Origin of the sequence: Streptomyces sp. NPDC051310 (assembly GCF_044455245.1) — a bacterium.
Classification (GTDB): domain Bacteria; phylum Actinomycetota; class Actinomycetes; order Streptomycetales; family Streptomycetaceae; genus Streptomyces.
In genome coordinates, this window is the sequence record NZ_JBITEO010000001.1 from 213,480 (window position 1) to 326,856 (window position 113,377).

A 113,377-nucleotide genomic window follows, 5' to 3' on the forward strand; every position below is an offset into this window, starting at 1 on the left:
CGGCCCCTGGACCACCCGCTCCCCACCCCTCCCCCCGGAGGGCGCCGCTTCACCGCTTGCGCCGCCTGCGCTCCTTCTTCCTGAAGCGCTCGATCGTGTACGTCGCCCAGTCGCCGCGGTGCAGGTTGCACCGCGACGCCCCGATCATGGCGAGCCGCCGGCAGCGGCCGCCGCCCTTGGTCCGGGCACCGCAGATGGATTGCGTACGCGCCATGTCCGCCTCCTCGACCGGCTGTTTCTTCCTGCGGCCCCAGCGTCGCCCCGCGCGTCCCGCTCCCGGCAGGGCGCGCACGGGTCCCACGACGTCACGCTCCGTCGCACACGCGGACCTCACCGCGCGTGCGCGACGGCGGCACCCGGGGCGCGCCGGGCGGGACTCCGGCCGGAGCACCGGCCGGAACGAGCCGGGCGCCGACCATGCGGGCGGGGCGCGGCGAACCTAGACTGGCGCGAGGTACCGATTGTCCCTATTCAGGGAGGTGCGCACCATGTCCAAGCGAGGAAACAAGCGCCGGGCCCGCAAGGGCAAGAAGGCCAACCACGGCAAGCGCCCCAACTCCTGAGCCGCGGGCGGCCCCGACACACCGACGTCCCGACGGCGGGCAGAGCACTCTGCCCGCCGTTCCGCCGGTTCCGTGGCGCCGCAACGGGCCCCGCATCGAGCCCGCCCGCCGGATGCGGCCCCAGTGATCAAGGTCACCAGCCCCCCGAATGCCGTAAAGCGGTCTTAGCGTCCACCTCGCTGTGAAATATCGACGTGGACACACCAATCACCCATTAGCCTCACATTTCCATTACCGATCTCTTGACCAAAGGTCGCGCACAACAACATGCACATATCTCCATCCGCTCCGGGGGAGCGGAAGCCCCGACGGGCCTCCAGGCGACTGCCGCTCACCGCGGCGGTCGTCGCCCTGTCGGCCACCATGCTGGGCGGCTACGCCGTCGCCCTGCCCCAGCCGTCCGCCGCGCAGCCCGCCGCGGCGGGCGGAACCGCCGCCCCGTCCACCGCGCCTGACGTCCCGTCGGCCCGCGCCGGGGCCAAGCGCTCCGGCCACCGCGTGGAGGCGCTCTCCGAACGCACCGAGACCTCCACGACGTGGGCCGAGCCGAACGGTTCGCTGACCACCGAACTCACCGCCGGGCCGGTCCGTTTCGACCGCGACGGCACGTGGGTCGCCGTCGACACCGACCTCACCGAGCGCCGCGACGGCACCGTCGCGGCCAAGGCCCATCCCGCCTCCCTCACCCTCGCGGGCAAGGGCGGCAGCCCGGCCGCGTCCCTGGGCGCGACGCGCACCGCCGGCGCCCGGGACCTCGTCACCCTGGGCGAGGGCGAGCAGCAGGTGACCCTCCAGTGGAAGGGCGGTCTGCCCCGCCCCGTGCTGGACGGCAACCGCGCCACGTACCCCGAGGCCGTGCCCGGCGCCGACGTCGTCGTGGAGGCGACCCGTACCGGCTTCGAGCAGTACGTGCAGATCAAGAAGCGCCCCGCCACGAGCGACTACACCTACACCCTCCCGCTCCGCGCCAAGGGGCTGCGGGCGCAGCAGCAGGCCGACGGCAGCGTCCTGTTCACCGACCGGAGGACCGGCGTGCAGCGGGCCGTGATGCCGGCGCCCGTCATGTGGGACGCCACCGTCGACGAGCGGTCCGGCGAGCACACCCGCCGGGTCCCGGTGTCCATGAAGGTCCGGCAGAACGGCTCGTCGGTCGACCTGGTGGTCTCCCCGGACCCCGCCTTCCTGGCGGACCCGGAGACCCGCTACCCGGTGACCGTCGACCCGTCGACCTCCGCGCTGAGCAACGTGTTCGACACGTACGTCCAGCAGGGCGAGACGCGCGACTGGTCCACCGACACCGAGCTGGACTTCGGCAACCCGGGCACCAAGAACGCCGACGGCACGCCGCGCACCGCCCGGTCCTACCTCACCTGGGGTACGGCGCCGATCGCGGACGCGCTGGTGAGCAGCGCCAAGCTGAGCCTGTGGAACTTCCACTCGGGCAACCCGGACTGCAAGCCGCAGCCGTGGGAGGTGTGGTCCGCCGACCCCGCCGGCCTCACCAGCCGCTGGACCAACCGCCCCAAGACGCACACCAGGCACGCGACCTCCACCGAGACCAAGGGCAACCCGGACTGCGGCGCGGACGGCTGGATCAACGCCGACGTCACGCAGCTCGTGCAGTCCTGGGCCTCCGCGAAGGCCCCGAAGTCGTCCATGGCCCTGACCGCCGCCGACGACACGGCGGTCGCGCAGTGGAAGCGGGTCAACTCCGCGAACGCCACCGCCAATCCGCCGAAGCTGACGGTCACGTACAACTTCCGGCCCCGCTCCGGCAACAACCGCCAGGCCGGCCCGCCGTACGTCAAGGACGCCTCGGGCACCTGGCAGGTCAGCACCACGACGCCGACGCTGCGCGACACGTTCTCCGACAAGGACGGCGACCGCATCAACGGCACGTTCGAGGTCGTCGACGCCGCGACCGGCAAGCGCGTGGGCGACTACCTCGTCTCCCCGTACGTGGAGTCCGGGCGCGCCGCGGCCGTGACCCTGCCGGACGGGCTGCTGAAGGACGGCGGGACGTACCGCTTCCGCACCAGCCCCTACGACGGCTCGCACTTCAACCTCGCCTGGTCCGACTGGTCCACCTTCACGGTCGCCACCGGCCGCCGGCCGGGTGGGCTGCCCGACATGCCGCAGGCACTGGAGGCGGGTGCGACGCGCACCCTCACCCCGCTGCTGTCCGGTGTCGTCTCCAGCCCCGGACAGGGGCGCGTGCGCGCCGAGTTCGAGCTGCGTGACGCCGACGGCAAGCCGCTGACCGGCGTGAGGATGCCCGAGGCGTGGGTGGACAGCGGTCAGCGCGCCGCCGCCCGCGTCCCCGAAGGGGTCCTGAAGGACGGGACGGCCTACCTCTGGGCGATGCGCGCCTGCACCGACACCGGCTGCTCGGCCTGGTCGTACGAGCAGGAGTTCACCGCCGACGCCGGAACCGCGCCCAAGGCGCCCGACACGGCGTCCGTCGTCCTCAGCGGCGCGTCCCTGGACGACGCCACCGTCGCCGTCGGCACCGAGGCCTGCGCCTCCGGTGGCTGCCCGGCCGTGAAGGACACCCGGCTGACGCTCGGCGGCGGCTCCGGGCACGAGCGGGTCGTCCGGCTCAAGCCGGACCTGACCAAGGTGCCCGCGGGCGCCCGCGTCACCCGCGCCCGGCTCGTCCTGACCCCCGCCGAGTGCGGCACGGCCGTCTGCGCGCAGCGCCCGGTCGAGACCTACCAGCTCGTCGAGGCCTGGGCCGCTCCGCAGACCGGCACCGGTCTGCTCGGTGTCCTGGACGACGCGCCCTTCGCGGAGGCGGCGCTCCCGGACGCGCAGGACCTGGCCCCGCTCGTGCAGTCCTGGCTGGAACAGGGCTCGTCCGAGGGCATCGCCCTGCGGCTGCCGTCCGCGCAGCGCGACGCGACCGTCTCGTACCACTCCAGCCGTACGCCGAAGGCCGCCGAGCGGCCCCAGCTGGTGATCGACTACGTGGCGCCGACCGCGCCCGGCGCCCCGCAGGACGTGCGGGCGACCCCGGGTGACGGCGGGCTGCTGGCGACGTGGAACGCACCGCAGGACCTCGGGTCGGCGACCGACGGTCCCGAGTACACCGTGGTCGTGAAGAAGGACGACGGCAGCGAGGCCGCGAAGGTCACCACGCGTGACCCGCACGCCGTGGTGACCGGGCTGGCGAACGGCACCGCCTACCGCGTCGCCGTGTCCGCGCGCACCGCCCACGGCACGAGCCCGGTGGCCGCTTCCGAGCCCACCACTCCCGCGGCGGTACCGGGCGGCGCGGCCGTCTACCGCGAGATCGTGCAGCAGTACGCGGACGCCCGCGGAGCCCTGCTCCGGGGCGCCCACCCGACGGCCGCGGCCGCCCTGGCCGCCAGTTCGCGAGGGGCGTCGTTCCAGGACCTGCTGGGCGCGCAGGCCCCCGACCTTATCGCGTCGCGCGAGGCGCTGGCCCGGCACGACAGCCGCTACACGGAGACGGCCACCACGCTGTCGGACGTGCTGGTCGGCACCGACGAGAACGGCACGGTGTTCCTGCGCGCGGTCGTCACGGACAAGGCCGTACTGACCCGGGGCTCCGCCCCCGAGCCGGAGGAGGGCACGCGCGAGCAGCGGTTCACCTTCAGCACGAACAGCGGTGCGCCGATCCTCCACCTGGAGGCCGACGCCCCGGCGGCGGAGACGGTCCTGTCGGCGTCGGCGTCCACGGCGGCGGAGAACGGCCTGGAGGCCGCCGAGGAGGTCCAGGGCCCGATCAGCGAGGTGCCGGACGAACCGATCGAGCTCGACGCGGACGGCTTCCCGGTGGAGACGGCCCCGGCGGGGGCTGCGCCCGCGTCGGCCACGCGTGTCAGGCGCGCGGCGGTCAGCGGTTCCGGCACGGCCAACTGGGCCTCGCGCAACCTCGGCACCAAGTGGGAGTACAAGCAGGACTGCACGAACTTCGTGTCCAAGGCCCTCTACTACGGCGGCGGCATGAAGAGCCGGGGCGGCGGCCGGAAGCACGATCGTGCCTGGTGGCAGCAGTACTACCTGTTCGGCACGGTGAAGAACAAGAGCTACACCTGGGCCGGTGCCGAGAACTTCCGCCGGCACATGATCGGCTACCGCGGCGCCCAGTACGTGAAGGCGCACACGGCCAGGGCCGGTGACATCGTGCTGTTCAAGTGGAAGAAGGAGCGGGTGTACAACCACGTCGCCGTCGTCTCCGGCAACCGGCACGGGGTACAGCTCCTCCAGCACGGAGGCGTGGGCCGGACCAGCCTCGCCGCCGCCATCAACCGGTACCGCCACAGCGCGAACTACATCGAGCGGGTCATCATCCTCCGCCCGAAGTCGAGGAACTGAGCATGCCGCTGAAGAGGACCAGGTTCCGCGCGCCGGCCGCGGCCGGCGCGGCCACCGCGCTCGCCGCGCTCGCCGTGCTCGCCGGAGGTGCCCTGACGGGCTGCTCGGCGGACTCCGACGACTCGCTCGCGTACGCGAGCGACTACGCCGCCCACGAGCCGCTGCGGGTGGTGGGCTACCCCTCCCGGGGCAGCCTCGACGTGGTGCAGAAGGCGGTGTGGCGCCTCGCCGACGGTGACGCCGAAGCGCTGGCGGACCTCGCCGCGGAGAAGGGCGACGCCGCGGAGCCGACGGCGCGCAACTGGGTCAAGGCGTTCGGCGCCGCGGCCAAGGGCGAGGTGACGGCCGACTTCTACGACGAAGGCTCCACCCGGCAGGTCGTGGTGCTGTACTTCGCCGGAAGCGGCCAGGTCAAGGAGATCGAGGCGCGCGTCGGCGAGGACGACGCCTGGGCCGTCACGATGAACGAACCCGACCCGTCCGACGCCTCGGCGAAGCCCACGTGGGCCCCGCCGAAGCCCGGCGGCACGGGCTCCCGCTCGTCCGCCCGGTAACCGCACACCGCCTCACGACACCGCGCCCCCGGCTCCGCAGCCGGGGGCGCGGTCCGTTCTCCGCCCCAGGGGCGCCCGCATGGCGGGGCGGTCCGGGCGCGCGGATGATGGAACCGTGACCGAGGGGACCGTGCCGTTCCGCGGCTACCGCACCTGGTACCGGATCGAGGGCGAGTGGCCGCGTGCGCGGGGCACGCCGGACGCCGGCCGACTGCCGCTGCTCGTGGTCAACGGCGGGCCGGGGTGCCCGCACGACTACCTGGAGGACCTGGGGGCGCTGGCGGAGGACGGCCGGCCGGTCGTCTTCTACGACCAGCTCGGCTGCGGCCGCTCCGACCAGCCGGACGACCCGGAGCTGTGGGTCATGGAGACGTTCGTCGAGGAGGTCGCCGCCGTACGCCGGGGGCTGGGCCTGGACCGCGTGCATCTGCTGGGCCACTCCTGGGGCGCCCAGGTGCTCCTGGAGTACGCCCTCACCCGCCCGTCCGGGGTCGCCTCCCTGGTCCTCGCCGACCCGCTGGCCAGCGCCCCGCTCTACGAGGCCGAGGCACGCCGCCTGAAGGGGACCCTCGCACCGGAGGTGCGGGAGGTCATCGACCGCCACGAGGCGGAGGGCACCACCGACGACGACGCCTACCTGCAGGCGTCCATGCACTTCTACCGGCAGTGGCTCTGCCGCCTGGACCCGTGGCCCGACCACCTGATGCGCTCCTTCGCGAACTGGCGGGAGGACGTGTACGAGACCATGTGGGGCGCCGAGTGGAACGTCACGGGCAACCTCAGGGACTGGGACGTGACGGCCCGCCTGCCGGAGCTGGACCTCCCGGTCCTCCTCGCATCCGGCCGCTACGACGTGGCGACCCCCGCGGTGGTCCGCCCCCTGGCCGACGGCATCCGCGGCGCCGAGTGGACCGTCTTCGCCCACAGCGCCCACCTCCCCTCGGCCGAGGAGCCGGAGCGCTTCCGGGAGGTGGTGGGCGCGTTCCTGAGGGAAATGGAGGCTGACACGTGACGGGGCGGCGCAGCGGGCGGCCGTCCTCTATTCGAGCGTGAGCATCGCCTCGGCGACCTCGCCGACCGCTGCGTCGGGGATCGCGGTGGCGGCCTCGTCGAGGACGAGCAGCCGTGCCCCGGGGATCTCGCGCGCGAGCGCCTCGCCGTTGCCGACGGGGAAGAACGGGTTGCGGCGGCCGTGGACGACGAGCGTGGGGACCTTGATCCCGGACAGGCGCTCGCGCCAGCGGGGTGTGCAGTCGAGCCGGGAGAAGACCATGCCCATCTGGTTGGCCATCTGGACCGGGGGTGCGGTGCCGGGCGTACGGTCCCAGATGCGCGCGGCGGTCGCGCGCGCGGCGACCGGGTCGTCGCCGAGTATCTCCGCGCCGGTGGCGGTGAACTCCGCCACCGCCTCGCGGTCGGTCCAGTCGGGCATCGGACGCGCGAACAGCCGGCTCATCGTCGCCGGGTCATGGTCGGGGAGGTCGTCGTCGGGCGGGCCGGGGGCAACCGCGCGGGTGCCGACCAGGGTGAGCGCCGAGAACGCGCCCGGATGGTCGAGCGCGGCCACCTGGGCGACCATACCGCCGACACCGATCCCCGCGAGGTGCGCGGGTCCCCCGCCGAGCACGTCGGCCAGGGCCGCCGCGTCGGCGGCGAGGCCGCGCAGGGTGTAGCCGGGCGCTTCCGGATCGGTGGTCGTCGACTCCCCGCTGTCGCGCAGGTCGTAGCGCACCACCCGTCGCCCGCCGGCGGCGAGGCGCTCGCACAGCGCGTCGGGCCAGGAGAGCATCGTCGTCCCGCCCGCGAGCAGGACGAGCGGCGCGTCGTCGTCGCCGAACGACTCGATGCCCAAGGCGATCCCGTTGGCGTTGATCGTGGTCATCGGATCACCCCAGGACGTCGTAGGTCAGGTGCGTCGCGGTGGATGTCGGGATCACGCTCCGCTGCACCAGGGTGCGCGGCGCTCCGCCGGTGAACAGGGTGTCCCGGCGCCCAGCACGACGGGCGCGAGGTGCAGCGTCAGCGCGTCGACCAGCCCGGCGTCGAGCGCCGAACGGACCGTGGCGCCGCCGCCCATGAGGATGACGTCGAGGTCCTTGTTGCTGTCCGACGACGCCGCCTCGGCTCGCTCGCGCGCGGTGGTGACGGCGTCGGGCAGACCGGTGGTGACGAACGTCCAGTCGAGGTGGGCCGTCCGCACCGACTCCGGCGGCGAGCTCGTCACGACGACGAACGCGGGCTTGCCGACCTCGCCGGCGCCGTAACCGGTCGTGTCGCCCCAGCCCTGCGGCCCGTCGACCACGTCGAAGAGGCGCCGGCCGAGGACGACGGCACCCGATCGCGCGGTCCCCTCGCGCAGCACCCGCCGGTCGTCGGGGTCGTCGGAGAACGCCCACGCGTGCAGGGCCTCGCCACCGGTGCCCAGCCCATTGTCCGGGCCGGGGCCGGGCCCGGTGACGAAGCCGTCGAGAGAGACGGAGATGTCAGCGATGATTCGGCTCATGCCAGGACAGACCGGATCCGCCGCCGGAATTCATCGCTGCCGCGTGCGGCCGGGTGGCGGATGCGATCTCGCCGGCTCGAGGCGCGGGACGGGCACCTCGGGCGTCGGGCGGACGGTCGACGTGAGTACCTCATAGGCGGATATGCACAGGTCGGTGGGTATTGAGGATGCAGTCGGCCACTACGTCAAAGCCCCCACAGCGAGGAGCTGCGGGGGCCTTTGCACTGGTGGGCGCGGACGGTTTCGAACCGCCGACATCTGCTTTGTAAGCTCGTGCGGGGCACTCTCACCAGGGGCGGATCGCTGGTCACCACCGCCACGGCGGCCCGTGTGCGACCGCCGTCATCCGTCGCCGTTGATGTCAGTTTTAGATGTCAGCCGGCCGCACTCGACGGCCCGCTACCGCTTCTTCCGAAGCTTCTTCATCTTGGCTTCGGCTTCCTTCTTCTTCCGCTGCTCGACCCCGTACGGCGACCACGGCCCCTGGTGCTTGGAGCACCGAGAAGTACCCGTCATCGCCTTGTTCTGGCAGCGGCCCCCGCTCTGGGTAGGAGCACCGCACCTTGACTGAACCATCCTGCCCCCTTCGTCGCCGGACCCTGGAATGCTTCCAGCGCCCGACGCAGAGCGGGGAGGCGCAACCGCGGCGGACAGCAGCACGCCGACAGCACACGCCCCGGGATACAGGCTCAGCCCTCTTCTGCCGTGCCGACCGTCCGACCGGATGCGTACTGCCCGTCCGCCGCCCGCTCCCCGCCCTCCAGGGCCGCAATGGCATTCCGCCGCCATTGGCCGACCGCGACGGCCACAACCACCAGCACCACGAGAGCGGCAACGGGTGCGCCCCAGATCAGACCACCGATGGCAAAACCAAGCGACTCCGTGACTCCCCCTTGCGTGGTGCTCCCTCAGCGATTGATCGGGATCTCATAGACGATCTCGCAAAGCGCAGCAGGCACGACAATGTCCGCCGTCTCTACGGGCTGGCCCTGGTCGCTGTAGTAGGTCCGCCGGATGTGGGTGACGAGCGCGGCCTTCTGGATCCCGAGAAGTGAGGCTTCCTCGGCGCTCGCCTGCCGCGGCTCCGGCTGCTCGACGGCATGGCTGACGGTGACGCCGATCTCCGCCATCCGGTTCACGACGCCGGCCCCGGCATGCGGCCCGCCCTCAGGAAGCACGACAAGCGTCCCGCCGGTCAGGTCGTACGGCTCCCAGCTCGTCGACAGCTGCACGGGCCGCCCATCGGCGAGGAACTCGTACACGGTCCGGACGCACAGCTCGCCCTCACCGATCCCGAGCCGCGCAGCGATCTCCGCCGGCGCGGGCACCTTCGCATCGGTTCGGCTCTCCCAGCCACCGTTCCGCCCGACGGCCTTCATGTCCGCCCGGAACGGCGACCCGTCCGGCTGCTCGCGCGCCGCGGACCGCACCATCCGCACCCGCTGCCGGGGCTCAGCCACATAGGTCCCGGACCCGGCCCGCCCCTCCAGCACGCCCTGGGAGATCAACAGCTCCTGGGCACGGCGAACAACGTTCTCGCCCACCCCACACTCCTGGCCGATCTGGGCCCGAGAGGGCAGCCGGTCTCCAGGACTCCACTCGTGCTCCGCGATCCGCCGCCGCAGTTCGTCGGCGATACGGAGGTATGGCGGCTGCTCAGGCATATGGAAAATCTAGTCCACTAGCTCTAATCTAGTTAACTAGCTTCACTTAAAGTGATCACCGGTAACGGAGGCTGCCCTGTGCCTGCTCCCGAAGTAAGCGCGGAGGCTCTCGCCGCCCGGTTGTCCGCACTCGGACTCACCACACGCGTACTAGCCCACGCCAGACACACGTCGATCGAAGCGGAGGTACCGGAAGCCCTCCCGGCAGAGACATGGCGGGAGGTCCTGGAAGTCCTGGCACAGGCAGACCGCTTCGGTCTCCTCGCCACCAGCCTGGGCGGCCGAACCCTCTGGGCCGCCGTGAACAAGCGGTCCCCGCGACACGCGACGTCCGGGGACCCGGCCATCAGCGATGGGAGCTGATCAGCATGCACAACCGTATCCGCCGCGCACTCCACCCCACCAGACCACGGCACGCCCGAACCACCCACCCCCACAAGCCCTTACGCCGCGCCACCCCACCGGAACGGACCATCGCCCACGGCGCCAGCACGCTCCGTGTCAGTCGGTGCGCCCCCAGCGTCGAGCGCCCCCACCTCACCCAGGCGGAGACGCCCTGATGCCCCACACGAAGCTCACCCCGTACCGCTCGTCCCGGTGCCAGATCGGCACCCATCACGAGTGCGCCCACTCCTCCCCGGCAACGGCCCCGATCGGCATCCCGGTGATCTACGAGGCGTGCGCCTGCCCCTGCCACACGCCGGCGACCAACCCGCCCCACTCGGAGGCAACGGCATGAAGCCCTGGACCCCGACCGGCGCCGTGGTCGCCCCCATTGAGATCACCTCGATCAACGTCCAGCGAGGCGACGTCATCCAGATCGGCGGCCACCCCTGCCGAGTAGCCGACCTCCGCCAACTCCCCCTCGGTGCGAAGCGTCTCCTCTTCGAAACGGGCGAGCAACTGACCATGCACCCCCGCACCCGCCTGGTCGCCCTCCGAGTCCAGAAAAGGTGGTGACCACGACCGTGCCGACCCTCCGCGACACCATCGCCGAAGACCTCCGCACCCAAATCACCACCGGCCGCCTCAAGCCCGGTGACCGCCTCCCCTCGGAGCCCAAGCTGGCCACGCACTACAAGGTCAGCACCCCGACCCTGCGCAACGCCCTGGCGCTCCTACAGGCAGAGGGACTGATCGATAAGCGTCACGGCAAGGGCAACTTCGTCCGCCGCTCTCTCAGCCGGCTGACGTACGAGGGCGGCGTCCTCACGCCCACCCTCCACCTGACCATTCGCAAGACCCAACTCCAGGCTAGCAACCTGCTGGCAACACTGCTCAAGGTCCCGTCACGCACTCCGCTGACGGAATTCCTCTGCATCGGCCATGAGGGCGAATCCCCACACAGTCTGGCCCGTATCTATATCCCTCGGGACCTCGCCGCTGCCGAGCCGCCTTGGTACCGCCAACGGCCAGCGGAAGTCCAGGACAGAGTCACCGCCCGCCTCCCAACCCCTGAGGAAACCTCAATCCTTCGCATCACCCCGACCCTGGCCATCCTCGCCATCACCCGCATCTCGACCGATTTCACCGGCCGCGTCATCGAGGCGGCTCGCCTAGTGCTCCCAGGCGACCGCGCCGAAGCCTTCTTCACCACCCACCCCACGACCGCGGAAGCAGGTGCAGAGGGATGACAGCCCACTACGGCCTCCGCCTCCTCCCCTGGACGACCCCTGACGGCAACCCCTGCTACCTGAACACCGACGACACCGATAGCCACTTGTCTCGTCTGGCTGACCGCCTGGAAGGCGAACAACTCGACTTGGCGTCCGATCTGGTCGACCTCGTGTCAGATGTACTCAACGGCAAGGATGCCGACCCGAATGAGCTGCACGCGCTGGCCCGGAGTCTGGTCGGTGCCCTGCGGGATGTGCTGCGTGTGGCGGAGAGCCGCGGCGATCGCCTTGCGGATCCGGCAGTGACGCCGCGAGGCCAACATCTGGGTGGTCCTCGACTGCCGGCAGCATCCTTCGGCTAGCACCACTGCACGGCAAGACGAGGGCCCCTGCTCAGCAGGGGCCCTCATGCGCGGCAGCGCCCTCAGCGCCAAGGGCGATGAACCCGCGTCGCCAACCGAGATGTCGGACGGTGACTGTCGCTCCTCTTGATCTACTGACGCGCTTGCCATGCCCATCCTACGGGGCTGGATTCTCTCTCTCCGCCTTCACGCACGCAAGCAGGTATTCGCTAAACCGTTGAGCCTTCGTCGCCCTCTCCAAGATCACTCCCTCACGCTTCAGATAGGCAGCCGCCCACTGCTTGAGGTTACTGAAGATCTCCCCAATTTCCGCATCGCTAACATCGGCATCCTTTAGTGCAAGTCGACGAAGTTGCTGAGGTCGCCGAATCGGTCCACTATTCAACTTTTCCGCGATGAGCATAGAGAGGTGAAACTTCAGGTTGCTCTTTTGGGGGACGGTAGCTTCAGCCGCTTCGGATAGGATGAATCCATCAACTCGGCGTTGCAGCTTTGCGGCCCACAAATAGATCTGCAAATCGATGTCGGAATTGAATACAAGCTTGTAATCATCGTCATTCTTCAAGAGCGATGAAGGCTTCCCTCGCGCCTTGTCGGGTCGAGCCAGGCCCATAGCAGTAATTGACGCACCCAAGAATTGGATGCTGATGATCTTCGACGGGTCCTTTCCGTCGTTCTTGTAGTACCCCTTCCTGCGGTCGTAGTACCAGCCATGCGTGAGGAAATAGTCCTCGATATTTCGCTGGACAGCGTCCGTTGCGCGAAGCGACGCATCGGTGATGGCGGTCTGGCGGTTGGTGGCCCTGATTACCTGATCGCGAGTCACCGCGTCGCCGGTAACGATGATGCGCACCAGGAGCATGCGCTCCTCTGCTTCCGCAGCACCGGGATTTCGTAGTGCTTCGTAGATTTCGTGACTGGTCTGCAGGCCGTTGACGATCTGAATATTGGAAAGGGAGTACGTCTTGGATGTGCTAGTAGCCTCACTACATAGCAGCGTGACGCCATTGTTGAGCCACCAAAACTCCGGGCCATCCTGAGCCGTCAGAGTGCTTCGGATTTCTTGATTTACCGAGACGTTGCCCTGGTAGTCCCTCACATTCCATTCGAAAAGGTGGCGTCGAAGTCGGCCGTTCTCGTCGACGATTAGGTTGTAGTAATCCCGCAACTTGACAAGTGCCACATGAGACTGGCCGCTCGTGGCGCTCTCCTGGTAGCTCATTGCCAGGGTATAGGGCGGACGCTCGTTGTAGCGGGCCATCATTTCCTTGTCTCCAAGGAGTTGTGTGACCACTCGTTCAGTGTCTGGGATCGCGTTCTGGATCGACTGCTTGAGGGTGTGAAGCTTTGCCTCTAGTTGAGGCGTGATGTTGCGGGTGTCTCCTGGAGCGGCATAGACCACATTCACACTGATCCGCGGTCGGCGTGTGATCAGTTTTTCCCACGCGGAGCGAAAGAGCTCGAAACGAGACAGGAGTGAGGAATTATAGAGGATGGAGAGGGAAGAAAGGGGTTGCGAGAGGTCGAGTAGGCGACTCATTGTGAGCTCAAGCTTTTCGACGGCGTCCTCAGAAAAGCTGGGAGTTCTCTTGGCCTGAATTACCCAAAGTTCAAGATTGCGATCTTGGCCAAAATCCGTGGGACGACTTTCGGGGGAGACTACGTCGGAGTCTTCATCCAGCAATGCGTCATCGAAAAAGACATAAACGGAGTCGATGGCCCCGTCTTGCCCGCCTCCAACAATCCCGCTTTCGATATTCTCCAGCCCCAGGTCAAACGGGCGGAGGGCCAGTTCTGAGGCGAAGACTTCGAATGCGGTACTTCCCTCCGCTGCAGGTAGGTTTTCCGTCTTCCATGCATCAAAGATGCGCATGATGAGAGTCTGGGCATTGCTGGGCATCTGCGGCACTGCGGCTCCCGTTTCAGGCTGATTCGCTTCGCAATAACGTATCAGTGGTTTCGCGCTCGAACACGCGAAATGCTGCCCTTAGGCAAACTGTCGACTTTGCAGTGAAATTGGCTTTATGTCACAGACAAGCTGGATCGTTCACAACTGCGGAGCCCGAGCAGCGCCGCTAGGAGTCGTCCTCACCTCCCATCCCGTCTGCCGTCGACCCACACACCGTGGAGCAGGCGCGGTGCCGGGCGTCCAGGTGGAGCGCGCCACTGTACGAACGACCTGGACGCCCGGCACCGTGTCTGCTCGGCTCTGCCTGGGTCGACGGCAGACGGGATGGGAGCCCCCACCACCAAACCCCCACCGGCCGGCACCCGCCCGGGGGCCCCTCCCATCCCGGAGCCTGAGCGCCCCCGCCGGAGGCATCGTCTTGAGCTGCACTCGCGTACGGCCTCGGCCGCGTCGTGGTTCGTCACCCATCAACCCGAGCTGTCAGGCGTGCGGCCGGCGGCCGGGCTGGAGCGGGGCGTCAGACAGGAGCGCAGGCCCGGGCGACGGGCCGCGCGCGCCGCGCTGTGCGCGGCGGGTGCCTTGATGAAGTAGGGAAACTCTTACCGCACCTACTGCTGGCGCTCGGCTCGGAACTGGTCTAGCAGGGTGAAGAACAGCTCAATGGGTGGGGTGCCAATCGCCTCGGCTTCGCGCTCGATTCGTGTGGACCAGCGCAAGGAGCTTGCAGCGCCGGAGCGCTTGTTCAGCCAAAGGTCGAAGGGGGAGTCCCCGCCGGGAGTCCAGAAGGGGAAGTCCTCTTCTGCGTTGTGCACGGACACGGCCACTCGGTAGCCGATGATCATGGAGTCCAAGTGAGCCAGAGAACTGCCCGGGAGCCACATGCCTGGGCGGAGGCGGACCTGGTCCAAGAGGTCGTCGATGCCCTCGAACTCGTGCAGAGGCTTCGGCTTCGTCATGCAGGCTTCTTCAGCAAGTGGCGGCCGTCGTGGCTGCGGACGTGGGGGCCCTTGTCGTCCAGGGCGTCTAGGAGGCGGATCGCGTAGACCTCGGTCATGCGGGCGGTGATTTCTTCTTGGGTGAGCCATTCGACCGCGGTGGACTCGGCGGAGGTTCGTTCCTCGCCGCCGGCGGGCTTGCAGCGGAAGACCAAGGCGACAACGCCTCGGGTGGTGTTCTTGTAGACGCCGGTCAGCTCCTCCACCTCTACCCGGATGCCCGTCTCCTCCCAGACCTCGCGGGTCACGCCGGCTTCGGGGGACTCCGTGAGTTCCAGGACGCCGCCCGGGAGTTCCCAGGTGCCGTTGTCGGCTCGGCGGATCGCCAGGAGGCGGCCGTCTTCGCGTACGACTGCGCCCGCGACGGACACAGAGTGCAGTGGCGTTGACGTCGTCTTCCGGGCGCTGTTACTCATGTACAGGAGCATAGGAGAGTGAAGAGGACTATGGGTACGACTGCAGGGGGTGGCAGGGCGGTACCCCGGTACGTCCAGATCGCCGAAGAGATCGTGGAGCAGATCCGGGCCGGCGTTCTCAAGCCTGGTGACCTGGTGCCGAGCGAGTCCGAGCTTGTCGAGCGGTACGGCGTCGCCGGCGGGACCATTCGGAAGGCCATGGTCGAGGTGCGGGCCAGTGGGCTCGTGGAGACGCGGCACGGGAAGGGGTCGATCGTGAAGGACCGGCCGCCTGTGCGGCTGCGGTCATCGGATCGGTTCCGGGCGTCCCATCGGCGGGGCGGGAAGGCTGCCTATCTGGCCGAGTCGGCCCAGTCCGGGGCCACCGCCAAGGTGAGCGTGCTGTTCATCGGGCCCATGGAGGCTTCCGAGGAGATCGCCGAGCGGTTGGGGGTTGAGCCCGGGGCTCAGGTCCTGGCCCGGCGGCGGCTGTACTTCCGGAACGGGACGCCCGTCGAGACTGCTTCGTCCTATCTCCCGTGGGACGTCGTTAAGGACATCCCTGAGCTGTTCTCCGAGAACCCCGGGCCCGGGGGGATCTACGCCCGGCTTGAGGACGACGGGCACGTCTTCGAGGAGTTCGTGGAGACGCTTCAGGCTCGGCCGGCGTCGAAGGCCGAAGCGTCCGAGCTGGCGTTGAGCCCTGGTGCTCCCGTCGTTCACCTGCTGCGGAACGCCGTCACCAAGACCGGGCGGGTGATCGAGGTCTGCGACACCCTCATGGCCGCTGACCAGTTCGTCTTCGAGTACCGGATCCCCGCCGCCGACTGACGCGCGGTCAACTCTTGCCAGCCCGCTCGGACTTCTTCGTCCGGGCGGGTTGACTCATGTATAGGAGTGATGCACTCTTCTTCATGTCACTCATGTACATGAGTGAAGGAGTTCAGGACTTCTAGAGGAGTGATCTTCATGCGCCAGATTCCCGTCGACACCTCTGCGGCGACCGTGATGGTGGCCCAGCCCCCGCAGCCCAAGGTGAAGGACCGGCGTACCGGCGAGCGCGCCATGGACGCCGAGAGCGGAGCCGCGCTGTCGACTGTGGACGTCATGTTCGCGGCCAACGGTGAGGTGGAGATCCTGAGCGTGACCGTCCCGGAGACCGGTGTCTCCGCCGACCTGGCCATGGGGACCCCCGTGGCGATCACGGGGCTCGTCGCCCGGCCCTGGGAGAGCGAGTTCAACGGGCAGCGTCGGCACGGCATCGCCTTCCGGGCCGTGGCCGTCACCTCGCTCGCCGCCGGTTCTTCGATGCCGAAGGCCGCCTGATCATGCGGTGGTTGATCGCCGCCGTGGTGCTGGTCGCCGTCCTCGCGGGACTCCTGCGGTGGCGGCGGCCCGCCTGGTACTGGCTCTCCTTCGGCGTCACATTCGCCACGTGCCGGGTCCTCAGCCGGTACCGGGCAGTCATGGACGCCTGCGGGCTCACCGTTCCGCCGCCCCGCTGGCGTCTCGCCATCGCCCGGATGGCGAACCGGCCCGTTCCCGAACCGCGGGCGCCACGCATTCTGCGGCTCAGGCCCACCCGTACCGGGCTCGTCTTACGGCTGGGGCTCCGGCCCGGACAGGACGCCTTCGACGTGGCGGCCTCGTGCGATCGGCTCCGGCACTCGTTCGGGATGTTCGGAGTCACCTCGCGGGAGATCCGCTCCGGTGTGGTCGAACTTCGGATGACCGGGTACGACGTGCTCCGGCGGGTTCAGATGCCGGCGCGGGCCGAACGCTCGACCATGCGGGTGCCGGTCGCCCTCCGTGAGGACGGAGACGTCCACTACCGCGACTACCGAACCACGCCGCACGCCCTCACCATCGGCGCCACCAAGTCGGGGAAGTCGGTGTACCAGCGGAACCTGGTGGCCGAACTCGCCGCTCAGGAAGTCGCCTTGGTGGGGATCGACTGCAAGCAGGGGGTGGAGCTGTTCCCTCTGGCCCGGCGGTTCTCCGCGCTGGCCGACAACCCCGACACCGCCGCCGACCTGCTCGATGCCCTCATCTCGCACATGGAGGACGTCTACCAACTCATCCGCGCCGAACAGCGCATCACCGCCGACACCCCGGACGCCGACATCGCCGCCGACATCTGGGACCTCCCCGACCACCTCCGGCCCGTTCCCATCGTCCTCCTCGTGGACGAGGTCGCCGAACTCGCGCTCTTCGCCACGAAGGACGAGGAGAAACGGCGCGACCGGATCATCACCCTCGCCCGACTCGCCCAGCTCGGCCGCGCCGCCGGCATCTACCTGGAGATCTGCGGGCAGCGCTTCGGCTCCGAACTCGGCAAGGGCATCACCATGCTCCGCGCCCAGCTCAGCGTCCGTACCGCCCATCGCGTCAACGACGAGACCAGCGCCAACATGGCCTTCGGCGACATCGCGCCGGACGCCGCCCTCGCCACCGTCCAGATTCCCGTCTCCGCTCCCGGCCTCGCCATCACCGGCGACGCGTCGGGCGGCTGGTCCCGCATCCGGACACCCCACACCTCGCTCCGCGCCGCCGTGGACGCCTGCAACAAGCACGCCCACCTGACCCCGGAACTGCCCGCGCTCGACGCGTTCCGGCCGGTCCTCGCCTCACCCGCCGTGCCCGTGGCCATTCCTGCCGCGGCGGCCCCAGCGACTCCCTGAGGCTCCCCGCTCCCCTGGCCGGCGCGGCCACCTCGCGCCATATCCCTACCTCCGCCATGCCCGAAACGCCCACCAAGGAGGTGCCGTCATGACCAGCAAGCTCCGCCTCGACGCCGTGCTGGTCCAAGCCCTGATCGCAGGTGCGCTGTCCTTCGCCCACCTGCACGACCTGGCCGCCGCTGCCGGGCAGACCGGATGGAAGGCGTGGGCCTACCCCGTCTCCGTCGACCTCCTCTTGGTCGCCGCCTGGCGCCGGTTCCGCGCGGACGGATCGTCCCGGCTCGCCTGGTGCTGGTTCCTGGTCTCGCTCTTCGCCTCGCTCGGCGCCAACGTCGCCACCGCCGGCTTCCTCGACCTCGCCGACCCGCCCGCCTGGCTGCGCTTCGGCGTCGCCGGATGGCCTGCGGTCGCCTTCCTCGGGGGAACGCTGCTCGCCCACTCCGCCCCTGCCCCTGCCCCTGCCGTCGAGCCGGAGCCGGAGTACGTACCCGAGCTGGAGGACACCGGGGACGTCGGACCCGTGACTCAGCCAGAGACCGAGCCGGTGGACGTGCCTGCCCTTCCGGCCCCTGCGCCCGAGCCCGCACCCGCCGTCCCGGCCGCGCTCGTCGAGCACGCCCGCAAGGTCGCCGCCGACCACCACGCCCGTACCGGCTCCCCCATCGATACCGACACCCTCCGCGCCCGCCTCGGCGTCCCCGCGCCCATGGCCAGCGCCATCGCCTCCCAACTCGCCCGATCCGGAAGGAGAACGGCATGTCCGCCCGCGACCACTTCCACTCCCTGATGCGTATCGGCCCCGTGCAGATCGGCACCCACCGCGACCGCCACGGACGCACCAAGTACGCCGCCGTCTGCACCGCCGACCGCTGCGGCTGGTCCGCCGACTACTCCAGCTCCTCGGCCGCCCAGCTCGCCGCCCGCACCCACCGCTGCCGCCCCACCGACTGAACGGAGACCGTCCGTGGACGTCCCGCTCTGGTTCACCCTCCTCGTCGTCGGCGCCCTCGGCATCAAGCTGATCCGCCCGCCCTGGTGGCTCGTCGCCGTGCTCCTCCTCGGCGGCTTCCTCCTCGCCGACAGCCTCCTGGCCCCCGTCATCGACGCCGCCGTCTCCGAGTGACCCGACCCGTACGGATCCGACCCGCCCGGAAAGGAGAACCACCCATGCTCCGCCCCAAGATCCCCACCATGCCGACCCCGGTCGGCGTCACCGCGCCGCCCGCCATCGTCCAGTCGACCGCCGTGGAGCCCGCGCCACAGACCATGACCCCGGCCCCGGCTGCGGTCCCGGTCGTCCCGACCGCCCGGCCCACCGTCCAGCTCACCCCCGGCAGCGTCCTCGCCGTCGTCGGCGCCGGCACCGCCGTGGTCCTGGTCGTGGGCACGGTCCTGGTCTCGATGCTGCTCGCGACCGCCGTCACCGCCGCCTCGGTCGCCATCTGCGCGGTCGTCGTCCGCTCGCTGCTCACGTCCCCGAACAAGCGCCGCCGCTGACCGGCCCCCGGGCGGCCTCGATACCGCCAAGCATCCGCCGCCCGGGAGCCGTACCCCTCGCCGATCTCTCGACCGGAAGGAAGACCCATCATGGCCCAGCCCAACGCCGCGACCGCGGCGGGCCTGGACCCGGCCACCCTGCACGACGTCCTCCGGGTGGCCGCGAACCCCGGCTTCGACCGCTGGAAAGACCAGGTGCACCGCACCGGCGGCTGCTCCGACCCCGTCCACCTCACCGGCTGGTCCCTCGCCAAGGACCGGACCTCCGGCGAGACCCTCCGCCGGTACTCAACGGAGAACGAGCCCGGCGGACGACTCCGCGTCGCCTGCGGCAACCGCCGGGCCTCCCGCTGCCCCTCCTGCGCCCACACTTACGCCGGGGACACGTACCACCTGCTCCGCGCCGGCCTCGCCGGTGACGAGACCAAGGACATCCCCGCGACCGTCCGCGACCACCCCCGCGTGTTCGCGACGCTCACCGCCCCGTCCTTCGGACCCGTTCACAACCGACCCGACCGGGGTGCCTGCCGCTGCGGCGCCCGGCACCGGGACGACGACCCCGCCCTGGGCACGGCCCTCGACCCCGACGCGTACGACTACGCCGGCGCCGTCCTCTTCAACAACCACGCCGGACAGCTCTGGCAGCGCTTCACCAACCGTCTCCGCCGCGAGCTGGCCGCCCGCGCCGGGCTCACGCAGCGCGCCATGAAGGATGTCCTGCGGGTCTCGTACGGGAAGGTCGCCGAGTTCCAGAAGCGCGGCGCCATCCACTTCCACGCCGTCATCAGGCTCGACGGACCGGACGGGCCCGGCAGCGCCCCACCCTCCTGGGCCACCGTGCCGCTGCTGGACGACGCGATCCGGGCCGCCGCCGTGCACCCGTACACCACCATCACCGTCCCGGCTGCCGGGGACCAACCGCGTCGGCGGTTCCAGTGGGGACGACAGCTCGACGTCCGTCCGGTCAAGGCGTTCGGGGACGGCTCCGACATCACCGAACAGGCCGTGGCCGCGTACGTCGCCAAGTACGCCACCAAGGCCGCCGAGACCACCGGAAGCCTCGACCGCCGCATCGGCAACCGGGAGGTGCTCGACCTCCTCGACGTCCCCGACCACCCCCGCCGCCTCATCGAAGCCTGCCTGGACCTGGCCCCGCTCTACCCGGACCGCAAGCTCACCGCCTGGGCCCACATGCTCGGATTCCGCGGCCACTTCTCCACCAAGTCCCGCCACTACTCGACCACCCTCGGCGCCCTCCGCCAGATCCGCGCCGACTACCGCGCCGCCCAGGAAGGCCACGCCGACCCGGACACCGTGCTCGTCCTCGCCACCTGGCAGTACGCGGGCCACGGCCACTCCCCCGGCGAGGCCGCCCTCGCCGCCACCATCGCCCGGGACATCCACCTCAACCGCCAGACCGCACGGGAAGCACTCCGCCTGGAAGGAGCCGCCGCATGACCACCGCCACCGCCGAACTCCTCACCGTCCCGGAGGTCATGGAGCGGCTCAAGCTCGGCCGTTCGACCGTCTACGACCTCATCCGGTCCCGCCGCCTGGTCTCGATCACCGTCGGCCGGTCGCGCCGCGTCCCCATCGACGCCGTCCGGGACTTCATCGACAACCAGATCGAGGAGGCCGCCTGATGGCCAGCCAGCGCAAGCGCAACCCCAACGGGGCCGGCACGATCACCCAGCGGTCCGACGGCCGCTATCAGGCGGCCGTCTACGTCCTCCAGCCCGACGGCACCCGCGCCCGGAAGTTCGCCTACGGCAAGACCTGGGCCGAGTGCGACGCCAAGCGCCGCGCGCTCCTCGACAAGGTCGACAACGGCGTTCCCGTCCCGACCCGTTCGATGAAGCTCTCCGAGTGGCTGCCCTACTGGCTGGACAACATCGTCAAGCCGCGCCGCAAGAAGACCACCGCGGCCAAGTACGAGGTGCACGTCCGGCTCTACCTCGTCCCGATGCTCGGCTCCAAGCGGCTGGAATCCCTTGGCGTCGCAGACGTCCGGCGCTTCCTCGCCCAGTTGGAGAAGAAGACCAGCGCCGCCACCGCCAAGGAGTCGCACCGCGTGCTCCGCACCGCCCTCACCGCCGCCTGCCGTGAGGAGCTGGTGAGCCGGAACGTCGCGACGCTCGTCGAGCCGCCGACCGTCGCCGCCCGGGAGCTCTCCCCCTGGTCCCTGGACGAGACGCTCGACTTCCTCGCGGCCGCCCGGAAGGACCCGCTGTACGCCGCCTTCGTGCTCGCCATCGCCCTCGGCTTCCGCCGCGGGGAGGTCGTCGGCCTCCGCTGGGAGAACGTCGACCTCGACAAGCGGGAGATCCGGGTCAGGACGCAGCGGCAGCGGGTGGCCGGTGAGGTGTACGAGGACGATCCCAAGGGGCGCCGGCGCAAGCAGACGCTTCCCCTCCCCGCGATCTGCGTCGCTCCCCTGCGGTGGCAGCGTCTCAAGCAGGCCGCCGCCCGCGAGCGTGCCGGGGAGAAGTGGACGGAGACCGGGTACGTCTTCACCACGCGCACCGGCAAGCCCATCGAGCCGCGCAACCTCTACCGCTCGTTCACCCGCGTCGCGAAGAACGCCGGCCTCCGCGTCGTCCGGCTCCACGACGCCCGGCACGGTACGGCGACGCTCCTCACCGCCGCCGGCGTCCCGCCCCGCGTCGTGATGGAGATCCTCGGACACAGCCAGATCGCCGTGACGATGAACGTGTACACGCACGTCGTCCAGGACACGCAGCGGGAGGCCGTGGGGCACGTGGATCGGCTGCTCAGGAGTCGTCCCCGGTCGTGATCGACCGTCCCCGTTGATGTCAGAAATAGATGTCAAAGGCCCCGGACCATGATCGGTCCGGGGCCTTTGTGCTGGTGGGCGCGGACGGTTTCGAACCGCCGACATCTGCTTTGTAAGAGCAGCGCTCTACCCCTGAGCTACGCACCCGTGGAGTGAGGCAACAGCGTACATGGCCCACCGGTGGGTGCTGCAAACCAAGGGGACGGACCTCGCGGGTGGGGGGGGTGTCCCCACCATGGGACGGTGGGCCGCCGGATCGAGGGGTGAGGGGGTGGATACGTAGCGTGGAGGGACAGCAGCAGCGCTACCTGGGGGTTCATCGTGGCCGGAGTCCGTGTCCGTCGTCGTGTCCGTACGCTCGTCGCCGTCGGCGGGGCCGTGCTCGTCGCGGTCGGGGCCGGTGGGTGCGGCAGCACCGACGTGGCCGAGGCGCCGGTGGAGAAGAAGGTCTTCGCGTTCGAGGGGGAGACGCTGACCGTCGACTCGGACGACTCCGCGCTGGTGCTGGTCCCGGCCGACGTGGAGGACGTGGAGGTGACCCGGCAGGTCGACGGCTGGGTGGTGGTGGGCGAGGGACCGGAGCCCAGCTGGCGGCTGGAGGACGGGAAGCTCACGCTGCGGCTCGGCTGCACCGGGATGATCAGCAACTGCCAGGGGCGACACGAGGTGAAGGTGCCGCGCGGCGTCGCCGTCACCGTGGAGGACGACAACGGGAGCGTGACCGCCGACGGGTTCGGTACGGCGCTGAAGGTGCGCTCCGACAACGGCGAGGTGGTCGTGCGGAACGCGAGCGGGCCGCTGGAACTGCAGAGCAGCAACGGGGAGATCGTCGTCGAGCGGTCGGCGTCCCGCAGCGTCATAGCCCGGTCCGACGACGGAGAGGTGCGGCTGGGGTTCGCGGCCGCGCCGGACCGGGTGGACACGACCAGCGACGACGGGGAGATCAGCATCGAGCTGCCGGCCGGGAAGGCTTCGTACGCCGTCGAGACACACAGCGACAACGGCGAGATCGAGGTGGGCGTGCCCACCGACAAGAGCAGCGCTCACATCGTCAAGGCGCGCAGCGACAACGGGGAGATCACCATACGCAACGCGAACTAAAGGGGGCCTGTGTTCGTCCTTACCTGGTGGGAGAATGACCAGGCAGGGCGGACACGGCACGGGAGTGGATGTGACGGCGAGACACGCGCGGCGGTACGCGACGGATGTGCTCGCGCTGATGCTGCTGCCGGTGCCGCTCCTGATCGCCGCAGCCCCGGCCGCCTTCGCCGGCGGCGGTACGCGCCGCTGGTTCGGCGGCGGACGCGGCGAGAGCCGGCGGGCCGACGCGCAGGCCGCCAAGGACGCGGCGGCCGCGGCGTTCTACGAGCTGGACACCGCGCAGCGCGACCTGCGGATCTCGATCGAGACCATCACGGCGGTGGACGGGTCACCGGACGCGCGGCGTGCCGTGGACGGGTTCGCGGCGCTCGGGCGGCGCATCGACGAGGTGAGCCATGCGTACATCACGGCCGTCGACGCGCACGACCTGGACCGGGACGACCTGGAGTCGGCGGCGGCCGGGCGGGCGCTGGCCGAGCTGACGCGCGCCAAGGACGAGCTCGTACGGGTCAAGGGCGAGCTGGACCGGTTCGAGCGGGGCCTCGGGCCGCTGCTCGATGAGGCGGAGACGCAGCTGTCGCGGCTGGCCCCGGCGGTCGAGCGGGCGAGAGCGGCACTCCTTTCCGCGAGCAACGCTCTCGACACGGCGCGCGGCTCCGGTTTGCGAGCGGACGATCTCGCGGCGCGGCTCGCCGCCCTCGCCCCCGAGCTCACCAAGCTCAACCAGGGCGCCGGCCGGCACGGCGTCACGGAGACGCTGCAACGCGCCGACCAGGTGGTACGCGAAGCGGAGGCCATACGCATCGAGGCGGAGCGGCTGCCCGCGCGCGCCGCCGAGATGGCCAAGCGGCTGGTATCCCTCCGTACCCGCGCCCAGGCGCTCGCCAACCGTGCCGCGTCCGTCGAGCCGGTGCTCAGCGAGTTGCGTCGTCGCTTCACCGCGGCCTGCTGGCAGGACCTCCAGCACGTGCCCGAGGAGGCCGCCCAGCATGTCCGCCAGGCCGAGGAGAGGCTGGCCGAAGCGGGCAAGGCCCATGACGAGCAGCGGTGGGCCGACGCGACCGTCCTGCTCACCACCGTACGAGCGCTGCTGAACGGCACCGACGAGGCCGTCTCCGCGGCGGGGGACCGGTTGCGGCGCCTGGAGGCCGTCGCCGCGGACCCGCAGCAGGAGATTCAGCGCACCCGGTTCGCCATCCGTGACGCGCAGCGCCTCGCGATGGCCGGCCGCAACACCCCGGACCCGCGCCATGCCCGCCCGCTCGACGACTCCGTTGCCCGGCTGGAGCGTGCCATCGGCGGCTTGGAGGGCCGCCACCCGGACTACTGGCACTTCCTGCAGGAGACCGAGGCCGTGCGCCGGACGGTGGCGCGGGTGGTGGAGCTCATCCGTGAGGAGCGCGGCGGGGGCGCAGGCCACAAGGGCTGAGTCGCTGTCCCGGCCCTGTGCCGCCGCACGCGTCGTTAATCTGGGGCCATGCCTCGTTACGAATACCGCTGCCGCACCTGCGGCGACACCTTTGAGCTGAACCGTCCCATGGCCGAGTCGTCCGCGCCCGCCGCCTGCCCCGCCGGGCACGACGACACCGTGAAGCTGCTGTCGACGGTCGCCGTCGGCGGTACGGCGTCGCGCGGAGCCGCGCCGGCACCCGCGCCGGGCGGAGGCGGTGGCGGCGGCTGCTGCGGCGGGGGATGCTGCGGCTGACCTGCCGTACGCACCCCGGCGGTGACGGCGGCCGGGGCGCGGTGCGGCAAACCTTCCGGCCGCATGCTTGGCCACCCTGCACGCCGACCGCCCGCGCCACCGGAAACCTCGCCGACCCGGACCCGGCGGCTGGGGGCATAACGGCTCAGGACCCGCACCGCGAGGCCCTGCGGCTGGGACTTGGCCGGCCGCGGGCCCGGCGGCGCGGCTTGGCCGGCCAACCGGGGCCCACGCACCGCGCGGCCCTAGTCGCCGAGGTAGCGCAGCACCGCGAGCACGCGGCGGCTGTAGCCTGCCGTGCCGCTGAGCTCCAGCTTGTCGAAGATCGCGTTGATGTGCTTCTCGACCGCGCTCTGCGACACGTACAGCCGCGTCGCGATCGCCGCGTTCGTGTGGCCCTGGGCCATCTCGGCCAGGACCTCGCGTTCGCGGGCGGTCAGGCGGGACAGCGGATCCGTGTGACTGCTGCGTGCCAGGAGGCGGCGGACGACCTCCGGATCGAAGGCGGCCTGCCCCGCCCCGACCCGCTCCAGCGCGTCGAGGAACTCGTCGACCTGCGCCACCCGGTCCTTGAGCAGGTAGCCGACACCCTCCGACTCCCCGGTGAGCAGTTCCGTCGCGTACCGCCGCTCCACGTACTGCGACAGCACCAGCACGCCCGTCCCGGGCCACCGCTTCCGGATCTCCAGGGCGGCGCGCAGCCCCTCGTCGGTGTGCGTCGGCGGCATGCGCACGTCGGCGACGACGACGTCCGGCGGGGTCGCCGCGACGGCGGCCAGCAGTTCCTCGGCGTCGCCGACCGCCGCGAGCACCTCGTGCCCCTCCTCCGCGAGGAGCCGTACCAGCCCTTCCCGCAGCAGCGTCGAGTCCTCGGCCAGGATCACTCGCACGGCAGCACCGCCGCGTGGGGAGCCGGGCTGGAGGCGGGGTGGGGCGTGGGGTGAGGGGCTGGGTGGGACGCGGAGGAGGCGGGGAGGACCGCCGTCACGGTCGTCGGCCCGCCGGCCGGGCTGTCCACCGTGAACCGCCCGTCCAGCGCCGCCACCCGGGTCGCGAGCCCGGCGAGCCCGCCGCCGGACGGGTCCGCGCCGCCGCCGCCGTCGTCCATGACCGTCACCGTCACTGTCTCGTCCTTCCCCTCACAGCCGAGTCGTACGTCGGGACGTACCTCGAGTCGTATGTCGATACGGGTCGCGCCGGCGTGCTTGACCACATTGGTCACCGCCTCCGACACGACGAAGTAGGCCGCCGTCGCCACCTGTTTCGGCACTTCGCGTTCGGCCTCGTAGGAGAGGCCCACCGGCAGCGGACAGCGTTCCGCGACCGATTCCAGGGCCGCCCGCAGCCCGGCCTCGTCCAGGACCGTCGGGTACACCCGCCACGCCACCTCGCGCAGTTCGGCGAGCGCCCTCCGGCTCTCCTCGTGCGCCTGGAGCAGCAGGTCGGCGGCGCGCTCGGGGTCGCGGCTGCGACGGGCGCGGCCCAGCAGCATGCCGAGGGCGACGAGACGCTGCTGGACGCCGTCGTGCAGGTCCCGTTCGATGCGGCGGCGTTCGTCGTGGACGGCGTCCATGACCTCGGCGCGGCTGGCCGCCAGATGAGCGATGCGCCGCTCCAGCTCGTCCTGGTGGCTGGGCCCGAGGAGCCGGCGGGCGAGCCGTTCCTCCAGCGCGGCGACCGCGTGCACGCCCTGGACGGAGAGGAAGAGCAGGAGGAGGCCCGCGAGGCTGGTCAGGGCGACCGCCCACAGGTGCTCGATGTCGGTGACGGCCCAGCCGTAGAGGATGAAGGTGCTGTACCCGGCGCCGGTGACGACGCAGCCGAGGACCACCCCGCCCAGCAGGCCCAGCGGCCAGCGGGCCGCCACGTACTGCACGGCGCGCGCCTCGTCGTACGCGCCGGACAGGCGCAGGCGGTGGAAGCGGCCGAGCCGGCGCCGCTCCACGGCGGCGAGGCGTACGGCCCGGGCCCGCAGCGGGCGCGGCGCGCCGCCCGTCAGGGCGAGCGATAACGCCAGGAACAGCTCGGCGACCGCGGTCAGGGCCCCGAGCGCGAGGCCGAGCGCCTGCCGGGACCACCGCACGACGACTTCTCTCATGATCCGACCACGCTAGCCAACCGCGGCGCCCCGCACACTGGGGAAAACCGCAGGCCGGCTGTGCGGCCGCCTTCAGGGTCTCTTCAGCCCCGGATCCCTAGCGTGGACGGCATGGAACGCTGGATCAACAGCCTCATGGACACGCTGGGTGCGCCCGGCGCCGGGATCGCCATCGCCCTGGAGAACCTCTTCCCACCGATCCCCAGCGAGGTGATCCTGCCGATGGCAGGCTTCGCCTCCGCGACCGGCCGGATCGGCCTGCTCGCCGCCCTGCTGTGGACCACGGCCGGGTCGGTGGTCGGGGCGCTCGCGCTGTACGGGGTGGGGGCGGCGCTCGGCCGGGACCGTACCGTCGCGATCGCCGCGAAGCTCCCGCTGGTGAAGGTCGCCGACATCGAACGGACGGAAGCGTGGTTCGCCCGGCACGGCACGAAGGCGGTGTTCTTCGGGCGGATGCTGCCGATCTTCCGGTCCCTGATCTCCGTGCCGGCCGGGATCGAGCGGATGCCGCTGCCCGTCTTCCTCGCGCTGACGACCGCCGGCAGCGCGATATGGAACACCGCCTTCGTGCTGGCCGGCTATGCCCTGGGGGACAACTGGGCGGAGGTCACCCGCTATGTGTCCCTGTACTCGAAGGCGGTGCTGGTGGTGGCCGTGGGTGCGGTCGTGGTCTTCGCGGCGGTACGGCTGTTCAGGCCGGGTAAGGGGGTTCGGCGGAGCAGCTGAGGAAGCGCCGCAGGATCTCCTCGCCCGCGACCACGCCCCGCTCGTCGAGTACGTCGACGTGCGGGGCGCTCCAGCCCGTGTCGGCCAGTTCGCCGTGGCCGGGCCGCCAGGCGCGGTCGGCGTCGAGCAGCAGGTCGGTGTCGAGGAGGGAGTCACCGGCGGCGAGGACGCGGGTGGCGCCGCTGCGGCGGGCGACTTCCCGCATGGCGGCGCTCTTGGTGAGGGGCTTGGGTACGGCGTAGACCTTGCGGCCCTGGAGGGAGACGGTCCAGCCACGGGCGTCGGCCCACTCGGCGAGCTCCTTCAGCCAGCCCTCCGGGAGCAGGGCCCGCTCGACGACGAGGTAGGCGAACAGGTCCTCGGCGACGCGTTCCTTGAGCAGCCAGGCGGGATCGGCGGCGGCCAGCAGGTGGCGGCGCACCTCCTCCAGGGTGGCGCACTCGTCGGCGAGGCGGGCGGCGACCGTGCGCTGCCAGCCGGGGTCGCTCTCGCCGTCGACCAGCAGATGGCCGCCGTTGGCGCAGATGGCGAACTCGGGCGGCGGTCCCGGGAGCCGGATGCGGTGGTACTGCTCGCGGGTGCGGGTGGTGGTGGGGACGAAGTCGGCGTGGCGGGGCAGCTCGGTGAGGAGCGCGGCCGCGGTCTCCGTCAGGTACGACAGCGGTTTGTGCTGGTAGACCTCGACGCACAGCAGGCGCGGGGCCTCGGCGTCGGGCATGGTCAGGCCGAGGGCGGCCGGCGAGTAGATGAGCGTGCGGTCGAGGTCGCTGGCGACGAGGGTGGTCATCCCTGTGTCACCGCCTTGCCGTCGGCGCCGGTGGCCCCGCGCGTGTACCGGGGGTGGATCAGGCCGACGCAGGTGTAGGGCAGGCCGTCGACCTCTTCGACCGGTACGCCGCGCTGCCGGGCGAGGAGGCGTACGTGGTCCAGGTCGGCGCCCGCGCCGCGCTGGGCGAGGATCTTCCACGGGACGCGGCGCAGCAGGACGCGGGTGGTCTCGCCGACGCCCGGTTTGACGAGGTTGACGTCGTGGATGCCGTACTCCTCGCTGATGCGCTCGACGGCGGCCCAGCCGGCCCAGGTGGGGGTGCGGTCGGTGGCGAGGAGTTCCTTGACGTCGGCGTCGACGGCGTCGGCGACGTCGTCGAAGCGGGCGGCGACGGTGTCGAGGAAGTCGCGCGACACATCGGCGTGGGCGAGTTCCCGGTAGTACTTGGCGCCGTGGAAGTCGTCGGGGCCGACGAGGTCGGCGCGCAGGACGGTGCGGGATATCAGGCCGGAGACGGTGGAGTTGAGGCAGGCGGAGGGGATGAGGAAGTCCTCGCGGGTGCCGTACGTGCGCACGCAGGAGCCGGGGTCGGCGAGCACGGCGATCTCCGGGTGGAAGCCCTCGAAGTCCTTCAGTGCCTCGGCCAGTTCGCGGGTGATGGCGCCCTTGCCGGTCCAGCCGTCGACGAAGACCACGTCGGCGGGGTTGTGGTGGGCGGCGAGCCAGCGCAGGGCGTTGGTGTCGATGCCGCGGCCGCGCACGATGGACACGGCGTAGTGGGGCAGGTCGAGGCCGTGGCGGTGGTGCGCCCAGCGGCGCATGAGGATCCCGACGGGCGTACCGGCGCGGGCGAGCGAGACCAGCACCGGGCGGGGGGAGCGCTCGGCGAGGACCGTCTCGGTGACGGCGCCGACGGCGCGGGCGATGCGGGCGGCCGAGGCGGTCAGCGCCGCGTGGTAGAGCTCCTGGTACCGGGCGGTGGGCTGGTACTCGACGGGCAGCGATTCGGCGTAGTGCGCGCCGCCGCTCTGGATCGCCTCCTCGCGCTCCTCGGTGGGCGCCTCCAGCTCGACGTCGGACAGGTCCTGGAGGAGCCAGCCGACGTCCTCCGGGGCGTACGAGGAGAAAGCTGGGCCACGGAGCGGCTCGGGCAGCATGGGGACCCTTCCGGGTTCGGGGACGTACGACGGTACGACGGCGAGGACGACGTGCGGTATGTGCGCGGCGAGCCGGGCGAGCAGACCGTCGGGGGCGTGCAGGGCGGGTGTGTCGGCGACGGAGTCGACGACGACGGCGACCGCGTCGAATCCGGCGCCCGCGACGTTGTAGGCGTACCGGTCGCCGGGCCCGTCCGCGGGGTCGTCGTGGGCGGGGAAGACGAGCCGGGTGCGTATGGCGTAGCCGGGGTCGTCGACGGCGAGGACGGGCGAGCGGGTGGTCGTGGAGTACCGCACGTCGGCGCCGCCGCGCGCCTCCAGGGCGACGCCGAGCGCGAGCGGCGCGTACATCAGCTCCTCGAACCCGAGGACGAGCACCCGCGGCGGCACGCCGCCCGGGCCGGCGCCGTGCGGATCGCCGCCTCGGTCGCCGCCCCGGTCGGCGTCCGAGTACCGAGCGGGACCGTCGGTGCCGGGCGGGCACGGCAGGCCCAGTGCCTCGGCGAGGCGTTCGGCCATCCCGGGGAGCGCCGCGTCGAGGCGGGCGCGGTGCTCGGGGGTGAAGCCGTGGCGGCCCCCGTCCGGGACCCCGGCGGGCCAGCCGAGGTCCACGCGCCGCACGACCGGGGCGTGGTCGAACGCAGCGGCCGCGGCACCGCCCGGTTCCGCAGCCGTGACGGCCCCGGAACCCGCGGTTGCGGCCGCCGGGGCACGCCCCGAGGGCGAGACGCAGGCAGGGGCGGAGGGGGTGACGGAGTCGGTGGCGGACGACTCGTGCCGGGCGACCAGCGCCTGGCCCTTCTCCAGGACTCCCTCCGGCAGGCGGACCGTCCCCGAGGCGAGGGCGACGAGGTCCACGCGGGCGCCGATCTCCGCGGCGAAGGCGGTCAGCCGGTCGCGGTCGGCCGGCGCGCGCATGTCGACGAGCGCCACGATGACGTACCGGTCGCGCGGGTAGCGCGCGTGGAGGGCGCGCACGGTGTTGAGCACGGTGTTGCCGGTGGAGAACTCGTCGTCGACGAGCACCAGCGGCCCGGGGCCGGCGAGCAGCTCCGGGTCCTCGGGAAGCAGCAGGTGGGAGGTGGCGTGGGAGTGGGACTCCTCGAAGCCGCCCGCGGGGGCGACGCCCGCGACCGGCCGGCGCGTGGAGTGCAGGTACGGCGCGACACCGAGCCCGTCGGCGACCGAGTGTCCGAGGCCGGTCGCGGTCTCGGCGTACCCGAGGACGACAGCGCGCCGGGCCTCGGCGGGGCCGAGCAGCTCACGGACGCGTACGCCCAGGTCGTACCCGGCGCGCCACACCACGCGTGGGCTCTGCGGGACGTGCTTGCCGAGCACGTTGGAGACCAGCAGGTGCGCCCGCTTGGGGTTGCGGCGCAGGGCCAGGCCCAGCAGCTCGCGCAGCGGCGCGTCACCGGTGAGTTCGACGCCCAGCCGCTCCGCGACCCACGTGCCCGACCAGACCATCACGTCGTCGTCTTCCTTCCGGGGCCCCGTCACAGGCCCATCCCGGCGGTGAGCAGCTCCACGAAGCCGACGTCCTCCTTCGCGACGCCGAAGACCTCGGCGCGCTGGAGGGTCCGCTCGGCCCACGCGCGGTGCGGCTTCACCTCGTTCATTTTGTTCGTGTACGCGGAGCGCAGCACTCCGCCGCCGCCGCGCTCCGGCCGGAGGATGTCCTGGGCGTCGCTGTACTCCTCGTGGCTGACGACGGACAGGGCGTGCACCGGCATCACGTGCGAGGGGTGGATGCAGGTCTTGCCCATGAGCCCGTTGGCGCGGTCCAGCTCGATCTCGCGCAGCAGGCCGTCCAGGTCGTGCTCGATCAGCGCCGTGCGCAGTTCGTCGGCGCGCTGCTCCATGAAGGGGCTGCGGCGCAGCTGCGGCTTGAACATGCGCTCGCCGAGCCGGAAGTACTCCCAGACCGGGCCGGTGATGGTGAACCCGGTGCCGTCGGAGCGGCCCAGCACGTTCACCACGTCGCCGATCACGCCGGCGACGATCTGCACGTCGTACGCGGTCATGTCGGGCGAGCGGCGCAGTCCGTAGGCGGAGCAGAAGTCGGTGACGCCGAGCCGCAGGGCGAGGACCCGGTCGCGGTACTTGTCGACGATGCGGCCGATGCCGGTCAGGGTCTCCGCGCGGGTCTCCACGTGGAGCAGCTCGGGCGATTCGAGGACGGGCATGGCGAACAGCCGAAGTCCGGTGCCGGCCTCGGTGTCCGTGAGCGCTTCCAGGAAGGCCGCGCCGCGCTCCTCGGTGAACTTCGGCAGTACGAATCCGGACAGCAGCCGCCCGGCTGCGCCGAGGCGCCGTACCAGGTCGTGGATCTGGGCGGGCTCGCGGACCCGGACGAAGAGCAGGGGCGTGTCGGCGCCGCGCTCGTGGAGGTCGGTGAGCTGCCGGACGAGATTCTCCTCAGCCCCTTCCACCTCCGCGTCATCAATGGAATCCTCCAGGCACAGCACCATCGATACGACCCCGCGCCCCACCTGCTTCAGTACGTCGTCGGCGAGGTGCGGCCGCGTGGCGGGGCTGTAGAGCGTGGCCCCGAGGGCGGCGGCCAGGACCCGCGCCGGGGAGTCCGCGGTGAACTCGCAGGGCTCCCGGTGGAAGAGTCCGGCCCGGGCGGCGGGCGGGATGTGCCCGAAATGACGCATATGACTCCCCCGAACTGCCCCTAGGGCCCTGACGACATGTGGCCGGTAATAGTACGTAGAGACAGGTGTCGCGGGTTCCCCGCCGTCATGAACTTCAGGTAACTCGTCTGCTTATCGCCCCCACGCGCCTCCGCACACCCCGCCCCCGCGTTGTCCGGTCCGCGGGCCGCCAGGCAGGATGGCGGGCATGACGCACGCCATGCTGAAGGGCTCGAACGTCCCGCTCGACGCCGCGGCCGTTCGGGCCGTCCTGTGCTGGACCCCCGGCCCCGGGGTCCCCGACGTGGACGCCTCGGCCCTGCTGCTCGGGACCGACGGCCGGGTGCGTTCGGACGAGGACTTCGTCTTCTACAACCAGCCGCGCCATCCGTCCGGCCTGGTCAGGCGGCTGCCGAAGAAGCGCGTGGCGGAGGGGCTGACCGATACGGTCGAGGCGGACCTGTCGGCGCTGGACGCGTCGGTGGACCAGGTGGTTCTCGCCGCCTCCTCGGACGGGGACACCTTCGACTGCGTCAGGGACCTGCGGATCCTGCTGTACGACGCCGGCGCGGGCTCCGGCGCGGAGCCGCTGGCCGTCTTCGAGGTGAAGGCGGAGACCGGCGAGGAGACCGCGATCATCTGCGGTGAGCTGTACCGGCGGGGCGATGGCTGGAAGTTCCGTGCGGTGGGTCAGGGCTACCCGACGGGACTCATCGGGCTGGCGACGGCGTTCGGCATCTCCGTGGACGAGGAGGAGGCGTCGGCCACCGACGGGCCCGCGCAGCCGGCGGCGGGCGACGACCAGGAGACCCAGGCGGTACCGGCACTGCCCCCGGTGCCCAGCATTCCGCCGGCGCCCCCGGTTCCCCCTGCTCCCCCGGCGCCCGGACCGGCGTACGGGTACCCCCAGCCGGCCGCGGCCCCGGCCGGCGGGCCCGCCTACGGCTACCCCCAGCCGGGCTCGGCGCCCGCCGCCCAGCCCGCGTACGGCTATCCGCAGCCGGCCGCCGCCGCGGCGCCCGCACCGGACCCGAACTTCCGGCTGCCGCCGATGGGCCCGCAGTTCGTACGGCACTGACGGGCGCGCGCGGAGCGGGCGCCGGGCCGGCGGAACTCAGGTCTTGCCGGCCTTGAAGCCGCGCCCCCACTGCATGCCCCACCCGTAGAGCCGGTCCAGCTCGGCCTGGAAGCCGTACACGAACCGCACCTCGCGCCGTACCAGCAGCTCGCCCTTGACGTTCTCCAGCAGGAACACGGCGCAGGAACGGGCCTGCGGCGCCCGTTCGTCGAGCTCTATCTCGATGCGCGGGCCGTTGCTCGGGTAGAGCGTCATCGTGGCGTGCGTACGGTCGAAGGCGGGCGTCTGGTCGTAGATGTAGACGAAGAACAGCAGCCGTTTGATCTCGTCGCGGTGGTCGAGGTTGACGAAGATCGTCTCGCCGGACGGCGCGCCGAACCGGTCGTCGCCGCTGAGCTTCACGAACGGTGCCGAGTTGAGGTCCCCGAAGAAGCCGCCGAGCGGCTGCACCACGCCCTTGCTGCCGTCGGCCATCTCCCAGAGGCACCCGATGTCGAGGTCCACGGTGGCCACGCCCTGGGTGTGCGCCTGGACCACTTCCGGCTTGAAGAGCTTGGACGGGTGGCGCAGCAGCCGGCCGCTCTGCTTGGAGCGGCCTTCGATGTCGGAGGTCCGCATGCGCCAGGAGAGGTTGACCCGCAGGTTGCCGGTGGCGGCGCCCTGTTTGGTGAGGGACACCGACGGGCGCCGCTTGGTCAGGTCGATGGAGTTCGTGGCGGCGCTGCCCGAGTCGAACTGCGCCGCGTTGTTCCGCCACAGGTTGTCCCAGAAAGCCATGCCCCACCCCTAGTGCCTGGTCGTCTCGTGCATACGCGACGGGGCGGCCGGGAGGTCCCGGCCGCCCCGCTCAGAGCGTTCCTCATTGCCCGGGTCGTCACACCCGGGCGGATGTCATATCCGCGCCGGTGTCACACGCCCGACGACACCTCTGTCTTCCGGTCGTCCGGGCCCGCTCCCCCCTCGGCCGCCAGGGCCTTGTTGCGGCGGACGGAGGACCAGAAGGAGGCGGCGATCAGGACCACGCCGACGAGACCGGTGATGATCTCGTTGATCTCGTGCTGGATGGTGATGAGCAGGATCACGGCGAGGGCGCCGATCGCGTAGTGGGCGCCGTGCTCCAGGTACACGTAGTCGTCCAGGGTGCCCTGGCGGACCAGGTAGACCGTGAGCGACCGGACGTACATGGCGCCGATGCCGAGGCCGAGCGCCATCCAGAAGATCTGGTTGGTGATGGCGAAGGCGCCGATCACGCCGTCGAAGGAGAACGACGCGTCCAGGACCTCCAGGTACAGGAAGAGGAAGAAGGCGGCCTTGCCCGCGAGGCCGACGGCCGAGACCTCCTTGCCCTCCTTCTTGGCCTTCTCCTCCTCCTCGTGCTCGCGCTCCTCCTCTTCCTCCAGCTTGTCCTCGAAGTAGCCCGAGAGACCGCCGACCACGAGGTACGTGATGAGGCCGGCGACGCCGGAGAGCAGTACGGTCGCCGACTTGTCGACGTGCCCGGTACTGGTGTGTGCCTGTGTGGCGAAGGTGATCGCGGTGAGCAGCAGGACGATCAGCGCGATGCAGACCGACAGCATGTCGACCTTGCCGAGCTTGGCGAGCGGGCGCTCCAGCCAGCCGAGCCACTTGATGTCGCGGTCCTCGAAGATGAAGTCGAGGAAGATCATCAGCAGGAACATGCCGCCGAAGGCCGCGATAGCGGCGTGCGCGTCGGTGACGAGGTCCTTGTACTGGCCGGGCTCGTCCACGGCCAGCTGGACGGCCTCGATCGGTCCGACCTTGGCGCTGATGGCGACGATGACGACGGGGAAGACCAGCCGCATACCGAAGACCGCGATCAGGATGCCGATCGTCAGGAAGATCTTCTGCCAGAAGGCGTTCATCTTCTTGAGGATCCCGGCGTTGACGACCGCGTTGTCGAAGGACAGCGAGATCTCCAGGATCGACAGGATCAGTACGACCCCGAACGCCTCCCAGCCCCACTGCCAGGCGGCGAATGCGAGGCCGAGCGCCGTGACGGCGAACGACCAGCCGAAGGTTTTCAGAACCACTGGCTACCCAATCGTGTTAAGTACGGGTACGGGTCTCCCCCGCGCCGTGTGCGCCGGGTTTTGAACCAACCCGGAGCAGTGCTTTAGGAAACATTGACCCCGAAGTCTAGAGCGATGCCCCGGAGGCCGGACGCATACCCCTGTCCCACCGCACGGAACTTCCATTCGGCGCCGTAGCGGTAGAGCTCACCGAAGATCATCGCGGTCTCGGTGGAGGCGTCCTCGCTGAGGTCGTAGCGCGCGAGCTCCTGGCCGTCGGCCTGATTGACGACCCGGATGAAGGCGTTGCTCACCTGGCCGAAGGTCTGGCCGCGGTTGTCGGCCTCGTGGATCGAGACCGGGAAGATGATCTTGTCGCAGTGCGCGGGCACCCTGGAGAGGTCCACGATCAGGGACTCGTCGTCGCCGTCACCCTCACCCGTGAGGTTGTCGCCGGTGTGCTCGACCGAGCCGTCGGGACTGGTGAGGTTGTTGTAGAAGATGAACCATTCGTCGCCCAGCACCCGGCCGCTCTGGCAGAGCAGCGCGCTGGCGTCGAGGTCGAAGGGCGCTCCGGTGGTGGAGCGCGCGTCCCATCCGAGTCCGACCAGCACCTGGGTGAGGTTGGGTGCGGCCTTGGAGAGGGAGACGTTGCCTCCCTTGGCGAGCGTGACGCCCATGACGGTGATCCTCCCCTGAGGTGTACTGCTGAATGAGGCACGTCCGGCGCCGCACGCGCGGGCGTGCGGCGCCGGACGGCGCTGGCGGCCGTGCGCGGCATACGCCGCGGCGGCCGGTCGTACTCGGTGCTCAGACGTTGACGCCGAAGTCCTGCGCGATGCCGCGCAGGCCGGAGGCGTAACCCTGGCCGACGGCCCGGAACTTCCACTCCGCGCCGTGGCGGTACAGCTCGCCGAAGACCATGGCGGTCTCGGTCGAGGCGTCCTCGCTGAGGTCGTAGCGGGCGATCTCGGTGCCGCCGGCCTGGTTCACCACGCGGATGAACGCGTTGCGGACCTGGCCGAAGGACTGCTGGCGGTTCTCGGCGTCGTAGATGGACACCGGGAAGACGATCTTGGAGACGTCGGCAGGCACGCCGGCGAGGTTCACCTTGATCTGCTCGTCGTCGCCCTCGCCCTCACCGGTGAGGTTGTCGCCGGTGTGCTCGACCGAGCCGTCGGCGCTCTTGAGGTTGTTGAAGAACACGAAGTCCTGGTCGTTGCGGACCTTGCCGTCCTCGCCGGTCAGGATGGCGCTGGCGTCGAGGTCGAAGTCCGTTCCGGTGGTGGTGCGGACGTCCCAGCCCAGACCGACGGTGACGGCCGTCAGGCCCGGGGCCTCCTTGGTCAGCGAGACGTTGCCGCCCTTGCTGAGGCTGACTCCCACGAGTCCCTCCATTGGTTTCCAGGGGCAGCGCCCCCGTCGTGCGTTGGCATCGGATCAACGACTGGATCCTAGTGACCGGTTCCCGTCGTGAGCAGGCTCTTGGCCGGAAGAATCAGAGGGTGTCGAGCGCCTCGACGTAGTCGTTCAGGTCACGGGCGTCCGGCAGCCCGTTGACGACGGTCCAGCGGACCACGCCTTCCTTGTCGATGATGAAGGTGCCGCGCACCGCGCAGCCCTTCTCCTCGTCGAAGACGCCGTACGCGCGCGAGGTCGCGCCGTGCGGCCAGAAGTCCGACAGGAGCGGGTACTCCAGCCCCTCCTGCTCGGCGAAGACGCGCAGCGTGTGGATGGAGTCGTTGGAGACCGCCAGCAGCTGGGTGTCGTCGTTCACGAACTTCGGCAGTTCGTCGCGGAGCGCGCACAGCTCGCCCGTGCACACACCGGTGAAGGCGAAGGGGTAGAAGAGCAGCACCACGTTCTTCTCGCCGCGGAAGTCCGAGAGCCGCACGGTGCGTCCGTGGTTGTCCTTCAGCTCGAAGTCCGGGGCCTTGGTGCCGACGGTGATCGCCTCGATCGCCTCGATGGTCATGAAACGCGTCATCCCTTCCAGTGCCAGTGCCTGGGGCCGTGGGCCGGTGGGCCGCGGGGCCGCGCCGGGGTCTTCCGGCGGTATCCCACCCTACGCACAGGGCCCCCGGCCGACGGTGTCGGCCGGGGGCCCTGTGGCGCTGTCGTGGGGCCGGCGGCTCAGCGCTTGCCGGACTTGACCGCCTTCGGGGTGGCCAGGCGACTGCCGGTCCAGTCCTTGCCCGCGTTGATGCTCCGGGTCTGGGTGAGACCGGCCGTCTGGACGGCCTCGTTGATGTCGCTGGGCTCGATGTAACCGTCACGGCCGGTCTTGGGCGTCATGAGCCAGATCTGGCCGCCCTCGTCGATCAGGCCGATGGCGTCAACCAGCGCGTCCGTGAGGTCACCGTCCTCGTCCCGGAACCACAGCAGCACGACGTCGGCGACGTCGTCGTACTCCTCGTCGACGAGATCCTGGCCGATGATGGCCTCGATGCCTTCACGGAGCTCCTGCTCGACGTCGTCGTCGTAGCCGATCTCCTGGACCACCTGTCCGGGCTCGAACCCCAGCTTCGCTGCCGGGTTGGTCCGCTCCTCCGCGTGGTCCGCGGTCGCGCTCACGGCTTGCCTCCTGATCTTTTTTGGAAAATGCTGCGGCCGCGCGCGTACGCGAGGCGTTGGCCGTAGTCCACACGTGCTGGGCGGATCGCGCAAGTACCCGGCGGTCGAGACCGCCGAAACGGTGACTTTTGGGGCCGTCCCGCCCCAACTCCTGGCACCGCTTCCGCCCGCGCCCATGATGCGACCGCGACTCTTGACCCACTTTAGGGGCTTCTGCGACTTCCCGGCGCCCGGGGGCGGCCGGCCACCGGCCGGAGGGCCGGGCCGAACCGGGCGTAAGGTGGCGATCCGGCCGCGACTCGGCCGCGGGTACGGGCCCGCCGCCGCACGGCCGGGCGGGCACCCGCGGGACCCGGGACCGCACCTGTGGTGGAGCCGGGATCGTAGCGGGATCCGGGGGCCACTGGGGTTACCTTTCGGTAGAGATGACGTTTCCGTCCGCGGGGTGGACGATGGTGGCGGCGCGACCGTACTGCCCCTGACCTACCCGTTGGCACCACCGAACAGAAGGAACAGCGTGGCTTCCGGATCCGATCGCAACCCGATCATCATTGGCGGCCTTCCCAGCCAGGTCCCGGATTTCGATCCCGAAGAGACCCAGGAATGGCTCGACTCCCTCGACGCCGCCGTCGACGAGCGCGGCCGGGAGCGGGCCCGCTACCTGATGCTCCGCCTCATCGAGCGGGCCCGTGAGAAGCGCGTGGCCGTGCCCGAGATGCGCAGCACGGACTACGTGAACACGATCGCCACCAAGGACGAGCCGTTCTTCCCGGGCAACGAGGAGATCGAGCGCAAGATCCTCAACGCGACCCGCTGGAACGCCGCGGTCATGGTCTCCCGCGCCCAGCGTCCGGGCATCGGCGTCGGCGGGCACATCGCCACCTTCGCCTCCTCGGCGTCCCTCTACGACGTCGGCTTCAACCACTTCTTCCGCGGCAAGGACGAGGGCGACGGCGGCGACCAGATCTTCTTCCAGGGGCACGCCTCCCCCGGTATCTACGCCCGTGCGTTCCTGCTGGACCGGCTGAACCAGGGGCAGCTCGACGCCTTCCGCCAGGAGAAGTCGAAGTACCCCGCCGGCCTGTCGTCGTATCCGCACCCCCGGCTCATGCCGGACTTCTGGGAGTTCCCGACGGTCTCCATGGGCCTCGGCCCGATCGGCGCGATCTACCAGGCGCGGATGAACCGCTATCTGCACGCCCGCGGGATCGCCGACACCTCCAAGTCGCACGTGTGGGCGTTCCTGGGCGACGGCGAGATGGACGAGCCGGAGTCGCTCGGCCAGCTGTCGATCGCCGCGCGGGAGGGCCTGGACAACCTGACCTTCGTCGTCAACTGCAACCTGCAGCGCCTCGACGGCCCGGTGCGCGGCAACGGCAAGATCATGCAGGAGCTGGAGTCGCAGTTCCGCGGCGCCGGCTGGAACGTGATCAAGCTGATCTGGGACCGCTCCTGGGACCCGCTGCTCGCCCAGGACCGCGACGGGGTGCTGGTCAACAAGCTGAACACGACGCCGGACGGACAGTTCCAGACCTACGCGACGGAGACCGGCGCGTACATCCGCCAGCACTTCTTCGGCGACGACCACCGGCTGCGGGCGATGGTCGAGAACATGACCGATCACCAGATCCTGATGCTGGGGCGCGGCGGCCACGACCACCGGAAGATCTACGCGGCGTACAAGGCGGCCGTCGAGCACCAGGGCCAGCCGACCGTGATCCTGGCGCAGACGGTGAAGGGCTGGACGCTGGGCCCCAACTTCGAGGGCCGCAACGCCACGCACCAGATGAAGAAGCTGACGGTCGACGACCTGAAGCGCTTCCGGGACCGGCTGCACCTGCCGATCGCCGACAAGGACCTGGAGGACGGCCTGCCGCCGTACTACCACCCCGGCCGGGACTCGGAGGAGATCCAGTACATGCACGACCGCCGCAAGGCGCTGGGCGGGTACGTCCCGACCCGGGTCGTGCGGTCGAAGCCGCTGGCGCTGCCCGACGACAACGCCTACGCGGCGGTCAAGAAGGGGTCGGGGCAGCAGTCGATCGCCACCACCATGGCGTTCGTGCGGCTGCTGAAGGACCTGATGCGGGACAAGGAGATCGGCAAGCGGTTCGTGCTGATCGCACCCGACGAGTACCGCACCTTCGGTATGGACTCGTTCTTCCCGAGCGCCAAGATCTACAACCCGCTGGGCCAGCAGTACGAGGCGGTCGACCGCGAGCTGCTGCTCGCGTACAAGGAGTCGCCGACCGGCCAGATGCTGCACGACGGCATCTCCGAGGCCGGCTGCACGGCGTCGCTGATCGCGGCGGGCTCGTCGTACGCGACGCACGGCGAGCCGCTGATCCCCGTGTACGTCTTCTACTCGATGTTCGGCTTCCAGCGCACCGGTGATCAGTTCTGGCAAATGGCCGACCAGCTGGCGCGCGGTTTCGTCCTGGGCGCGACCGCCGGGCGTACGACCCTGACCGGTGAGGGTCTGCAGCACGCCGACGGCCACTCGCAGCTGCTCGCGTCGACCAATCCGGCGTGCGTCTCCTACGACCCGGCCTTCGGCTACGAGATCGCGCACATCGTCAAGGACGGTCTGCGCCGGATGTACGGGCCGGACGCGGAGGACGTCTTCTACTACCTGACCGTCTACAACGAGCCCATCCAGCACCCGGCCGAGCCGGCGGACGTGGACGTGGACGGCATCCTCAAGGGCCTGTACCGCTTCCAGCGCGGCGAGCGGGGTGCGATCCCCGCCCAGATCATGGCGTCGGGTGTCGCCGTGCCGTGGGCGGTGGAGGCCCAGCGGATCCTCGCCGAGGAGTGGAACGTGCGCGCCGACGTGTGGTCGGCGACCTCGTGGAACGAGCTGCGCCGCGAGGCCGTCGCGGTGGACGAGCACAACCTGCTGCACCCGGAGGAGGAGCAGCGCGTCCCGTACGTGACGCAGAAGCTGTCCGGCGCGGAGGGCCCGGTCGTGGCCGTCTCCGACTGGATGCGATCGGTCCCGGACCAGATCGCGCGCTGGGTGCCGGGCACGTACACCTCGCTGGGCGCGGACGGCTTCGGCTTCGCGGACACCCGCGGCGCGGCGCGGCGGTACTTCCACATCGACGCCCAGTCGATCGTGCTCGCGGTGCTGACCGAGCTCGCGCGCGACGGCAAGGTGGACCGCTCCGTCCTGAAGCAGGCCATCGACCGGTACCAGCTGCTGGACGTGTCGGCTGCGGACCCGGGCGCCGCGGGCGGCGACGCGTAGGGACGACGACGTCCCGGTGCGGGGGGAGGTGCGGGGGGAGCGCGTCCCTCCGCACCTCCCCTCTTCCGCGAGGCGGGGCAGTACGCCCGCGGGACCTAGCATGCGGGCATGAACGAACGCTGGGAGGCGCGCACCCGGGTGCCGCTGCTGGGGCTTGCCGTCCTGTTCGGCGTGGCCTATGCCGTACCGATCGTGGCGCCGGACGCCGCGCCGGGGGTCCACCGCGCCTGTCTGGCGGTGGAGTGGGTGGTGTGGGGCGCCTTCACCGTGGACTACGTCGTACGACTGGTGCTCGCGCCGGGGCGGTGGGAGTTCGTGCGCCGGCACCCGCTGGACCTGGCGGCGGTGGTGCTGCCGCTCATCCAGCCGCTGCGGCTTCTGCGGGTCGTCTCCACCCTGCTGCTGATGGGGCGGCGGGCCCGGATGGCGCCGCAGATCACGCTGACCACGTACGTGGCCGGGTCGGTGGTGGGCCTGTTGATGTTCGGCTCGCTGGCCGTGCTGCACGTGGAGCGGAACGCGCCGGACGGGAACATCAAGACGCTGGGTGACGCCGTGTGGTGGTCCTTCACCACGATGACGACCGTCGGCTACGGCGACCACGCACCGACGACCGGCCTCGGGCGGGTGCTGGCCGTCGGCCTGATGCTGTCCGGCATCGCGCTGCTGGGTGTCGTCACCGCGAACATCGCGGCGTGGTTCATCTCCCGCTTCGAGCGGGACGATGCCGAGGAGCGCCGCCAGACGGCGCTCCTCGAGGCCCTCACGCAGGAGGTCAAGGACCTGCGGGCGGAGGTGGCCCGGCTGTCGGAGGGCGTCCCGCGTCAGCGTTCCGCAGCGACGCCCTCCGATCGGCCCTGAGTTCCCGCGTCGCGCGTTCCGGCCCGGTCCGCGACCACGTCCGGACGCGTGACCGAGGGTTCCCCGCGCTGCGGTGCTGGTACCCCGGTTCACGACTCCCAGACCTTGAAGGCGCGTACGCGGTAAGGGGATTCGGGCACCCAGGTCCCTCCGCCGGGGTAGGTCTCGAACTCGCCGGTCTCCGCGCACTCGGCCGACTGGTACGTGGTGACGGGGCGTCCGGTGCGGTTGGCGAGTGCGGTGGCGGCGGTGCCGGCGGGCAGCGCGACGCAGCTCTCGACGTCGACGCCGGCCAGTTCGTACGCCTGCCGCGCGCCGCGGAAGTCCTTCTTCGGCCACAGGCACAACTGCCCGGTGTCGCAGGGCCCGAGCCGCTGCTGCCCGGCGGCGGAGACGCGAGCGGCGGTCGGAGCGGCGGTCGTCCGAGCGCTGGTTGTCGGAGTGGCGGTCGTCCGAGCGCTGGTTGTCGGAGCGCCCGCGGCCGGGGCGCCGGCAGCGAGGGTGGTTGCCGCAAGGGCGGCGGCGGTGAGGAGGACGGTGTACGTACGCATGAGGAACCCCGTGACGTGGTGTGGTGATCACTGACCACCATCGTGACGGAGAGTGACGATCAGGGGAAAGGGCTCGCTCCTCGATCCACCCGAACGGGTGACGCCGGGGGCAGGTCAACGGCCCGGCAGCACCACCGCGGCAGGAAAGCCCGCCGGGACAACGGCCCGGTGGGACAACGACCCGGCAGGGACAACGGCCCAGGACAACGGCTCAGGACAACGGCCCGGCGGGGACAACGGCCGGGCCCCGGCGACCAGTGCGGCTGCCGGGGCCCGGTGAACGGTACGGACGTGCGGGCGTCAGATGTGGACGCCGCCCCCGCCCGCCTCCGCGTTCGCGCCGCGCTTGGTCAGGGTGGCCACCAGGGCCGCCACGACCGCGACGACACCCGCGACCAGGAAGGCGAGGTGCATCCCCGACAGGAACGTGTCGTGGATGACGTCGGTGATCCGCGCGAGGATGTCGGGCGTCATCCCCGGGGCCTTCGCCAGCTCGGCGGGAGCCACACCGGACTCCGCGGCGGCCTGGAGCCGCGGGTCGGGCGGCGTCGGGATGCCGGACTCGCGCCAGTTGGCAGCGAAGTCGGAGCTCACCTTGCTCGACATGACGGCGCCGAGCACCGCCGTACCGAGCGCACCGCCGACCTGCATGGCGGCCTGCTGCAGCCCGCCGGCGACACCGGAGAGCTCCAGCGGGGCGTTGCCGACGATGACTTCGGTCGCCCCGACCATCACCGGCGCCAGGCCGAGGCCCAGGACGGCGAACCAGACCGACATGGCCAGGGTGCTGGTGTCCTTGACCAGGGTGGTCATGCCGAACATGGCGACGGCCGTGAAGACCATGCCGCCCACGAGCGGGATCCGCGGGCCGAACTTGGTGATCAGCGCACCGGCGATCGGGGAGGACACGATCATCATGGCCGTGAGCGGCAGCAGGTGCAGACCGCTGTCCACCGGGCTCATGCCGTGCACGCCCTGAAGGAAGAAGGAGACGGGGAAGAGGCCGCCGAGGAAGGCGAAGGCCATGAGGACCATGAGGACCGTGCCGGCGGAGAGCGGGACGGACCGGAACAGGCCCAGCGGGATGAGCGGTTCGGCGGTCTTCGTCTCCCAGAAGGCGAAGACCGCGAAGAGCACCACGGCGCCGACCAGCCAGGCCCACGTCTGGAAACTGTCCCAGCCCCACGACTCACCGGCCTTGATGATGGCCCAGATGAGGGCGAACATCGCGCCGGACAGCAGCACGATGCCGACCACGTCGAAGGAGCGCGGCGCGTTCTCGGCCCGGTGGTCCAGGAGGATGATCAGGCCCAGCGCGAGCGCGACCACACCCACCGGCACGTTGATGAAGAACACGGACTGCCAGCTCACGTGCTCGACGAGCAGGCCGCCGACGATCGGGCCGCCCGCGGTCGAGGCGCCGATGACCATGCCCCAGATGCCGATCGCCATGTTGAGCTTCTCGGCCGGGAAGGTGGCCCGCAGCAGGCCGAGCGCCGCCGGCATCAGCAGGGCGCCGAACACACCCTGGAGCACCCGGAAGGTGATCACCAGGGCGATGGAGTCGGACAGGCCGATGGCGGCGGACGCGACCGCGAAGCCGGCGATGCCGATGAGGAAGGTCTGCCGGTGGCCGAAGCGGTCGCCCAGCTTGCCCGCGGTGATCAGCGAGACCGCCAGGGCGAGCAGGTAGCCGTTGGTGATCCACTGGACCTGCGCCCACGACGCACCGAGGTCCGCCTTGATGGCAGGGTTGGCGATGGCGACGATCGTGCCGTCGAGCGCGACCATCATCACGCCCACGGCCACGGCGAAGAGCGTCAGCCAGGGGTGACCGCGCAACCCCGTGGCCGGCGCCGGCACGGGCTCCCCGCCCGGCGGCGTCTTTTCGATGGTGGTCTGACTAGTCATACCGCGAGGCTAGTGTCAGCCACTGACAATTGACAAAGCGATTCACACGCCGGTAACTGTCACGTAGCTCACAGGTACGCTGACGTGGTGAAAGAGACAGAAGGAAGGCCAGGACGTGACGGTTGAGCAGCCGCCCGCCGTGGGTCTGCGCGAACGCAAGAAGCAGCGCACCCGCGACGCCCTGCTGCGCGCCGCCCTGGAGCTCTTCACCACGCAGGGGTACGAGCGCACCACCGTCGACGAGATCGCGGCCACGGTCGACGTGTCGCAGCGCACCTTCTTCCGCTACTTCGCGAGCAAGGAGGACGTCGCCTTCGCCGTCCAGCACATGGTGGAGCGGCACTTCGTGGCCGCGCTGCGCGACCGCCCCGCCCACGAGGGCCCGCTCGACGCGATGCGCAACGCCGTGCTGCTGTCGTGGGACACCATCGGCGAGGCGATCGCCGAGGTCGTACCGGTGGAGCTGTACCTGCGCACGTTCCAGGTCATCGAGTCGACGCCCGCCCTGCTCGCCGTCCACCTGCGCCGCTCCATCGAGATGGAGGAGAACGTCGCCCGGCTCATCGCCGCCCGCGAGGGCCTCGACCCGGACACCGACCCGCGGCCCCGCGTCGCCGTCGCCGCGTTCTGCGGGGTGATGCGGGTCGCCGGCCAGCAGTGGGGCCGTGGCACGGACACGTCCGTGGAGGCGATCCGGGCGCTCACCGAGACGTATCTCGACCACCTCGGCCCGACCCTCGCGGGGGACTGGCGCCGCCACTGACGCCTCCGTGCCTACGCCCCGGCCGCCCCTCGACGACGGGAAGCGGCGGTCCGAGGCGGCGGCGAGAGCCGAAAGCGGGAGCCGGCGGCGGGTCGCGCCGCCGGCTCCCGTGTTCCTACCCCTGCCGCGGCGGCAGATCCGCTGCGGTGGCGCGGAACCGGGCCGTCGTCCCGTCGGTGCTCCAGCGGCACAGGCCGGCCTTTTCGAGCACGCGCACCGACGCCGGGTTCGCCAGCTCCACGTCGGCGCACACCGCGTGGACCTCCGGGAGCGAGAGGGCGAACTCCACGACGGCCCGGGCGGCTTCGGTGGCGTAGCCACGGCCGCGGCGCGAGGCCACGACGCCGTATCCGAACTCGACGACGCCGTCGGCGGGCGGCCAGAACAGCCCGATGGAGCCGACCACCAGGTCACTGGCGCGCTCCACGATCCGGCGGTGCCCGTGGGCGCCGGGGCCGGCCGGGTCGCCGGCGAGGAATCCGGCGATGACACGATCGCCGTCGGCGGGGAAGTCGGCCGCCCAGTGCGGCAGTCGGCGGTCGTCGACGACGGCGGCGATCTCGGCGGGGGACCACGGCCTCAGCACGAGACGTTCCGTGATCAGTTCGGCGACGGGATCCGTGCCGGGCGAGGAGAAGAAGGTGGACACGTGACGCTCCTGGTCGTGTGCGGGAACGACCGGGCCGCCTCTACGGTCGGGCGACCCGGACAAGGGCATGCCTGAGGAACATGGCGCGGGCCATATTCATCAACCTCCTTCGTCGCAGCGGCAGTCGCGTGCTTCGCACGTGAGGCGACCTTAACAAGGCGGCAGTTGACCACGGACGTGGCCCGGGTCCGGCCGCCCGCCGGGACGGCCGTACCGGCGGTAGCGCGCCGCAGCGTACGCCCCGCGCGCACGAAGCGTGAGCACGCTTCCCCGCATTCCCTCGTTCAAGCGTGATCTACCTCACCCTCGCCCCGGCGTCGCGCGTGCTTCTCCTAGGGTGTCCCGCAGTGACTTCCTTCGGCTCCTCCCCCACGCTCACCGTCTGGCGCACACTGCTCGCCCTCTCGGTGGTCTTCGTCCTCCTGATGACGACCGGCTGGACGGCGATACGCCCTCAGCGCGTGCAGGGGGACCCGCGCCAGACCGCGCTGGCCGCCTGGCGGCACGGCCGGATCGGGACGCACGAGCTGCCCGACCCGCAGGCGCCGCCGCACGTCCTGGCGCGGTTCTTCCGCTCCCTCACCGCCCCCGAGCGCGAACACCTCGCCCGCGAGCACCCGCTCGTCGTCGGCAACCTCGACGGAGCGCCCGTGCGGCTGCGTTACCGCGCCAACCGCCACGCCCTGGGGCGCGCGCTCGCCGCCGAACGCGAGCGGGTGGGCAGCGCGCGGCTGTCCGCGGACGGCCACCACGAGGCCGTCCGCCGCATGCACCGGTTCGAGTCGCTCATGCGCGACGACCGCCAGATCCTCGCCTTCGACCCGGACGGCAAGGGACGCGTCGCCGAGGTGTTCGGCGACCTCGACCGCGCCGAACGCGTCTCGGTGATCGTCCCCGGAGTCGACACCAACCTCCTCACCTTCCAGAGGAGCGCCCGGAAGTACACCGCACCCGTCGGCATGGCGCAGTCGCTGTACGCCGCCGAGCGCGCGGCCTCGCCCACGACCCGTACCGCCGTCATCGCCTGGGCCGACTACACCGCGCCCGTCGGGGTCGGCATGGACGCCGCGATCGGGCGCCTCGCGGAGAACGGGGCCGTACGGCTGGTGTCGATGACCGGCGCGCTGCCCGGACGGGCGCCGGTCTCGCTGTTCTGCCACAGCTACGGCTCGGTGGTGTGCGGTGTCGCCGCGCGCCGCCTGCCCGCCCGCGTGACGGACGTCGCCGTCGCCGGCAGCCCCGGGATGCGGGCCGAGAACGCGGCCGCCCTCGGAACCGGGGCCCGCGTGTGGGCCATGCGCGACGCCGACGACTGGATCGCGGACGTGCCGTACCTGGAGGTCGGCGGGCTCGGGCACGGCGCCGATCCGGTGGCGCCCGAGTTCGGGGCGCGGGTGCTGTCGGCGTCCCGGGCGGCCGGGCACGGCGGGTACTTCGAGCCGGGCACGGAGAGCCTGGAGAACTTCGCGGAAATAGGCGTCGGTGCGTACGACGGCGTCAGCTGCGCGGGTGACGGCAGCGACGCCTGCCGCAGTGGAATCTCCGGTTCCTCGGCTGCCTGACGCGCGTAGAGAGCCGCGGAGGGTCGCGCACATCGGAACTCTTGGAGGGGCGACGCGCGGGCGCACGCCGCATACGATGAGGCGCATGGGTGATGTGCTGGCCGGAATTCATGCCACCTGGGAGTTCGAAACCGATGCCGTGCTCATCCGCTTCGAACGGGGGATACGCGCACCGAAGCTCTTCCAGAGCCTGCGCGAACGTCGCATCCCGCACGAGGCGTTGGCGTCGGTGACCCTCTCCCCGGGCAAGCGCGGCACGGTGGTGCTGCACGCGGTGCCGAGACCGGGCGCCGATCCGCTGATGGAGGCGGCCGCCGGCCAGCTGAAGGAGGGCAGCGACCCCTACCGGCTGGTCCTGCCCGCCGACCGGGAGACCCTCGCCGAGTACTACGCGGACGAGCTGCGCGCCCTGCTCGGCCCGGAAGCGGCGGAGCCGGCCAACCGGTTCCTGGTGGCGGCCCCGGAGGGTCCCCTGCAGTTCAAGGCGTACGACGGCAAGGCGTCGTTCGACAACGGCCAGGTGGCGTTCCGGTGGTTCTGGACCGGGGCGTCGTCGGCCAAGTGGAAGGCCGGCGACCAGACCTTCTCCGTACGGGAGCTGAGCGGGGTCGAGTGGCGCTCCCCCGACGTCTTCGACGGCTACCTGCGGCTGCTGCGGCGCGGGCACGCGGGCGACATGCAGCCGGCCCAGGCGGACCAGGACCCGGCGGCCGTCGTGTTCGGCCTCGGGTACGGGCCGGTGCACGAGTCGCTGCCGTTCGCGGCGGCGGTGCTGGCGGCGGTACGGGCCGCGGACGCGGCCCCCGTCCCGGTGGGTGCGGTGGCCGCGGGGCGGCGCGACCCCGCGGACATCGCGGAGCGTATCCGCCACCTCGGGGAGCTCCACCAGGCGGGGCTGGTGACGGACGAGGAGTTCGCCGCGAAGAAGGCGGAGCTGCTGGCGGAGCTCTGACCCCGGCGGAGCCGTGACCGCGGCGGGGCTGTGACCGGAAGCCGTGCCGCGGCGGGGCCCTGACCCCGGCGGAGCCCGGACCGCGGTGAAGCTCTGACCCCGGCGGAGCCGTGACCGCGGCGGGGCTGTGGCCGAAAGCCGTCACCCCGGCGGGGCCGCGACCGCGGCCCCGGCCGCCGGCGTGTCATACCCCGGTACGGGGTGGGGCCCGGGCTCCGGGTCTCGGGTATGACGTCGGGGGCGCCGGTGGCTGCCTACGCTGGCAGGGCCATGAAGACCCCAGTCACGCCCCCGCCGCCCCCGTCGCCCGCCCGCCTGCGCGACGCGCTGCGCGCGTCCCTCCGTACCCTCGGCACCGCGCTCGGCACGCCGACCCGGCCCGGCGCGCCGCTGCTCGCGCAGGCCGGATCGCGCCCGGTGCGGCTGCTGCCGTACGTCGTCGCCGTCGTGCTGGTCGCGGCGCTGCTGCCGGTCACCGTCACCGTCCTCGTCGGCGACTACGAGGTCGGCGGCGCGCTCGCCGGCGCGCTCGCCACCGCGCAGACCGCGCCGCTGCTGCTGGCCGTGACCCGGCCGCTGCAGGCGTGGTGGATCATCGGGACGGCCGACGTCCTGGGCGCGCTGGTGCTGCTGGGTGCGGACGGCGCGGCGGGCCGGCCGTGGCCGTGGACACCGGTGATCGTGATCGGGTACCTGGGGCTGATGCTGGCCGTCGGGCTGCGCGAGCCGCGGCGGACGCTGCTGGGCGTCTGGCTGGTGACCGGCGCGGCGGGTTTCGCGTTCGAGGTGGTCTCACCACAGCGCAGCGACGGCATCCACGTGCTGCTGTTCGTGCTGAGCGGGGTCGCGCTGCTGCTGACGGCGACGCTGAAGGAGCGCGGGGACGCCCAGCGGCGGCTCGCCGAGCAGGAGACCATCAGCGAGGCGGAGCGGGCGCGGCGCACGCTGCTGGAGGAACGGGCCCGGATCGCGCGCGAGCTGCACGACGTGGTGGCCCACCACATGTCGGTGATCACGGTGCAGGCGGACTCGGCGCCGTACCGGATCGAGGGGTTGCCGGAGGCGGCGCGCGAGGAGTTCACGACGATCGCCGCGGCCGCGCGCGAGTCCCTGACGGAGATGCGGCGGCTGCTGGTGGTGCTGCGCAGCGAGGGCGCGGAGGGCGAACGGGCGCCGCAGCCCGGCCTGGACCGGGTGCAGCAGCTCGTCGAGGCGACGGTGCGGGCGGGCGTTCCGGCGGAGCTGTCGCTGCCGGCGGAGCTGGGTCCGGTGCCGCCGGCGGTGGACCTCTCCGCGTACCGGATCGTGCAGGAGGCGCTGGCCAATGTGGTGCGGCACGCGCCGGGGGCGCCGACCCGGGTGTCGGTGGCGGTGGCGGACGGCCGGCTGACGGTGCTGGTGGTCAACGGCCCGTCCGGGCAGGGTGGTTCGCCGCGGGGACGCTCGCCCGTGGAGTCGCCCGGGAGCGGTACCGGTCACGGTCTCGTGGGCATGCGTGAACGCGTACGGTTGACGGGCGGCACGCTGGACACCGGGCCGCTGCCGGACGGCGGCTTCCGGGTCGCGGCCCGGTTGCCGCTGACCGAGAAGGAGCCCGCGTGACCATCCGCGTGATCATCGTCGACGACCAGGCCATGGTCCGGGCGGGGTTCGCCGCGCTGCTGTCGGCGCAGTCGGACATCGACGTGGTGGGCGAGGCCGCGGACGGGCGGGCCGGCGTGGCCGTGGCCCGTTCGGCGCACCCGGACGTGGTGCTGATGGACGTGCGGATGCCGGAGATGGACGGGCTGGCGGCGGCGCGCGAGATCCTCTCGGCGCCGGGGGCCGAGCACCGCCCGAAGGTGCTGATGCTCACCACCTTCGACGTGGACGACTACGTGTACGAGGCGCTGCGCGCCGGGGCGTCGGGGTTCCTGCTGAAGGACGCCCCGCCGGCGGACCTGATCTCCGCGGTCCGGGTGGTGGCGGCCGGTGAGGCGCTGCTGGCGCCGTCGGTGACGCGGCGTCTGATCGCCGACTTCGCCGCCGCCCGCCCGGCCCCGCGCCGCGACCGCACCCTGCGCCTGAACGGCCTGACGCCCCGTGAGACGGAGGTGCTGGAGCTGATCGCACGGGGCCTGTCGAACCAGGAGATCGCGGAGCACCTGGTCCTCGCGGAGCAGACGGTGAAGACGCACATCGGCCGGGTGCTGGCGAAGCTGAGCCTGCGGGACCGGGCACAGGCCGTGATCTTCGCGTACGAGTCGGGCCTGGTCACTCCCGGCGCGGCGTAGGCGCCCTCAGGGGGTACGCCCCCTACCCCGGTATCACCAGCGGTTGGCTCCGCGGTGTGACGCTCCCCCGGCGGTCGTCCTCCTACCTTCCTCTCGCCGCACAGGACGAAGGAAGCAGAGGGGGGCGCCATGCGCCGGTACAAGAGGACGTTGGTCGCCGTCGGGCTCGCGACGGCGGTCGTCACGGGGACCGCCGGGTGGGCCACCGGGAACGGGCAGCGGCCGGTGACCGGACCGCCGCCCGGGACGGCGGCCTGGCGGGCCGACACGTCGCTGGGGCGGGCGCTGCCCGACCCGGCGAGCGCGGCGCCCCATGACATCGCCGCCTTCTTCCGGGCGCTCACCCCGGCCCAGCGGCACGGCCTCGCGCGCCGGCACCCCTCCGTGGTCGGCAACCTCGACGGCGCTCCGGTCTCCCTGCGGTACGAGGCGAACGCCCGGACGGTACGCCAGGACCCGCGCTGGGCGCACCTCGCCGGGCGGCAGATCCTCGCGTTCGACCCGCGCGGCCGCGGCCAGGTCGCCGAGGTGTACGGGGACCTGGGTCGCAGCCGGCACGTCGCCGTGGTGGTTCCCGGCTCGGACATCGACGCGGGGACGTACGACCGCCCCTCCGATCCGTACGGCACGCCCGCCGGGATGGCCGGGCAGTTGCGCGCCGCGACCGGCGGCCGTACCGCCGTCATCGCCTGGGCCGGGTACACCACGCCCGTGGGCGTGGGCCTCGACGCCGCCGCCGGCGACCTCGCGGAGGCGGGCGCGGCGCGGCTGACCCGGTTCACCGACGGGCTCGCCGCCGCCGGCGCCCCCGCTCCCGCCGTGTTCTGCCACAGCTACGGCTCCGTCGTGTGCGGTCTGGCCGCCCCGCGCCTGAAGGCGAAGGACCTCGTGGTGTTCGGCTCCCCCGGCATGCGCGCCGAGAACGTGGCGGATCTGCGCACCACCGCCCGGGTGTGGGCGGCCAAGGACGCGTCGGACTGGATCTCGAAGGTGCCCCACACGCGGTTCCTGGGACTGGGGCACGGCCCCGATCCGGCCGCGCCCGCGTTCGGCGCCCGGCGGGTGCCGGCCGCCGGCGCCCACGGGCACACCGGCTACTTCGCTCCCGGTACCGACTCCCTGCGGTCGTTCGCCGCCATCGCCGAGGGGACCCTCACCGACGGCACCCCCGGCGAGGGGAGCGGGCGGTGAACCTCGTGGAACGCATCGAGGCGCGTACGCCCGCGCATCGCGACCGTGCCGTCGACGGGCTGCGCGCCCTGGCCCTCCTCGCCGTGCCGACCGGGCACTGGCTGCTCGGCGGCTTCACCCTCGACTCCGCCGGCGGTCTGCACAACGCCAGCCCGCTGAGCGCGTTCGGGTTCTTCGCGCCGGTCAGCTGGGTGCTCCAGATGCTGGGGATCTTCTTCCTGGTGGGCGGGTACGCGTCGGTCCTGTCCTACCGGGGGCGATCCGGCTCGGCGGGCGCGTGGCTGAGGGGCCGGCTGGCGCGGCTGGGGCGGCCCGTCCTCGGCGTCACCGCCGTGTGGGCCGTGCTGCTGCCGGTGCTGTACGCGGCGGGCGTGCCCGCCGACACGCTCCGCACCGGTTCGACGCTCGTCGTCCAGCCCCTGTGGTTCGTGGGGGTGTACGCGGTCGTCACGGCGCTGACCCCGCTCTGCGTGCGGGCGGCCCGCCGGTGCGGGGTGGTGGCGGCGGCTCCGCTGCTCGGTTCGGTCGCGGTCGTCGACTTCCTGCGCTACGGGCCGTACGCCGAGGCGATGCCGTCCTGGCTGAGCGCGCTCAACCTGCTGCCGGGCTGGCTGTTCGCGTACCAGCTCGGGGTCTGCTGGGGTGAGCGGCGGCTGGGCGGGCGGGAGGCGTGGGCGCTGCTCGCCGGCGGCGTGGCGCTGTTCGCCGTGCTCCTTGCCGTCTTCGGGTACCCGGCCTCCATGGTGGGTGTGCCGGGCGAGGCCCGCACCAACTCGCACCCGCCGTCGCTGCTCGTGCTGGCGCTCGCCGCCGCGCAGAGCGGTGCCGCGGTCCTGATGTGCGACCGGCTGGGCGCCCTGCTGCGGCGGCCCGTGCTGTGGGCGCCGGTGGTGCTGGTCAACCTGTCGGCGATGACGATCCTGTGCTGGCACCAGACGGCGATGCTGGCCGCGGCCGTGCCGGTGTCGCTGACCGCGGGCGCGGTGCCGGGCCTGACGACCGCGCCCGACACCCTCGCGTGGGTCGGGGCACGGCTCGCCTGGCTGCCGCTGTTCGCGGGGCTGCTCGTCCTCATCGGGCGGTACGCGCGCGGCTTCGAGTCGCCGTGGACGAGGACGGGCACGACCGGGCGCGCGGCGGCGGGGCTGCTCGCGGCCGGTTTCGCCGTCTTCGTCCTCGCCGCCTGAGCCGGGCGGGCGGGCGGCCCGGGGGCCCGGGGTCGGCGGGTGTCCCGGGGCCCGTGGGTCCGGAGTCGCGGGGCCACAGGAGTCCGGGGTCCCAGGAGTCCGGGATCCCGGGGGTCCGAGGCCCGGCGGCTCGGCGGCCCGGCGGCCCGGCGGCTCGGCGGCCCGGCGGCTCGGCGTGAAGGGCTACGCCTCGCGGGCCGCGGAGGTGAAGGTCATGTCGGGGTAGCGGTCCCCGGCCACCTGCGCGGCGATCGGCTCCAGCAGCGCCAGTTCGTCGGCGCCGAGCGTGATGCGGGTGGCCGCGGCGTTCTCCAGCAGCCGGGCCCGCTTGCGGGTGCCGGGGATCGGCACGACGGTCAGGCCGTGCACGGCCGCCCGCTGCTGCACCCAGGCCAGCGCGATCTGCGCGGCGGTCGCCCCGTGCGCTTCGGCGATGGTGCGGAGGGGGGCGAGCAGCTCGGCGTTGCGGCGGGCGTTGTCGCCGGAGAAGCGGGGCTGGAACTGCCGGAAGTCGCTGCCGGACAGGTCCTTCGCCGCATCGGTGAAGGCGCCGGTGAGGAAGCCGCGGCCGAGCGGCGAGTACGGCACGAACGCCACGCCGAGCTCGGCCGCCGCGCCGACCGCGCTGCGCTCGACGTCCCGGCTGAACAGCGACCACTCCGACTGGAGCGCGGTGATCGGGTGCACGGCGTGCGCCTCGCGCAGCTCCGCGCCGGTCACCTCGCTCAGCCCGAGGTACTTGACCTTGCCCTCGCGCACCAGCTCGGCCATGGCGCCGACGGACTCGGCGAGCGGTACGGCGGGGTCGCGGCGGTGCATGTAGTAGAGGTCGATGACGTCGACGCCGAGGCGGCGCAGGCTGCCCTCGACGGAGGACCTGATGTACGCGGGGTCGTTGCGGACGCCCCGGTAGTGCGGGTCGTCGGTGCGCTCGATCGCGAACTTCGTCGCCAGGGTGATCTCGTCGCGGTGGGCGGCGACGAACGGTGCGAGGAACTCCTCGTTGGCGCCCCGGCCGTAGACGTCGGCGGTGTCGATCAGGGTGACGCCCGCCTCCAGGGCGGCGTCCAGGGTGTCGCGGGCGGCGGCCTCGTCGGTGTCGCCGTAGAACTCGCTGATGCCCATGGCGCCGAAGCCCTGGACGCCCACCTCGGGGCCTCCGCCCGTGCCCAGGCGTACCGTCGCGATCCTCTGGATGCTCATGCGGTCCTCTCCGGGGCCCGGTCGCGGGCGCCCGCGTAGAAATCGATCTTGTGGTCGAGAACGGCGAGCGTGTCGCGGAGTTCCGCGATCCGCGCCCGCACGTCCCTGCGCGTCCGCTCCAGCAGCTCCTGGCGCTGCTCGAAGGTGTGCTCGCCCTCGCGCACCAGTTCGGCGTACCGCACCATGTCGGCGACCGGCATGCCGGTCAGCCGCAGTTTGCCGACGAACGTGAGCCAGTCCAGGTCCCGGTTGGTGAACCGGCGCTGGCCGGTGTGCGACCGGTCGATGTGCGGCATCAGCCCGATCCGCTCGTACCAGCGCAGCGTGTGGACGGTCAGCCCGGTCCAGGCGGAGACCTCGCTGATGGTGTAGCGGTCCCGCCCGTCGGGGCGGGGGTGCGGCGGGGGCGGGGCGGTGCAGATGCCGGCGGGCGGCGTCCGTGCGGGGGTGCTCTCGATCACCGTCATGGCCTCCACGCTAAGAGGTTGGAGTGCACTCCAGGCAAGGCCGGATCCGCGGCGCGGCGGCCCGGCGATACGCTCATACGCATGCAGAGCCTGGCGATGATCGAGAACTGGCCCGTCCCCACCGCGGCCGCCGCCGTCGTCCGCGCGGACGGAACGGTGGCCGGCGCGCACGGCCCCACGGGGCGCCGCTTCCCGCTGGCCTCGGTCACCAAGCCGCTCGCCGCGTACGCCGTGCTGGTCGCGTACGAGGAGGGGGCGGTCGAACTGGACGAGCCGGCCGGGCCCGAGGGGTCCACGGTGCGGCACCTGCTCGCGCACACGTCGGGCCTGGCGTTCGACGAGCACCGGGTGATGGCGGAGCCGGGGACGCGGCGGATCTACTCCAACGCCGGTTTCGAGGTGCTCGGCGACCACGTCGCGAAGGCGACGGACATCCCGTTCGCGGAGTACCTGCGCCAGGCGGTGCTGGAGCCGCTGGGCATGACCGACACGACGCTGGACGGCTCTCCGGCGAAGGACGGCGTCTCGACCGTCGACGACCTGGTGCGCTTCGCGGCCGAGGTGCAGGCGCCGCGGCTGCTGGACGCGCGCACCGTGCTGGAGGCCATGTCGGTGGTGCACCCGGGGCTGACCGGCATCCTGCCGGGCTACGGCCACCAGCGGCCCAACGACTGGGGCCTCGGCTTCGAGATCCGGGGCTCCAAGTCGCCGCACTGGACGGGGGCTTCGTCCTCGCCGCGGACGTTCGGGCACTTCGGGCAGTCGGGCACGTTCCTGTGGATCGACCCCGACGCCGGAGCGGCGGGCGGGAACGGCACGGGCGGCGCCTGTGTCGCCCTGACGGACCGGGACTTCGGGCCGTGGGCGATCGAGGCGTGGCCGGCCTTCACGGACGCGGTGCTGGCGGAGCTGCGCGCCTCCTGAGCGGGGGCCGGGCCGGCCGCCCGGGCCTCAGGCGGTCATCTCCCAGACGAGGACTTCGCACGGCGCGAGCGCGGTCAGCTCCAGGCCCCGGGCGCCGGTGACGCGGGCCGCGTCGCCCGGTCCCAGTTCCGCACCGCCGAGCGCCACCCTTCCGCGCACCACGTGCACGTAGGCGAAGGGCGCGTCCGGCACGTCCGCGCGCTCGCCCGCCGCGGCGAGGCGCCGTACGTGCAGCGTCGCGCCGGCCGCCGGCACGGCATATGGCGCCGGGCCGGCGCCGGCGGGCACCATGTCGTACGACGGCTCCCCGCCGGGCTCCCGGGGTGCGAGCCACATCTGCACGAAGGTGAGGGGCTGCTCGCCGTCGTTGCGTTCCTCGTGGCGCACCCCGCTCGCCGCGCTGAGGTGCTGCACGTCGCCGGGGCGGACCACCGTGGCGTGGCCGGCCGAGTCGCGGTGGGTCAGTTCGCCCTCGACGACCCACGTGACGATCTCGGTGTGGCTGTGCGGGTGCTCGGCGAAGCCGGCGCCGGGGGCGAGGCGCTCCTCGTTGCACGCGAGGAGCGCGCCGAAGCGGAGGTTGTCCGGGTCGTAGAAGCGCCCGAAGGAGAAGGCGTGCAGGGTCTCGATCCCGGCACCGGGATCGCCCCCGCGGTAGCGGTCGCCTGAGCGCCGTACATCCATCACGGGCCCACCCTAGAACAGGGGTGCCGGGGCGGTGCGGGCGGGAATCCGGCCCGGCCGGTCACTCGCCCGTCCCGATAAGGCAGTCTTGTCCCGTGCCTGAACCCGCAGCGAACGACGCCCACTCGCATTCCGCGACCCTCAAGCGCCTGGAGCAGTCCTCCGGGCGGCTCGCGGCGAGCGCCATTGCCCGCATGGACGCGACGCTGCCCTGGTACCGGGCGATGCCCCCGGAGAACCGGTCGTGGATCGGTCTGGTGGCCCAGGCCGGTATCGCCGCGTTCACGGAGTGGTTCCGGCACCCGGAGACCCCTCAGGCCATCTCCACGGACGTCTTCGGCACGGCGCCGCGCGAGCTGACCCGGGCGATCACGCTGCGCCAGACCGTCGAGATGGTGCGCACGACGATCGAGGTCATGGAATCGGCGATCGAGGAGGTCGCGGCGCCCGGCGACGAGTCGGTGCTGCGCGAGGCGCTGCTGGTCTACGCGCGGGAGATCGCCTTCGCGACGGCGCAGGTGTACGCGCAGGCCGCCGAGGCCCGCGGCGCCTGGGACGCCCGGCTGGAGTCGCTGGTGGTCAACGCCGTGCTGTCGGGCGAGGCCGACGAGGGCGCCGTGTCCCGCGCCGCCGCGCTGGGCTGGAACTCCCCCGACCACGTGTGCGTGATCCTCGGCACCGCCCCGGACGGGGACAGCGAACTGACGGTGGAGGCGATCCGGCGGGCGGCGCGGCACGCCAAGCTCCAGGTCCTCACCGGTGTGCTGGGCGACCGGCTCGTGGTCATCGCGGGTGGCAACGACAACCCGCTGCACGTGGCGAAGGCGCTGATCGGCCCGTACGCGGCGGGTCCGGTCGTGGCGGGCCCGATCGTGCCGGACCTGCTGGCGGCGACCCGGTCCGCGCAGGCCGCGGCAGCCGGGTTGAAGGCGTGTACGGCGTGGCAGGATGCGCCGCGGCCGGTGCTGGCGGACGATCTGCTGCCGGAGCGCGCGATCGCCGGTGACCCGTCGGCGCGGGAGCAGCTGGTGGAGGACATCTACAGACCGCTGGAGGAGGCCGGCTCCGCTCTGTTGGAGACGCTGAGCGTCTACCTGGAGCAAGCGAGCAGTCTGGAGGGCGCCGCGCGGATGCTGTTCGTCCACCCCAACACCGTCCGCTACCGGCTGCGACGTGTGACGGACGTCACCGGATGGTCGCCCTCCGACGTACGGTCGGCCTTCACGCTCCGGATCGCCCTGATCCTGGGGCGGCTGGCCGAAGCGGACATCCAGATGTGACCCGCGCCTAGACTTTTGTCGAAGGCCAACAATTCGCCCGACGGTTCTTCGTCCCAATCTCCACGGGCGCCTAGGACCGTCCACAAGAGAGAGTGTGAGGGTGCTCGTACTCGTCGCTCCCGGCCAAGGCGCTCAGGCGCCCGGCTTCCTGACCCCCTGGCTCGACCTCCCCGGTGCCGCCGACCGTCTCGGCGCCTGGTCCGAGGCCATCGGGCTCGACCTCGTCCACTACGGCACGAAGGCCGACGCGGACGAGATCCGCGACACGGCCGTCGCCCAGCCGCTGCTGGTGGCCGCCGCGCTGCTGTCCGCCTCCGCGCTCGGGGACGTCACCCCGGGTGCCGTGGCCGGTCACAGCGTCGGTGAGATCGCCGCCGCCGCGTTCGCGCGGGTGCTCGACGACACGGCCGCGCTCCGGTTCGTGCGCAGCCGCGGGCTGGCGATGGCGGAGGCCGCCGCCGTCACCGAGACCGGGATGTCGGCGCTGCTCGGCGGCGACCCCGAGGTGACGGTTCCGCACCTGGAGAAGCTCGGTCTGACCGCGGCGAACGTCAACGGCGCCGGGCAGATCGTCGCGGCCGGCACGATGGAGCAGCTCGCCGCGCTGGCGCAGGACAAGCCCGAGGGCGTCCGCCGCGTGGTGCCGCTGAAGGTGGCGGGCGCGTTCCACACGCAGCACATGGCGCCCGCGGTGGCCACGCTCCGGCAGGTGGCGGACGACCTCACGGTGGCCGACCCGGCCGTGCCGTACGTGTCCAACAAGGACGGCAGGACCGTCACCTCGGGCGCCGACGTCGTCGCCCGTCTGGTGGGCCAGGTGGCCAATCCGGTCCGCTGGGACCTGTGCATGGAAACGTTCCAGCAGCTCGGTGCCACCGCGCTGGTCGAGGTGTGCCCCGGCGGGACCCTCGTCAACATCGCCAAGCGCGCCCTGCCGGGTGTCGCGACGCTCGCGCTGAAGACGCCGGACGACCTCGACGCGGCGCGCGAGCTCATCGCCGAGCACGCCCGACCCGCCGCCTGACGCCGCCTGAACAAGGAGCCACAGAGCATGGCGAAGATCAAGCCCAGCCAGGGCGCCCCGTACGCACGGATCCTGGGTGTCGGCGGTTACCGTCCGACCCGGGTCGTGCCCAACGAGGTGATCCTGGAGACGATCGACTCGTCCGACGAGTGGATCCGTTCGCGCTCCGGCATCGCCACCCGTCACTGGGCCTCCCCGGAGGAGACCGTGACGGCGATGTCGGTCGAGGCGGCCGGGAAGGCCATCGCGGACGCCGGGCTCGCCCCGGAGCAGATCGGCGGTGTGATCGTCTCCACCGTCTCGCACTTCAAGCAGACCCCGGCCGTCGCCACCGAGATCGCCGACAAGATCGGCGCGAAGAAGCCGGCGGCGTTCGACATCTCGGCGGGCTGCGCCGGCTTCGGCTACGGCCTCACCCTCGCCAAGGGCATGGTGGTCGAGGGCTCCGCCGAGTACGTCCTCGTCATCGGCGTGGAGCGGCTCAGCGACCTGACGAACCTGGAGGACCGGGCGACGGCCTTCCTGTTCGGCGACGGCGCCGGCGCGGTCGTCGTCGGCCCCGCGACGGAGCCCGGGATCGGCCCGACCGTGTGGGGTTCGGAGGGCGACAAGTCCGAGACCATCAAGCAGACCGTGCCGTGGACGGACTACCGCGACGGCGAGGTCGAGCGGTTCCCGGCCATCACGCAGGAAGGCCAGGCGGTGTTCCGCTGGGCCGTCTTCGAGATGGCGAAGGTCGCCCAGCAGGCGCTGGACGCCGCCGGCATCACCGCCGCCGACCTGGACGTTTTCATTCCGCACCAGGCCAACATGCGGATCATCGACTCGATGGTGAAGACCTTGAAGCTGCCGGAGCACGTCACGGTCGCCCGTGACGTGGAGACCACCGGCAACACCTCGGCCGCCTCGATCCCGCTCGCGATGGAGCGGCTTCTGGCGACCGGGCAGGCGAAGAGCGGCGACACCGCGCTCGTCATCGGCTTCGGGGCGGGTCTCGTCTACGCCGCGACGGTGGTTACCCTCCCCTAGGCACCAGTCCGGTTCCTTCCGCGGAAGCGGTCCGGACGACCGGCCTCACACCCCCGAGAAACACCCTCTGAGAAACACACCGAAGGAGCGCCACATGGCCGCCACTCAGGAAGAGATCGTCGAAGGTCTCGCGGAGATCGTGAACGAGATCGCCGGCATCCCGGTCGAGGACGTCCAGCTGGACAAGTCCTTCACCGACGACCTGGACGTCGACTCGCTGTCCATGGTCGAGGTCGTCGTCGCCGCCGAAGAGCGCTTCGACGTCAAGATCCCCGACGAGGACGTCAAGAACCTCAAGACGGTCGGCGACGCTGCCGACTACATCCTGAAGCACCAGGGCTGATCGGTTCGCCACCCGGCGGTGGCGCCGCATTCACGCATACCTCATACACGTGGAGAAAGAATTCCTGTGAGCCCGACCAATCGCACCGTGGTCGTCACCGGTATCGGCGCAACCACACCGCTGGGTGGCGACTCCGCCTCGACCTGGGAAGGTCTGCTGGCGGGACGCTCCGGCGTCAAGCCCCTCGAGGGTGACCGCTTCGCCGACATGCCCGTCCGTATCGCGGCCCCCGCGGCCGTCGATCCGGGCGAGGTCCTGCCCCGCCCGCTCGCCCGCAAGCTGGACCGCTCGGCGCAGTTCGCCGTGATCGCGGCGCGCGAGGCGTGGGCCGACGCCGGTTACACCGCCCCCGCGGGCGAGGACGAGAAGATCCGGCCCGAGCGGCTGGGTTCCGTCATCGCCTCCGGCATCGGTGGTGTGACCACCCTGCTCGACCAGTACGACGTGCTGAAGGAGAAGGGCGTACGCCGCGTCTCCCCGCACACCGTGCCGATGCTGATGCCCAACAGCCCCTCCGCCAACGTCGGCCTGGAGGTGAACGCCCAGGCGGGCGTCCACACCCCGGTCTCGGCGTGCGCGTCGGGCGCCGAGGCGATCGGCTACGCGGTCGAGATGATCCGTACCGGCCGCGCCGACGTGGTCGTCGCGGGCGGCACCGAGGCGGCGATCCACCCGCTGCCGGTCGCCGCGTTCGCCAACATGATGGCGATGTCCAAGAACAACGACGAGCCCGAGAAGGCGTCGCGCCCGTACGACAAGGGCCGTGACGGCTTCGTCCTCGGCGAGGGCGCGGGTGTCGTCATCCTGGAGTCCGCCGAGCACGCCGCCGCGCGCGGCGCCCGGGTGTACTGCGAGGTGCTGGGCCAGGGCCTGTCGGCCGACAGCCACCACATCGCGCAGCCCGAGCCGACGGGCCGCGGCATCGCCGCCGCGCTGCAGAACCTGCTGGACACCACCGACCTGAAGCCGTCCGAGGTCGTGCACCTCAACGCGCACGCCACGTCCACCCCTCAGGGTGACGTCGCCGAGGTGAAGGCGCTGCGCAAGGTCCTGGGCGACGACCTGGACCACGTCGCCGTGTCGGCCACCAAGTCGATGACGGGGCACCTGCTGGGCGGCGCGGGCGGCATCGAGACCGTCGCGACGGTCCTGGCGCTGTACCACCGCACGGCCCCGCCGACGATCAACGTCGACGAGCTGGACGAGGAGGTCGACGCCGACGTCGTCCGTGACGAGCCGCGCGCGCTGCCGGACGGCACGATCGCCGCGATCAACAACTCGTTCGGCTTCGGCGGCCACAACGTGGTCCTCGCCTTCCGCACGGTCTGACCTCGCGGCAGGCGCACCGGGCGCATGAGGACGGGCCCGCCCCCGATCGGGGGCGGGCCCGTCGTCGTGTTCCGGGGGCCGTGTGCGGGGACGGCCGGGAGGGGCGGCCGGGCGGGGCGGGAGGGTCAGACGACCTGGTGCAGCCAGCGGACGGGGGCGCCCTCGCCGGCGTAGCGGAAGGGCTCCAGCTCGTCGTCCCAGGGCTTGCCGAGCAGTTTGGCGATCTCCGCCTCCAGCTGCGTCTCGCCCTGCGCGGAGCGGGCCAGGGCGGCGCGCAGACGGTCCTCGGGGACCAGGATGTCGCCGTGGATGCCGGTCACCGCGTGGAAGATGCCCAGGTCGGGCGTGGCGCTGTAGCGCTCGCCCTCCGCGGTGGGGCACGGTTCGGCGGTCACCTCGAAGCGGAGCATCTGCCAGCCGCGCAGCGCGGAGGCCAGTTTGGAGGCGGTGCCCGGTTCGCCCTGCCAGGAGAACTCGGCTCTCCAGGTGCCCGGGGAGGCCGGCTGCCGGATCCAGTCGAGCTGGACCCGTGCACCGAGCACGCCCGCCACCGCCCATTCGACGTGCGGGCACAGCGCGCGCGGTGCGGAGTGTACGTACAGGACTCCACGTGTCGTCACCGGGACCTCCAGTGTGGGACGAGGTTCGCCTTTCCCAGCGGCCTCAGTAAACAGCATCGGGAGCGAAACTCCGCAAAAGGGACAGCATGTGACGTGATGTAATTTACCGGAGCCGGTTGGCCGGGGCGCTTCAGGTTCGACGGGGAAAAGCTACCGTGCGCCAGGGCCATCGGTATGACGTACGGTCGGTCCCATGGGCCGATGACACCAAGCTTTCACTCGCCAGGACTCCGAGGAAAGGGCCAGGAGGATGCCCGCCATACGCGTGCGTTCCGCCGTAGCCATGTGGGTGACGGCGGTTGTGGTGGCCGCGGCCGCGCTGACCGGGTGCGACACGCCGTCAGAGGGCGGCGCACGCAGGGCGTCACCCCGCCCGTCGCCCTCCCCCACGCCCGTGTGGGACCGCAGTCCGGCGTCCGTCGCCGCGGTGGGCGATTCCATCACGCGGGGCCTGAACGCGTGTGTCGTACTGGCCGACTGCCCCAGGGCGTCCTGGGCGACGGGCACCGACGAGCAGGTGAAGAGCCTCGCCACGCGGCTGGGCATCCCCGGCTGGAACTTCGCCCGCTCGGGGGCCCGGATGGCCGAGCTGCCCGGGCAGATGGCGCGGGCCGCCGCGAGGAAGCCCGGCCTGGTCACGGTGATGGCGGGGGCCAACGACGCCTGCCGGGACTCCGCCCGTCTGATGACCCCGGTCGCCGACTTCCGTGCCTCCTTCGAGCAGGCCATGCGGGAGCTGCGCGAGGTCTCCCCCACCACGCAGGTCTACGTCTCCAGCGTCCCCGACCTCAAGCGCCTGTGGTCCGAAGGGCGCGGCAACCCCCTCGGCAAGCAGATCTGGAAGTTCGGCCTGTGCCGTTCGATGCTGGCCGACGCCGACGACCTGGGCACCTCCGCCGCGCAGCGGCGTGCCCGGGTCGACGAGCGGGTGAGGGCGTACAACACGGTCCTGCGGGACGTCTGCGCGAAGGACGCGCGCTGCCGGTACGACGGCGGCGCGGTGTTCTCCTACCGCTTCACCGGTGAGCAGCTGAGCCCGTGGGACTGGTTCCACCCCAGCCGCAACGGCCAGGAGCGGCTGGCGGAGATCGCGTACCGCGTCGTCACGGCGTGACGCGGGGCGCGGCCGGGCCGTCGCCCGCTTCCGCCCGGACCTCCAGGGTGGCGCTCAGCCGGCGGTCGGCGACCGAGCGTCCGGCCTGCAGTTCGTAGGTCCCGGCGACGGCGGTCCACCGCCCGGCTTCCTCGTCCCAGATCTCGAAGGTGCGGCGCGGCAGCGGGATCTCCACGTCCACCGCCTCGCCCGGACCGGCCTCGACGCCGGCGAAGCCGGCCAGCCAGCGCGCCGGGCGCTCGACGGTGTCGGTCATCGGGGCGGCGTAGAGCTGCACGACCTCGCGGCCGCCGCGGGCGCCGGTGTTGCGGACGCGGACCGTGGCGTACTGCGGGGTGACGTCGAGGGACTCGTACTCCCAGGTGGTGTAGCCGAGGCCGTGCCCGAAGGGGTACGCGGGGCTCGTGCCGGCCCGCTCCCAGGCGCGGTAGCCGATGAAGAGGCCCTCGGTGTAGGCGAGGGTGCCGTCGGTGGGGGTGACCTCGGTGACGGGGGCGTCGGCGAGGGCGGCCGGCCAGGTGGTGGGCAGACGGCCGCCCGGCTCCTCGGCACCGAGGAGGACGTCGGCGAGGGCGGCGCCGCCCTCCTGGCCGGGGAACCAGCCGAGCAGGACGGCCGCGACGTCGTCGCGCCAGTCCATCTCGACCGGGGAGCCGGCGTTGACCACGACGACCGTGTCGGGGTTGGCGGCGGCGACGGCCCGGACGAGCTCGTCCTGGCGGCCGGGCAGCCGCAGGTCGCGGCGGTCGAAGCCCTCGGACTCGACGCGTTCGGTGGTGGCGACCACGACGACCGCCGTGTCGGCGGAGCGGGCGGCCTCGACGGCTTCGGCGATCAGCTCGTCGGGGTCGCGGCGCGGGCGGAGGTGGACGAGCGAGAACAGCACGGCGGGCAGCGGCGCGGCGGGGGCGCCGCCGAGCGGGTGCAGGAGGGACACCTCGACGGGGACGCCCTGGGTGAGGGCGACCGTTCCGCGCTCGGTCGGGGCGCCGAAGAACGCCTCGAACGGGTCGGCCTCGTCGCCCATCCCCTGGACGCCGTCGTAGAGGGTCCGGCCCGCGACGGTGAGCGTGAAGGCGCCGAGGCCGCGCGTGCCGAAGGCGTGCTCGCCGCTCTCGCGGGGCGTGAACGTGCCGGTGATCTCGACGCTGTGCAGGGTGTCGCGGGTGACGCCGCCGGGCAGGTCGTCGCCGATCCACCGGACCTGGCCGCTGGGCAGCGGGCAGGCGCCGAGGACGGTGCCGCGGGCGTCGCGGCAGACGGCCCGGAGCGCGAAGCCCAATCCGGCGGCAGCGAGTTCGTCGTCGGGGTCGGCGCCGGTCGCGTACGTCAGCGCGCCGGGCGGGAGGGCGGCGGTGAGGCCGTCGAGCGGGGAGACGACGTGGTCGGGGAAGACCTCGGCGGAGCCGCCGCCGAGGACGCGGGCGTCGCGGGCGGCGGCGCCGATGAGGGCGACCGTGCGGCCGGGCGGGAGGGGCAGGGCGCCGCGGTCGTTGCGCAGGAGGACGAAGGAGCGGTGGGCGATCTCCCGGGCGAGGGCGCCGCCGTCGAGGGGCGGCGGAGGTTCGGTGACGGCCGGCCGCACGCCCTCCAGGGCGCCGACGCGGGCGGCGAGGCGCAGCACGTTGCGCACGGCCGCGTCGACGGCGCTCTCGTCGGCCTCCCCCGCCCGCACGGCGGCGGCGAGGGCCTCGCCGTACACGGTGCCGGGTCCGGGCATGGCGACGTCGAGGCCGCCGGCGAGGGCGCGCCCGGTGTCGCGGGCGGCCGTCCAGTCGGAGACGTTGCAGCCGTCGAAGCCCCACTCGGCGCGCAGGACCTCGTTCACCAGGTGGTGGTGCTCGGTCATGGTGCAGCCGTTGACCTGGTTGTACGCGGTCATGATGCCCCAGGGGCGGGCGTTCCTGACGATCGTCTCGAAGGGGGCGAGGTAGAGCTCGCGCAGCGGCCGGCCCGCGATCACGTTGTCGACGGTGAAGCGGTCGGTCTCGGCGTCGTTGGCGACGAAGTGCTTGACAGTGGTGGCGACGCCGCCGTCCTGGACGCCGAGGACGTACCCGGTGCCGATCGCGCCGGTGAGGTACGGGTCCTCGCTGTACGCCTCGAAGTGGCGGCCGCCCAGCGGGGAGCGGTGCAGGTTGACGGTGGGCGCGAGCAGGACGTGGACGCCCTTGCGGCGGGCCTCCTGGGCGAGGAGCCGGCCGGCGCGGCGGGCGAGGCCGGGGTCCCAAGTGGCTGCCAGGGCGGTCGGTGACGGCAGGGCCACCGACGGGTCGTCGGCGGTCCAGCGCACCCCGCGCACGCCGACCGGGCCGTCGGACAGGACGAGGGAGGCGAGGCCGATCCGGGGCAGGGCCGGCAGCGACCACATGTCCTGACCGGCCAGGAGCCGCGTCTTCGCGTCCAGGTCCAGCTTGCCGAGCGCGGCCTCCACGGCCTCTTCGCGGACCTGCTCCTGACACGGTTCGTGTTCCGTCACCGTGGTGCCTCCTCATCGGGGTGCCGTGCGGGTGCCGCTCATGCTGGCGCACCGACCGGTAGACCGGTAGGTGACGTTACGCTTCCGTGATACACGGGTCCGGTGGATGCCGTACGGTCTGACGCGCAGCGACACGACGAAGGGACCGGGGCGATGGCAGCGGCCAGGGCCAGGAGCGAGGAGCGGCGGGCGGAGATCCTGCGCGCCGCCCTGGAAGTGATCGCCGAGCGCGGCTACCGGGGCGCGACCCTGGGCGCGGTCGCCGAGCGGGTCGGCCTCACCCAGCAGGGGCTTCTGCACTACTTCCCCACCAAGGAGGCGCTGCTGGTCGCGGTCCTGGAGGAGCGCGATCAGTGGGACACCGGCGGCGGCACGCGGGAGGGCTGGCGGCTGGACCTGCTGGGAGCCCTGGTGGACTACAACGCCATGCGGCCGGGCATCGTGCAGACCTTCTCCGCCCTGCTCGGCGAGAGCGTGACGGAGGATCACCCGGCGCGCGCGTTCTTCACCCGGCGCTACGCCCAGGTGCGCGAGGAGATGGCGAGCGTCCTGCGGGCCGAGTACGGGGACCGGCTGCCGGGCGGTCTGACACCGGAGCAGGCGGCGCCGCTGCTGACGGCGGTGATGGACGGGTTGCAGTACCAGTGGCTGCTGGACCCCGAGTCGGTGGACATGCCGGCTGCTTTCCGGGACTTTCTGGGGCTGTTGGGCGCGCGGTAGCGTGCCGGGACCCGACGGAAGGATGGCTTCCCCGTGTCCCGTGCATCCCGTGTGCGCCGTGCGCTCCCCCTGGCCCGCTTAGCCGCGGCCCTGCTGGCGCTGCCGGCCCTCGCCCTCGTCGCCCCCGGCCCCGCGTCGGCGGCCGCGCCGGCCGCCGCGCCCCCCACCGCCGAGGAGGCCCGCCTCGACCGGGCCGTACCGCAGGAGATCCTGCGGCGCAGCGGATTCGGCACCGCGGCGGCGGAGTTCCGCGCCGCCCTCGGCGTCTCCCGCTCGTACGGGGCGGCCGAGCGCGCCGTCGTACGGCACGGTGCCCGTCTGTGGCAGCGGGCGGTGGACCGGGTGCAGGGGCGCGGCCCCGCCGGGGGCGACCTGAGCCGGGACGACGACCGCCCGCTGTACTGGGCGCGGCTGTCCCTGACGCGGGAACTGCGCGGGTGGCAGCCTGCCTTCGGCCTGCCCGCCGACGCGCGGGCCCGGCTCCTGGAGCGGCTGGAGACCGCCTCCCGCGGCCAGGACGCGATCCGCTTCCCGCCCGGCAAGGGCGTCAAGCGCGTCCTCGTGACGGGGTTCGACCCGTTCACGCTGGACCGCGACATCCGCATCAGCAACCCGTCGGGAGCGGCGGCCCTCGCCCTGGACGGCACCCTGGTCCGCACGGCGGACGGGACGCCGGCCCGGATCGAGACGGCGGTCTTCCCGGTCCGCTGGCAGGACTTCGCGGACGGCACGGTCGAACGCACCCTGCGCCCGCACCTGCCGCGCGTGGACCTCTTCACGACGGTGAGCCAGGGCCGGCCCGGGCGCTTCGACATCGAGCGGTACAACGGCGCCTGGCGCGGCGGCTTCGCCGACAACGAGAACCTCTCCTCCACCGGGCCCGTGCCGGTCTCCGACCCGGCCTCGCAGCCGCAGTGGACGACGACGACCCTGCCGTACGGGGCCATCGTGGCGGCGGCGACGGGGCGCTTCCCGGTGTACGACAACACCACGGTGACCGAGGTCCCGCAGGGCCTGGCCACCCCGGTGGTCCGCCCGGCCGGCCCGACGCCCGGCTCCGCCGCCCGGGCGGGCGGCGGGGGCGACTACCTGTCCAACGAGATCGCCTACCGCGCCACCCTGCTGCGCGACCGGCTGGGGCGGCCGGAGCTGCCCGGCGGCCATGTGCACACGCCGGTGCTCCAGTTCGGGGCGGGCAACACCGACGCGGTGACGGACCCCGAGTTCCTGCGCAACCGCGCCGACATCACGGCGCAGGTGCGGGCGATCGTCGCGGTGGCGCTCAGGGGGAAGTGACGCCGAGCGTCACGCCCAGGCCGACCAGGGTGGCGCCGATGGTGCGGTTCAGGGCCTTCTGGGCGCGGAGCAGCGAGGTGCGCAGGCGGGTGTGGGAGAAGAAGAGGGCCACCAGGGCGAACCAGGCCAGGTGCGCCAGCGACATGAACATCCCGTACCCCGCCTGCTGCCACAGCGGGGTGTCCGGACCGACGACCTGGGTGAAGGTGGAGACCACGAAGAGCGTGGTCTTGGGGTTCAGGACGTTGGTCAGGAACCCCGTGCGCAGCGCGCCCCACCGGGACAGCGCCGCCTTGGACCCGAGGTCGACGGTGAGGTCCGCGCGGGCGAAGAAGGTGCGCAGGCCGATGTAGACGAGGTACGCCGCGCCGGCGAGCTTGATGACGGTGAACAGCTCGGTGTGGGCGGCGATCAGCAGGCCGACGCCCAGCATCGTGTAGGTGACGTGGACGAGGACACCCGCCGCGACACCCGCCGCGGCGAAGAGGCCGGTCGGACGGCCGTACAGGCAGCTGTTGCGCACGACCATGGCGAAGTCGGCACCCGGGCTGATGACGGCGAGGACCGTGATGGCCGCCACGGCGATCAGTTCCGTCATCGCGGCTCAGCCCTTGCGGGTGCTGTACGGGTTGGCCGGGGCGGGGTGCGGGCCGGAGGCGTCCGACCGGGGGGCGGCCGGGTCCGCGTCCGGGTCCGCCGGGGCCGTCAGGTCGCGGACCAGCAGCGTCGCGCCCGCCACCGCGCCCGGCATCAGGAACACCGCGACGAACGGGACCAGGTAGGAAAGGGCCAGCGGGACGCCGAACCCGAGCGTGAGCATGCGGCGGCCGCGGAGCAGGACCAGGCGCTCCTTGAGTGCGACGCCGCGCCGCTGGAGCGCGACCGCGGTGAGCTCCTCGGCGAGGAAGTAGCCCGAGACGCAGACGCCGAGCACGGGGACGACGGTCTGCCCGACGACCGGGATGAAGCCGAGGGCGAAGAGGAGGACGCCGTAGAAGGCCACCCGGACCAGGACACGCAGGCTGTCGCGGGCGGAGACCCACAGCTCACGCCAGAGCGGCAGACCGGACCGCGGGACGTCACCGCCCTCGCTGCGGTCGACCGCCTCGGAGAGCGACTCGTAGAACGGCTGCCCCACGAGGAGCGTGACGGCGGTAAAGGTGATGACCGCAAGGAACAGGCCGAAGGCGAAGACCAGGGCGGTCAGGAAGCCGCGCACCAGGCCCTGCCAGGGCGACGACCAGTCGTCGGCGAACGGTGTCGCCCACGCGGTCAGGTCGTCGGCGCCGTACGCCAGGCCCACCAGCGCCCCCGCGTACAGCACCAGGGTGACCAGCCCGGGCAACAGCCCGAAGCCGAACCACCGTCCGTGCCGGCCGACCCACCGCTGGCCCTTCATCACATAGCCGAAGCCCACCCTCAGATCACGCATGCCGGTCAGCCTATCGGGCGGCCGGGCGCCCTTGTTGTCATGGAGGTGACAGGGTAGACCCTCCGTGCATGGCCATACCGAGACGTTTCCTCATCGGCGCCACCGCCTTCGCGGGGGCGCTGCTCCTCCTGCCGCCGCCGGCCGTCGCCGTCCCCGACCCGGGCGCGGCCGCGCCCGCCCCCGTACGGCGAGGGGGTGAGGAGCTCGCCCGGCCGGCGCCGCTCGCGGCCGGGGCCGAGCCGGGCGCCGCACCGCGGGACGCGGCGGCCGCCCTCCGCGCGCTCGGCGGCTATCCGCGCCGTACGGTCCTCGACGCACCGCCCGTGAACCCCGCCGACACGTCCGTCAAGCTGGGCCTCGCGCCGTACCACTCCCTCGCGCCCCGGCTGAACGCCCTCCAGAGGCTGGGCGACCGCGTCAGCGTCGAGGTCGCCGGGCGGTCCGCCGGGGGGCGCGAGCTGTACCTGGTGACCGTCACCGCGCCGGAGAGCGCCCGGCAGGCGCGCGAGCAGGAGCGGATGCGCGAGCTCATCGAGAGCGCGCCCGCCGCCGCGGCCCGGGACCCGCACGTCACGTCCGCGTACAAGACGCCCGTCTTCCTCAACAACAACATCCACGGCAACGAGTGGGAGGGCACCGACGCCGCCCTGAAGCTGATCGAGGAGCTGGCGGCCGCCCGGGACGCCCGGACCGCCCGGCTGCTGCGCACCACGCGGCTGTACATCAACGTCACGGCCAACCCCGACGGCCGGGTCGCCGGCACCCGTGCCAACGCCGCCGGGTTCGACCTGAACCGCGACTTCATCACCGGCTCGCAGCCCGAGACCCGCGCGGTGCGGCGGATCGCGATCGACAAGCAGCCGGCCGTCATGCTCGACCTGCACGGGTACGTCAACGGCACGCTGATCGAGCCGACGACCCCGCCGCACGGCGAGAACTACGAGTACGACCTGTTCCTGAAGCACTCCTACGCCAACGCGCTCGGCATGGAGGAGCGGGTGAACGGGCTCGGCTGGACGCCCGCCCGGGACGGCGTCGAGCCGGCCGTCATCCCCTTCCGCGACCAGCAGGAGGGGTGGGACGACTGGCCACCGGTCTTCACCCCGCAGTACATGCCCTTCCACGGCGCGGTGGCCGCGCACACCGTCGAGTTCCCGCTGACGGTGAACAACTCCGCCTACACCTCCCTGCCCGTCGCCGAACTGCGCCGCCGGGCGGAGATCAACACCGGCATCGCGGGCGCGGCGATGCGTGCCGCCCTGGACTACGCGTACACGCACCGCACGTCGCTGATCGCCGACCAGATCGAGGTGTTCCGGCGGGGCGCGGCCGGGGAGGCGCAGCGCCCGGTGTCGGAGCGGACCGTGCCGGGCGTGCCCGGCATCGGGCCCGAGGACGTCTACACGACCACCTTCCCCCGGGCGTACGTCATCCCGGTGGGCAAGGGCCAGCGGTCGGCGGTGGCCGCGGCGCGGCTGGTGGACCACCTGCTCGCCAACGACGTGCGGGTGGGGCGCGCGGAGCGGGACTTCCGGGCGGCCGGGCGGGTCCACCCCGCCGGGTCGTACGTCGTCGACATGCGCCAGCCCAAGCGCGGGCTCGCGCAGGCGATGCTGGCGGAGGGCCGGGACATCAGTGCGGACGTCTCCGCGATGTACGACATCTCGGGGTGGAGCCTGGGGCTGCTGTGGGGCGCCACCGTGGACACGGTGCGGGACGCCGCGCCACGCGTACCGGTGCGACCGGTGCGGGCGGCCCGCGCGACCGGGTACGTCGCCGCGTCCGGGGACCTGAGGCTGTCGCTCACCGACCCCGGCGAGGTCGCGGCGCTCAACGCGCTGCTCGCGCAGGGCGTCCGGGTGCGCCGGGCGGAGGACGGCTCGGCGGTCGTGCCGGGTGCGGCGCGGGGCGCGGCGCGCGTCCTGGCCGACCGGCTCGGCGTGCGGTTCGAGGCGGCGCGGGAGCGGGGCGGCGAGCCGCTGCGGCGGACGCGGGTGGCGGCGGCGCTGACGGCCGGTGAGCGGTTCGCCCTGCGGGAGATGGGCTTCGAGGTGCTGCCGGTGTCGACGGCCACGCTGAACGCGGGCTTCGACTGGTCGCGGGTGGACGTGCTGTACGTCTCGGCCGGGCTCGACCACGCCGCGCTCACCCCGGCGGCGCGGGCCGCCTTCCAGGCGAGCGGCGTCGGCGTGGTGGGCGTCGGCAGCGGCGGCGCGGCGTTCAGCACGGCGGCCGGACTCCTCGCGGCCACGGCGGTGGAGGGCAACGGTGACGCCAACGGCGTGGTGCGGGTGGCGGGCGCGCGCGGCGATGCCCTCACGGCGGGCGCTCCGGCGCACGCGTTCGTCTACGCGCCGGTGTGGTTCACGGCGCTCGGCGAGGGGGTGCGCGTGCACCAGTCGTACGCCTCGGGACGCCTGCTCGTGGCGGGCCACTGGCGGGCGGACGGCGACGGGACGGGCGGGCCGGCCGACGCGGCGGGCCGCGCCTCGGTGGTCGGCGGTCCGGGTGTCGTGCTGTTCGGAACGCAACCGCTGTTCCGGGCACACCCCAAGGGGCTGGCGGCGCAGGTCGGACGGGCGCTGCTGACCACGCGTTAGGGGGCTATGCCGATCGGGACGGATCAGTGAGCGGCGTTCGGTGCCGTTCCTCGCAAGGCCCCGGTGCACGGCGAGGGCCGCACCCCCGGTTGCGGGGTGCGGCCCTGTCGTCGTCCGGGGCCGTGGGACGGCCCGTGCGGATGCGCTCGGTCAGACCGCGAGCTCGACGGTGATGTTGCCGCGGGTCGCCTTGGAGTACGGGCAGACCTGGTGGGCCTTCTCGATGAGCTCCTTGGCGGTGGCGGCGCTCACGTTCGGGATCTTCGCGGAAATCTTGACGATGATGCCGAAGCCCTCGGCGTTCTTGCCGATGCCGACCTCGGCGGTCACCGTCGAACCGGAGATGTCGGCGCCCTCCTGGCGGGCGACGACACCGAGCGCACCCTGGAAGCAGGCGCTGTAACCGGCCGCGAACAGCTGCTCCGGGTTCGTTCCCTCCCCCGAACCGCCCATCTCCTTCGGCGGGTTGACCACTACGTCGAGCTTGCCGTCGTCGGTGGAGACGCGGCCGTCACGACCGTTCTCGGCGGTGGCGACGGCGGTGTACAGGACGTCGGACTGCTGAATGGACATGTAAGAGGTTTCCTCCTGTGTTGCGCCGCGACTCGCGCCCACGGTCACGGCGGCCTGGAGTGAGCCTAGCGGGTGAGCGAGACGATCATCTTGCCGGTGTTCTCGCCCCGCAGCATGCCGAGGAAGGCGTCGACGCCGTTCTCCATGCCCTCGACGACGGTCTCGTGGTACTTGAGCTCGCCGGAGGCCAGCCAGCCGGCGACGTCCTGGACGAACTGCGGCCGCAGCGCGGCGTGGTCGTTGACCAGCATGCCCTGGAGGCGCAGCCGCTTGCCGATGACCATGGCCATGTTGCGCGGGCCAGGGGTCGGCTCGGTGTCGTTGTAGCCGGCGATCATGCCGCAGATGGTGACGCGGCCGTGGATGTTGAGCCGGGAGATCGCGGCTTCGAGGTGCTCGCCGCCGACGTTGTCGAAGTAGACGTCGATGCCGTCGGGGGCGGCCGCCTTGAGCTGCTCGGCGACGGGGCCGTTCTTGTAGTTGAAGGCCGCGTCGAAGCCGTACTCCTCGGTCAGGAGCTTGACCTTCTCGTCGGAGCCGGCCGAGCCGATGACCCTGGAGGCGCCGCGGAGCTTGGCGAGCTGGCCGACCTGGCTGCCGACGGCGCCGGCGGCACCGGAGACGAAGACGGCGTCGCCCTCCTTGAAGGAGGCGGTCTCGAAGAGGCCCGCGTACGCGGTCATGCCGGTCATGCCGAGGACGCCGAGGTACGCGGAGAGCGGGGCGATCGTGCCGTCGACCTTGGTGGCGTGCCGGGCGTCGAGCTCGGCGTACTCGCGCCAGCCCAGGCCGTGCAGCACGTGGTCGCCGACCGCGAAGCCCTCGGCGCCGGAGGCGATGACCTCGCCCACCGCGCCGCCGTCCATGGGGCGGTCGAGCTGGAACGGCGGCACGTACGACTTGACGTCGTTCATGCGGCCGCGCATGTACGGGTCCACGGAGAAGTGGAGGTTGCGGACGAGGATCCGGCCCTCTCCGGGCTCGGTGAGCGGCGCCTCACGCAGGGCGAAGTCCTCCGGCTTCGGCCAGCCGTGCGGGCGGGCGACGAGGTGCCATTCACGGCCGGACGCGGGAAGAGCGGACATGGCGCGGTGCCTCCTAGAATTGCTTCACTACCTGAAACAACCATGGGCCTGGATATTTCAGGTTGTCAAGTAACCGGGTATCGTGAGGTGCATGGCCAGCAGCACCGGAAGACCCCGCACAGACCCGCTCACCCTCGAAGTGGTCGAGCTCATCGGCACGATCGTGGCCCGCTACCACGAGGAGTACGAGCAGGCCGCGGCGGAGCACTCCCTCACCGGCGCGCAGGCGCGGGTCCTGGGGCTGCTGACGCTCGCCCCGCTCCCGATGCGCCGCATCGCCACGTCACTGCGGTGCGAGCCGTCGAACGTCACCGGCATCGTGGACCGGCTGGAGTCGCGCGGCCTGGTCGAGCGCCGCCCGGACCCGGCGGATCGCCGTGTGAAGCTGGCGGCCGCGACCGACGAGGGCCGCGCCACCGCACGCCGCCTCCGGGACGCGCTGCACTTCGCCCGCGAGCCGCTCGCCGCCCTGTCGGAGGACGAGCGGACGTCGCTGCGGGACCTGCTGCGCCGGATGCTGGACTCCCCGCCGGAGGACCCCGCGGGGCCCGCGGCCGGCTGAGCAGCCCCCCTGACGAGTGCCGCGAGGGACCGCCGGGCCGCGCGGCCGGGGATGATCTCCAGGACGTCACGTCCCTACCGCCGGGCTCACCTGCCCGGCAGGGTCCGCCACCGTCGCCCTAGACGCACCACCAGAGAAACCAGTCGCAGGTCTCGGTGGGCGCGGGCGTGGGTTCCGACGGGGGGTCCGGGTCCGGATCGGGGTCCGAGGGCGGCTGCTCGCCGCCGCCCGGGTCACCGCCGGAACCCGGGTCCGGGTCACCCGGCGCGGGGTCCTGGGGACCGGGGTCGCCCGGGTCGCCGGGGCTGCTGGGGGCGCCGGGGTCGTCGGACGCGCCGGGCTCGCCCGGGGCACCCGGCTCGCCGCCCCCTCCCGGCGCGGAGGCACCCGGGGACGGGGCGCCGGGGGAGCCCGAGGCGCTCGGTCCGCCCGACGGCCGGCCGGTGCCGGCCGACCCGTCGTCGGAGGGGCCCGGAGAGGCGGAGGTCGCCGAGGCCGGCTCGTTCACCGGGCTCGGGCCGTCCGGCAGCTCGTCGTCGCCCGAGGGCCGGTCCGGCGCCGGCTGAGCGGTCTGCACCGCGTCGTCCTGCCGTACGGCGGTGGCGGCGCCGTCCTCGCCCGGATGCTCCATGGCCAGTTCCGCCAGGCTCAGCGCCCCCGCCGCCAGCGCCAGGGCGGCCAGCCCGATCACCAGCTTGCGGCCGCGGCGCCTGCGGGCACGGCGACCGGCCGGGCGTCCCCGGGAGCCCGCCCGGCCCTCGTCGCCCTCGGGCCGGGCGGTCCGGGAGCGGGCAGCTGCCTCGGAGCGGGCACGGCGAGGCACCGCGGGCGGCCGCTCCTCGTCCCGGCGCAGCTCGATGACGAGGTCGTCCGCCGCGGACGGGTGCGGGTCTACGTGCCGGAGCTCCTCGGCGGGCGTTCCGCAGCCGGCACAGGCCAGGGCGCCGTTGAGATGCCGCTGACACTGGTGGCAGAAATCCATGGCGCCCGCAGAGTATGCGGCTGCCCGACAGCGGAGATAGCCGGTGCTGTGAGGATCCTGTGTGGAAACGGCCGTCCCCCGGCGTGTCCGATCGGTTCATCCGATACAGCCGGAACAGGCAGGATGTCCGCATGATGGACAAGGAACCGTCCGACTCCGTACCCTCCGCCCCCACCCCTTCGGGATCCTCCTCCTTCGGGCCGCGCGCCTTCCAACTCGTCCTGCTCCGCCGGATGGCCGATTTCCAGCCGGGCCTGGTCGAGGACGCCCGTCGCGTGCTCGGTGCGTCGATCGCCGACATGCGCGAGGCGAACCGCCGTTGGCAGGCCATGGTGCACGCGCCCCGCGGCCGGGGTGCGGCGGCCCGCTACCGGTCCGTGCTCGGCGAGCCGGAGTCGCGGACCCGGCGCAGGATCGGCGACCTGGAGTGCGAGGCGCTGCTGTGGCCCGTACCGCTCTGGCCGGACCTGCGGTTCGAGGTGCTCACGGCCCCCGGCCGCGGGGGCGCGGTGTGGAACGAGTGGCTCGTCCGGGCGCCCGGCGCGCCCGCCCCCGCGCTGCGGACGGCCGCCGACCTGCGCCCCTGGAGCTGCACGGTCGACGAGGTGGCGCGGGCCTTCCCCCCGGCCCGGCCGCTGGAGGGCAGCGCGCCGACGCGGTGGCGCCTGGCCTTCACGCTGCCGGACGGGCAGGCGTGCGTCGCCGAGTTCACCTGGGGGCTGCTCCAGCGGCTCCTGTGAGGAACGGGTGCGCAAGGCGCGGTTCCCGCGGGTGACCCCGTGAGGCGGCTCCCGCGGAGGCGGCTTCCGCGCGGAGTGCGCGCCGCCGGCCTGTCACCCCGTCAGCTCCCCCAGCGCGCGCCGCACGCCCCGTGACCGGACGATGCGAAGACGTACCGCTCTCGGGAGGATCCCCACCGTGACCGTCAGTCTTGAGCAGTTGCGCCGCTGCCATGTGGGCGTCGACCTGGGTGCCGCCAGGACCCGGGTCTTCGTCAAGGGCGTCGGACTCGTCGTGGACGAGCCGAGCGTGGCCGCCGTCAACACCCGTACCGGCGCGCTGATCGCCGTCGGTGAGTTCGCCGAGAAGATGACCGGGCGCACCCCCGACTACATCCGCGTCGTGCGTCCCGTCTCCGGCGGCACCGTCGTGGACATCGATATGGCCCAGCGCATGCTGCGCCACCTTCTGGGCGAGAAGCTCCGCCGCCAGCTGCGCCGCAAGCCGCTGCTGCGCGCCGCCGCGTGCACCCCGCACGACAGCGATCCGCTCGCGCAGCGCGCCACCGTCGAGACGCTGGTCGGCCTCGGCGCCCGGCGCGTCGAGCTGGTGGACACGCTCATCGCGGCGGCCGTCGGCTGCGGTCTGCCGGTCGAGCAGCCGAGCGCCACCATGATCCTGGTGTGCGGCGCGGCCACCACCCAGGTGGCGGTCCTCTCGCTCGGCGCGATCGTCACCGCGGAGCGCATCCCGGTCGGCGGCAACGCCATCGACCACGCGGTCATCCAGTACCTGCGCCACCAGCACGAGCTGATGCTGCCCAGCCAGTCGGTACGCCCCCTGCAACTGGCCCTGCACGGCAACGGTCTCACCCCGGCCGGCCCCGCCTCCACCGAGATCCACGGGCGGGACGTGGCCACGGGCCTGGCCCGTTCGGTGCTCGTCGACACCGCCGCCGTGCGCCAGGCGCTGCACACCCCGCTCACCGCCGTCCTCGACGGCATCGGCAAGGTCCTGCGCGACTGCCCGCCCGATCTGGTGGCGGACCTGGTCGACCGCGGGATCATGATGGTCGGCGGCAGCGCGCTGCTGCCGGGCCTGGACCAGATGCTGCGCGACGCGACCGGGATGCCGGTGCACATCGCCGAGCGGCCCGACATCTGCGCCGTCCTCGGGCTGGGGGCGATGCTGGAAGGCCGTATCGAGCCGCTGACGCTGAACCCGCTCACCGAGGCGGAGTGACCCGGCCGGCGGGCAGGCTGCCGCTCCTTCCCTGACCGGTGCCGGGCGCCGGCACCGGCGCTGGCGCCGACCGGGACCTGCCTACTGCGGACGCACGAGGTCCCCCCCCCGGTGCGCCGACCCCCTAGCAGCTGCCGGGCGGCGGACCGGTCACCGCCGAGGAGCCTGGCCGTGGCGAAAACCGCTCGCGCCGCCCGTGCCCGCCGCGCCATCGTGGCCCGATGAGCGACATGTGGACGACCGCCCTCGCCGGTGCGGCCGCCGGGCTCGGGGTGGCCATGCCCCTGGGCGCCGTCGGTGTGCTGCTGGTGCAGGAGGGCATGCGCGACCGGCGCGGAGCCGTGGCCGCCGCGTCGGCCGTCGCCGTCGTGGACCTCGGGTACGCGGTGCTGGCCACCGCACTGGGGCCGCTGGTCGCGGCCGCCCTCTCCGGTGTCGAGGCGTGGGTACGGCTGGTGTCCGCCGCCGTCCTGCTCGCCATCGCGGTGCACGGGCTGTGGACGTCGCGCCACACCGGGGAGCCCGGCGAGGCGGAGCGGCCGGAGCCGGCACCGGCCCCCGCACCGAGCGGCGCGGCGAGCAATGCGGCCGGCGGGGTGGTGAGCCGGGCGGCCCTCCGGAAGGCCGACGCCACGGCAGGTCCCGCAGACCCCGCACGCCCCGCAGCCGGGTGGCGCACCACCACCGCGTCCCGCACCTTCGCGCGGTTCGCCGGACTGACGCTCGTGAACCCCACCACCGCCCTCTACTTCGCCGCCCTCACCACCGCACAGGGCGCCGCGCTCAGCGGCGGGACGGCCGGAGCGGTGTTCGTGGCCGGCGTCTTCGTCGCCTCGCTCGCCTGGCAGCAACTCCTCGTGGCGACGAGCGCCTTCGCCGGGGCGCGGATCTCCGGCACCGTACGGAAATGGACTTTCCGGGCCGGGTACGGGCTGGTGGGCGTGTACGCGGTGAAGGTGGCGCTGCCCCTCCCGTAGCCCGCGTGGGGCACCCGTACGCCGTCCGGCGCAGCACCGCACGGTGGTGGGTTGTGCGGGGGCGGGCGGACGCGACCGGTGCGGGCGGGGCCGAGGGGCCGCAACAGCGGCGAAGAGCACACACGGCATCGCTTTCCCCCTCGGCGCGGGCGGGGAGAATGGTGGGGCCCGCGCCCCGGGATGACCAGCCTGTGCAGCAACGCGAGGAGGACCACCTGTGAGCTCCCTGTTCCCGGCCCTGTCCGAGCGGCCGGACCGGCCCGCGCTGCGCTTCGGTGAGCCGGGCCGATCCGGTGCGCCGGACCCTTCCGCCGAGCGGGACCGCGCGCTCACGTACGGCGGACTCGGCGCCGCGGCGGGTGCCGTGGCCACGCGGCTCGCCGGAGCGGAGCGCGTCGCCGTGTGGGCCACGCCCACGCTGGAGACCGCCGTCGCGGTGGTGGCCGCGCTGCTCGCCGGCGTTCCTGCCGTACCGCTCAACCCCAAGACCGGCGCACGCGAGTTGACGCACATCGTCACCGACAGCCGGCCCTCCCTGGTGCTCGCCGCCCCGGGCGACGAACTGCCCGCCCCGCTCGCCGCCGTACCGCGCCTGGACATCGCCGCTGACGGCCCGGCGGACCGGCTCCCCGGCCACGGGCACGACACGGCGTACGGGCACGACACGGCGGGCGGACGGGACGCGGCGGGCGGACGGGACGCCCATGACCCCGAGGCTCCCGCGCTCATCGTCTACACCTCCGGCACCACCGGCCCGCCCAAGGGCGTGGTCCTGTCCCGTCGCGCCGTCGCCGCGAGCCTCGACGCGCTGGAGGACGCCTGGGCCTGGACGTCCGACGACGTCCTCGTGCACGCCCTGCCCCTGTTCCACGTCCACGGGCTGATCCTCGGCGTCCTCGGCCCGCTGCGGCGCGGCGGATCGGTGCGCCACCTGGGCCGGTTCAGCCCGGAGGGCGTGGCGCGCGAACTGGCGTCCGGCGGGACCATGCTGTTCGGCGTACCGACGATGTACCACCGCCTGGCCGAGGCGCTGCCCGATGACGCCGAGCTGGCCAAGGCGCTGTCCGGCGCGCGGCTGCTGGTCTCCGGCTCGGCCGCGCTGCCGCTCCACGACCACGAGCGGATCGCCGCCGCGACCGGGCGGCGCGTGATCGAGCGGTACGGCATGACGGAGACCCTCATGAACACCTCCGTCCGCGTGGACGCAGAGCCACGCCCCGGCTCCGTCGGCGTACCCCTGCGCGGCGTCGACCTGCGCCTGGTCGAGGAGGACGGCGCCGAGATCACCGCGTACGACGGGGAGACGGTCGGCGAGATCCAGGTCCGCGGCCCGAACCTGTTCACGGAGTACCTGAACCGGCCCGACGCCACGGCCGCGGCCTTCGACGGCACGTGGTTCCGCACGGGCGACATGGCGGTGCGGGACCCGGACGGTTCGGTACGGATCGTGGGGCGCAAGGCGACCGACCTGATCAAGAGCGGCGGTTACAAGATCGGGGCCGGGGAGATCGAGAACGCGCTGCTGGACCACCCGGGCGTGCGCGAGGCCGCCGTCACCGGCGAACCGGACCCGGACCTGGGCGAACGCATCGTCGCCTGGGTCGTCCCGGCGGACCCGGGCAACCCGCCCGGCGCGGAGGAACTGGCCGACCACGTGGCGGCCCAGCTCGCCCCGCACAAGCGGCCGCGCGCGGTACGCCACCTCGACGCGCTGCCGCGCAACGACATGGGCAAGATCATGAAGCGGGCCCTCCATGCCTGAGGCGCCCCGGCCCGGGGACCCCCGGCCCGGGGACTCGGGGCCCGAGGGGCCCCGGCCCCGGGGTTCGCGGCCGTCCGCCCGGGAGGCCGTCGCGCTCCTCGCCGACGACTTCGCCGAACACCGGCTCCCCACCCGGGCCGCCGCGCCCGACGGGCCCTTGTCCTGGGAGGGTTACGGCGCCTCACGCGCGCGTGCGGCGGCCCGTACGGGCGAGGAGGAGTCCGTCCTCCACGGCACGGCGACCGTCGGCGGCCGGCCCTGCGTCATGCTCGCCTTCGAGTTCGGGTTCCTCGGCGGCTCGCTGGGCGAACGGGCCGGCGACCGCCTGGAGGACGCCTACCGCCTGGCGCGCGAGCGGCGCGTCCCGCTGGTATCGCTCGTCGCCACGGGCGGCAGCCGCATGCAGGAGGGCATGGTCGCGCTGACCCAGCTCCAGCGGGTGGCCCGGGCGACGGTGCTGCTGCGGGAGGCGGGCGTGCCGCACATCGCCGTGCTGCGCGATCCGGCGACCGGCGGCGGCTGGGCGACGGTCGGCGCGGGCGCCGATGTCATCCTGGCGCTGCCCGGCGCACAGATCGGCTTCGCCGGTTCGCGGGTGCGGCCGCCGGACGCCGACCCGGCGGCGTACACGGCCGAGGGCCAGCTGGCGGCGGGACACATCGACGCCGTCGTCCGCCCCGAGGAGCTGCGCAGCACGGTCGCGGACTGGCTGGCCGCGCTGACGAGCCCGGCGCCGGGTCCGGTGGCCCCGCCCTCCGCCCTCGGCGCACGGCCGCTCCCCGCCACCGGCTGGGCCGCGGTGGGCCAGGCCCGGGATGCCGCCCGCCCGCGCGCCGAGGCGTACCTGGACCGGTACTTCTCCCGCCGCCTGCCGCTCGCCGGCGACCGCTGCGGCGGTACGGATCCGGGGGTGCTGTGCGGAGTGGGCGTGCGCGCCGACGGGCGGGCGGTCGCGTACGTCGCGCAGTGCGGCACCGCGACCCGCCCGGCCGGCTACCGGACGGCGGCGCGGGTGATCCGGCTCGCGGACCGGCTGGGCCTCCCGGTGCTGACGCTCGTCGACACGCCCGGCGCGGCGAACGACGACGAGGCCGAGCGGGCGGGCGCGGGCGCGGCGATCGCGGACGCCTTCGCGGCCGTGGCCGGTGCCCGCGTACCGGTGACCACGCTGCTGATCGGCGAGGGCGGCTCGGGCGGGGCGCTGGCGCTGGCCGCGCCGGGCAACACCTGGGCGACGCCCGACAGCTACTTCTCGGTGATCGCCCCGGAGCTGGCGGCGGCGATACTCAAGCGCCCGCCCGGGGACGCCCCGCACACGGCCGAGCAACTCCGGCTGCGCCCGCAGGACCTGGTGGAACTGGAGGTGGTGCGCGGCATCGTCTGACGAGCACCGCACCCGGGAAACGCGGCGGGTGCGGGGCCGGACCGCCGGCCGCGCGTCACCGCGGTCCCGCCTCCGCCGGCTCGGCGGCTGCCAGTGCCGCCAGGTCCGCCGTGGCCACCGCCCCGGCCGCCGCCGCCTCCGGCTCCGCGGCCACCGCCTCCGCGGGTACCGCTGCCTCCGGGGCCGCCGCCACCTCCGGCTCCCCAGCCACCGCCTCCGCGGCCACCGCTGCCTCCCCGTTCGCCCCGGCCACCGCCTCCGCCGGTGAGAGGGTCTCCCCGCGCGCGAACAGCACCGCGAACGCCGCCTCCCCCAGTGCCGTCCGTGCCCGGCCCGCCGTCCGTTCCACGTCGCCGCGTTCCGCCGGTGGCAGCGGGGCGCCCACCGCCGCGCGGGACGCGGACGCGGCGCCCAGCAGCAGGGCGGCCGCGCCGTGGGCGCCCTCCAGGGCGTGCGCGGCGGCGAGCCCCTCCATTGCGAGGGCCACCGCCCGGGGGTCACCCGTGGACCGCGCCATGGCGTACCCCTCCGCGTGCAGGGCGCGGGCTCCGGCCGCGTCGCCCCGCAGCTCCGCGAGGAAACCGAGCTCGGCGAGGACCAGGGCCTTCGCCCCTTGCATGCCGAGCTCCCGGTGCCACTCCAGCACCGCCCGCAGATGGGTCTCCGCCTCGTCCAGCAGGCCCTCGCGCCGGGCGCCCAGGGCCAGCCCGAGCCGGGCGTTCAGCTCGCCCGCCCGGAAGCCGAGCTCGACGGCGGCGCGGCGCGCCCGCTCGTGGAGGTCGCGCGCCCCGTCGGCGTCGCGCATGAGGAGGGCGGTGCGTGCGAGGCCCGTCAGCGACTCGGCCGCCTGCGTGGACAGCCCGAACTCCCGTGCCGTCACCAACGCGGCCCGTTGCAGCCGGGCCGCCCGCGCGTAGTCGCCGTGGATCTCGGCGACCGAGGCGAGCGGGTGCACAGACCAGAGCCGGCTGCATGCGTCCCCGACCGCCCCGAACAGCTCGACGCTCCGCGTCGCGTCCTCCTCCGCCCCCTTCAGGTCGCTCCGCAGCAGCCTCTGCACCGCCCGGTCGGCCAGCGCCGCCGCCTCGCCCCAGACCGCCTCGCCCCGAGCCGCCGCGCCCCGGACCGCCCCGTCGTCCGGACGGCCGCCGGCACCACCACCGCCCGTCCCGGAGCCGCCACCGCCCGTCCCGGCACCGCCCGTCCCGGCACCGCCCGTCGCAGAACCGCCCGTCCCGGAGCCGCCACCGCCACCCGCCGCCCGGAACCCCTCGAGCGCCGCCGCCGTGAGCGCCTCGCCCGCCACGATGTCGCCCGTCCCGCACAGCGTGTGCACCAGGAACCAGCGCGCCCACGCGAGCCCGGTCGCGTGCGCGACCTCCCCGTACTCCTCGAGCGCCGCCCCGATCCGCGCCATCCGGTCCTCGCCGTCGCCGCTCAGGACGGCGAGACCGACCTGCCACACCCGTACCCGGGCGCGCAGGGCCGCGTCTCCGCCGCTGAGCCCCAGTGCGGCCGCCACGGAACGGCGGGCCTCGCCGATCCGGCCGCGCAGGATCCAGTACCAGGAGAGCGCGTCGACGAGCCGCAGGGCGGACGAGGCGTCCGCGCGTTCCACCGCTCCGTCCAGCGCCCACCGCAGGTTGGGGCTCTCGGCGTCCAGCCGGACGAGCCACTCCCGCTGCCCGTGCCCGCGCAGCTGGGGCTCGGCGGTCTCCGCGAGCGCCGTGTAGTGGGCGCCGTGCCGTTCCCGTACGGCCGTGAGCTCGCCGGCCTCCCGCATCCGCTCGACGCAGTACGCGGCGACGGACTCCAGCAGCCGGTACCGCTCCCCGGCGACGACGACCAGCGAGCGGTCGACCAGCCGCGCCAGCAGTCCGAGCACGTCGTCGGCGCCGTCGCCGCCGCACACGTCCTCGGCCGCCTCCAGCGTGCAGCCCTCGGCGTGCACGGCGAGCCGCCGGAGAACCACCCGCTCGGGCCCGGTCAGCAGCTCCCAGCTCCAGTCGATCATGGCGCGCAGGGTCCGCTGCCGGGCAGGTGCGCCCCGCTGCCCGGCGCTGAGCAGGCGGAAGCGGTCGTCGAGCCGCTCCAGCAGCCGGTGCACCCCGAGGGCCCGTACGCGGGTGGCGGCCAGTTCCAGGGCGAGCGGGATGCCGTCGAGCCGGCGGCAGATCGCCTCCACCGCCGTGCGGGCGGTCGCGTCGAGCACGAAGCCGGGCGCGGCGGCCGCGGCCCGTTCCGCGAAGAGTTCCACGGCGCCCTCGACGGCCAGCGGCGGTACGGCCCACAGGGTCTCGCCGGCGAGGGCCAGCGTTTCCTGGCTGGTGGTGAGGACGACGAGTCCGGGCGCGGTGCGCAGCAGCAGTTCCACCAGCGCGGCGGCTTCGTCCACGACGTGCTCGCAGTTGTCGAGGACGAGCAGCAGCCGTTTGTCGCGCAGCAGGGCGGCGAGCCGTTCGGCCGGGCCGGCCGGGCCCGCGGCCCCGTCGGGCAGCACGCCCCGGACGCCGTCGTCCCGCAGCCCCATCGCCGCGGCGACGACCTCGGCCAGGCCACCTGCCGAACCGGCGAGTTCGACGAGCCACGCGCCGTCCGGGAAGGTGTGCCGCACCTCCTCGGCGACGGCCAGGGCGAGCCGTGTCTTGCCGACGCCGCCGGGTCCGGTGAGGGTGACGAGCCGCCGTACGGCGAGGAGTTCGCCCACGTCGGTGACGGCGTCGTCCCGTCCGACGAGCGCGCTCAGCGGGGTGAGGATGTTGGTCCGGGGCGGCTCCGCACCGGCGGCGCGCCCGGCCTCCTGCCGCAGCAGCGCCCCGTGCAGCGCGACGAGCTCCGGGCTCGGGTCGAGCCCGAGTTCACCGGCGAGCCGGGCGCGGAGGTCCTCGTAACCGGCGAGTGCGTCGCTCTGCCGGCCGGCCCTGTACAGCGCCCGCAGCTGTACGGCGCGCAGCCGCTCCCGCAGGGGGTACCGCTCCACGAGGCCGGCCAGTTCGCCGACGAGCGCGGCGTGTTCGCCCGCCCCCAGCCGCGCCTCGGCGTGCTCCTCCACCACGGCGAGGCGGTCCTCCTCCAGCCGGTTCACCACCGCCCGCGCGAAGGGCTCCTGCGCGAAGTCCGCGAACGCGGGACCCCGCCACAGCGCGAGCGCGTCCGCGAGCAGCCCTGCCCGTGAGCGGGCGTCGGGCACGGTTCTGGCGCGGGCGGTGAGCTCCGCGAACCGGTGGGCGTCCAAGGCGCCCGGGGGGAGCTCCAGTTGGTATCCGGGCGCCCGGGTCACGAGGAGGTTCCGCGCGCCGGGTTCGGCTTCGTCGAGGACGCGCCGCAGCTGGGAGACCTTGGCCTGGAGGGAGCGCGTGGGGTTGGCGGGCGGCTCGTCGGGCCACAGGTCGTCGATGAGCCGGTGCGCGGCGACGGGGCGGCCGGGCTCCGCGAGCAACGAGGCGAGCAGAGCACGCACCTTGAGCTCCGGGACGCGTACGGACCGGCCTCCGTCGGTCCAGACAGCGGTCTCCCCCAGCACGCCGAATCGCATGCGGCCCACCGTAACCCGGCCGTGCGGAGCCGGTCAGAACAGGGCCGTAACACCGTCCGAGCCGTATCCGAGGCGCCGCGCCGCAGAGTCTCCCCACACCACCGGGCACCCGGGCACCCCGCGGAACCGGGCACGGACGAAGAACGAGGAGTCACCATGACGACACGGCACACCCTGCTGGTGCTGGGCCACCCGCGCACCGACTCGCTGACGGCCCAGGTGGCCGCGCACCTGCACGCCCGTCTGAAGGACGCCGGCGGCACCGTCGACGTACTCGACCTCTACGCCGAGGGGTTCGACCCGCGCATGACGCCGGCCGACGAACCGGACTGGGAGGACCGGGAGAAGCGGTACTCGCCCGAGGTCCACGCCCATATGGAGCGCATCCTGGCGGCCGACGACATCCTGATCGTCTTCCCCGTGTGGTGGTTCGCGCCGCCGGCCATCGTCAAGGGCTGGATCGACCGCGTGTGGAACTACGGGTTCGCGTACGGCCGCAGCACCCCGCGCCTCGCGGGCAAGCGGATGCTGTGGCTGGGCCTGGCGGCCGGTTCGGCGGCCGACTTCGAGAAGGACGGCCTCGGCGCGTCGATGGACACCCAGCTGCGCGCCGGGATCGCGCAGTACTGCGGCATCGCCGGCGCGGCGGTCGCGCTCCTGCACGGCACGGAACTCTCGGGCGTGCCGGAGGAGCTGCGCCCGGAACGGGTGCGGACGATCCTGGCGTCCGCGGAGGCGGCCCTGGACGCACACCTGGACTGACGCTCCGGCCGGCCGTACCTCCGGGCGTTACGAGGTCTCCTCCACGCACGCCCCCTCGGCCAGGTCGCTCTCGGCGAGGCCTGTCCCGGCGAGGTCCAGCGCGGCGGTCAGCTCGTCGAGGCGGGCGCGCAGCTCCCGGACCTCGTCGAGGGACATCCCGGTCGCGGCGGCGATCCGCCGGGGCACGCCGACGGCCTTCTCGCGCAGCCCGGCCCCCGCCGGTGTGGTGCGGACGGTGACGGACCGCTCGTCCTCGGGGCTGCGCCGGCGCTCGACGTAGCCGGCGCCCTCCAGGCGCTTGAGCAGCGGGGAGAGGGTGCCGGAGTCGAGGCGCAGGTGCGCGCCGATGCGCTTGACGGGCAGCTCGCCGTGTTCCCAGAGGACCAGCATGACCAGGTACTGGGGGTACGTGAGGCCGAGGTCCTTGAGGACGGTGCGGTAGACGCCGTTGAAGGCGCGCGTGGCGGCGTGCAGCGAGAAGCAGATCTGGTGGTCGAGGCGGAGGAAGTGCTCGTCCCGCGCTCCGGGGCCGGTCGTGTGCATGGGTCCAGGATACGTGCGTCACACCGCACGCCATTTAGTTGCGCACAACTTAATGGTTCGCTATTAATTACCTCAAGCACTCATCACGCGAGAGGACAGACCCCATGGACGCCCTGTACACCGCTGTCGCGACCGCCAACGGCCGGGAGGGCCGCGCCGTCAGCTCCGACGGGCAGATCGACCTTCCGCTCGGCTTCCCCAAGGCCCTGGGCGGCAACGACCAGGGCACCAACCCCGAGCAGCTCTTCGCCGCCGGGTACGCGGCCTGCTTCGCCAGCGCGATGGGGGCGATAGGCCGGCAGGAGAAGATCGACGTCAAGGACGCCTCGGTCACGGCCGAGGTCAGCATCGGCAAGGACACGGACGGCGGCTTCGGCCTGGCCGTCGTGATGCGGGTCGAGCTCCCGGAGCACCTCCAGGGCGACGCGGGCCGCGAGCTGCTGGAGAAGACCCACGCGTACTGCCCGTACTCCAAGGCCACGCGCGGCAACATCCCGGTCGAGCTCGTCATCGAGTAGCTCGTCATTGAGCAGGGCGCACCGCACGGCGTGAGGGGCCCGGACGAGCGTCCGGGCCCCTCACGCCGTCTCCTCCGGGGTGGGCACCCCGCCGGTCAGTAGCCCTGCGCTCCCCATCCCGTGACGGCGGTCCCGTCCAGCCGGCGCGAGCGGTAGCTCTCCCCCTCGAGGGTGAGCACCTCCGCGTGGTGGACGAGGCGGTCGACGGTCGCCGAGGCGATGCCGCCGTCACCGAAGACCTCGTCCCAGCGGGCGAACGGCCGGTCACTGGTCACGATCACCGACGCGCGCTCGTACCGGTGGGACACGAGCCGGAAGAAGAGCTGGGCGGTGTCGTCGTCGAAGGGCACGTACCCGACCTCGTCCACGATCAGCAGCGGGTACGCGTCCAGCTCGGCGAGCAGCTTGGCGAAGCGCCCCGCGGCCTTGGCCTCCCGGAGCCGGTCGGCCCACTCGGCCGCGGTGCCGAACAGCACGCGGTGGCCGGCCTGGCAGGCCCGCACGCCCAGCGCGATGGCCAGGTGCGTCTTGCCGGTGCCGGGCGCGCCGAGGAGGACGACGTTCACCTTGCGCGGGACGAAGTCGACCTTCCCCAGCCGGGCGATCGCCTGCGGCTCGGGCGCGCGCAGGTGCCCGTCGTCGAACATCTCCAGGAGCTTGCGCGCAGGGAAGCCGGCCGCCTGGATCCGCTCCTCCGCGGCGGACCCGCGGCCGTCCGGCTCCTCGGCCATGCCCGCTTCCTGGGCCGCCTCGGCCTTCCGCCTGTCGCGCTGCCGCGGCAGCATCAGGTGATGCGGCTCCCGCTCCCCGTGGCCCTTGTGCTCCTGCGCGGCCATGGGCCCGGACATGTACGCCAGGATCGCCGCGGAGGCGATGAACGCCATGTGGATGACCGTCCCCCACAGCAGGTCGTGCCGGGGGGTGTGGTGCACGTCCACGAACATCTGCAGCAGGTGCACCGAGGAGATCCCGACGATGGCGGTCGCCAGCTTCACCTTAAGCACGTTGGAGTTCACGTGCGACAGCCACTCGGGCTGGTCCCGGTGCCCCTGCAGCCCGATGCGCGAGACGAACGTCTCGTAGCCGCCCACGATCACCATGATCAGCAGATTGGCGATCATCACGACATCGACGAGCTTGAGGACCGCGAGCATGACGTAGGTCTCGTCCGCCTGCCCACTGACGACGTGGTCGACGAGGTGCCAGAGCTCGTTGAAGAACTTGTAGACGTACACCCCCTGCGCGGCCACCAGGCCGAAATACAGGGGGGCTTGGAGCCAGCGGGTGGCGAACAGGGCGAGTCCGATGGTCGTGATGGTCGAGGGCGACGATGCGGAGCGGGACAACGGGACCTCCAGCGGCGGGGGGTTCCGCCATTCTGGTGGGCCGTCGCCGTAAATCTGAATTCGAGCCACCCGTAGGGATTAATAGAATTCCAGTAGCACCGGCTCTTCTTCACGACCACGGCGCATGCCGGCACCCGCTCTCGGCAGACATGTCGATATACCGAGGTTGCGGGGCCGCCGACCGCCCCTTCCCCGCACCGGACGAGCGGCACCTGACCGCACCGGCACGCGGCGACGCCGGTGCGGCACGACATCGCGGCTTCGCGGCCGCGGGAATTCCGAATGCACTCGGTGCGGTGTCCGCCAAGTCCCGGAACTCCGCGTCGTCTGCGAGCGCCGAGCCGCGCATTTCTCCTGGACGAATCGGTTCGCCGGACCCGGACGGGGCATGGTGCGCACCGGCGTGCAATGGCTGCGGAGATTATTCGAACCGGTGCCTTCCGTGCCCGTCCTCCGGGGAGTCGGCACGCCCCCGGCCCGTTGAGCCATTCCGACCGAGGCGTCCGGACGCGTGGCGGCGGCCGCGCCGCATGCCGCCGCCCGCCCGGACTCGTCCCGCCGCGCGGCCGGCTCCGCCCCGACGGGCCGGGGCACGGCAGGCCCGTCCTCGCTCGACGGGTACCGGGCGTGCCGGGCGTTGCCGGGCGGACGGGGTTTCGCGGAGCCGATCCAGTGCCGCATCAGGCAACGTTTGCCCTGTAACCGCCTGGGGCGTCAGCTCGTGCTGAGTGGTGCGCTCTCCTCAGCGTCGAGCTGGTGGTCCGCCCAGATGTAGCTTTCGGGAAGCAGGCTGGTGACGGGCACCAGCCGGAGGTCGTCGTTTGTCCCGACGATGACCTTGAGGGCTGGGAAGTAGTCAAGGAGAACCTGGCGGCAGCGGCCACATGGGGGCACGACGCCTCGGTCGCGGTCACCCACGGCGACGATGGTGTCCAGGTCGTAGGCGCCCTGGGCAGCAGCAGTGCCGATGAGCACCAGCTCCGCGCAGGGGCCTCCGGTGAAGTGATAGGCGTTCACCGCGGTGACGATCCGGCCGTCCCGGACGCGGGCCGCAGCCGCCATGGTGTGGTTGTCGCCCCGGCAGCGTGTGGCCGCGACGTGTGCCGCTGCCCGTATCAGTTCGTGGTCGACACGGTCGGTCTGTGTGGTCATCTTCTCTGCCTTCATTCGGTGTCAGGCGATGTTGGCCCTGTCGACGACGGCGCCGAGGCGCAGGTCGTCGGCGTGGCGGTTTCGCCAGATGATGTAGCGGCGGATCATGCTGCCCTGCTCCTTGTGGCTGGCGTGGCCGGTGCCATCGAAGGTGAAGTAGCGCAAGGCTGTGAACTGGGCTTCGATGCGATTGAGCCAGGAGCTGTTGGTCGGGCTGCAGGCGATCTCGACGTTGTTCGCGGCTGCCCAGGTGCCGACCCGCCGGTACTTCTTCGTGGTCAGGTGCGGGGAGAAGTTGTCACAGACGCTTGCGATACGAACTTGCCGGATACGGCACTAGCTCAGCGTCTTGAGCGCCGCCACGTCATAGGGCTTCAGCTCGTCGAGCCGGTTCGACAGGACCTTCGCCGCCCACTGCGGGTCCTGCAGCAGGGCGCGGCCGACGGCGACCAGGTCGAACTCCTCGCGCTCCAGGCGGTCGAGGAGGTTGTCGATGCCCTGGACCGGGGCACCCTCGCCCATGAAGGCCCTGATGAAGTCGCCGTCGAGGCCGACCGAGCCGACGGTGATGGCGGGCCGGCCGGTGAGCTTCTTCGTCCAGCCGGCGAGGTTGAGGTCCGACCCCGCGAACTCCGGGACCCAGTAGCGGCGGGTGGAGGCGTGGAAGGCGTCCACGCCGGCCGCGGCGAGCGGGGCCAGGATCGCCTCCAGCTCCTCGGGGGTCTCGGCGAGCTTGGCGTCGTAGGCCTCCTGCTTCCACTGCGAGTAGCGGAAGAGCACCGGGAAGCCGGGCGAGACGGCTTCGCGGACGGCGGCCACGATCTCGGCCGCGAACTTCGTACGGGACACGGGGTCACCGCCGTAGCCGTCGGTACGGCGGTTCGTCCCCGACCACAGGAACTGGTCGAGGAGGTAGCCGTGGGCGCCGTGGAGTTCGACGCCGTCGAAGCCGATGCGCTCGGCGGCCGCGGCGGCCTCGGCGAAGGCTCCGATGACGTCGTCCAGGTCGCGCCGGGTCATCGCCCTGCCGGCGCCCTCGGTGCCGTCGAGGCGAATGCCGGAGGGGCCGATCGCGGGGGCGTCGGCGTAGGGCGGGTCGCCCTGCTTGCGCACCATGCCGATGTGCCACAGCTGCGGCACGATCGCGCCGCCCGCCTCGTGCACGGCTTCGGCGACCCGGGCCCATCCCGCGAGCTGCTCCTCGCCGTGGAAGCGCGGCACCCGGTCGCTCTCCCCGGCCGACGCGTGGCCGACGTAGGTCCCCTCCGTGACGATCAGCCCCACGCCCGCTGCGGCGCGGCGGGCGTAGTAGGAGCGCACGTCGTCACCGGGGACGCCGCCCGGGGAGAACTGGCGCGTCATCGGGGCCATCACGATGCGGTTGGGAACGGTCAGGCCGTTCAGCGAGACGGGCCGGGAGAGGATCTCGGCCGCGCGGGAGGCGGCGGACTCGGTGACGGTCACGGGGGTGCTCCTCGGGGTACCGGGCGGTATGTGCACACGCATCGAATGCGGGTGCTGGCGTCAACTACCCCGGCGACGACCCGATTCCCGGACACGGGCCGAACCGCCCTGTGATCCCCGACACTTCGGCTCGCCACGACACGCGTGTGCGGACGCGGGCACGGCGGCGGACGGGAGACGCCGCGTGACGGATGCGGGGGCCGGACCCGGACGGCGGGGCGTCACCGACCGGAGCCACTCGACCGGCGGGCTGCCGTCGATGAAGACACGGGCAAGGGGCGCGCGGGGGCGGGGCCGCGGTGCGTCCGAGCGGTGAACATGCCGCTCGAAACGTTTCTGCACAGATGGACTGTGGTGGGGCGGGTGGGACTCGAACCCACGGCCGACGGATTATGAGTCCGCTGCTCTAACCGGCTGAGCTACCGCCCCTTACGGCGCGTCGCGCACATTTGTGCGCGCCGTCTGCCGCAGCATAGCCGCTCATACGATCTCCTGCTCCGGATGGTCGGCATCGCACGCCCATGAGGACTGCGCCGGGCCCCGCATGGTTCCCGTCCGGCGAGAACGTCCCGAAATGATCGCCGGGCGTCCTTGCCGCGGGGTCCGGGAACGCGAAAGAGGACCCCCTCCCGGAGGTCCTCTTCCGACACCGCTCCCCCGGCTGGACTCGAACCAGCAACCCTCCGGTTAACAGCCGAATGCTCTGCCAATTGAGCTACAGGGGATCGCGCTCCCCCGACTGGACTCGAACCAGTAACCTGCCGGTTAACAGCCGGCTGCTCTGCCAATTGAGCTACAGGGGATTGCTGCGTTGCACCGAACGTACCTCTCGGGGACCTCCCCGGGCGGCGCGCGCTCGCTGCGACACATACATTAGCGCAAGCAGGGGGGTGCTCCGCCAATCGGTATCCCGGGATGATCCCCGGCCCTCAGGGTAGGCGGCCAGCACCGACGCCTTCGGAAGGGTGGCAGCGATGCGGTACAAGCTGACGTTCATCGTGGGACTGGCCCTCGGGTACGTGATCGGCACACGGGCCGGACGGGAACGGTACGAGCAGTTGCGCCGGACGGCGCGCGACCTCTCCCAGAACCCGTCCGTGCGCAACGCCGCCGAGTCGGCCGCGCACACCGGGCGGGAGGTGGCCGAGAAGGCCATGCACGCCGTGAGCGGCAAGGTCGGCGACCGGATGCCCGACTCGGTCGCCGAGCGGGTGCGTTCGCTCCGGGAGCGGGGGCACGGCGGCCAGGACGAGTGGGGAACCAGCAACACCTGAGAAGTGGACCCGGCGGACGCTCCGGGACATGCCCCGAGTGCGGCAGAATCTATGCCCATGGGGATAGTCGCCGGGTTGGACAGTTCGTCGGGTTTCACGCGCATCGTCGTCTGCGACACGGACACGGGTGCGGTGCTGCGGCAGGGCTACGCGCCGCACCCCGTCGACCCGAAGGCCACGGAGGTGGACCCGCAGGCGTGGCTGCTCTCCCTCGGGGAGGCCGCTTCCGGCGGGCTGCTGGAGGGTGTGCAGGCCATCGGTGTCTCCGCGCAGCAGCACGGGCTGCTGCCGCTGGACCGGCAGGGCAACCTCGTGCGCCCCGCGCTGGTCGGCAACGACAAGCGGGCGCAAGTCGCCGCCGCGGACCTCGTCGAGGCCTTCGGCGGCCGTCAGGCGTGGGCCGAGGCCGTCGGCTGCGTGCCGCAGGCGGCACAGCCGGTGGCCAAGCTGCGCTGGCTGGCACGTACGGAGCCGGAGGCCGCGGCGCGCGTCGCGATGCTGATGCAGCCGCACGACTGGCTGGTCTGGCAGCTGCTGGGCCGTCCGGCCCGCCGGATCACCGACCGGGGCGCCGCCTCCGGGACCGGGTACTGGTCGGCCGGAGCCGGTGCGTACCGGCCCGATGTGGTCGAGCTGGCGCTGGGGCACCAGGCCGCGCTGCCCGAGGTCCTCGGGCCGGCCGAGGCGGCGGGGGTGACCCCCGAGGGGCTGCTGATCTCCGCCGGGACCGGCGAGACGATGGCCGCGGCGCTCGGCCTGGGGCTCGGCCTCGGGGACGCCGTCGTATCGCTCGGAGCCTCCGGTTCCGTGATGGCCGTCCACCACGAGGCGCTCGCCGACCCGCAGGGGATGATCACCGCCTTCGCGGACGCCACGGGCATGCACCTGCCGGTCGTCCACGTGTCGAACGCGGTACGCGCGCTGCGCGGGACCGCGGAGATGCTGGGCGCCGAGAGCCTGGAGGAGCTGTCGTCGCTGGCGCTCAAGTCGACGCCCGGGGCCTCCGGGCTCGTGCTGCTGCCCTATCTGGAGGGCGAGCGGACGCCGCAACTGCCGCACACGGCAGGCACGCTGAGCGGTCTGCGCCGCGAGTCGATGAAGCCGGAGCACCTGGCGCGGGCGGCCTTCGAAGGCATGCTGTGCTCGCTTGCCGACGCGATGGACGTGCTGCGCGGGCGGGGCGTGGAGGTGCGGCGGGTGTTCCTGCTGGGCGCGGCCGCCGAACTGCCCGCCGTGCAGGCCGCCGCCCCCGCGATCTTCGGTGCCCAGGTCGTCGTACCGCAGCCCGCGGACTACGCGGCGCTCGGTGCGGCGCGCCAGGCCGCGTGGGCGCTCGGGGTGTCGCACGGCGTGCTGTCGCCGCAGGCTCCGCCGGCGTGGCAGTCGGCCGCGATGCAGGTCTTCGAGCCGGGCGAGGAGCTGGCGGTGGGGCAGGCGGTGCGGCAGCAGTACCGGGCGACCCGCGACCAGCTGCACCCCGGCGCGTTCACCGCGTCGCAGGCCTGACGGTCGCCGCCCCACCGGGGGCGTGCCGGGCGCGCATGCCTGCCCGACGGTGCGGCCGTCCGGCGACTGTGTACGGGCGTGCGGGCGCGGCGCGTGCCCTGCGCCCGTCGCACGGGCGCGTACCCGCGCGTGGGCAACGCCTCCGCGCGCGGGGCCGGGTGCTCGTGAGCGTCGGGGAAAACGGCTCGTAACGCGCGCGGTCCGGGGGAGATAGTTGATGGTGTGCTCAGACAACTTCTTCGACGCCACCTGGGGCCGTACAAACGGCCCATCGTCGTATTGGTGGTCCTCCAGTTCCTCCAGACCTGTGCCTCCCTCTATCTGCCCAGCCTGAACGCCGACATCATCGACAACGGTGTCGTCACCGGTGACACCGGCTACATCCTGCGGTTCGGCGCGATCATGGTCGCGGTGTCGGTGGTGCAGGTCGTCTGCAACATAGGCGCCGTGTACTACGGGGCCCGGACCGCCGCGGCGCTCGGCAAGGACGTGCGGGCCGCGGTCTTCGACCGCGTGCAGTCGTTCTCCGCCCGTGAACTCGGGCAGTTCGGGGCGCCGTCCCTGATCACCCGCACCACCAATGACGTCCAGCAGGTGCAGATGCTCGTGCTGATGGCGTTCACGCTCATGGTCTCGGCGCCGATCATGTGCGTGGGCGGCATCGTCATGGCGCTCGGGCAGGACGTGCCGCTGTCGGCGGTGCTGCTGGCCGTGGTGCCGGTGCTCGGCGTCTCCGTGTCGCTCATCGTCAAGCGGATGCGGCCGCTGTTCCGCACGATGCAGGAGCGGCTGGACACGGTGAACCGGGTGCTGCGGGAGCAGATCACCGGCAACCGCGTCATCAGGGCGTTCGTCCGGGACGCGTACGAGCGTGAACGGTTCGCCGGGGCGAACCGCGAGCTGACGGACGTCTCGGTGGCGACGGGGCGCCTGATGGCGCTGATGTTCCCGACGGTGATGACCGTGGTGAACGTCTCCAGCGTCGCGGTGGTGTGGTTCGGTGCGCACCGGATCGACGGCGGCGCGATGCAGATCGGGGCGCTGACGGCCTTCCTCGCGTACCTGATGCAGATCGTGATGGCCGTGATGATGGCCACCTTCATGTTCATGATGGTGCCGCGCGCCGAGGTGTGCGCCGAGCGCATCGAGGAGGTGCTGGCGACCCGGTCGAGCGTCGTGCCGCCGGTGTCGCCCGTGCGGGAGCTGACCCGCCACGGCCACCTGGAGATACGCGGCGCCGACTTCCGCTACCCGGGCGCCGAGGAACCGGTGCTGCGCGGGGTGGACCTGGTCGCCCGGCCCGGCGAGGTGACCGCGGTGATCGGCTCGACGGGCAGCGGCAAGTCGACGCTGCTGGGGCTGGTGCCGCGGCTGTTCGACGCGACGGGCGGCGAGGTGCTGGTCGACGGCGTGGACGTGCGCGAGCTCGACCCGGCGCTCATGGCGCGGACCGTCGGGCTGGTGCCGCAGAAGCCGTACCTCTTCTCGGGGACGGTGGCGACGAACCTGCGGTACGGGAAGCCCGGGGCGACCGACGAGGAGCTGTGGCACGCGCTGGAGGTGGCGCAGGCCGCCGACTTCGTACGCGGTCTGGAGCACGGCCTCGACGCGCCGATCGCCCAGGGCGGGACGAACGTGTCGGGCGGGCAGCGGCAGCGGCTGGCGATCGCGCGGACGCTGGTGCAGCGGCCGGAGATCTATCTCTTCGACGACTCGTTCTCGGCGCTGGACTACGCCACGGACGCGCGGCTGCGCGCGGCTCTGGCGGCGGAGACGGCGGACGCCACCGTGGTGATCGTCGCCCAGCGGGTCGCCACCATCCGCGACGCCGACCGGATCGTGGTCATGGACGAGGGCCGGGTCGTGGGGGCGGGCCGCCATCACGAGCTGATGGCGGGCAATGAGACGTACCGGGAGATCGTGCTCTCCCAGCTGACGGAAGCGGAGGCAGCCTGATGGCGGGGCCGGCGGGACGGATGATGGCCGGCGGCGGCCCCGACCAGAGGTCGATGGACTTCAAGGGGTCGGGCAGACGGCTGCTGCGGCAGCTGGCGCCGGAGAAGGCCACGCTGTGGCTGATGGTGGCGGCGGGCGTGCTGAGCGTGGCGCTGTCGGTGGTGGGGCCGATGATCCTCGGCCGCGCGACCGACCTCGTCTTCGCGGGCGTGGTGGGCCGCGGGATGCCGGAGGGCGCCACCAAGGAGCAGGCGCTTGAGGCGCTGCGTGCCAAGGGCGACGACGGGCTCGCCGACATGCTGGGCGGCGTGGACTTCACACCTGGACAGGGCATCGACTTCGGCGCCGTCGGGGGCGTCCTGCTGACGGTGCTGGCGGTGTACGTGGTCGCGGGGCTGGCGATGCTGGTCTCGACGCGGCTGTCGATCATGGTGATCAACCGGACCGTGTACCGGATGCGCGAGGACGTGCAGGCGAAGCTGGAGCGGCTGCCGCTGTCGTACTTCGACCGGGCCAAGCGCGGTGAGGTGCTGAGCCGGGTGACCAACGACATCGACAACATCTCGCAGACCATGCAGCAGACGATGGGCCAGCTGATCAACTCGGCGCTGACCATCGTCGGCGTGCTGGTGATGATGTTCTGGATCTCGCCGCTGCTGGCGCTGGTCGCGCTGGTGACCGTGCCGCTGTCGGTGGTCGTGGCGACGAAGGTCGGCAAGCGTTCCCAGCCGCACTTCGTGCAGCAGTGGAAGTCGACGGGACGGCTCAACGCCCACATCGAGGAGATGTACAGCGGGCACGCGCTGGTGAAGGTCTTCGGGCGGCAGGACGAGGCGGCCGAGGAGTTCCGGGAGCAGAACGAGGCGCTGTACGAGGCCGGCTTCAAGGCGCAGTTCAACAGCGGGATCATGCAGCCGCTGATGTTCTTCGTGTCGAACCTCAACTATGTGCTGGTGGCCGTGGTGGGGGGGCTGCGGGTCGCGTCGGGCTCCCTGTCCATCGGTGACGTGCAGGCCTTCGTCCAGTACTCGCGGCAGTTCTCGATGCCGCTGACGCAGGTCGCCTCGATGGCGAACCTCGTGCAGTCGGGCGTCGCGTCCGCCGAGCGGATCTTCGAGCTGCTGGACGCGGAGGAGCAGGAGCCGGACGCCGCGGTCTCGGGCGGCCCGGGGATGCGCGCGGGGCGGGTCTCGCTGGAGAAGGTCTCCTTCCGGTACGAGCCGGACATCCCGCTCATCGAGAACCTGTCGCTGACGGTCGAGCCGGGTCAGACGGTGGCCATCGTCGGCCCGACCGGCGCCGGGAAGACGACGCTCGTGAACCTGCTGATGCGGTTCTACGAAGTGACGGGCGGTCGCATCCTCTTCGACGGGGTCGACGCGGCGGAGATGTCCCGCGAGCAGCTGCGGTCCGGCATCGGCATGGTGCTCCAGGACACCTGGCTGTTCGGCGGCACCATCGCCGACAACATCGCGTACGGCGCGGCGCGCTCGCGCGAGGTGACGCGGGAGGAGATCGAGGAGGCGGCGCGGGCGGCGCACGCGGACCGGTTCATCCGGACGCTGCCGGACGGGTACGACACCGTCATCGACGACGACGGCACGGGCGTGAGCGCGGGCGAGAAGCAGCTGATCACCATCGCACGGGCGTTCCTGTCGGACCCGGTGATACTGATCCTGGACGAGGCGACGAGCTCCGTCGACACCCGTACCGAGGTGCTGATCCAGCAGGCGATGGCGCGGCTGGCGCACGGACGGACGAGCTTCGTGATCGCGCACCGGCTGTCGACGATCCGCGACGCCGACGTGATCCTGGTGATGGAGAACGGCGCCATCGTCGAGCAGGGCACGCACGGCGAACTGCTGGCGGCCGACGGTGCGTACGCGCGCCTGTACGCGGCCCAGTTCGCCCAGGCGGTCGCCGAGGTCGACTGACCATGGACCGTACGAACGGAACAGAAGGGGGAACCGCACCATGACCGACGGGAGCGGGAAGGCCGGGGCGAGCGGCGGCGACGCGGCGGGGAGCGCCAAGGGGCTGGCGCTGTGGATGCCGGTCGGACTGGCCATCGGCATCAGCGTCGGGCAGCTGACCGATCATCTCGCCCTGGGCCTCTCGCTGGGGCTCTGCTTCGGCGTCGCGGTCGGCTGCGGGGTGGAAGCCGCGCTGAAGAGGCGGCAGGACGGGGCCGGCCCGGACGCCTGACCGCGGCGGCTCGCGGGCGGCCGGCCGGCCGTGGCGGCTGGCGGGCGGCCGCGGTGCGGGCGGGCCGGCCGCGGTGCGGGCGGGCCGGCGGCCGGTGCCGTCAGTCCAGGTAGCCGCGCAGCTGGTCCGCGAAGGCGTGGTCCCGCAGCTTGCCGAGGGTCTTGGACTCGATCTGGCGGATGCGTTCGCGCGTCACGCCGAAGATCCGTCCGATCTCCTCCAGGGTGCGGGGCCTGCCGTCGGCCAGGCCGTAACGGAGCTGGACGACCTTGCGTTCGCGCTCCCCGAGGGTGGAGAGGACCGCCTCCAGGTGCTCGCGCAGCAGCAGGAACGCCGCGGACTCCACGGGGGACGCGGCGTCCGCGTCCTCGATGAGGTCGCCGAGCGCGACATCGTCCTCCTCGCCGACCGGCGCGTGCAGGGAGACCGGCTCCTGGGCGAGGCGCAGCACCTCGCCGACCCGCTCGGGCGGCAGGTCGAGGTGGGCGGCCACCTCGTCGTGGGTCGGTTCGTGACCGCGCTCCTGGAGCATCCGGCGCTGCACCCGTATGACCCGGTTGATCAGCTCGACGACGTGGACGGGCACCCGGATCGTGCGGGCCTGGTCGGCCAGCGCACGGGACATGGCCTGGCGGATCCACCAGGTCGCGTACGTCGAGAACTTGTAGCCGCGCGCGTAGTCGAACTTCTCGACCGCCCGGATCAGGCCGAGGTTCCCCTCCTGGACCAGGTCGAGCATGGTCAGGCCGCGGCCGACGTAGCGCTTGGCGACGGAGACGACGAGGCGCAGGTTGGCCTCGATGAGGCGGCGCTTGGCCATGCGGCCCATGACGACGAGCCGGTCGAGGTCGTGTGCCAGCTGCGAGTCCAGGTCCGGGGTGCCGGCGAGCTTCTCCTCGGCGAACAGGCCGGCTTCGACGCGGCGGGCGAGCTCGACCTCCTCGGCGGCGGTGAGCAGCGGGACGCGGCCTATCTCGCGCAGGTACTGGCGGAAGAGGTCGGCGGAGGGTCCGCTGCCGGTGCCCGCGGCGGCGGTACGGGCGGCGGCGGCTGCACGGGGCGGCTCGGCGAGGTCCGGCAGCTCGGCCACGTCCGTCAGCTCGGCCACGTCCGACGGCTCCGCGAGGTCCGGTGGCTCGGCGAGGTCCGGCGCTGCGGCGAGGTCCGGGAGCTCGGCCACGTCCGGTGGCTCCGTGAGATCCGGCGGCTCGGGGAGGTCCGGTGCCGCGGCCAGGTCCGGCGGCTCGGGGAGGTCCGCGAGGTCCGCCGGGTCGGTGGGGTCCGCGGGGTCCGCCGAGGCCTCCGGCGCGTCCGGTGCCTCGACCGCCGGTCCTCCGCCGACCGCTTCGTGATGCGCCGCGAGGGGCTGCAGGGGTACGGCGATGGCCGAAGCCGTGGCGGGATCGATGTCGGCAAGGGTCCGGGTCTGCACGGGGGCGACCTCCAGGGTGATCGCTGCCGGTTCGGGGGCGTGCGGCAGGGGGACGGCGTCGGCGGCCGTGCCGCTGTGTTCCGTCCCGTACGCGATGAGCGGATCCGCGGGAGTCGATGGCCCACCGTCTGTGGACCGGCCGCGCTCCGAGGACTCAGGCACCGCCCTCAGTGTGGGGTACGACACATCACCGCCACGAGGGGCGTGCGGCCACTTTTTGCGACGGCCGCGCTACAGCGCGTCCGCGCCCCGGTTGCGCAGGGACTGGGCGTACTGCTGGAGCACCCACAGCTCGTTCTGGACCGCCGCGAGCTGCTCGGGATCGCCGTGCGCGCCGAGCCGCGTGAGGGTGCCCTGGACGTCACGGACCCGGCGGTCGACGGCGCGGAGGCGGACGGCGACGAGGTGGTTCCCCGCGTACGCCTCGTCCACGGTGCGCCCGTGGAGGGGCTCCACCGCCAGTTCGGTGACCAGGGCGCGGACCCGGTCGTCGGGCGCCGCGTCGCGGACCCGGGCGAGGTAGTCGGCGGAGCTGTCGATGCCCTGCTCGGCGCCGCCCGCCTCGGCGATGGTCTGCCGCACGGCGGCGTACGGCGGGGCGGTGAACTCGTCGACGCCGTACGCGTCGAAGGCGGGCGAGACCAGCGCCGGGTGCTGCAGGGCGAGCTTCAGCAGCTCCCGTTCGGTGCGGTGGACGGGGTTGCGCAGGTTGAGGGCCGGGCCCGCGGGGGCGGCCGGGGACTGCGCGGCAGGTGCGGCGGAGGGCGCGGGGCGGGCGGCGGAGGGCGCCGGTCCGCGGCCGCCGCGGTCCCTGGCCCAGCGGGCGAGCTGGGCCACGCGGCGGACGACGAACTGGGTGTCGAGGATGCCGACCATGCCCGCGAGCTGCACGGCGACCTCGTGCTGCGAGGCGACGTTCTTGATGCGGGCGACGATCGGCGCCGCCTCGTCGAGCGCGGCGGCGCGCCCGGCCGGGGTCTCCAGGTCGTACCGGGCGATGATCTGGCGCAGTGCGAACTCGAAGAGCGGGGTGCGCGGCTCGACGAGCTCCTGGACGGCTTCGTCGCCCTTGACGAGGCGCAGGTCGCAGGGGTCCATGCCGTCCGGGGCGATGGCGATGTACGTCTCGGCGGCGAACTTCTGGTCGTCCTCGAAGGCGCGCAGGGCGGCCTTCTGGCCGGCGGCGTCGCCGTCGAAGGTGAAGATCACGCGGGCCGAGCCGTTGTCCATCAGCAGCCGGCGAAGGATCTTGATGTGGTCGCCGCCGAAGGCGGTGCCGCAGGTGGCGATGGCGGTGGTGACCCCGGCGAGGTGGCAGGCCATCACATCGGTGTAGCCCTCGACGACCACGGCCCGGCTGGACTTGGCGATGTCCTTCTTGGCCAGGTCGATGCCGTACAGGACCTGGGACTTCTTGTAGATGGGGGTCTCGGGGGTGTTGAGGTACTTGGGCCCGTTGTCGTCGTCGCGCAGCTTGCGCGCGCCGAAGCCGACGACCTCGCCGCCGACGTCCCGGATGGGCCACATGAGGCGGCCGCGGAAGCGGTCGATGGGGCCGCGGCGGCCGTCCTGGGAGAGGCCGGAGACGATCAGTTCCTTGTCCGAGAAGCCCTTCCCGCGCAGGTAGCGGGTGAGGTGGTCCCAGCCGGCCGGGCTGTAGCCGACGCCGAAGTGCTGGGCGGCGGCCTGGTCGAAGCCGCGTTCGGCGAGGAAGGTGCGGCCGATCTCGGCCTCGGCGCCGTCGAGTTGTTCGGCGTAGAACTGGGCGGCCGCCTTGTGGGCCTCGATCAGGCGGATGCGCTCGCCGCGCTGGTGGCCGGGGTTGTACCCGCCCTCCTCGTAGCGCAGGGTGATGCCCGCCTTGGCGGCGAGGCGCTCGACCGTCTCCGAGAAGGAGAGGTGGTCGATCTTCATCACGAAGGCGATGGTGTCCCCGCCCTCCTGGCAGCCGAAGCAGTGGAAGAGACCCTTGCTGGGGCTGACCTGGAAGGAGGGGGACTTCTCGTCGTGGAAGGGGCACAGGCCCTTGAGGTTGCCGCCGCCGGCGTTGCGCAGCTGGAGGTACTCGGACACGACGGCGTCGATCGGGACCGCGTCCCGGACCGCCTTCACGTCGTCATCGTTGATCCTGCCTGCCACGGAGGAAGTCTACGGGTGGGGCAGGACGGCGGTGAGCGGTGTCGAGGGGTCGGCGAGCGCCTCGGGGTCCACGGGGGCGCCGGAACGGATGAGCTTCTGGATGTCGTCTGTGACGTCCCACACATTGGCGTTCATCCCGGCAAGGACCCGGCGGTCCTTCAGCCAGAAGGCGAGGAACTGCCGCCTGCCGGCGTCGCCGCGCAGCACGACCTGGTCGTAGGAGCCGGGCGGCGCCCATCCGGAGTACTCCATGCCCAGGTCGTACTGGTCGGAGTAGAAGTACGGCACCCGGTCGTACGAGACGTCCTGGCCGAGCATGGCGCGGGCGGCGGCCGGGCCGCCGTTCAGGGCGTTGGCCCAGTGCTCCACGCGCAGCCGGGTCCCCAGGAGCGGGTGGTGGGCGCTCGCCACGTCGCCGGCCGCGTGGATGTCGGGGTCGGAGGTGCGCAGCGAGGCGTCGACGGCGATGCCCCGGCCCTCCGCGGGGTTCGCGATCTCCAGGCCGGCGGCCTCGGCGAGGGCGGTGCGCGGGGCGGCGCCGACGGCGGCGAGGATCGCGTGCGCCGGGTGCTCGTCGCCGTCGTCGGTGCGGGCGGCCAGCACCGTGCCCTCCTGGCCGGTGATCCCGGTCAGCCGGGTGCCGAAGCGGAAGCGGACGCCGCGCTCGGCGTGGAGCTCCCGGAAGAACTGGCCGAGCTCGGGGCCGACGACCCGGTGGAGCGGTGTGGGTTCCGGCTCGACGACGGTGACCTCCGCGCCGTAGCCGCGGGCGGCCGCGGCGACCTCCAGGCCGATCCAGCCGGCTCCGGCGATGACCAGGTGTCCGTTGTTGCGGCCGAGGGAGGCGAGGGTGTCGCGCAGGCGGTCGGCGTCGGGGAGGCGGCGCAGCTGGTGCACGCCGGCGAGGCCGGTGCCGGGGATGCCGAGCGGGCGCGGTTCGGCGCCGGTGGCGAGGAGGAGCTTGTCGTACCGGAAGGAGGCGCCGTCGGCGGTGCGGACGGTCTTCCGCTCGCGGTCGATCGCGGTCACGGGCGTGCCGAGGTGGAGTTCGATCCCGGCCCGGGCGTAGAAGTCCGGCTCGTGCAGGAAGGCGCCGGCGCGCTCGTCCTTGCCGGTCAGGTAGCCCTTGGAGAGGGGCGGGCGCTCGTAGGGGTGCTCGTGTTCGTCCCCGATGAGGACGACGCGGCCGGTGAACCCTTCGCCGCGGAGGGTCTCCGCGGCTCTGGCCCCGGCCAGTCCCCCGCCGACGATGACGAAGCTCTCGGGTGCGTCGGCCACTGGGTGCCTCCTTGCGGTGCGGTTCAGGGGCTCTCTCGTGCTGCGGCGGGGGGCTCTCGTCCACGGGCCGCGGCCCGTGGGACGCGCGGGCCGGGCGGTTTCCACGCTACGCCGCGCCGCCCGGGGGGTGCCCGCGGGCCCGGCGGGTCAGCGGCGCGCCGCCAGGCGGGCGTGCAGCGTGCGGGCCGAGGCGTCGGTGAACGAGGCGATCTGGTCGACGATGACGCGTTTGCGGGCGCGGTCGTCGGGCGCCGCGTCGAACAGGGCGCGGAACTGCGGGTCCAGCCCCTCGGGGGCCCGCGCGGTCAGCGCCTCGGCGAGCTCGGCGAGGACGATGCGCTGGTCGGCGCGGAGGGCCTCCTGCTCGGCGCGCTGCATGACGTACCGGTCGGCGACCGCCTTGAGCACCGCGCACTCGTTGCGGGTTTCCCGGGGGACGACGAGCTCGGCGGCGTACCGGGTGAGGCGGCCCGATCCGTGGGCCCGGCGGGTGGCGCCCTCGGCAGCCGTGCAGAAGCGGCCGATCAGCTGGCTGGTGGCGTCCTTCAGGCGGGCCTGGGCGATGGCCGTCCCGTCGTACCCGTGCGGCCACCACTCCTGCCCGACGAGCCGGTCCAGGGCCTCGGCGAGCTCCTGCGGGTCGGTGTCCTCCGGTACGTACCGGCCGACGGCCACGCGCCAGATGTCGGCACGCTCCGGCTCGGCCAGCAGCAGGTTGGGGTCGATGTGCCCGGCGTGCAGGCCGTCCTCGAAGTCGTGCACCGAGTACGCGACGTCGTCGGACCAGTCCATGACCTGGGCCTCGAAGCACTTGCGGTGGCCGGGCGCGCCCTGCCGGGCCCACGCGAAGACGGGCAGGTCGTCCTCGTACACACCGAACTTGGGCGAGCCGGGGTCGGTGGGGTGGGCGCCGCGGGGCCAGGGGTACTTGGTGGCGGCATCAAGGGTGGCGCGGGTGAGGTTCAGGCCGACGCTGACCAGCTCGCCGGTGCGCGGGTCCGGCACGAAGCGCTTGGGTTCGATCCGGGTGAGCAGCCGCAGCGACTGGGCGTTGCCCTCGAAGCCGCCGCAGTCCTTGGCGACGTCGTTGAGGGCCTGCTCGCCGTTGTGCCCGAACGGCGGGTGGCCCATGTCGTGCGCCAGGCAGGCGGCCTCGACGAGGTCGGGGTCGCAGCCGAGCGCGGCGCCGAGCTCGCGGCCGACCTGGGCGCACTCCAGGGAGTGGGTCAGCCGGGTGCGGGGGCTGGCGTCCCAGGCGAGGCTGCGGGAGCCGGGGGTGACGACCTGGGTCTTTCCGGCCAGGCGGCGCAGGGCGGCGGAGTGCAGCACCCGGGCGCGGTCGCGCTGGAACGCGGTGCGGCCGGGCCGCTTGTCGGGCTCGGCGGCCCAGCGCTCGGTCGCCGTCTCGTCGTAGTGGTGCGCCGTCTCGTCGGGCCCTTCCAGGATGCCGTTCATGCACTGAAGGTAACCGCAGGGACTGACGGCGAACCCGTCAAGCGGAGGCGAGTTCCAGCGGCTGCGGGTGGGCGTGCGGGACGGCGGCGGCGACGGCCTCGTCGTACCGGTGGAGGACGAGCCGGGCCATGGCCGGGTGGGCGCCGAGCGGTTCGGCCGCGGTCCACGGCGCGGCGGCGGCGCTGCGGGTGGCGAACAGGCCGGGGGCGGTGAAGCAGGAGGCGACGGCGGTGCGGTGGCGGCCGCGGGCCGCGAGGGCGCGGACGGCCTGCGCCACGGTGGGTGCGGCGGCGGAGGCGTAGGCGGGGAGGACGGGCACGCCGCCGAGCCGTTCGGAGAGGAGGCGGGCGGTGCGGCGGGTGTCGGCGGCCGACTCGGGGTCGCGGGAGCCCGCGGCGGCGAGGACGACGCCGGCGCGGTCCCCGGCGGTCCAGCCGGCCTCGGTGAGCCGGTCGGCGAGCGCCTCCACGAGCAGCGGGTGCGGGCCGAGCGGGGCGGCGACGCGGACGCGCAGCCGGTCCCGCACCGCGGCGGCGGCGCCGGGCAGGTCGTGCTTGACGTGGTGGCCGCGGCTGAGCAGCAGCGGTACGAGGACGGCCTCGCCGCCGCCCTCCCGGGCGGTGCGGTCCGCGAGCTCGTCCAGCGTGTCGGTGAGCAGCGGGGCGTTCAGTTCGATGTGCCCGAGGCGTACGCGCAGGCCGGGCCGCAGTGCGCGCACCCGGTCGAGCAGCGCGGTCACGGTCCGCAGGGCGCGCGGGTCGCGGCTGCCGTGCGCGACGGCGACGAGGGTGGGGCTCTGGGGTGTGCTCATGTGCCTGCGCGTTCCGTTGCGGTGGAGGTGGTGCAGTTGCGTGCCGAGCTGGGTGGTGATGCGGGTGAGCAGCTCGGCGGTGGAGTCGAAGGTGCACGCGGCTCGGTCTGCCTGCTCCGTCATGGACCGATGGTCGCGGGCGCAGGTTGCCGGGCCGTTGCGGGGGCGTGACGGGTGTTTTCCACCGGCTCACGGAGCTGGCGGCGGTGTTGTCAGACCCCTCCCCTACCGTGATCGACATCGGAACCGGAAGGTCGGGGAGGCGGTCTCGCCATGGGCTGGATCGATACGGAGAGTGACGGGTACGCCGTCACGCTGGACGGCACGCGGGTGGTGTGCCGCAACGGGGCGGGACGCACGCTGAAGCAGGTGCCGGCGAAGCTGCGGGACGACGCCCGGGTGGTGCGGCTGCGGCAGCTGGCGGAGTGGCTGGAACGGCACGAACGCGAGTGCCGCGAACAGGTGGACGCGTGGCTGGTGCGGTCGCTGCCGGTTCCGGTGGCGCTGCTGGCCCGGGTGTGGCCGGACACGGCGTGGCAGGGGGCGTTGCGGGACCTGGTCGTGGCGCCGGTGGGCGCGGACGGCTCGGCGGACGTGGCGCGCGCGGGGTTCCTGCGGGACGCGGATCCGGATCCGGCGCGCGGGCTGGGCGTCGTCGACCTGGACGGCGACTCGGTGCGGCTGGGCGCGGAGCAGGGCGTCGAGGCGGTGCTCATACCCCACCCGGTGCTCCTGCTGGAGGACTTGGACGACCTGCGCGAGTTCGCGGTCGAGCTGGGGGTCGAGCAGGGCGCGCAGCAGCTGTTCCGCGAGGTGTGGCGGCGGCCGGAGCGCCTGGCCGACGGGGCGTCGGGCTGGGACGCGTACGCGCGGGGGCGGTTCACGGAGCTGCGGCACGCGACGTCGCGGGCGGCCTCCCTGGGGTTCCGGGTCCGCGGGGGGTACGCGGTGTGCCCGCTGGTGGAGGGCGGGGTGCCGCTGGAGGCGGCGTACTGGCTGGGTGACGAGTACCCGGAGGCGGAGACGGAGACCGGCGCGCTGGAGTGGCGCGACCGGGCCGGGCGGCGGCTGCCGCTCGCGGAGGTGGGACCGGTCGCCTGGTCCGAGGGCGAGCGGATGGCCGCGCTGGTGTACGCGGGCCGTGTGGTGGACGAGGAGGGGGACAAGCGATGAGCGGAGCGGGGAACGGGACGCCGGGGGGACGGGCGGACCTGCTGCTGGACGCGGGCGCGGTGCTGCCGCCGGCGCGGACGGCCGGGGCGCCGGACGGCGCGGGGGACGGGAACGTCGATGTGCTGACCGCCCGGGCGTACGCGCATCCGGCGCTGGAGGGGCGCACGGTGGTGCGGCTGGTGCCCGAGGCGATCGGGCCGGCCGAGGACCTGTCCCTGGAGTACCTGGGCTTCACCGGCGGGCCGGGGCCCGAGCGGGTGGGGCGGGTGAGGCGGCAGGCGCTGGGCTTCCCGGCCTGGGCGCTGGTGCACGACCCGGACAACGGCCACCACGCGCTGGCGGTGGTCAAGGAGATGGAGCGGCTGGCGCGGCTCGTCGGCACCAAGCCGGGGCTCGCCAAGGAGGGCTTCGAGGACATCGGCGAGCGGCTCGACCGCTCGGTTCCGCACTTCCTGCCGACGTACTACGAGCAGGTGGCGCGGCTGTTCCTGGCCGCCGAGTCGCGGTCGTACGCGTCGCTGTTCTTCGGCAGGGCGCGCGCCGCCGAGCAGCGCCACGCGCTGGCGGTGGACGAGGCGCGGCTGCGGGAGGTGTTCCTCGAGTTCGCCGGGGCGGGCGCGCTGAGCGGGAAGGCGCTGCGCGAGCACGCCAGGGGCCTGGCGGCCCGGCTGTCGGCGCCGGAGGCGTACGCGCAGTTCCGGACGCTGTCGCTGGAGCGGTGCGCGGCCGGGCTGCCGCCGTACGCCGGGATGCTGGAGGACCTGCGGCGGCTGGCGAAGGCGGCGCGGCTCGACGTGGCCGCCGAGGAGCGGTCGCTGCTGGCCGAGATCGTCCACACCGGGTCGGTGAGCCGGGCCGCGGTGAGCTTCTGGAAGGCGGCGCTGCCCGCGCTGTCGGCGGTCGCGGCCGAGGACCGGGCGGTGCAGGAGCGGCTGCTGCACCTGATGCCGACGGCCGGCGGCGACCACCGGGCGGAGTTCGAGGCGTCGTGGCTGGCGCTGCTGGACGGCTGCGGCGCGACCCGACTGCTGCTGGACGGCACGGTCCCGGCGGCCCCGTGGCTCACGGCCTGGGCGGCGCACCGGCAGCGCGGCTACGGACGCACCTCGCGACTCGCCGCCGAGCTGGCGCTGGTGGAGCGGCTCGCGGACCGGCTCGCCGCGGACGGGGTGCCGGTGCGGCTGCTGCGGGGCGGCAGCTGGCGCGTCGACGCCGACATCGACCTGCTCGACCTGTGCCTGGCGCGCGGTGTCCCGGTGGAGCCGCCGGAGCCCGGGGCCACCACCGGGCACCTGGACCTGGCGGGCTGGCTGCGGGACGAGGCGGAGGGCCGCCGGGACCTGGCGGCGCTCGTCGCCGACGAGCGGTTCGGCGCGCTGCTGCGCCGGTCCGTGGAGCACCTGGCGGGAGACGGGGCCGAGTCCACGCGCCGGCTGCGCCGCGTCGTGGAGCACCCGGCGCTGTCGACGGTCGTCGCGGACTGGCTCACGGAGCTCGCCGACGGCCTGGCCCGGCCGTTCGGTCTGCCGGAGCTGGACGAGCAGCTGACCCGGCTGGCAGCGTTCACCTCCCCGTCCGTGCTGGCCACGGCTCCGGCCGCGGTGGAGCGGATCACCGCCGTCACACCCGTCGCCGCGCTGCGGCGGACCCTGTGCGCGGGGATCCTGGACGAGCTGGGCTGGCCCGCGCTGGAGGAGACCCTGCCGAAGCTCGGCACGGTCGACGCGCAGACGACCGGGCGGGGACGGCGTCCCTTCCTCTCCGAGCAGTGGTACCGCACCGCGGACGCCTGGCCCGCCCTCGTCGTGCGCAACGGCAACGAGGTGGCGGCGATCGGCCCCGACGCGGCGCTGGACGTGCGCACGCTGACTCTGCCCGTGCCGAGGACCAACCACTGGGACCAGCCCACCGTGCGCTACGTGGACGGCCAGTGGCTGGTGGCGAACGGGCACGGGGCCGAGCGCCGCGCGGTGTGGTCCGGGCGGCCCGCCGACGTGTTCACCCCGACCGGTGCGCTGGGCGACCACTGGGGCGCGGTGCACACGACGTCGCTGGGGCTGCCCGGCGGCGGCCGCTGCTACGGCGGCCGGCCGGTGCACCCCGGGGACACCTCGTTCGCCGAGGAGCGGCGGCCGGTCGCCTCCGACGGCATCTCGGTGTGGGTGCTGCACGAGGGCAACTGGTGGGAGTACGACCCCGCGACCGCGCGGCGCGGCCGGGCGGCGGCGCCGGCCTTCTTCGACTCGGCGCTGGCCGGCGCGGCGGACGGGCAGCGGCTGCTGCAGAGTTACTGCGTGCTGCTGCCCGCGCAGCCCGGCATGGAGTCCTCGCCGTTCGGCAGCAAGGACGGCCTGCTCGGCTGGTGGCTGCTGCACGACCACGAGGCGGGCACCATGACGGCCTGTTCGGTGGACGGCACCCGCAGCCCGGCCGTCCCGGCACCGCGGGCACGGCACATCCACCCCTCGGCGGGCATCCCGCTGCCGCCCCTGCGGCTGCCGGGCGGGGCGGTGCTGCACCCGCGCGAGACGCGGCAGTTCGACCCGGTCGTCGACCTGTACGACGAGGACGGCGTGCGGGTCGCCGCGGTGCGCCTGTGCGACCGGGGGGACCGGTACGCCGAGGGCATGCCGCTGGTGCCGCCGCTGGCGTACTGGCACGCGCTGCGGCCGCGGGACGAGCGGGGCTCGGCGCGGCTGCGGGCGGTCACCGAGGCGGACGCCGAGGCGCTGCTGGCGGCCGTGGCGGAGGGCGCCGCGCCCGCCGGGGCGGTGGCGCGGGTGCTGCCGGAGCTGACGCACCCGGGGCTGGTCACCGGTGTCGCGGGGATCGTCGCGGAGGCGGCCCGGTGCGGCAAGCGGCTGGCGGCGATCGCGGAGAAGGCCGGCCGCCGGGAGCAGCAGCCGGAGGAGGAGCCGGTGCGGCACGCGGTCGACAGCGTGCTGAGCGTCGCCATGGCCGGCCTGGGCGCCGGGCACCACGCGTACGGCTACAACCCGCACGGCACCGCCCCGCACACCGGGGTCGATCAGCTCCGCGGGGTGGCGGCGGTCCTGGGAGCGGCGGACGACAGCCTGCCGGCGAAGGTGAGGATGCCCGCGACGGCGCTGCCCTGGCCGGCGTTCATCGGTCGCGGACTCGCGGCACTGGCGGTGCGGGCGTCGGCGGTGGTGACGGACGAGACACGCCGGGCTGCACTGCTGGAGTTCCTCGAACTGGCCTGCTCGGTGACGGCGGACGGTGAGCCGGTGCTGGCGGATCCGCGCGGGCGGCTGCGCACCGTGCAGCTGAAGGCACCGCGTCCGGCGGGCACGCAGCGGACGGGCGAGGTGCACCGGTCGGGTGCGCGGCGGATGGTGCTGGTGGCCCACCGCCTGACGGACGAGCACCACGGGTACTACATGGGCCTGGAGTACGACCCGGCGGGCGTGTTCGGCGCGTGGGACGGGTTCACGCTGGACGCCGCCGAGGTGCTCGGGCACCGGGAGGACCCGCCGCTGGCCCCGGTGCTGCGGCGCCTGGTCGAACTGGCCCGGGAGAAGGGCCCGCTGCCCTACCGGCCCGAGCAGGCGGTGGAGTTCGCCGAGCGGGTGGGCGTCAGCGCCCCGGCCGGCGCGCTGGTGCTGCTCGGTCTGCCGGGCCTGGACAGCTGGCGCGGTGACGCGCTGCTGCCCCCCGGGCTGCTGGCTCCCCTCGGCGCGAAGAAGGCCGAGGCGGAGGCCGCGCGCAACGGCCTCAGGGAGCTGACCCTCGACGAACGGCAGCGCTTCACCGCGCTGCTGGTGCCCGCCGACGCGGCTGCCGTGCCCGGGCTGTGGGAGTCCGGCTTCGACCTCGGACCGCTGGCCGACGCCTGGATCCGCGCACGCGGCAGGCGGCGGACCGCCCCGCCCGGGCTGGTCGCCCTCGCGGTCACGGAGACCCGTCAGGAACGCCTGCTCGACTGCGTGCTCAACCCGGAGGCGCAGCCGCAGCTCACCGGCCGTACCGAGCAGCGGATGAACGCGGAGCTGGGCCGGCTCGACCCGGTGGAGCCGGCGAAGCTGCTCGACGGGCCCACGATCCCGGCATACCTGGCGATGCTGCGCTGGCTCGCCTACCGGCTGCCGTTCGGTGACCCGCTGCGCGCGGTGCTGCCGGTGACGCTGCGGATGCTGCGCGAGCGGCTGGCCGATCCCGGGCTGCTGCTCGCCCTGGGCGTCGACTGGGACCACGAGGGCAAGGCCACGGCGCTGCGGCTGCGCGAGGCGCACGGGCTGCCGGCCACCGGCGGCGCGACGAAGGACGGCCTGGTCGAGGTGTCGGACGCGCTGGTGCTGACACCGACGCCGTACGGGTCCCAGTGGGAGACGGTGTGGCTGCGGCCGGCGGCGGTGCTGCCGGGCGCGAGCGAGCAGGGCGGCCCGGACCATCCGGCGCTGACGCTGCTGGCGGCCGTCTCCCGGCCGTCGGCGCAGCTGGAGGCGGTGCGGACGCTGCTGAGCGACGGGTTCGAGGAGCTGGTGACGGCCGACAGCCCGGCGCATGGTGCCGCGGGGGCGGCGCAGCACCCGGTGAACAGCGTGCCGGAGCTGGTGGACGAGGCGGCCGGGCGGCTGGGGCTGTCGCAGGACGCCGCCGCGCTGTACCTGATGCTGCTGGCGCTGCCGGACCCGACGGACCGCAAGCAGGCGCAGTGGACGGGCTGGAAGCCGGCGCGGCTGAAGAAGGCCCGGGCCGAACTGGCCGCCACCGACCTGGTGGTGGAGGCGAAGCGGGCCCGCGCGGGCCGGTCGCTGTTCCTGCCCGGCGGCTGGCTGGAGCTCAAGGCTCCGCGGCTGCCGCTGGAGAAGTGGAAGTGGGAGCTGCTGCGGTGGGACCCGTACGGCTTCGTGGTGCCGGACCGCCCGGTGGCCGCGCTGTACGCGGCGGCGTGGCGCCGGGTCGTCGACGGTGACGTGCCCGGATACGAGGAGTTCGAGGGCCGCGGTGGCGGCCGGGGCCGGGGAGGACGGCGATGACGGTGACGGTGACGGACGGGAAGCGGCAGCGGCAGGTGGAGCTGCCGGAGGACCGGTACGCCGAGGAGCTGGCGTTCCTGGCGGCGTACGACGACGGGCCGCGGCCGCCGGGGTGGCGGCTGACCCCGCGCGCGGTGGTGGTGTTCGTGTGCGGGTCGGGCGGCGAGGAGCTGACCGCGCCCGACGGCAGGGCGATGGCCGTCTCGCGGAAGTTCGTGGGTGACCGGGCGTTGGTGGAGCGGTGCGTGGTGACGCTGGCCGGGGAGCGGGGCCTGCTGCTCGTCGGCGAGCCGGGCACCGCCAAGTCCATGCTGTCCGAGCTGCTGGCGGCCGCCGTCTGCGGCAGCAGCACGCTCACCGTGCAGGGCACCGCGGGTACCACCGAGGACCAGCTGCGGTACGGCTGGAACTACGCGATGCTGCTGGCCAAGGGGCCCAGCCGGGAGGCGCTGGTGCCGTCGCCGGTGCTCACGGCGATGGTGCGCGGCGCGGTCGCCCGGGTGGAGGAGATCACCCGCTGCCTGCCCGAGGTGCAGGACTCGCTGGTCTCGCTGCTGTCCGAACGGCGCATGTCCGTACCGGAGCTGGCGGGGACCGGCGAGGAGGGCGAGGACGCCACGGTGCACGCCGCGCCCGGCTTCACGCTGATCGCCACGGCCAACCTGCGCGACCGGGGCGTCTCCGAGATGTCCGCCGCCCTGAAGCGGCGCTTCAACTTCGAGACGGTCGGCCCGATCGACGACCTGGCGGCCGAGACGGAGCTGGTGCGCGGGCAGGCCACGGCGGCGCTGGTCCGCGGTGGCGCGGAGTTCACGCTGGACGAGGCGGTGCTGGAGGCGCTGGTCACCGCGTTCCGGGACCTGCGCACCGGGCGCAGTGCGGAGGGCTGGGAGGTGGAGCGGCCGTCCACGGTCATGTCGACGGCGGAGGCCGTGCAGGTCGCCGCCTCCATGGGCCTCGGCGCGGCGTACCTGGGCAACGGCCGGGATGTGGTGCGGACGCTCCCGGGCCATCTCCTGGGAACCGTCCGCAAGGACGACCCGGCCGACCACGCGCGGTTGCTGGGGTACTGGGACGGGCCGGTGCGCCGCCGTGCGGAGGGCGGGGCTCCGCTGTGGCGGACGCTGTGGGAGCTGCGCGATGAGCTCACCTGAGCCCGGTCCCGCCCGTGCCGCGCAGGAGCTGGCGGAGTGCCGCGACCCGTTCCTGATCGGGGTGCGCCACCACTCCCCCGCGCTCGCGGCGGCGGTCCCGGCGATGCTGGCGCGGGCGGCACCGGAGGTGGTGCTGGTGGAACTGCCGGAGGAGTTCGCTCCGTGGCTCCCGTGGCTGGCGGATCCGGCGACGGTGCCGCCGGTGGCGCTGGCGGGCAGCGGCGGTGCGGGCGGGCTGGTGTTCCTGCCGTTCGCGGAGTTCTCGCCGGAGCTGGCCGCGATCCGCTGGGCGCGGGAGGCGGGGGTCGAGGTGGTGCCGTTCGACCTGCCGCTGGGGGCCCGGGGTGCTGCCGCCGTGCGGGACGCGGGTCCGGACGCCGCGGTGCCGCACGCCGCGGGCCCGGACGGTCCGAGCCCGCGCGGCGGGGCGGGGCGGCACGGTGTGGCGGCCGCGCTGCGGGCCAGGGCGGGCGGCCGGTCCGGGGACGACCTGTGGGACCGGCTCGTGGAGGCCGCGGCGCCGGGCGCGTCGCCCGAGGCGCTGCGGCGTGCGGCGCTGCTGGTGGGCTGGGCGCTGCGGGCGGACCAGGAGACCGTCGACCCGTACGACCTGCGGCGCGAGGCGCACATGCGCCGCCGCCTGGCCACGTACGCGGACCGGCGCGCCGCGGCCGTGATCGGCGCGTTCCACGCTCCGGCCCTGCTGCCCGGAGTGCCGCGCGGCGGTGCCGCGGAGGGGACGGTCGCCGAAGAGGGGGCCGCGGGCGGGGTGGTGACGTCGCTCGTCCCGTACGCGTACGGGTTGCTGGACGAGCGCTCCGGCTACCCGGCGGGCATCCGGGACCCGGAGTGGCAGCGCGGCGTGTACCTCGCCGGGGGCGACCCCGCCCGGCTGGACGAGCTGCTGCTGTCGTCGGCGGTACGGATCTGCGCGGCCGTCCGCGCCGCGGGGCACCCGAGCGGCCCGGCCGACGCGCGGGAAGTGGTGCGCCTCGCCCGTGACGTGGCGAGCCTGCGCGGGCTGCCGGCCGCCGGCCGGGGGGAGCTGGTGGAGGCGGCCCAGTCGGTGCTGACGCAGGGCCAGCTGTACGGGCGGGGCCGGGTGGTCGCCGCCGCGATGGAGAAGGTGCTGGTCGGCGAGCGGCGCGGGCGGCTCGCGCCCGGGACGCCGCGCTCGGGGCTGGGCCCTGACGTGGAGGCGCTGCTGGCGCGGTTGTCGCTGCCGGCGCCGGATGCGCCCGCGCGGCGCGAGCTGCGGCTGGACGCGCTGCGCGGGGACCTGGACCGCGAGCGCGAGGTCTGTCTGCGGCGGCTCGCGGTGTGCGGGGTGCCGTACGGGGAGGAGACCGGGGTCGCGGGCGTGGGCGGTGCCGCCGCGCTCACCACCCGCTGGACGGTGGCCTGGACGCCGTCGACCGCGGCGATGCTCGATGTGGCGGGCGTGCACGGGGTGACCCTGGAGCAGGCCGCCGCAGGGGTGCTGCGGCAGCGGCACGCCGCGCAGGTGCGGGAGGGCGGCCCCACCGCGGCGGAGACCCTGGACGGGCTGGGCGCGGCCGCGCGGTGCGCGCTGCCCGGGCTCGCCGCCGAGCGGCTCGCGGAGACGGCCGTCACGCTGCCGGCCTCCGGGACGCTGCCCCAACTGCTGGACGGGCTGGCCCTTTTGGACCGCATCCGGTCCGGCCATGTGCCGGGCCTGCCGGAGGGGTGGTGCGCCGACGGGGTGGACGCGGCGTACGAGGAGCTGGCCGGGGCCGGGGTCCGCGCGCTGGACGGGCTCGCCGGGTCCACGGACCCGGAGGACGCCCGCGCGCTCGTCGGCCTGGCCGGGCAGGCCGCCGCCGCGGCCGGCGGGGGCCTGCGGCTCGCCGACGCGCTCGCCCGGCTGGACGCGCACGCCACCCCGCTGATCCGCGGGGCGGCCGGTGCGGCGCGGGTGCTG

The 113,377-nt window shown here is 73.0% G+C and carries 99 protein-coding genes, 4 tRNA genes and 4 pseudogenes (1 of these 107 running past the window's edge); 61 read left to right on the plus strand and 46 right to left on the minus strand.

Annotated elements, in window-relative coordinates; translation table 11 throughout:
* Positions 1–49 precede the first annotated feature (49 nt).
* Positions 50–214 carry a hypothetical protein gene (locus ACIA79_RS00965; RefSeq protein ID WP_399425774.1) on the minus strand — a complete coding sequence of 55 codons (165 nt, stop codon included), beginning with the start codon at positions 212–214 and terminating at the stop codon, positions 50–52.
* A gap of 274 nt (positions 215–488) precedes the next feature.
* On the opposite strand from ACIA79_RS00965, the gene ACIA79_RS00970 reads away from it, so the two are divergent.
* From ACIA79_RS00970 to ACIA79_RS00990, 5 genes and pseudogenes are all read left to right on the plus strand, one after another.
* Positions 489–563 (plus strand): 50S ribosomal protein bL37, encoded by a 75-nt coding sequence (locus ACIA79_RS00970; protein ID WP_391811501.1) that lies wholly within the window; start codon positions 489–491, stop codon positions 561–563.
* Between the two features lie 351 nt (positions 564–914).
* Positions 915–2,666 (plus strand): annotated as a pseudogene (locus ACIA79_RS00975) (DNRLRE domain-containing protein); the annotation flags it as partial.
* 258 nt (positions 2,667–2,924) lie between these two features.
* Entirely contained in the window at positions 2,925–4,904 is a 1,980-nt protein-coding gene (locus tag ACIA79_RS00980) for an amidase domain-containing protein (protein ID WP_399426260.1), read from the plus strand.
* Between the two features lie 2 nt (positions 4,905–4,906).
* Positions 4,907–5,458 carry a hypothetical protein gene (locus tag ACIA79_RS00985; RefSeq protein WP_399425776.1) on the plus strand — a complete coding sequence of 184 codons (552 nt, stop codon included), beginning with the start codon at positions 4,907–4,909 and terminating at the stop codon, positions 5,456–5,458.
* Positions 5,459–5,573: 115 nt separating this feature from the next.
* Positions 5,574–6,470 (plus strand): proline iminopeptidase-family hydrolase, encoded by an 897-nt coding sequence (locus ACIA79_RS00990; protein WP_399425778.1) that lies wholly within the window; start codon positions 5,574–5,576, stop codon positions 6,468–6,470.
* A 27-nt stretch (positions 6,471–6,497) separates the two neighbouring features.
* On the opposite strand, the gene ACIA79_RS00995 is transcribed toward ACIA79_RS00990, so the two are convergent.
* The 3 genes and pseudogenes from ACIA79_RS00995 to ACIA79_RS01005 all read right to left on the minus strand — a co-directional run bounded on the left by ACIA79_RS00995 (position 6,498) and on the right by ACIA79_RS01005 (position 9,625).
* Positions 6,498–7,340: an alpha/beta fold hydrolase gene (locus ACIA79_RS00995; protein ID WP_399425780.1), complete on the minus strand. Its 843-nt coding sequence runs from the start codon at positions 7,338–7,340 to the stop codon at positions 6,498–6,500.
* 4 nt (positions 7,341–7,344) lie between these two features.
* Positions 7,345–7,961: pseudogene (locus tag ACIA79_RS01000) on the minus strand (dihydrofolate reductase family protein).
* Positions 7,962–8,869: 908 nt separating this feature from the next.
* Positions 8,870–9,625, minus strand: coding sequence for a GntR family transcriptional regulator (locus ACIA79_RS01005; protein ID WP_399425782.1), 756 nt, complete (start codon positions 9,623–9,625; stop codon positions 8,870–8,872).
* A 78-nt stretch (positions 9,626–9,703) separates the two neighbouring features.
* On the opposite strand from ACIA79_RS01005, the pseudogene ACIA79_RS01010 reads away from it, so the two are divergent.
* From ACIA79_RS01010 to ACIA79_RS01030, 5 genes and pseudogenes are all read left to right on the plus strand, one after another.
* A pseudogene (locus ACIA79_RS01010) lies at positions 9,704–9,978 on the plus strand (hypothetical protein); the annotation flags it as partial.
* A gap of 206 nt (positions 9,979–10,184) precedes the next feature.
* Complete coding sequence (locus tag ACIA79_RS01015) at positions 10,185–10,364, plus strand: hypothetical protein (RefSeq protein ID WP_399425784.1); 180 nt, start codon at positions 10,185–10,187, stop codon at positions 10,362–10,364.
* Positions 10,361–10,585, plus strand: coding sequence for a hypothetical protein (locus ACIA79_RS01020; protein ID WP_399425786.1), 225 nt, complete (start codon positions 10,361–10,363; stop codon positions 10,583–10,585). The genes ACIA79_RS01015 and ACIA79_RS01020 overlap by 4 nt, the downstream gene beginning before the upstream one ends.
* Complete coding sequence (locus tag ACIA79_RS01025) at positions 10,582–11,259, plus strand: GntR family transcriptional regulator (protein WP_399425787.1); 678 nt, start codon at positions 10,582–10,584, stop codon at positions 11,257–11,259. The genes ACIA79_RS01020 and ACIA79_RS01025 overlap by 4 nt, the downstream gene beginning before the upstream one ends.
* A complete protein-coding gene (locus ACIA79_RS01030) occupies positions 11,256–11,603 on the plus strand; it encodes a hypothetical protein (protein WP_399425788.1) in 348 nt (115 codons plus the stop codon). The genes ACIA79_RS01025 and ACIA79_RS01030 overlap by 4 nt, the downstream gene beginning before the upstream one ends.
* A gap of 157 nt (positions 11,604–11,760) precedes the next feature.
* Here ACIA79_RS01030 and ACIA79_RS01035 read toward each other — a convergent pair whose 3' ends face one another.
* From ACIA79_RS01035 to ACIA79_RS01045, 3 genes are all read right to left on the minus strand, one after another.
* Positions 11,761–13,476 (minus strand): AIPR family protein, encoded by a 1,716-nt coding sequence (locus ACIA79_RS01035; protein ID WP_399425789.1) that lies wholly within the window; start codon positions 13,474–13,476, stop codon positions 11,761–11,763.
* A gap of 644 nt (positions 13,477–14,120) precedes the next feature.
* Positions 14,121–14,468, minus strand: a complete 348-nt coding sequence (locus ACIA79_RS01040; protein WP_399425791.1) for a hypothetical protein — start codon at positions 14,466–14,468, stop codon at positions 14,121–14,123.
* Positions 14,465–14,935, minus strand: coding sequence for an NUDIX hydrolase (locus tag ACIA79_RS01045; protein ID WP_399425792.1), 471 nt, complete (start codon positions 14,933–14,935; stop codon positions 14,465–14,467). The genes ACIA79_RS01040 and ACIA79_RS01045 overlap by 4 nt, the downstream gene beginning before the upstream one ends.
* 18 nt (positions 14,936–14,953) lie before the next feature.
* On the opposite strand from ACIA79_RS01045, the gene ACIA79_RS01050 reads away from it, so the two are divergent.
* From ACIA79_RS01050 to ACIA79_RS01095, 10 genes are all read left to right on the plus strand, one after another.
* Complete coding sequence (locus tag ACIA79_RS01050; protein WP_399425794.1) at positions 14,954–15,733, plus strand: GntR family transcriptional regulator; 780 nt, start codon at positions 14,954–14,956, stop codon at positions 15,731–15,733.
* 138 nt (positions 15,734–15,871) lie between these two features.
* Positions 15,872–16,228: a hypothetical protein gene (locus ACIA79_RS01055; protein WP_399425795.1), complete on the plus strand. Its 357-nt coding sequence runs from the start codon at positions 15,872–15,874 to the stop codon at positions 16,226–16,228.
* 2 nt (positions 16,229–16,230) lie between these two features.
* Positions 16,231–17,583 (plus strand): FtsK/SpoIIIE domain-containing protein, encoded by a 1,353-nt coding sequence (locus ACIA79_RS01060; RefSeq protein ID WP_399425797.1) that lies wholly within the window; start codon positions 16,231–16,233, stop codon positions 17,581–17,583.
* Positions 17,584–17,671: 88 nt separating this feature from the next.
* Positions 17,672–18,370 carry a DUF2637 domain-containing protein gene (locus ACIA79_RS01065; RefSeq protein WP_399425798.1) on the plus strand — a complete coding sequence of 233 codons (699 nt, stop codon included), beginning with the start codon at positions 17,672–17,674 and terminating at the stop codon, positions 18,368–18,370.
* The gene (locus tag ACIA79_RS01070; RefSeq protein WP_043231506.1) at positions 18,340–18,534 is read left to right on the plus strand and encodes a mobile element transfer protein; all 195 of its coding nucleotides are present in this window, start codon (positions 18,340–18,342) and stop codon (positions 18,532–18,534) included. Before ACIA79_RS01065 ends, ACIA79_RS01070 begins: the two co-directional genes overlap by 31 nt.
* A 13-nt stretch (positions 18,535–18,547) precedes the next feature.
* Complete coding sequence (locus tag ACIA79_RS01075; protein ID WP_107063396.1) at positions 18,548–18,706, plus strand: hypothetical protein; 159 nt, start codon at positions 18,548–18,550, stop codon at positions 18,704–18,706.
* Positions 18,707–18,750: 44 nt separating this feature from the next.
* Positions 18,751–19,080, plus strand: coding sequence for a SpdD-like protein (locus ACIA79_RS01080; RefSeq protein WP_399425801.1), 330 nt, complete (start codon positions 18,751–18,753; stop codon positions 19,078–19,080).
* A 90-nt stretch (positions 19,081–19,170) separates the two neighbouring features.
* Positions 19,171–20,538: a replication initiator protein RepSA gene (gene repSA / locus ACIA79_RS01085; protein ID WP_399425803.1), complete on the plus strand. Its 1,368-nt coding sequence runs from the start codon at positions 19,171–19,173 to the stop codon at positions 20,536–20,538.
* Positions 20,535–20,723: a helix-turn-helix domain-containing protein gene (locus ACIA79_RS01090; protein WP_367204086.1), complete on the plus strand. Its 189-nt coding sequence runs from the start codon at positions 20,535–20,537 to the stop codon at positions 20,721–20,723. Before repSA ends, ACIA79_RS01090 begins: the two co-directional genes overlap by 4 nt.
* Positions 20,723–21,874, plus strand: coding sequence for a tyrosine-type recombinase/integrase (locus tag ACIA79_RS01095; protein WP_399425805.1), 1,152 nt, complete (start codon positions 20,723–20,725; stop codon positions 21,872–21,874). Before ACIA79_RS01090 ends, ACIA79_RS01095 begins: the two co-directional genes overlap by 1 nt.
* 72 nt (positions 21,875–21,946) lie before the next feature.
* Here the strand turns inward: ACIA79_RS01095 and ACIA79_RS01100 are convergent.
* Positions 21,947–22,021, minus strand: a tRNA-Val gene (locus ACIA79_RS01100).
* Between the two features lie 171 nt (positions 22,022–22,192).
* Here ACIA79_RS01100 and ACIA79_RS01105 point away from each other — a divergent pair.
* The 3 genes from ACIA79_RS01105 to ACIA79_RS01115 all read left to right on the plus strand — a co-directional run bounded on the left by ACIA79_RS01105 (position 22,193) and on the right by ACIA79_RS01115 (position 24,680).
* Complete coding sequence (locus ACIA79_RS01105; RefSeq protein WP_399426261.1) at positions 22,193–22,975, plus strand: DUF4097 family beta strand repeat-containing protein; 783 nt, start codon at positions 22,193–22,195, stop codon at positions 22,973–22,975.
* A 118-nt stretch (positions 22,976–23,093) separates the two neighbouring features.
* A complete protein-coding gene (locus ACIA79_RS01110) occupies positions 23,094–24,404 on the plus strand; it encodes a hypothetical protein (protein WP_399426263.1) in 1,311 nt (436 codons plus the stop codon).
* 48 nt (positions 24,405–24,452) lie between these two features.
* Positions 24,453–24,680, plus strand: a complete 228-nt coding sequence (locus ACIA79_RS01115; protein WP_391811258.1) for a zinc ribbon domain-containing protein — start codon at positions 24,453–24,455, stop codon at positions 24,678–24,680.
* Positions 24,681–24,925: 245 nt separating this feature from the next.
* Here ACIA79_RS01115 and ACIA79_RS01120 read toward each other — a convergent pair whose 3' ends face one another.
* Positions 24,926–25,570, minus strand: a complete 645-nt coding sequence (locus ACIA79_RS01120; protein ID WP_399425807.1) for a response regulator — start codon at positions 25,568–25,570, stop codon at positions 24,926–24,928.
* A complete protein-coding gene (locus ACIA79_RS01125; RefSeq protein WP_399425809.1) occupies positions 25,561–26,778 on the minus strand; it encodes a sensor histidine kinase in 1,218 nt (405 codons plus the stop codon). Before ACIA79_RS01125 ends, ACIA79_RS01120 begins: the two co-directional genes overlap by 10 nt.
* Before the next feature lie 111 nt (positions 26,779–26,889).
* On the opposite strand from ACIA79_RS01125, the gene ACIA79_RS01130 reads away from it, so the two are divergent.
* A complete protein-coding gene (locus ACIA79_RS01130; RefSeq protein WP_399425810.1) occupies positions 26,890–27,504 on the plus strand; it encodes a DedA family protein in 615 nt (204 codons plus the stop codon).
* On the opposite strand, the gene ACIA79_RS01135 is transcribed toward ACIA79_RS01130, so the two are convergent.
* From ACIA79_RS01135 to ACIA79_RS01145, 3 genes are read right to left on the minus strand one after another with little or no spacing between them, the layout of a single operon-like run.
* Positions 27,470–28,291: an HAD family hydrolase gene (locus tag ACIA79_RS01135; protein ID WP_399425812.1), complete on the minus strand. Its 822-nt coding sequence runs from the start codon at positions 28,289–28,291 to the stop codon at positions 27,470–27,472. The genes ACIA79_RS01130 and ACIA79_RS01135 overlap by 35 nt on opposite strands.
* Positions 28,288–30,897: a phosphoribosyltransferase gene (locus tag ACIA79_RS01140; protein WP_399426265.1), complete on the minus strand. Its 2,610-nt coding sequence runs from the start codon at positions 30,895–30,897 to the stop codon at positions 28,288–28,290. The genes ACIA79_RS01135 and ACIA79_RS01140 overlap by 4 nt, the downstream gene beginning before the upstream one ends.
* 29 nt (positions 30,898–30,926) lie before the next feature.
* Positions 30,927–32,090, minus strand: a complete 1,164-nt coding sequence (locus ACIA79_RS01145) for an HpcH/HpaI aldolase/citrate lyase family protein (RefSeq protein ID WP_399425813.1) — start codon at positions 32,088–32,090, stop codon at positions 30,927–30,929.
* A gap of 187 nt (positions 32,091–32,277) precedes the next feature.
* Between ACIA79_RS01145 and ACIA79_RS01150 the strand changes: the two genes are divergently transcribed.
* Positions 32,278–33,147 carry a TerD family protein gene (locus tag ACIA79_RS01150; protein WP_399425815.1) on the plus strand — a complete coding sequence of 290 codons (870 nt, stop codon included), beginning with the start codon at positions 32,278–32,280 and terminating at the stop codon, positions 33,145–33,147.
* Between the two features lie 36 nt (positions 33,148–33,183).
* On the opposite strand, the gene ACIA79_RS01155 is transcribed toward ACIA79_RS01150, so the two are convergent.
* The 6 genes from ACIA79_RS01155 to ACIA79_RS01180 form a co-directional block, all read right to left on the minus strand.
* A complete protein-coding gene (locus ACIA79_RS01155; protein WP_399425817.1) occupies positions 33,184–33,924 on the minus strand; it encodes a Tellurium resistance in 741 nt (246 codons plus the stop codon).
* Between the two features lie 131 nt (positions 33,925–34,055).
* Positions 34,056–35,198 carry a DUF475 domain-containing protein gene (locus tag ACIA79_RS01160; protein WP_399425818.1) on the minus strand — a complete coding sequence of 381 codons (1,143 nt, stop codon included), beginning with the start codon at positions 35,196–35,198 and terminating at the stop codon, positions 34,056–34,058.
* Between the two features lie 83 nt (positions 35,199–35,281).
* Positions 35,282–35,857 carry a TerD family protein gene (locus ACIA79_RS01165; protein ID WP_399425820.1) on the minus strand — a complete coding sequence of 192 codons (576 nt, stop codon included), beginning with the start codon at positions 35,855–35,857 and terminating at the stop codon, positions 35,282–35,284.
* 130 nt (positions 35,858–35,987) lie between these two features.
* Complete coding sequence (locus ACIA79_RS01170) at positions 35,988–36,563, minus strand: TerD family protein (protein ID WP_399425822.1); 576 nt, start codon at positions 36,561–36,563, stop codon at positions 35,988–35,990.
* Between the two features lie 112 nt (positions 36,564–36,675).
* Positions 36,676–37,152, minus strand: coding sequence for a peroxiredoxin (locus tag ACIA79_RS01175; protein WP_399425824.1), 477 nt, complete (start codon positions 37,150–37,152; stop codon positions 36,676–36,678).
* A gap of 158 nt (positions 37,153–37,310) precedes the next feature.
* On the minus strand, positions 37,311–37,751 hold the full coding sequence (locus ACIA79_RS01180) for a DUF3052 domain-containing protein (protein ID WP_031069951.1): 441 nt from the start codon (positions 37,749–37,751) through the stop codon (positions 37,311–37,313).
* 517 nt (positions 37,752–38,268) lie between these two features.
* Here ACIA79_RS01180 and aceE point away from each other — a divergent pair.
* Together aceE and ACIA79_RS01190 are read left to right on the plus strand one after the other, a co-directional pair.
* Entirely contained in the window at positions 38,269–41,001 is a 2,733-nt protein-coding gene (aceE, locus tag ACIA79_RS01185) for a pyruvate dehydrogenase (acetyl-transferring), homodimeric type (protein WP_399425826.1), read from the plus strand.
* A 108-nt stretch (positions 41,002–41,109) separates the two neighbouring features.
* Positions 41,110–41,862, plus strand: a complete 753-nt coding sequence (locus ACIA79_RS01190; protein ID WP_399425827.1) for a potassium channel family protein — start codon at positions 41,110–41,112, stop codon at positions 41,860–41,862.
* An 89-nt stretch (positions 41,863–41,951) separates the two neighbouring features.
* Here ACIA79_RS01190 and ACIA79_RS01195 read toward each other — a convergent pair whose 3' ends face one another.
* Together ACIA79_RS01195 and ACIA79_RS01200 are read right to left on the minus strand one after the other, a co-directional pair.
* Positions 41,952–42,413: a peptidase inhibitor family I36 protein gene (locus ACIA79_RS01195; RefSeq protein WP_399425828.1), complete on the minus strand. Its 462-nt coding sequence runs from the start codon at positions 42,411–42,413 to the stop codon at positions 41,952–41,954.
* 300 nt (positions 42,414–42,713) lie between these two features.
* A complete protein-coding gene (locus ACIA79_RS01200) occupies positions 42,714–44,324 on the minus strand; it encodes an MFS transporter (protein ID WP_399425829.1) in 1,611 nt (536 codons plus the stop codon).
* A gap of 115 nt (positions 44,325–44,439) precedes the next feature.
* On the opposite strand from ACIA79_RS01200, the gene ACIA79_RS01205 reads away from it, so the two are divergent.
* Positions 44,440–45,087, plus strand: coding sequence for a TetR/AcrR family transcriptional regulator (locus ACIA79_RS01205; protein ID WP_399425831.1), 648 nt, complete (start codon positions 44,440–44,442; stop codon positions 45,085–45,087).
* Positions 45,088–45,202: 115 nt separating this feature from the next.
* Here ACIA79_RS01205 and ACIA79_RS01210 read toward each other — a convergent pair whose 3' ends face one another.
* The gene (locus ACIA79_RS01210; RefSeq protein ID WP_399425832.1) at positions 45,203–45,736 is read right to left on the minus strand and encodes a GNAT family N-acetyltransferase; all 534 of its coding nucleotides are present in this window, start codon (positions 45,734–45,736) and stop codon (positions 45,203–45,205) included.
* Between the two features lie 347 nt (positions 45,737–46,083).
* Here ACIA79_RS01210 and ACIA79_RS01215 point away from each other — a divergent pair, with 347 nt between their 5' ends.
* The 6 genes from ACIA79_RS01215 (at position 46,084) to ACIA79_RS01240 (ending at position 52,901) form a co-directional block, all read left to right on the plus strand.
* The gene (locus ACIA79_RS01215; protein ID WP_399425834.1) at positions 46,084–47,298 is read left to right on the plus strand and encodes an alpha/beta hydrolase; all 1,215 of its coding nucleotides are present in this window, start codon (positions 46,084–46,086) and stop codon (positions 47,296–47,298) included.
* A gap of 85 nt (positions 47,299–47,383) precedes the next feature.
* On the plus strand, positions 47,384–48,250 hold the full coding sequence (locus ACIA79_RS01220) for a DUF4429 domain-containing protein (RefSeq protein ID WP_399425835.1): 867 nt from the start codon (positions 47,384–47,386) through the stop codon (positions 48,248–48,250).
* A gap of 270 nt (positions 48,251–48,520) precedes the next feature.
* Positions 48,521–49,852 (plus strand): sensor histidine kinase, encoded by a 1,332-nt coding sequence (locus tag ACIA79_RS01225; RefSeq protein ID WP_399425836.1) that lies wholly within the window; start codon positions 48,521–48,523, stop codon positions 49,850–49,852.
* Positions 49,849–50,523: a response regulator gene (locus ACIA79_RS01230; RefSeq protein WP_399425838.1), complete on the plus strand. Its 675-nt coding sequence runs from the start codon at positions 49,849–49,851 to the stop codon at positions 50,521–50,523. The genes ACIA79_RS01225 and ACIA79_RS01230 overlap by 4 nt, the downstream gene beginning before the upstream one ends.
* A 129-nt stretch (positions 50,524–50,652) precedes the next feature.
* Entirely contained in the window at positions 50,653–51,714 is a 1,062-nt protein-coding gene (locus ACIA79_RS01235) for an alpha/beta hydrolase (protein ID WP_399425840.1), read from the plus strand.
* Entirely contained in the window at positions 51,711–52,901 is a 1,191-nt protein-coding gene (locus tag ACIA79_RS01240; protein WP_399425842.1) for an acyltransferase, read from the plus strand. Before ACIA79_RS01235 ends, ACIA79_RS01240 begins: the two co-directional genes overlap by 4 nt.
* A gap of 183 nt (positions 52,902–53,084) precedes the next feature.
* Here ACIA79_RS01240 and ACIA79_RS01245 read toward each other — a convergent pair whose 3' ends face one another.
* Both ACIA79_RS01245 and ACIA79_RS01250 read right to left on the minus strand, forming a co-directional pair.
* Complete coding sequence (locus ACIA79_RS01245; protein WP_399425844.1) at positions 53,085–54,104, minus strand: aldo/keto reductase; 1,020 nt, start codon at positions 54,102–54,104, stop codon at positions 53,085–53,087.
* The gene (locus ACIA79_RS01250) at positions 54,101–54,571 is read right to left on the minus strand and encodes a MerR family transcriptional regulator (protein ID WP_399425845.1); all 471 of its coding nucleotides are present in this window, start codon (positions 54,569–54,571) and stop codon (positions 54,101–54,103) included. Before ACIA79_RS01250 ends, ACIA79_RS01245 begins: the two co-directional genes overlap by 4 nt.
* Before the next feature lie 81 nt (positions 54,572–54,652).
* Here ACIA79_RS01250 and ACIA79_RS01255 point away from each other — a divergent pair, with 81 nt between their 5' ends.
* Entirely contained in the window at positions 54,653–55,495 is an 843-nt protein-coding gene (locus ACIA79_RS01255) for a serine hydrolase domain-containing protein (RefSeq protein ID WP_399425847.1), read from the plus strand.
* 27 nt (positions 55,496–55,522) lie between these two features.
* Here the strand turns inward: ACIA79_RS01255 and ACIA79_RS01260 are convergent, their stop codons facing one another.
* Positions 55,523–56,182 carry a pirin family protein gene (locus tag ACIA79_RS01260; protein ID WP_399425849.1) on the minus strand — a complete coding sequence of 220 codons (660 nt, stop codon included), beginning with the start codon at positions 56,180–56,182 and terminating at the stop codon, positions 55,523–55,525.
* 92 nt (positions 56,183–56,274) lie between these two features.
* Here ACIA79_RS01260 and ACIA79_RS01265 point away from each other — a divergent pair, with 92 nt between their 5' ends.
* The 5 genes from ACIA79_RS01265 to fabF all read left to right on the plus strand — a co-directional run bounded on the left by ACIA79_RS01265 (position 56,275) and on the right by fabF (position 61,184).
* A complete protein-coding gene (locus ACIA79_RS01265; protein WP_399425850.1) occupies positions 56,275–57,459 on the plus strand; it encodes a PucR family transcriptional regulator in 1,185 nt (394 codons plus the stop codon).
* A 100-nt stretch (positions 57,460–57,559) separates the two neighbouring features.
* On the plus strand, positions 57,560–58,483 hold the full coding sequence (locus ACIA79_RS01270) for an ACP S-malonyltransferase (RefSeq protein ID WP_399425852.1): 924 nt from the start codon (positions 57,560–57,562) through the stop codon (positions 58,481–58,483).
* A gap of 27 nt (positions 58,484–58,510) precedes the next feature.
* Positions 58,511–59,512 carry a ketoacyl-ACP synthase III gene (locus ACIA79_RS01275; protein ID WP_399425854.1) on the plus strand — a complete coding sequence of 334 codons (1,002 nt, stop codon included), beginning with the start codon at positions 58,511–58,513 and terminating at the stop codon, positions 59,510–59,512.
* 94 nt (positions 59,513–59,606) lie between these two features.
* Positions 59,607–59,855 (plus strand): acyl carrier protein, encoded by a 249-nt coding sequence (locus ACIA79_RS01280; RefSeq protein WP_031069987.1) that lies wholly within the window; start codon positions 59,607–59,609, stop codon positions 59,853–59,855.
* Between the two features lie 66 nt (positions 59,856–59,921).
* On the plus strand, positions 59,922–61,184 hold the full coding sequence (gene fabF, locus ACIA79_RS01285; RefSeq protein WP_399425855.1) for a beta-ketoacyl-ACP synthase II: 1,263 nt from the start codon (positions 59,922–59,924) through the stop codon (positions 61,182–61,184).
* A gap of 125 nt (positions 61,185–61,309) precedes the next feature.
* Here fabF and ACIA79_RS01290 read toward each other — a convergent pair whose 3' ends face one another.
* Entirely contained in the window at positions 61,310–61,804 is a 495-nt protein-coding gene (locus tag ACIA79_RS01290) for a DUF3145 domain-containing protein (protein ID WP_399425857.1), read from the minus strand.
* 250 nt (positions 61,805–62,054) lie between these two features.
* Between ACIA79_RS01290 and ACIA79_RS01295 the strand changes: the two genes are divergently transcribed.
* Positions 62,055–62,918 (plus strand): SGNH/GDSL hydrolase family protein, encoded by an 864-nt coding sequence (locus ACIA79_RS01295; protein ID WP_399425859.1) that lies wholly within the window; start codon positions 62,055–62,057, stop codon positions 62,916–62,918.
* Here the strand turns inward: ACIA79_RS01295 and ACIA79_RS01300 are convergent.
* Complete coding sequence (locus tag ACIA79_RS01300) at positions 62,908–65,397, minus strand: beta-glucosidase H (RefSeq protein WP_399425861.1); 2,490 nt, start codon at positions 65,395–65,397, stop codon at positions 62,908–62,910. The two genes, ACIA79_RS01295 and ACIA79_RS01300, sit on opposite strands and share 11 nt — an antisense overlap.
* Positions 65,398–65,550: 153 nt before the next feature.
* Between ACIA79_RS01300 and ACIA79_RS01305 the strand changes: the two genes are divergently transcribed.
* Together ACIA79_RS01305 and ACIA79_RS01310 are read left to right on the plus strand one after the other, a co-directional pair.
* On the plus strand, positions 65,551–66,117 hold the full coding sequence (locus ACIA79_RS01305; protein WP_399425863.1) for a TetR/AcrR family transcriptional regulator: 567 nt from the start codon (positions 65,551–65,553) through the stop codon (positions 66,115–66,117).
* Between the two features lie 33 nt (positions 66,118–66,150).
* A complete protein-coding gene (locus ACIA79_RS01310; RefSeq protein WP_399425864.1) occupies positions 66,151–67,413 on the plus strand; it encodes a pyroglutamyl peptidase in 1,263 nt (420 codons plus the stop codon).
* Here the strand turns inward: ACIA79_RS01310 and ACIA79_RS01315 are convergent.
* Positions 67,400–68,011 carry a LysE family translocator gene (locus tag ACIA79_RS01315; RefSeq protein ID WP_399425865.1) on the minus strand — a complete coding sequence of 204 codons (612 nt, stop codon included), beginning with the start codon at positions 68,009–68,011 and terminating at the stop codon, positions 67,400–67,402. The two genes, ACIA79_RS01310 and ACIA79_RS01315, sit on opposite strands and share 14 nt — an antisense overlap.
* 6 nt (positions 68,012–68,017) lie before the next feature.
* Entirely contained in the window at positions 68,018–68,845 is an 828-nt protein-coding gene (locus ACIA79_RS01320) for an EI24 domain-containing protein (RefSeq protein ID WP_399425866.1), read from the minus strand.
* Between the two features lie 68 nt (positions 68,846–68,913).
* Between ACIA79_RS01320 and ACIA79_RS01325 the strand changes: the two genes are divergently transcribed.
* Positions 68,914–71,445: a M14 family zinc carboxypeptidase gene (locus tag ACIA79_RS01325; RefSeq protein ID WP_399425868.1), complete on the plus strand. Its 2,532-nt coding sequence runs from the start codon at positions 68,914–68,916 to the stop codon at positions 71,443–71,445.
* Positions 71,446–71,595: 150 nt separating this feature from the next.
* Here ACIA79_RS01325 and ACIA79_RS01330 read toward each other — a convergent pair whose 3' ends face one another.
* Positions 71,596–72,018 carry an organic hydroperoxide resistance protein gene (locus tag ACIA79_RS01330; protein WP_031070009.1) on the minus strand — a complete coding sequence of 141 codons (423 nt, stop codon included), beginning with the start codon at positions 72,016–72,018 and terminating at the stop codon, positions 71,596–71,598.
* Between the two features lie 65 nt (positions 72,019–72,083).
* Positions 72,084–73,103, minus strand: a complete 1,020-nt coding sequence (locus tag ACIA79_RS01335) for an NADP-dependent oxidoreductase (RefSeq protein ID WP_399425870.1) — start codon at positions 73,101–73,103, stop codon at positions 72,084–72,086.
* A 91-nt stretch (positions 73,104–73,194) separates the two neighbouring features.
* Here ACIA79_RS01335 and ACIA79_RS01340 point away from each other — a divergent pair, with 91 nt between their 5' ends.
* Positions 73,195–73,665: a MarR family winged helix-turn-helix transcriptional regulator gene (locus ACIA79_RS01340; protein ID WP_399425872.1), complete on the plus strand. Its 471-nt coding sequence runs from the start codon at positions 73,195–73,197 to the stop codon at positions 73,663–73,665.
* A 118-nt stretch (positions 73,666–73,783) separates the two neighbouring features.
* Here the strand turns inward: ACIA79_RS01340 and ACIA79_RS01345 are convergent, their stop codons facing one another.
* A complete protein-coding gene (locus ACIA79_RS01345; protein ID WP_399425874.1) occupies positions 73,784–74,647 on the minus strand; it encodes a hypothetical protein in 864 nt (287 codons plus the stop codon).
* Between the two features lie 134 nt (positions 74,648–74,781).
* Between ACIA79_RS01345 and ACIA79_RS01350 the strand changes: the two genes are divergently transcribed.
* From ACIA79_RS01350 to ACIA79_RS01370, 5 genes are all read left to right on the plus strand, one after another.
* The gene (locus ACIA79_RS01350) at positions 74,782–75,387 is read left to right on the plus strand and encodes a hypothetical protein (protein ID WP_399426268.1); all 606 of its coding nucleotides are present in this window, start codon (positions 74,782–74,784) and stop codon (positions 75,385–75,387) included.
* Between the two features lie 178 nt (positions 75,388–75,565).
* Entirely contained in the window at positions 75,566–76,609 is a 1,044-nt protein-coding gene (locus tag ACIA79_RS01355; protein ID WP_399425876.1) for a rod shape-determining protein, read from the plus strand.
* A 221-nt stretch (positions 76,610–76,830) separates the two neighbouring features.
* The gene (locus tag ACIA79_RS01360) at positions 76,831–77,586 is read left to right on the plus strand and encodes a LysE family transporter (protein ID WP_399425878.1); all 756 of its coding nucleotides are present in this window, start codon (positions 76,831–76,833) and stop codon (positions 77,584–77,586) included.
* 217 nt (positions 77,587–77,803) lie between these two features.
* Complete coding sequence (locus tag ACIA79_RS01365) at positions 77,804–79,348, plus strand: acyl-CoA synthetase (RefSeq protein WP_399425879.1); 1,545 nt, start codon at positions 77,804–77,806, stop codon at positions 79,346–79,348.
* Positions 79,341–80,732, plus strand: a complete 1,392-nt coding sequence (locus ACIA79_RS01370; RefSeq protein ID WP_399425881.1) for a carboxyl transferase domain-containing protein — start codon at positions 79,341–79,343, stop codon at positions 80,730–80,732. The genes ACIA79_RS01365 and ACIA79_RS01370 overlap by 8 nt, the downstream gene beginning before the upstream one ends.
* Positions 80,733–80,787: 55 nt before the next feature.
* Here ACIA79_RS01370 and ACIA79_RS01375 read toward each other — a convergent pair whose 3' ends face one another.
* The gene (locus ACIA79_RS01375; RefSeq protein ID WP_399425883.1) at positions 80,788–84,267 is read right to left on the minus strand and encodes a BTAD domain-containing putative transcriptional regulator; all 3,480 of its coding nucleotides are present in this window, start codon (positions 84,265–84,267) and stop codon (positions 80,788–80,790) included.
* Positions 84,268–84,423: 156 nt separating this feature from the next.
* On the opposite strand from ACIA79_RS01375, the gene ACIA79_RS01380 reads away from it, so the two are divergent.
* A complete protein-coding gene (locus ACIA79_RS01380; RefSeq protein WP_399425884.1) occupies positions 84,424–85,029 on the plus strand; it encodes an NAD(P)H oxidoreductase in 606 nt (201 codons plus the stop codon).
* A 27-nt stretch (positions 85,030–85,056) separates the two neighbouring features.
* Here the strand turns inward: ACIA79_RS01380 and ACIA79_RS01385 are convergent, their stop codons facing one another.
* The gene (locus tag ACIA79_RS01385; protein ID WP_399425886.1) at positions 85,057–85,572 is read right to left on the minus strand and encodes a MarR family winged helix-turn-helix transcriptional regulator; all 516 of its coding nucleotides are present in this window, start codon (positions 85,570–85,572) and stop codon (positions 85,057–85,059) included.
* Positions 85,573–85,676: 104 nt separating this feature from the next.
* Between ACIA79_RS01385 and ACIA79_RS01390 the strand changes: the two genes are divergently transcribed.
* The gene (locus tag ACIA79_RS01390; RefSeq protein WP_399425888.1) at positions 85,677–86,090 is read left to right on the plus strand and encodes an organic hydroperoxide resistance protein; all 414 of its coding nucleotides are present in this window, start codon (positions 85,677–85,679) and stop codon (positions 86,088–86,090) included.
* 95 nt (positions 86,091–86,185) lie between these two features.
* Here ACIA79_RS01390 and istB read toward each other — a convergent pair whose 3' ends face one another.
* From istB to ACIA79_RS01425, 7 genes and pseudogenes are all read right to left on the minus strand, one after another.
* On the minus strand, positions 86,186–87,436 hold the full coding sequence (gene istB, locus ACIA79_RS01395; RefSeq protein ID WP_399425890.1) for an IS21-like element helper ATPase IstB: 1,251 nt from the start codon (positions 87,434–87,436) through the stop codon (positions 86,186–86,188).
* A gap of 714 nt (positions 87,437–88,150) precedes the next feature.
* Complete coding sequence (locus ACIA79_RS01400) at positions 88,151–88,588, minus strand: cytidine deaminase (protein ID WP_399425892.1); 438 nt, start codon at positions 88,586–88,588, stop codon at positions 88,151–88,153.
* Positions 88,589–88,609: 21 nt separating this feature from the next.
* Positions 88,610–88,912: pseudogene (locus ACIA79_RS01405) on the minus strand (IS630 family transposase); the annotation flags it as partial.
* Positions 88,913–88,924: 12 nt separating this feature from the next.
* Entirely contained in the window at positions 88,925–90,052 is a 1,128-nt protein-coding gene (locus ACIA79_RS01410; RefSeq protein ID WP_399425893.1) for an NADH:flavin oxidoreductase, read from the minus strand.
* Positions 90,053–90,404: 352 nt separating this feature from the next.
* Positions 90,405–90,481, minus strand: a tRNA-Ile gene (locus ACIA79_RS01415).
* A 223-nt stretch (positions 90,482–90,704) separates the two neighbouring features.
* Positions 90,705–90,777, minus strand: a tRNA-Asn gene (locus tag ACIA79_RS01420).
* Between the two features lie 5 nt (positions 90,778–90,782).
* Positions 90,783–90,855 (minus strand) — tRNA-Asn (locus tag ACIA79_RS01425).
* A gap of 171 nt (positions 90,856–91,026) precedes the next feature.
* Here ACIA79_RS01425 and ACIA79_RS01430 point away from each other — a divergent pair.
* The 5 genes from ACIA79_RS01430 (at position 91,027) to ACIA79_RS01450 (ending at position 96,993) form a co-directional block, all read left to right on the plus strand.
* Positions 91,027–91,326 (plus strand): YtxH domain-containing protein, encoded by a 300-nt coding sequence (locus ACIA79_RS01430; protein WP_399425895.1) that lies wholly within the window; start codon positions 91,027–91,029, stop codon positions 91,324–91,326.
* Between the two features lie 57 nt (positions 91,327–91,383).
* A complete protein-coding gene (locus ACIA79_RS01435; RefSeq protein WP_399425896.1) occupies positions 91,384–92,832 on the plus strand; it encodes an FGGY family carbohydrate kinase in 1,449 nt (482 codons plus the stop codon).
* 222 nt (positions 92,833–93,054) lie between these two features.
* A complete protein-coding gene (locus tag ACIA79_RS01440; protein ID WP_399425898.1) occupies positions 93,055–94,788 on the plus strand; it encodes an ABC transporter ATP-binding protein in 1,734 nt (577 codons plus the stop codon).
* Positions 94,788–96,722 (plus strand): ABC transporter ATP-binding protein, encoded by a 1,935-nt coding sequence (locus ACIA79_RS01445; protein WP_399425900.1) that lies wholly within the window; start codon positions 94,788–94,790, stop codon positions 96,720–96,722. The genes ACIA79_RS01440 and ACIA79_RS01445 overlap by 1 nt, the downstream gene beginning before the upstream one ends.
* 40 nt (positions 96,723–96,762) lie before the next feature.
* Positions 96,763–96,993, plus strand: a complete 231-nt coding sequence (locus ACIA79_RS01450; protein WP_399425902.1) for a hypothetical protein — start codon at positions 96,763–96,765, stop codon at positions 96,991–96,993.
* A 100-nt stretch (positions 96,994–97,093) separates the two neighbouring features.
* On the opposite strand, the gene ACIA79_RS01455 is transcribed toward ACIA79_RS01450, so the two are convergent.
* The 5 genes from ACIA79_RS01455 to ACIA79_RS01475 all read right to left on the minus strand — a co-directional run bounded on the left by ACIA79_RS01455 (position 97,094) and on the right by ACIA79_RS01475 (position 104,231).
* Positions 97,094–98,521, minus strand: a complete 1,428-nt coding sequence (locus tag ACIA79_RS01455) for an RNA polymerase sigma factor (RefSeq protein WP_399426269.1) — start codon at positions 98,519–98,521, stop codon at positions 97,094–97,096.
* A gap of 135 nt (positions 98,522–98,656) precedes the next feature.
* Positions 98,657–100,564, minus strand: coding sequence for a DNA primase (dnaG, locus tag ACIA79_RS01460; RefSeq protein ID WP_399425904.1), 1,908 nt, complete (start codon positions 100,562–100,564; stop codon positions 98,657–98,659).
* 9 nt (positions 100,565–100,573) lie between these two features.
* Positions 100,574–101,842, minus strand: a complete 1,269-nt coding sequence (locus ACIA79_RS01465) for an NAD(P)/FAD-dependent oxidoreductase (protein ID WP_399425906.1) — start codon at positions 101,840–101,842, stop codon at positions 100,574–100,576.
* Positions 101,843–101,989: 147 nt separating this feature from the next.
* Positions 101,990–103,297 carry a deoxyguanosinetriphosphate triphosphohydrolase gene (locus tag ACIA79_RS01470; protein WP_399425908.1) on the minus strand — a complete coding sequence of 436 codons (1,308 nt, stop codon included), beginning with the start codon at positions 103,295–103,297 and terminating at the stop codon, positions 101,990–101,992.
* Positions 103,298–103,334: 37 nt separating this feature from the next.
* The gene (locus ACIA79_RS01475; protein ID WP_399425909.1) at positions 103,335–104,231 is read right to left on the minus strand and encodes a sirohydrochlorin chelatase; all 897 of its coding nucleotides are present in this window, start codon (positions 104,229–104,231) and stop codon (positions 103,335–103,337) included.
* A 150-nt stretch (positions 104,232–104,381) separates the two neighbouring features.
* On the opposite strand from ACIA79_RS01475, the gene ACIA79_RS01480 reads away from it, so the two are divergent.
* The 4 genes in view from ACIA79_RS01480 to ACIA79_RS01495 are tightly spaced (each overlapping or abutting the next) and all read left to right on the plus strand, a layout consistent with a single transcriptional unit that may run on beyond the window.
* Positions 104,382–105,281 (plus strand): DUF4132 domain-containing protein, encoded by a 900-nt coding sequence (locus tag ACIA79_RS01480; protein ID WP_399425911.1) that lies wholly within the window; start codon positions 104,382–104,384, stop codon positions 105,279–105,281.
* Positions 105,278–110,281: a hypothetical protein gene (locus ACIA79_RS01485; RefSeq protein ID WP_399425913.1), complete on the plus strand. Its 5,004-nt coding sequence runs from the start codon at positions 105,278–105,280 to the stop codon at positions 110,279–110,281. Before ACIA79_RS01480 ends, ACIA79_RS01485 begins: the two co-directional genes overlap by 4 nt.
* Entirely contained in the window at positions 110,278–111,435 is a 1,158-nt protein-coding gene (locus tag ACIA79_RS01490) for an AAA family ATPase (RefSeq protein WP_399425914.1), read from the plus strand. Before ACIA79_RS01485 ends, ACIA79_RS01490 begins: the two co-directional genes overlap by 4 nt.
* Positions 111,422–113,377 carry the 5' portion of a DUF5682 family protein gene (locus ACIA79_RS01495; RefSeq protein ID WP_399425916.1) on the plus strand. Its footprint extends 1,734 nt past the window's final position, so the window shows 1,956 of its 3,690 coding nt (coding positions 1–1,956); its start codon is at positions 111,422–111,424; its stop codon lies off the right edge, out of view. Before ACIA79_RS01490 ends, ACIA79_RS01495 begins: the two co-directional genes overlap by 14 nt.

Coding starts and splice junctions, on each gene's coding strand:
- ACIA79_RS00965 (WP_399425774.1), bottom strand. CDS start 214: ATGGCGCGTACGCAATCCATCTGCGGTGCCCGGACCAAGGGCGGCGGC.
- ACIA79_RS00980 (WP_399426260.1), top strand. CDS start 2,925: ATGCGCGCCTGCACCGACACCGGCTGCTCGGCCTGGTCGTACGAGCAG.
- ACIA79_RS00985 (WP_399425776.1), top strand. CDS start 4,907: ATGCCGCTGAAGAGGACCAGGTTCCGCGCGCCGGCCGCGGCCGGCGCG.
- ACIA79_RS00995 (WP_399425780.1), bottom strand. CDS start 7,340: ATGACCACGATCAACGCCAACGGGATCGCCTTGGGCATCGAGTCGTTC.
- ACIA79_RS01005 (WP_399425782.1), bottom strand. CDS start 9,625: ATGCCTGAGCAGCCGCCATACCTCCGTATCGCCGACGAACTGCGGCGG.
- ACIA79_RS01015 (WP_399425784.1), top strand. CDS start 10,185: ATGCCCCACACGAAGCTCACCCCGTACCGCTCGTCCCGGTGCCAGATC.
- ACIA79_RS01020 (WP_399425786.1), top strand. CDS start 10,361: ATGAAGCCCTGGACCCCGACCGGCGCCGTGGTCGCCCCCATTGAGATC.
- ACIA79_RS01030 (WP_399425788.1), top strand. CDS start 11,256: ATGACAGCCCACTACGGCCTCCGCCTCCTCCCCTGGACGACCCCTGAC.
- ACIA79_RS01035 (WP_399425789.1), bottom strand. CDS start 13,476: ATGCGCATCTTTGATGCATGGAAGACGGAAAACCTACCTGCAGCGGAG.
- ACIA79_RS01040 (WP_399425791.1), bottom strand. CDS start 14,468: ATGACGAAGCCGAAGCCTCTGCACGAGTTCGAGGGCATCGACGACCTC.
- ACIA79_RS01045 (WP_399425792.1), bottom strand. CDS start 14,935: ATGCTCCTGTACATGAGTAACAGCGCCCGGAAGACGACGTCAACGCCA.
- ACIA79_RS01050 (WP_399425794.1), top strand. CDS start 14,954: ATGGGTACGACTGCAGGGGGTGGCAGGGCGGTACCCCGGTACGTCCAG.
- ACIA79_RS01055 (WP_399425795.1), top strand. CDS start 15,872: ATGCGCCAGATTCCCGTCGACACCTCTGCGGCGACCGTGATGGTGGCC.
- ACIA79_RS01060 (WP_399425797.1), top strand. CDS start 16,231: ATGCGGTGGTTGATCGCCGCCGTGGTGCTGGTCGCCGTCCTCGCGGGA.
- ACIA79_RS01065 (WP_399425798.1), top strand. CDS start 17,672: ATGACCAGCAAGCTCCGCCTCGACGCCGTGCTGGTCCAAGCCCTGATC.
- ACIA79_RS01070 (WP_043231506.1), top strand. CDS start 18,340: ATGTCCGCCCGCGACCACTTCCACTCCCTGATGCGTATCGGCCCCGTG.
- ACIA79_RS01080 (WP_399425801.1), top strand. CDS start 18,751: ATGCTCCGCCCCAAGATCCCCACCATGCCGACCCCGGTCGGCGTCACC.
- repSA (WP_399425803.1), top strand. CDS start 19,171: ATGGCCCAGCCCAACGCCGCGACCGCGGCGGGCCTGGACCCGGCCACC.
- ACIA79_RS01090 (WP_367204086.1), top strand. CDS start 20,535: ATGACCACCGCCACCGCCGAACTCCTCACCGTCCCGGAGGTCATGGAG.
- ACIA79_RS01095 (WP_399425805.1), top strand. CDS start 20,723: ATGGCCAGCCAGCGCAAGCGCAACCCCAACGGGGCCGGCACGATCACC.
- ACIA79_RS01110 (WP_399426263.1), top strand. CDS start 23,094: ATGCTGCTGCCGGTGCCGCTCCTGATCGCCGCAGCCCCGGCCGCCTTC.
- ACIA79_RS01115 (WP_391811258.1), top strand. CDS start 24,453: ATGCCTCGTTACGAATACCGCTGCCGCACCTGCGGCGACACCTTTGAG.
- ACIA79_RS01125 (WP_399425809.1), bottom strand. CDS start 26,778: ATGAGAGAAGTCGTCGTGCGGTGGTCCCGGCAGGCGCTCGGCCTCGCG.
- ACIA79_RS01130 (WP_399425810.1), top strand. CDS start 26,890: ATGGAACGCTGGATCAACAGCCTCATGGACACGCTGGGTGCGCCCGGC.
- ACIA79_RS01135 (WP_399425812.1), bottom strand. CDS start 28,291: ATGACCACCCTCGTCGCCAGCGACCTCGACCGCACGCTCATCTACTCG.
- ACIA79_RS01140 (WP_399426265.1), bottom strand. CDS start 30,897: ATGGTCTGGTCGGGCACGTGGGTCGCGGAGCGGCTGGGCGTCGAACTC.
- ACIA79_RS01145 (WP_399425813.1), bottom strand. CDS start 32,090: ATGCGTCATTTCGGGCACATCCCGCCCGCCGCCCGGGCCGGACTCTTC.
- ACIA79_RS01150 (WP_399425815.1), top strand. CDS start 32,278: ATGACGCACGCCATGCTGAAGGGCTCGAACGTCCCGCTCGACGCCGCG.
- ACIA79_RS01155 (WP_399425817.1), bottom strand. CDS start 33,924: ATGGCTTTCTGGGACAACCTGTGGCGGAACAACGCGGCGCAGTTCGAC.
- ACIA79_RS01165 (WP_399425820.1), bottom strand. CDS start 35,857: ATGGGCGTCACGCTCGCCAAGGGAGGCAACGTCTCCCTCTCCAAGGCC.
- ACIA79_RS01175 (WP_399425824.1), bottom strand. CDS start 37,152: ATGACCATCGAGGCGATCGAGGCGATCACCGTCGGCACCAAGGCCCCG.
- ACIA79_RS01190 (WP_399425827.1), top strand. CDS start 41,110: ATGAACGAACGCTGGGAGGCGCGCACCCGGGTGCCGCTGCTGGGGCTT.
- ACIA79_RS01195 (WP_399425828.1), bottom strand. CDS start 42,413: ATGCGTACGTACACCGTCCTCCTCACCGCCGCCGCCCTTGCGGCAACC.
- ACIA79_RS01200 (WP_399425829.1), bottom strand. CDS start 44,324: ATGACTAGTCAGACCACCATCGAAAAGACGCCGCCGGGCGGGGAGCCC.
- ACIA79_RS01220 (WP_399425835.1), top strand. CDS start 47,384: ATGGGTGATGTGCTGGCCGGAATTCATGCCACCTGGGAGTTCGAAACC.
- ACIA79_RS01225 (WP_399425836.1), top strand. CDS start 48,521: ATGAAGACCCCAGTCACGCCCCCGCCGCCCCCGTCGCCCGCCCGCCTG.
- ACIA79_RS01235 (WP_399425840.1), top strand. CDS start 50,653: ATGCGCCGGTACAAGAGGACGTTGGTCGCCGTCGGGCTCGCGACGGCG.
- ACIA79_RS01245 (WP_399425844.1), bottom strand. CDS start 54,104: ATGAGCATCCAGAGGATCGCGACGGTACGCCTGGGCACGGGCGGAGGC.
- ACIA79_RS01250 (WP_399425845.1), bottom strand. CDS start 54,571: ATGACGGTGATCGAGAGCACCCCCGCACGGACGCCGCCCGCCGGCATC.
- ACIA79_RS01255 (WP_399425847.1), top strand. CDS start 54,653: ATGCAGAGCCTGGCGATGATCGAGAACTGGCCCGTCCCCACCGCGGCC.
- ACIA79_RS01275 (WP_399425854.1), top strand. CDS start 58,511: ATGGCGAAGATCAAGCCCAGCCAGGGCGCCCCGTACGCACGGATCCTG.
- ACIA79_RS01280 (WP_031069987.1), top strand. CDS start 59,607: ATGGCCGCCACTCAGGAAGAGATCGTCGAAGGTCTCGCGGAGATCGTG.
- ACIA79_RS01295 (WP_399425859.1), top strand. CDS start 62,055: ATGCCCGCCATACGCGTGCGTTCCGCCGTAGCCATGTGGGTGACGGCG.
- ACIA79_RS01305 (WP_399425863.1), top strand. CDS start 65,551: ATGGCAGCGGCCAGGGCCAGGAGCGAGGAGCGGCGGGCGGAGATCCTG.
- ACIA79_RS01315 (WP_399425865.1), bottom strand. CDS start 68,011: ATGACGGAACTGATCGCCGTGGCGGCCATCACGGTCCTCGCCGTCATC.
- ACIA79_RS01320 (WP_399425866.1), bottom strand. CDS start 68,845: ATGCGTGATCTGAGGGTGGGCTTCGGCTATGTGATGAAGGGCCAGCGG.
- ACIA79_RS01325 (WP_399425868.1), top strand. CDS start 68,914: ATGGCCATACCGAGACGTTTCCTCATCGGCGCCACCGCCTTCGCGGGG.
- ACIA79_RS01330 (WP_031070009.1), bottom strand. CDS start 72,018: ATGTCCATTCAGCAGTCCGACGTCCTGTACACCGCCGTCGCCACCGCC.
- ACIA79_RS01335 (WP_399425870.1), bottom strand. CDS start 73,103: ATGTCCGCTCTTCCCGCGTCCGGCCGTGAATGGCACCTCGTCGCCCGC.
- ACIA79_RS01340 (WP_399425872.1), top strand. CDS start 73,195: ATGGCCAGCAGCACCGGAAGACCCCGCACAGACCCGCTCACCCTCGAA.
- ACIA79_RS01345 (WP_399425874.1), bottom strand. CDS start 74,647: ATGGATTTCTGCCACCAGTGTCAGCGGCATCTCAACGGCGCCCTGGCC.
- ACIA79_RS01350 (WP_399426268.1), top strand. CDS start 74,782: ATGGACAAGGAACCGTCCGACTCCGTACCCTCCGCCCCCACCCCTTCG.
- ACIA79_RS01360 (WP_399425878.1), top strand. CDS start 76,831: ATGAGCGACATGTGGACGACCGCCCTCGCCGGTGCGGCCGCCGGGCTC.
- ACIA79_RS01370 (WP_399425881.1), top strand. CDS start 79,341: ATGCCTGAGGCGCCCCGGCCCGGGGACCCCCGGCCCGGGGACTCGGGG.
- ACIA79_RS01375 (WP_399425883.1), bottom strand. CDS start 84,267: ATGCGATTCGGCGTGCTGGGGGAGACCGCTGTCTGGACCGACGGAGGC.
- ACIA79_RS01380 (WP_399425884.1), top strand. CDS start 84,424: ATGACGACACGGCACACCCTGCTGGTGCTGGGCCACCCGCGCACCGAC.
- ACIA79_RS01385 (WP_399425886.1), bottom strand. CDS start 85,572: ATGCACACGACCGGCCCCGGAGCGCGGGACGAGCACTTCCTCCGCCTC.
- ACIA79_RS01390 (WP_399425888.1), top strand. CDS start 85,677: ATGGACGCCCTGTACACCGCTGTCGCGACCGCCAACGGCCGGGAGGGC.
- ACIA79_RS01400 (WP_399425892.1), bottom strand. CDS start 88,588: ATGACCACACAGACCGACCGTGTCGACCACGAACTGATACGGGCAGCG.
- ACIA79_RS01430 (WP_399425895.1), top strand. CDS start 91,027: ATGCGGTACAAGCTGACGTTCATCGTGGGACTGGCCCTCGGGTACGTG.
- ACIA79_RS01435 (WP_399425896.1), top strand. CDS start 91,384: ATGGGGATAGTCGCCGGGTTGGACAGTTCGTCGGGTTTCACGCGCATC.
- ACIA79_RS01445 (WP_399425900.1), top strand. CDS start 94,788: ATGGCGGGGCCGGCGGGACGGATGATGGCCGGCGGCGGCCCCGACCAG.
- ACIA79_RS01450 (WP_399425902.1), top strand. CDS start 96,763: ATGACCGACGGGAGCGGGAAGGCCGGGGCGAGCGGCGGCGACGCGGCG.
- ACIA79_RS01470 (WP_399425908.1), bottom strand. CDS start 103,297: ATGAACGGCATCCTGGAAGGGCCCGACGAGACGGCGCACCACTACGAC.
- ACIA79_RS01475 (WP_399425909.1), bottom strand. CDS start 104,231: ATGACGGAGCAGGCAGACCGAGCCGCGTGCACCTTCGACTCCACCGCC.
- ACIA79_RS01480 (WP_399425911.1), top strand. CDS start 104,382: ATGGGCTGGATCGATACGGAGAGTGACGGGTACGCCGTCACGCTGGAC.
- ACIA79_RS01485 (WP_399425913.1), top strand. CDS start 105,278: ATGAGCGGAGCGGGGAACGGGACGCCGGGGGGACGGGCGGACCTGCTG.
- ACIA79_RS01490 (WP_399425914.1), top strand. CDS start 110,278: ATGACGGTGACGGTGACGGACGGGAAGCGGCAGCGGCAGGTGGAGCTG.